The sequence below is a fragment of the Algoriphagus persicinus genome, assembly GCF_035156415.1.
GTDB lineage: Bacteria > Bacteroidota > Bacteroidia > Cytophagales > Cyclobacteriaceae > Algoriphagus > Algoriphagus persicinus.
In genome coordinates, this window is sequence record NZ_JAYEEY010000012.1 from 57,672 (window position 1) to 164,373 (window position 106,702).

The 106,702-nt window shown below is 40.7% G+C and carries 96 protein-coding genes, 1 tRNA gene, 1 pseudogene and 1 riboswitch (1 of these 99 running past the window's edge); of the genes and pseudogenes, 48 read left to right on the plus strand and 50 right to left on the minus strand.

Features of this window, described 5'->3' with window-relative positions; genetic code table 11:
* The 4 genes in view from U3A58_RS11005 to U3A58_RS11020 are tightly spaced (at most 10 nt apart) and all read right to left on the minus strand, a layout consistent with a single transcriptional unit that may run on beyond the window.
* Nucleotides 1-111, minus strand: the beginning of a protein-coding gene (locus U3A58_RS11005; RefSeq protein WP_323823478.1) for an MFS transporter. The gene continues 1,155 nt to the left of window position 1, outside the view; the window shows 111 of its 1,266 coding nt (coding positions 1-111); its start codon is at nt 109-111; its stop codon lies beyond the left edge, outside the window.
* Entirely contained in the window at nt 108-587 is a 480-nt protein-coding gene (locus U3A58_RS11010; protein ID WP_323823479.1) for a GNAT family N-acetyltransferase, read from the minus strand. Before U3A58_RS11010 ends, U3A58_RS11005 begins: the two co-directional genes overlap by 4 nt.
* Before the next feature lie 10 nt (nt 588-597).
* Nucleotides 598-2,229: a glycoside hydrolase family 10-like protein gene (locus tag U3A58_RS11015; protein WP_323823480.1), complete on the minus strand. Its 1,632-nt coding sequence runs from the start codon at nt 2,227-2,229 to the stop codon at nt 598-600.
* Nucleotides 2,230-2,239: 10 nt separating this feature from the next.
* The gene (locus U3A58_RS11020) at nt 2,240-2,923 is read right to left on the minus strand and encodes an N-acetylmuramoyl-L-alanine amidase (RefSeq protein ID WP_323823481.1); all 684 of its coding nucleotides are present in this window, start codon (nt 2,921-2,923) and stop codon (nt 2,240-2,242) included.
* Nucleotides 2,924-3,110: 187 nt separating this feature from the next.
* Between U3A58_RS11020 and U3A58_RS11025 the strand changes: the two genes are divergently transcribed.
* Nucleotides 3,111-3,860 (plus strand): DeoR/GlpR family DNA-binding transcription regulator, encoded by a 750-nt coding sequence (locus tag U3A58_RS11025; RefSeq protein WP_323823482.1) that lies wholly within the window; start codon nt 3,111-3,113, stop codon nt 3,858-3,860.
* 288 nt (nt 3,861-4,148) lie between these two features.
* Here the strand turns inward: U3A58_RS11025 and U3A58_RS11030 are convergent, their stop codons facing one another.
* From U3A58_RS11030 to U3A58_RS11055, 6 genes are all read right to left on the minus strand, one after another.
* Nucleotides 4,149-6,812, minus strand: a complete 2,664-nt coding sequence (locus tag U3A58_RS11030) for a DUF7133 domain-containing protein (RefSeq protein ID WP_323823483.1) — start codon at nt 6,810-6,812, stop codon at nt 4,149-4,151.
* A gap of 279 nt (nt 6,813-7,091) precedes the next feature.
* Nucleotides 7,092-8,276, minus strand: a complete 1,185-nt coding sequence (locus tag U3A58_RS11035) for an FG-GAP repeat domain-containing protein (protein WP_323823484.1) — start codon at nt 8,274-8,276, stop codon at nt 7,092-7,094.
* 12 nt (nt 8,277-8,288) lie between these two features.
* On the minus strand, nt 8,289-11,138 hold the full coding sequence (locus tag U3A58_RS11040) for a PVC-type heme-binding CxxCH protein (RefSeq protein WP_323823485.1): 2,850 nt from the start codon (nt 11,136-11,138) through the stop codon (nt 8,289-8,291).
* A 105-nt stretch (nt 11,139-11,243) separates the two neighbouring features.
* Nucleotides 11,244-11,891 (minus strand): 3-keto-disaccharide hydrolase, encoded by a 648-nt coding sequence (locus tag U3A58_RS11045; protein WP_323823486.1) that lies wholly within the window; start codon nt 11,889-11,891, stop codon nt 11,244-11,246.
* A 362-nt stretch (nt 11,892-12,253) separates the two neighbouring features.
* Complete coding sequence (locus U3A58_RS11050) at nt 12,254-12,862, minus strand: hypothetical protein (protein WP_323823487.1); 609 nt, start codon at nt 12,860-12,862, stop codon at nt 12,254-12,256.
* A 129-nt stretch (nt 12,863-12,991) separates the two neighbouring features.
* Complete coding sequence (locus U3A58_RS11055) at nt 12,992-13,342, minus strand: hypothetical protein (RefSeq protein ID WP_323823488.1); 351 nt, start codon at nt 13,340-13,342, stop codon at nt 12,992-12,994.
* 318 nt (nt 13,343-13,660) lie between these two features.
* Between U3A58_RS11055 and U3A58_RS11060 the strand changes: the two genes are divergently transcribed.
* On the plus strand, nt 13,661-14,362 hold the full coding sequence (locus U3A58_RS11060) for a ferritin-like domain-containing protein (protein WP_323823489.1): 702 nt from the start codon (nt 13,661-13,663) through the stop codon (nt 14,360-14,362).
* 26 nt (nt 14,363-14,388) lie between these two features.
* A complete protein-coding gene (locus tag U3A58_RS11065) occupies nt 14,389-15,207 on the plus strand; it encodes a ferritin-like domain-containing protein (protein ID WP_323823490.1) in 819 nt (272 codons plus the stop codon).
* A 317-nt stretch (nt 15,208-15,524) separates the two neighbouring features.
* Here U3A58_RS11065 and U3A58_RS11070 read toward each other — a convergent pair whose 3' ends face one another.
* On the minus strand, nt 15,525-16,058 hold the full coding sequence (locus tag U3A58_RS11070) for a GNAT family N-acetyltransferase (protein WP_323823491.1): 534 nt from the start codon (nt 16,056-16,058) through the stop codon (nt 15,525-15,527).
* A 101-nt stretch (nt 16,059-16,159) separates the two neighbouring features.
* Here U3A58_RS11070 and U3A58_RS11075 point away from each other — a divergent pair, with 101 nt between their 5' ends.
* The 4 genes from U3A58_RS11075 to U3A58_RS11090 all read left to right on the plus strand — a co-directional run bounded on the left by U3A58_RS11075 (nt 16,160) and on the right by U3A58_RS11090 (nt 19,004).
* Complete coding sequence (locus tag U3A58_RS11075) at nt 16,160-17,017, plus strand: ABC transporter ATP-binding protein (protein ID WP_323823492.1); 858 nt, start codon at nt 16,160-16,162, stop codon at nt 17,015-17,017.
* On the plus strand, nt 17,014-17,832 hold the full coding sequence (locus tag U3A58_RS11080; RefSeq protein WP_323823493.1) for a hypothetical protein: 819 nt from the start codon (nt 17,014-17,016) through the stop codon (nt 17,830-17,832). The genes U3A58_RS11075 and U3A58_RS11080 overlap by 4 nt, the downstream gene beginning before the upstream one ends.
* Before the next feature lies 1 nt (nt 17,833).
* The gene (locus tag U3A58_RS11085) at nt 17,834-18,217 is read left to right on the plus strand and encodes a GntR family transcriptional regulator (RefSeq protein WP_323823494.1); all 384 of its coding nucleotides are present in this window, start codon (nt 17,834-17,836) and stop codon (nt 18,215-18,217) included.
* Nucleotides 18,218-18,290: 73 nt separating this feature from the next.
* Nucleotides 18,291-19,004 carry a hypothetical protein gene (locus U3A58_RS11090; protein WP_323823495.1) on the plus strand — a complete coding sequence of 238 codons (714 nt, stop codon included), beginning with the start codon at nt 18,291-18,293 and terminating at the stop codon, nt 19,002-19,004.
* A 54-nt stretch (nt 19,005-19,058) separates the two neighbouring features.
* Here U3A58_RS11090 and U3A58_RS11095 read toward each other — a convergent pair.
* Nucleotides 19,059-19,256, minus strand: a pseudogene (locus U3A58_RS11095) (RidA family protein); the annotation flags it as partial.
* Between the two features lie 95 nt (nt 19,257-19,351).
* Between U3A58_RS11095 and U3A58_RS11100 the strand changes: the two are divergent.
* Nucleotides 19,352-19,813: a GNAT family N-acetyltransferase gene (locus U3A58_RS11100; protein WP_323823496.1), complete on the plus strand. Its 462-nt coding sequence runs from the start codon at nt 19,352-19,354 to the stop codon at nt 19,811-19,813.
* Between the two features lie 38 nt (nt 19,814-19,851).
* On the opposite strand, the gene U3A58_RS11105 is transcribed toward U3A58_RS11100, so the two are convergent.
* Nucleotides 19,852-20,775, minus strand: a complete 924-nt coding sequence (locus tag U3A58_RS11105) for a DUF6089 family protein (RefSeq protein WP_323823497.1) — start codon at nt 20,773-20,775, stop codon at nt 19,852-19,854.
* Between the two features lie 53 nt (nt 20,776-20,828).
* Complete coding sequence (locus U3A58_RS11110; protein ID WP_323823498.1) at nt 20,829-21,731, minus strand: mechanosensitive ion channel family protein; 903 nt, start codon at nt 21,729-21,731, stop codon at nt 20,829-20,831.
* Nucleotides 21,732-21,895: 164 nt separating this feature from the next.
* Between U3A58_RS11110 and U3A58_RS11115 the strand changes: the two genes are divergently transcribed.
* The 5 genes from U3A58_RS11115 to U3A58_RS11135 all read left to right on the plus strand — a co-directional run bounded on the left by U3A58_RS11115 (nt 21,896) and on the right by U3A58_RS11135 (nt 28,356).
* Complete coding sequence (locus U3A58_RS11115; RefSeq protein ID WP_323823499.1) at nt 21,896-23,437, plus strand: carbon-nitrogen hydrolase family protein; 1,542 nt, start codon at nt 21,896-21,898, stop codon at nt 23,435-23,437.
* Complete coding sequence (locus U3A58_RS11120; protein WP_323823500.1) at nt 23,419-24,003, plus strand: KdsC family phosphatase; 585 nt, start codon at nt 23,419-23,421, stop codon at nt 24,001-24,003. Before U3A58_RS11115 ends, U3A58_RS11120 begins: the two co-directional genes overlap by 19 nt.
* Nucleotides 23,990-24,838, plus strand: coding sequence for a 3-deoxy-8-phosphooctulonate synthase (gene kdsA, locus U3A58_RS11125; protein WP_323823501.1), 849 nt, complete (start codon nt 23,990-23,992; stop codon nt 24,836-24,838). Before U3A58_RS11120 ends, kdsA begins: the two co-directional genes overlap by 14 nt.
* A gap of 13 nt (nt 24,839-24,851) precedes the next feature.
* Entirely contained in the window at nt 24,852-26,492 is a 1,641-nt protein-coding gene (locus U3A58_RS11130; protein WP_323823502.1) for a L,D-transpeptidase family protein, read from the plus strand.
* A gap of 199 nt (nt 26,493-26,691) precedes the next feature.
* Nucleotides 26,692-28,356 (plus strand): L,D-transpeptidase family protein, encoded by a 1,665-nt coding sequence (locus U3A58_RS11135; RefSeq protein ID WP_323823503.1) that lies wholly within the window; start codon nt 26,692-26,694, stop codon nt 28,354-28,356.
* Here the strand turns inward: U3A58_RS11135 and U3A58_RS11140 are convergent.
* Nucleotides 28,336-29,025: a murein L,D-transpeptidase catalytic domain family protein gene (locus tag U3A58_RS11140; RefSeq protein WP_323823504.1), complete on the minus strand. Its 690-nt coding sequence runs from the start codon at nt 29,023-29,025 to the stop codon at nt 28,336-28,338. The two genes, U3A58_RS11135 and U3A58_RS11140, sit on opposite strands and share 21 nt — an antisense overlap.
* 295 nt (nt 29,026-29,320) lie before the next feature.
* Here U3A58_RS11140 and U3A58_RS11145 point away from each other — a divergent pair, with 295 nt between their 5' ends.
* From U3A58_RS11145 to U3A58_RS11160, 4 genes are all read left to right on the plus strand, one after another.
* Nucleotides 29,321-29,731 (plus strand): 6-pyruvoyl trahydropterin synthase family protein, encoded by a 411-nt coding sequence (locus U3A58_RS11145; RefSeq protein WP_323823505.1) that lies wholly within the window; start codon nt 29,321-29,323, stop codon nt 29,729-29,731.
* A complete protein-coding gene (gene folE, locus U3A58_RS11150) occupies nt 29,691-30,395 on the plus strand; it encodes a GTP cyclohydrolase I FolE (protein ID WP_323823506.1) in 705 nt (234 codons plus the stop codon). Before U3A58_RS11145 ends, folE begins: the two co-directional genes overlap by 41 nt.
* A 331-nt stretch (nt 30,396-30,726) precedes the next feature.
* Nucleotides 30,727-30,954: a type II toxin-antitoxin system HigB family toxin gene (locus tag U3A58_RS11155; RefSeq protein ID WP_323823570.1), complete on the plus strand. Its 228-nt coding sequence runs from the start codon at nt 30,727-30,729 to the stop codon at nt 30,952-30,954.
* A 652-nt stretch (nt 30,955-31,606) separates the two neighbouring features.
* Nucleotides 31,607-32,203, plus strand: coding sequence for a DUF4136 domain-containing protein (locus U3A58_RS11160; RefSeq protein WP_323823507.1), 597 nt, complete (start codon nt 31,607-31,609; stop codon nt 32,201-32,203).
* 471 nt (nt 32,204-32,674) lie between these two features.
* On the opposite strand, the gene U3A58_RS11165 is transcribed toward U3A58_RS11160, so the two are convergent.
* From U3A58_RS11165 to U3A58_RS11185, 5 genes are all read right to left on the minus strand, one after another.
* On the minus strand, nt 32,675-33,562 hold the full coding sequence (locus U3A58_RS11165) for a sterol desaturase family protein (RefSeq protein ID WP_323823508.1): 888 nt from the start codon (nt 33,560-33,562) through the stop codon (nt 32,675-32,677).
* A gap of 18 nt (nt 33,563-33,580) precedes the next feature.
* Entirely contained in the window at nt 33,581-33,973 is a 393-nt protein-coding gene (locus tag U3A58_RS11170; protein WP_323823509.1) for a hypothetical protein, read from the minus strand.
* A gap of 142 nt (nt 33,974-34,115) precedes the next feature.
* On the minus strand, nt 34,116-34,331 hold the full coding sequence (locus U3A58_RS11175; RefSeq protein WP_323823510.1) for a dodecin family protein: 216 nt from the start codon (nt 34,329-34,331) through the stop codon (nt 34,116-34,118).
* Between the two features lie 158 nt (nt 34,332-34,489).
* Nucleotides 34,490-34,918, minus strand: a complete 429-nt coding sequence (locus U3A58_RS11180) for a peptidylprolyl isomerase (protein WP_323823511.1) — start codon at nt 34,916-34,918, stop codon at nt 34,490-34,492.
* Between the two features lie 72 nt (nt 34,919-34,990).
* Nucleotides 34,991-35,287 carry a peptidylprolyl isomerase gene (locus tag U3A58_RS11185; protein ID WP_323823512.1) on the minus strand — a complete coding sequence of 99 codons (297 nt, stop codon included), beginning with the start codon at nt 35,285-35,287 and terminating at the stop codon, nt 34,991-34,993.
* Nucleotides 35,288-35,590: 303 nt separating this feature from the next.
* Here U3A58_RS11185 and U3A58_RS11190 point away from each other — a divergent pair, with 303 nt between their 5' ends.
* From U3A58_RS11190 to U3A58_RS11200, 3 genes are read left to right on the plus strand one after another with little or no spacing between them, the layout of a single operon-like run.
* Nucleotides 35,591-35,941 carry an MmcQ/YjbR family DNA-binding protein gene (locus tag U3A58_RS11190; protein WP_323823513.1) on the plus strand — a complete coding sequence of 117 codons (351 nt, stop codon included), beginning with the start codon at nt 35,591-35,593 and terminating at the stop codon, nt 35,939-35,941.
* On the plus strand, nt 35,938-36,891 hold the full coding sequence (locus U3A58_RS11195) for an ABC transporter ATP-binding protein (RefSeq protein WP_323823514.1): 954 nt from the start codon (nt 35,938-35,940) through the stop codon (nt 36,889-36,891). Before U3A58_RS11190 ends, U3A58_RS11195 begins: the two co-directional genes overlap by 4 nt.
* A gap of 2 nt (nt 36,892-36,893) precedes the next feature.
* On the plus strand, nt 36,894-38,030 hold the full coding sequence (locus tag U3A58_RS11200) for an App1 family protein (protein WP_323823515.1): 1,137 nt from the start codon (nt 36,894-36,896) through the stop codon (nt 38,028-38,030).
* Nucleotides 38,031-38,033: 3 nt separating this feature from the next.
* Here the strand turns inward: U3A58_RS11200 and U3A58_RS11205 are convergent, their stop codons facing one another.
* The 4 genes from U3A58_RS11205 to U3A58_RS11220 form a co-directional block, all read right to left on the minus strand.
* Nucleotides 38,034-38,438, minus strand: coding sequence for a c-type cytochrome (locus U3A58_RS11205; protein ID WP_323823516.1), 405 nt, complete (start codon nt 38,436-38,438; stop codon nt 38,034-38,036).
* Nucleotides 38,439-38,537: 99 nt separating this feature from the next.
* On the minus strand, nt 38,538-39,068 hold the full coding sequence (locus U3A58_RS11210) for an FKBP-type peptidyl-prolyl cis-trans isomerase (RefSeq protein ID WP_323823517.1): 531 nt from the start codon (nt 39,066-39,068) through the stop codon (nt 38,538-38,540).
* 96 nt (nt 39,069-39,164) lie between these two features.
* Nucleotides 39,165-39,884, minus strand: a complete 720-nt coding sequence (locus U3A58_RS11215) for a class I SAM-dependent methyltransferase (protein ID WP_323823518.1) — start codon at nt 39,882-39,884, stop codon at nt 39,165-39,167.
* A complete protein-coding gene (locus U3A58_RS11220; protein ID WP_323823519.1) occupies nt 39,871-42,282 on the minus strand; it encodes a YfhO family protein in 2,412 nt (803 codons plus the stop codon). The genes U3A58_RS11215 and U3A58_RS11220 overlap by 14 nt, the downstream gene beginning before the upstream one ends.
* 252 nt (nt 42,283-42,534) lie before the next feature.
* Here U3A58_RS11220 and ffh point away from each other — a divergent pair, with 252 nt between their 5' ends.
* The 7 genes from ffh (at nt 42,535) to U3A58_RS11255 (ending at nt 56,191) form a co-directional block, all read left to right on the plus strand.
* On the plus strand, nt 42,535-43,878 hold the full coding sequence (gene ffh / locus U3A58_RS11225) for a signal recognition particle protein (RefSeq protein ID WP_323823520.1): 1,344 nt from the start codon (nt 42,535-42,537) through the stop codon (nt 43,876-43,878).
* Nucleotides 43,879-44,217: 339 nt separating this feature from the next.
* Nucleotides 44,218-44,847, plus strand: coding sequence for a carbonic anhydrase family protein (locus tag U3A58_RS11230; protein WP_323823521.1), 630 nt, complete (start codon nt 44,218-44,220; stop codon nt 44,845-44,847).
* A gap of 1,117 nt (nt 44,848-45,964) precedes the next feature.
* On the plus strand, nt 45,965-51,205 hold the full coding sequence (locus U3A58_RS11235; RefSeq protein ID WP_323823522.1) for a PAS domain S-box protein: 5,241 nt from the start codon (nt 45,965-45,967) through the stop codon (nt 51,203-51,205).
* A gap of 140 nt (nt 51,206-51,345) precedes the next feature.
* Entirely contained in the window at nt 51,346-54,477 is a 3,132-nt protein-coding gene (locus U3A58_RS11240; RefSeq protein ID WP_323823523.1) for a two-component regulator propeller domain-containing protein, read from the plus strand.
* A gap of 9 nt (nt 54,478-54,486) precedes the next feature.
* Nucleotides 54,487-54,927: a response regulator gene (locus tag U3A58_RS11245; protein WP_323823524.1), complete on the plus strand. Its 441-nt coding sequence runs from the start codon at nt 54,487-54,489 to the stop codon at nt 54,925-54,927.
* A gap of 18 nt (nt 54,928-54,945) precedes the next feature.
* Complete coding sequence (locus U3A58_RS11250) at nt 54,946-55,587, plus strand: response regulator (protein ID WP_323823525.1); 642 nt, start codon at nt 54,946-54,948, stop codon at nt 55,585-55,587.
* Nucleotides 55,588-55,729: 142 nt separating this feature from the next.
* Complete coding sequence (locus U3A58_RS11255) at nt 55,730-56,191, plus strand: GyrI-like domain-containing protein (RefSeq protein ID WP_323823526.1); 462 nt, start codon at nt 55,730-55,732, stop codon at nt 56,189-56,191.
* 117 nt (nt 56,192-56,308) lie between these two features.
* Here the strand turns inward: U3A58_RS11255 and U3A58_RS11260 are convergent, their stop codons facing one another.
* The gene (locus U3A58_RS11260; RefSeq protein ID WP_323823527.1) at nt 56,309-57,052 is read right to left on the minus strand and encodes a LytR/AlgR family response regulator transcription factor; all 744 of its coding nucleotides are present in this window, start codon (nt 57,050-57,052) and stop codon (nt 56,309-56,311) included.
* Nucleotides 57,049-58,122 carry a sensor histidine kinase gene (locus U3A58_RS11265; RefSeq protein ID WP_323823528.1) on the minus strand — a complete coding sequence of 358 codons (1,074 nt, stop codon included), beginning with the start codon at nt 58,120-58,122 and terminating at the stop codon, nt 57,049-57,051. The genes U3A58_RS11260 and U3A58_RS11265 overlap by 4 nt, the downstream gene beginning before the upstream one ends.
* Nucleotides 58,123-58,457: 335 nt before the next feature.
* Here U3A58_RS11265 and U3A58_RS11270 point away from each other — a divergent pair, with 335 nt between their 5' ends.
* Nucleotides 58,458-60,968 carry a TonB-dependent receptor domain-containing protein gene (locus tag U3A58_RS11270; protein ID WP_323823529.1) on the plus strand — a complete coding sequence of 837 codons (2,511 nt, stop codon included), beginning with the start codon at nt 58,458-58,460 and terminating at the stop codon, nt 60,966-60,968.
* Between the two features lie 380 nt (nt 60,969-61,348).
* Here U3A58_RS11270 and U3A58_RS11275 read toward each other — a convergent pair whose 3' ends face one another.
* The 3 genes from U3A58_RS11275 to U3A58_RS11285 form a co-directional block, all read right to left on the minus strand.
* Nucleotides 61,349-62,326 (minus strand): pyruvate dehydrogenase complex E1 component subunit beta, encoded by a 978-nt coding sequence (locus U3A58_RS11275; protein ID WP_323823530.1) that lies wholly within the window; start codon nt 62,324-62,326, stop codon nt 61,349-61,351.
* Nucleotides 62,327-62,409: 83 nt separating this feature from the next.
* Nucleotides 62,410-63,780, minus strand: coding sequence for an NAD-dependent succinate-semialdehyde dehydrogenase (locus tag U3A58_RS11280; RefSeq protein WP_323823531.1), 1,371 nt, complete (start codon nt 63,778-63,780; stop codon nt 62,410-62,412).
* Nucleotides 63,777-64,175: a rhodanese-like domain-containing protein gene (locus tag U3A58_RS11285; RefSeq protein WP_323823532.1), complete on the minus strand. Its 399-nt coding sequence runs from the start codon at nt 64,173-64,175 to the stop codon at nt 63,777-63,779. Before U3A58_RS11285 ends, U3A58_RS11280 begins: the two co-directional genes overlap by 4 nt.
* A gap of 69 nt (nt 64,176-64,244) precedes the next feature.
* Here U3A58_RS11285 and U3A58_RS11290 point away from each other — a divergent pair, with 69 nt between their 5' ends.
* On the plus strand, nt 64,245-64,754 hold the full coding sequence (locus tag U3A58_RS11290) for a metallophosphoesterase family protein (protein ID WP_323823533.1): 510 nt from the start codon (nt 64,245-64,247) through the stop codon (nt 64,752-64,754).
* Nucleotides 64,755-65,166: 412 nt separating this feature from the next.
* Here U3A58_RS11290 and U3A58_RS11295 read toward each other — a convergent pair whose 3' ends face one another.
* Nucleotides 65,167-65,310: a hypothetical protein gene (locus tag U3A58_RS11295; protein ID WP_323823534.1), complete on the minus strand. Its 144-nt coding sequence runs from the start codon at nt 65,308-65,310 to the stop codon at nt 65,167-65,169.
* A 166-nt stretch (nt 65,311-65,476) separates the two neighbouring features.
* Between U3A58_RS11295 and hisS the strand changes: the two genes are divergently transcribed.
* The 3 genes from hisS to U3A58_RS11310 all read left to right on the plus strand — a co-directional run bounded on the left by hisS (nt 65,477) and on the right by U3A58_RS11310 (nt 68,339).
* Nucleotides 65,477-66,838, plus strand: a complete 1,362-nt coding sequence (gene hisS, locus U3A58_RS11300) for a histidine--tRNA ligase (RefSeq protein ID WP_323823535.1) — start codon at nt 65,477-65,479, stop codon at nt 66,836-66,838.
* 42 nt (nt 66,839-66,880) lie between these two features.
* A complete protein-coding gene (locus U3A58_RS11305; RefSeq protein ID WP_323823536.1) occupies nt 66,881-67,216 on the plus strand; it encodes a YbaB/EbfC family nucleoid-associated protein in 336 nt (111 codons plus the stop codon).
* Between the two features lie 115 nt (nt 67,217-67,331).
* Entirely contained in the window at nt 67,332-68,339 is a 1,008-nt protein-coding gene (locus U3A58_RS11310) for a glycosyltransferase family 2 protein (protein WP_323823537.1), read from the plus strand.
* On the opposite strand, the gene U3A58_RS11315 is transcribed toward U3A58_RS11310, so the two are convergent.
* Nucleotides 68,336-68,554, minus strand: coding sequence for a PspC domain-containing protein (locus U3A58_RS11315; protein ID WP_057939216.1), 219 nt, complete (start codon nt 68,552-68,554; stop codon nt 68,336-68,338). The genes U3A58_RS11310 and U3A58_RS11315 overlap by 4 nt on opposite strands.
* Before the next feature lie 143 nt (nt 68,555-68,697).
* Between U3A58_RS11315 and U3A58_RS11320 the strand changes: the two genes are divergently transcribed.
* The 4 genes from U3A58_RS11320 to U3A58_RS11335 all read left to right on the plus strand — a co-directional run bounded on the left by U3A58_RS11320 (nt 68,698) and on the right by U3A58_RS11335 (nt 79,607).
* Nucleotides 68,698-70,422 carry an OmpA family protein gene (locus U3A58_RS11320; protein ID WP_323823538.1) on the plus strand — a complete coding sequence of 575 codons (1,725 nt, stop codon included), beginning with the start codon at nt 68,698-68,700 and terminating at the stop codon, nt 70,420-70,422.
* Nucleotides 70,423-70,894: 472 nt separating this feature from the next.
* Nucleotides 70,895-74,149, plus strand: a complete 3,255-nt coding sequence (locus tag U3A58_RS11325; RefSeq protein ID WP_323823539.1) for a SusC/RagA family TonB-linked outer membrane protein — start codon at nt 70,895-70,897, stop codon at nt 74,147-74,149.
* Nucleotides 74,150-74,201: 52 nt separating this feature from the next.
* On the plus strand, nt 74,202-75,935 hold the full coding sequence (locus tag U3A58_RS11330; RefSeq protein WP_323823540.1) for a RagB/SusD family nutrient uptake outer membrane protein: 1,734 nt from the start codon (nt 74,202-74,204) through the stop codon (nt 75,933-75,935).
* A gap of 141 nt (nt 75,936-76,076) precedes the next feature.
* Nucleotides 76,077-79,607 (plus strand): VCBS repeat-containing protein, encoded by a 3,531-nt coding sequence (locus U3A58_RS11335; RefSeq protein WP_323823541.1) that lies wholly within the window; start codon nt 76,077-76,079, stop codon nt 79,605-79,607.
* Here U3A58_RS11335 and U3A58_RS11340 read toward each other — a convergent pair whose 3' ends face one another.
* Entirely contained in the window at nt 79,608-80,369 is a 762-nt protein-coding gene (locus U3A58_RS11340) for a creatininase family protein (RefSeq protein WP_323823542.1), read from the minus strand.
* Nucleotides 80,370-80,542: 173 nt separating this feature from the next.
* Here U3A58_RS11340 and U3A58_RS11345 point away from each other — a divergent pair, with 173 nt between their 5' ends.
* From U3A58_RS11345 to U3A58_RS11360, 4 genes are all read left to right on the plus strand, one after another.
* Nucleotides 80,543-81,526, plus strand: coding sequence for an isoaspartyl peptidase/L-asparaginase family protein (locus U3A58_RS11345; protein ID WP_323823543.1), 984 nt, complete (start codon nt 80,543-80,545; stop codon nt 81,524-81,526).
* A complete protein-coding gene (locus tag U3A58_RS11350) occupies nt 81,523-82,263 on the plus strand; it encodes a copper homeostasis protein CutC (protein WP_323823544.1) in 741 nt (246 codons plus the stop codon). The genes U3A58_RS11345 and U3A58_RS11350 overlap by 4 nt, the downstream gene beginning before the upstream one ends.
* Nucleotides 82,263-83,807, plus strand: coding sequence for an FG-GAP repeat domain-containing protein (locus tag U3A58_RS11355; RefSeq protein ID WP_323823545.1), 1,545 nt, complete (start codon nt 82,263-82,265; stop codon nt 83,805-83,807). The genes U3A58_RS11350 and U3A58_RS11355 overlap by 1 nt, the downstream gene beginning before the upstream one ends.
* A 119-nt stretch (nt 83,808-83,926) precedes the next feature.
* A complete protein-coding gene (locus U3A58_RS11360) occupies nt 83,927-84,388 on the plus strand; it encodes a CBS domain-containing protein (RefSeq protein ID WP_323823546.1) in 462 nt (153 codons plus the stop codon).
* Between the two features lie 61 nt (nt 84,389-84,449).
* Here U3A58_RS11360 and U3A58_RS11365 read toward each other — a convergent pair whose 3' ends face one another.
* The 4 genes from U3A58_RS11365 to U3A58_RS11380 all read right to left on the minus strand — a co-directional run bounded on the left by U3A58_RS11365 (nt 84,450) and on the right by U3A58_RS11380 (nt 88,175).
* Nucleotides 84,450-85,622, minus strand: coding sequence for a trans-sulfuration enzyme family protein (locus U3A58_RS11365; protein WP_323823547.1), 1,173 nt, complete (start codon nt 85,620-85,622; stop codon nt 84,450-84,452).
* Nucleotides 85,623-85,724: 102 nt separating this feature from the next.
* A riboswitch (SAM riboswitch) is annotated at nt 85,725-85,827 on the minus strand.
* Between the two features lie 59 nt (nt 85,828-85,886).
* On the minus strand, nt 85,887-86,447 hold the full coding sequence (pth, locus tag U3A58_RS11370) for an aminoacyl-tRNA hydrolase (RefSeq protein WP_323823548.1): 561 nt from the start codon (nt 86,445-86,447) through the stop codon (nt 85,887-85,889).
* Nucleotides 86,448-86,641: 194 nt separating this feature from the next.
* A complete protein-coding gene (locus U3A58_RS11375; protein ID WP_323823549.1) occupies nt 86,642-87,223 on the minus strand; it encodes a 50S ribosomal protein L25/general stress protein Ctc in 582 nt (193 codons plus the stop codon).
* A 25-nt stretch (nt 87,224-87,248) separates the two neighbouring features.
* Nucleotides 87,249-88,175 carry a ribose-phosphate pyrophosphokinase gene (locus U3A58_RS11380; protein WP_323823550.1) on the minus strand — a complete coding sequence of 309 codons (927 nt, stop codon included), beginning with the start codon at nt 88,173-88,175 and terminating at the stop codon, nt 87,249-87,251.
* Nucleotides 88,176-88,560: 385 nt separating this feature from the next.
* Here U3A58_RS11380 and U3A58_RS11385 point away from each other — a divergent pair, with 385 nt between their 5' ends.
* The 3 genes from U3A58_RS11385 to U3A58_RS11395 all read left to right on the plus strand — a co-directional run bounded on the left by U3A58_RS11385 (nt 88,561) and on the right by U3A58_RS11395 (nt 93,485).
* Nucleotides 88,561-91,257, plus strand: coding sequence for a M14 family metallopeptidase (locus U3A58_RS11385; RefSeq protein ID WP_323823551.1), 2,697 nt, complete (start codon nt 88,561-88,563; stop codon nt 91,255-91,257).
* Between the two features lie 305 nt (nt 91,258-91,562).
* Nucleotides 91,563-92,282, plus strand: a complete 720-nt coding sequence (locus tag U3A58_RS11390) for an EcsC family protein (RefSeq protein WP_323823552.1) — start codon at nt 91,563-91,565, stop codon at nt 92,280-92,282.
* A gap of 51 nt (nt 92,283-92,333) precedes the next feature.
* The gene (locus U3A58_RS11395; protein WP_323823553.1) at nt 92,334-93,485 is read left to right on the plus strand and encodes an aminotransferase class V-fold PLP-dependent enzyme; all 1,152 of its coding nucleotides are present in this window, start codon (nt 92,334-92,336) and stop codon (nt 93,483-93,485) included.
* A gap of 70 nt (nt 93,486-93,555) precedes the next feature.
* Here the strand turns inward: U3A58_RS11395 and U3A58_RS11400 are convergent.
* Nucleotides 93,556-93,628, minus strand: a tRNA-Gln gene (locus U3A58_RS11400).
* Between the two features lie 316 nt (nt 93,629-93,944).
* On the opposite strand from U3A58_RS11400, the gene U3A58_RS11405 reads away from it, so the two are divergent.
* A complete protein-coding gene (locus tag U3A58_RS11405; protein ID WP_323823554.1) occupies nt 93,945-94,190 on the plus strand; it encodes a hypothetical protein in 246 nt (81 codons plus the stop codon).
* 54 nt (nt 94,191-94,244) lie between these two features.
* On the opposite strand, the gene rplI is transcribed toward U3A58_RS11405, so the two are convergent.
* The 4 genes from rplI to U3A58_RS11425 all read right to left on the minus strand — a co-directional run bounded on the left by rplI (nt 94,245) and on the right by U3A58_RS11425 (nt 96,403).
* Entirely contained in the window at nt 94,245-94,688 is a 444-nt protein-coding gene (gene rplI, locus U3A58_RS11410) for a 50S ribosomal protein L9 (protein WP_323823555.1), read from the minus strand.
* A 39-nt stretch (nt 94,689-94,727) separates the two neighbouring features.
* On the minus strand, nt 94,728-94,979 hold the full coding sequence (rpsR, locus tag U3A58_RS11415; protein WP_057937597.1) for a 30S ribosomal protein S18: 252 nt from the start codon (nt 94,977-94,979) through the stop codon (nt 94,728-94,730).
* Nucleotides 94,976-95,347 (minus strand): 30S ribosomal protein S6, encoded by a 372-nt coding sequence (rpsF, locus tag U3A58_RS11420; protein WP_323823556.1) that lies wholly within the window; start codon nt 95,345-95,347, stop codon nt 94,976-94,978. The genes rpsR and rpsF overlap by 4 nt, the downstream gene beginning before the upstream one ends.
* Nucleotides 95,348-95,473: 126 nt before the next feature.
* Complete coding sequence (locus U3A58_RS11425; RefSeq protein ID WP_323823557.1) at nt 95,474-96,403, minus strand: coiled-coil domain-containing protein; 930 nt, start codon at nt 96,401-96,403, stop codon at nt 95,474-95,476.
* A 17-nt stretch (nt 96,404-96,420) separates the two neighbouring features.
* On the opposite strand from U3A58_RS11425, the gene U3A58_RS11430 reads away from it, so the two are divergent.
* Nucleotides 96,421-97,011 carry a methyltransferase domain-containing protein gene (locus U3A58_RS11430; protein ID WP_323823558.1) on the plus strand — a complete coding sequence of 197 codons (591 nt, stop codon included), beginning with the start codon at nt 96,421-96,423 and terminating at the stop codon, nt 97,009-97,011.
* Here U3A58_RS11430 and U3A58_RS11435 read toward each other — a convergent pair.
* Entirely contained in the window at nt 97,000-97,779 is a 780-nt protein-coding gene (locus U3A58_RS11435; RefSeq protein ID WP_323823559.1) for a class I SAM-dependent methyltransferase, read from the minus strand. The two genes, U3A58_RS11430 and U3A58_RS11435, sit on opposite strands and share 12 nt — an antisense overlap.
* 1 nt (nt 97,780) lies before the next feature.
* Nucleotides 97,781-98,167: a Co2+/Mg2+ efflux protein ApaG gene (gene apaG / locus U3A58_RS11440; protein WP_323823560.1), complete on the minus strand. Its 387-nt coding sequence runs from the start codon at nt 98,165-98,167 to the stop codon at nt 97,781-97,783.
* A gap of 62 nt (nt 98,168-98,229) precedes the next feature.
* On the opposite strand from apaG, the gene ung reads away from it, so the two are divergent.
* Nucleotides 98,230-98,892: a uracil-DNA glycosylase gene (gene ung / locus U3A58_RS11445; RefSeq protein WP_323823561.1), complete on the plus strand. Its 663-nt coding sequence runs from the start codon at nt 98,230-98,232 to the stop codon at nt 98,890-98,892.
* 33 nt (nt 98,893-98,925) lie between these two features.
* Here ung and lepB read toward each other — a convergent pair whose 3' ends face one another.
* From lepB to U3A58_RS11480, 7 genes are all read right to left on the minus strand, one after another.
* Nucleotides 98,926-99,999: a signal peptidase I gene (gene lepB / locus U3A58_RS11450; protein ID WP_323823562.1), complete on the minus strand. Its 1,074-nt coding sequence runs from the start codon at nt 99,997-99,999 to the stop codon at nt 98,926-98,928.
* A 15-nt stretch (nt 100,000-100,014) separates the two neighbouring features.
* A complete protein-coding gene (gene dapB, locus U3A58_RS11455) occupies nt 100,015-100,737 on the minus strand; it encodes a 4-hydroxy-tetrahydrodipicolinate reductase (RefSeq protein ID WP_323823563.1) in 723 nt (240 codons plus the stop codon).
* A 2-nt stretch (nt 100,738-100,739) separates the two neighbouring features.
* Entirely contained in the window at nt 100,740-101,333 is a 594-nt protein-coding gene (locus U3A58_RS11460) for a DUF5683 domain-containing protein (protein ID WP_323823564.1), read from the minus strand.
* A 2-nt stretch (nt 101,334-101,335) separates the two neighbouring features.
* Nucleotides 101,336-102,247: a ParB/RepB/Spo0J family partition protein gene (locus tag U3A58_RS11465; protein ID WP_323823565.1), complete on the minus strand. Its 912-nt coding sequence runs from the start codon at nt 102,245-102,247 to the stop codon at nt 101,336-101,338.
* Between the two features lie 2 nt (nt 102,248-102,249).
* Nucleotides 102,250-103,032 (minus strand): ParA family protein, encoded by a 783-nt coding sequence (locus U3A58_RS11470; protein WP_323823566.1) that lies wholly within the window; start codon nt 103,030-103,032, stop codon nt 102,250-102,252.
* Between the two features lie 304 nt (nt 103,033-103,336).
* Nucleotides 103,337-104,023: a DUF2490 domain-containing protein gene (locus U3A58_RS11475; protein ID WP_323823567.1), complete on the minus strand. Its 687-nt coding sequence runs from the start codon at nt 104,021-104,023 to the stop codon at nt 103,337-103,339.
* 1 nt (nt 104,024) lies between these two features.
* Complete coding sequence (locus U3A58_RS11480; protein ID WP_323823568.1) at nt 104,025-104,615, minus strand: hypothetical protein; 591 nt, start codon at nt 104,613-104,615, stop codon at nt 104,025-104,027.
* An 803-nt stretch (nt 104,616-105,418) separates the two neighbouring features.
* Here U3A58_RS11480 and U3A58_RS11485 point away from each other — a divergent pair.
* Both U3A58_RS11485 and U3A58_RS11490 read left to right on the plus strand, forming a co-directional pair.
* Complete coding sequence (locus U3A58_RS11485) at nt 105,419-105,877, plus strand: Ig-like domain-containing domain (protein ID WP_465038359.1); 459 nt, start codon at nt 105,419-105,421, stop codon at nt 105,875-105,877.
* The coding region (locus tag U3A58_RS11490) for an Ig-like domain-containing domain (protein ID WP_323823571.1) at nt 105,771-106,702 on the plus strand (932 nt) is incomplete at its 3' end. The genes U3A58_RS11485 and U3A58_RS11490, both read left to right, overlap by 107 nt.

Here is a 106,702-nt window from a genome sequence, read left to right on the forward strand (position 1 = left end):
CTTTTTATACATAATCACCGACACGACGATGATGACGATGTAGGGAACGCCTTCGGTCATGTATAGTGAAGGGATCCAGATCCAGGGATTTTTTTGGTTTGATTTGCTCATGACTTGCGGATCAGATTTTCGTAGATACTCACTTCAGACCCGTCGATGGTTTTTGCATTTACCGCTTTTTCATAGAAATCAGCTGGGCCAACCCCACCGATAATGGCATAAACATACCCCATTTCCCGCATGGATTCCATAGATCTTATTAGAAGAATCTTGCCTATCCCTTTGCCACGTTCAGATTCAATTGTTCCTGTTGGACCAAAGAAATTTCTAGCGGTACTTTCATAGCAGGCGAAGCCCAGGATTTCGTTTCCTCTTTGCGCCAGCCAGCATGCTACGGGCTGTCTGCAGAAAGCTACTTCCACTTCTGATTGCCAATACTCCCCAAAATTTTCCAAAACCCAAGTACTTACCAAGTGCTTCTCAGGTGCAATAGCTCTTCGAAAGACGACATTCTCCTTTTTCAATAGTCGTGATTCATCAAGAGAAACATCCGGCAATCCGATCAGTCGGACAAGCATATCTTGCATAAGAGGAGATTTAAGGGATTTGGTATACTTGGGTTTGGACGATTCTGCCGTAATGGTCAATCCAGCGTATGGCAAGATATGCAGTATTCAGGCTTTTTACTTCCAAAGTTCTGGCTCGTAAACCGCCAACCCAAACAGGATGGATTTCAGAATCTGCCAGCTGAGTCAACTCATTTGCTCCTTGGACCAAAGCATAGCGAATAGCCGGATCAAGCGGATTTGCCATGCGGATAGAAGTCAATTCGGAATTAGCTTCCACACTGAATACCACAGGTGTATCTATGATCGATGCGCTTTTGGGTTGAAAAGACGGTGGTAATGTGGGTTCATTATACAATTCACTTTTGAGTAATTGGGCAACGTCCTGATTTTTGATTTTCATGGATTTGGCCGAGAAAAAAGCATTTCCCTGAATTGTAGGCAGTGTTCGTGTGTAAGAAATCTGCGTGTTTATTTCGTGTGGATTGTCCCAAGCAGCGTCTGAATCACCACGTATTTTATAGGGGCCATTTCCTATGTAGATGTTGGTGTTAAAATGATTTTTTGCCCACCAATCATTCAGAAGGCGGTGAGACGCCAGTTTATGATCCATGCTCCAATAGAGTTGAGGAATCATATAGTCCACCCATCCATTTTTCATCCAAAGCAATACATCTGCATAGAGGTCGTCGTAATTGGTCTGCCCAGCCCGGGTGGGAGATCCTTTTGGGTCTTTGTCCTGATTTCTCCAGACACCGAATGGCGAAATCCCAAACTGGACCCAAGGCTTACTTTGCTTGATTGTCTGATTGAGTGCAAGGATCAATTGGTTCACATTTTCCCTTCTCCAATCATCCTGAGACTGCCCTGGCTTCTTGTACTTGTCGTAGGCAGATTTATCAGGGAAAGCTAATTTTGCTACTTTATAAGGATAAAAGTAATCGTCAAAGTGTATTGCATCGATGTCGTAGTTTTCTACGATCTCTTTGATCACCGCTAGCAAATGGGACTGTACTTCAGGCAGACCGGGGTTGTAATAATACTTGGTGTCGTATTTAAGCATCCAGTCTCGATGCAAGTTGTAATCGTGTTCTGGGCTGAGGTCTGAGGTGTTTAGATTCATAGTAGCCCGATATGGATTTAGCCAAGCATGAAACTCTAATCCTCGAGTATGTGCCTCCTGAATCATCCAGGTGAGGGGGTTCTCGGTGGTATTTGGGGCTTTTCCTTGTTTACCAGTCAGGTACTTTGACCAAGGTGCGAGGTTGCTTGGATAAAATGCATCTCCAGCAGTTCTAACCTGAACAATTACCGCATTGAAATTCAGGTTTTTGTAGTAATCCAAAAGATTAAGAAAGTCACGCTTTTGCTTTTCGTAGGTATCATCCGGAGAAATAGGCCAATCGATATTAGCCACTGTTGCTATCCATACCCCACGGAATTCTCTAGGCATTTCTGGCATTTGGTAGGATAGTGGCTGCAAGGCAACCGGAGTCATTGGCAGCCTTTTTACCGGGAGATTAGCACCTGGATTTTGGGTCGGAGAAGTGGTGATCCTACCAGAAGGTCTGCTTCCCTGTGAAGTGTTTTTTTGTGATTTGCAGGCAGAAAATAACAGCCCGAAGGCCAGAATAACAAATAGATACCTTGAAAGGAATTTCATAAATCGGTAATCAGAGCGTTGGTACAGGTTTCAAATTTAAGTCTTCCAGGTTTTTCCGAAGTTTGTTCATAAAGTCATCCCCTGGGTCGGTTTTTACTGTGCGATAATCTGGATCAGCTTCTTTCCAAAGGTCAGTTGTTTGGAAGTTTTGATACTCATAATGACCAATAACATAGTCAATTGCATATTTTATTTCCAGATATCTGATCAATTCTTCGTTTGCTTTTAGTTGCTTCCTAGTCAGAGGCATATCATCACTGCCAATATTTTCGATTCCAATCGCTAGGTAATTTAACCCTATGGTATGTCTGGCAAAGGTAGTGTCCGGCAATAGTCTAAAAATCGTGCCGTCCCTGTCGATCAAAAACTGGCTGGAAACATTAAGATTACTTGCTCCGGTCAGATCAGCTCTTCCTGTCAAAGTAGCAGGGTCAAAAACATCAAAAGTCACTTCTACATTGTCGATTGCAGTCCAGTGAACGACCACCATTTTGGGGTCAATAGATGCAGAGGCCTGCTCCAAACCATGACGTTCTTTTAAGTATTTCAAGGAAAGTTCTTCACGCTCTTGGTTCCAGGTAATCGGTTTATCAATTATTCTAAAAGTAGATTTAGGGCTACAGGAGATTTGAAAAAGTGAAATGATAACGATTCCTGATAGTAAGAGAATAGTAGTTAAAGGTTTGATTTTCATAGCTTTATTGCGAATATTATCTTCTATTTAAATGAGAGGTAAATTGCTTTTCACAGCTAAACTACCCAGAAAATGTCAGGATAGGGAAGGCTCTCTCGCTATTTTTTGCCAGTAATTACAAAGTCGTAAAATCTTTGCAAGTTTTTGCTGTTTTTGTTAGTTTCCCAAACTCAAAAAATTTCATTCCATGCTGAAAGAAGAAAGACAGAAGTATATTTTGGATCAGGTACACTTACATCATCGGGTTTTGCTCAATGACTTATCAGATTCTTTGAATGTATCCATAGATACTGTCAGACGGGATGTGAAGGAATTAGATAAGGAAAAAAAGCTCAAGAAAGTGCATGGTGGAGCGACGTCCTTTGGCTTTATGACCTTCACGAAAGACGATGGTAATATTTACTTGAAGTCAAAGAAAATCTCTATAGCTGAGAAAACTGTTTCCTTGCTTTCTGATGGACAGGTTATCTTAATGAGTGGGGGTACAACCAATATGGAAGTGGCTAAGCTTATTCCGAAAAAATTGGTTTTGACGGTATTTACACCAAGTCTTCATGTGGCGATGGCCTTGCTTGATCATGAGAATGTGGAGGTTATTTTTCTAGGAGGGAAACTTTTGCATGACGCTAAGTTTGCAGTGGGAGGAACGGTGGTCAATTCACTTTCGCAGCTTCGGGTGGATCTATGCATACTGGGAACAGGCTATTTGGATGCGCAATTTGGCTTGACAGAGTTTGATTGGGAGGTGATTCAGGTGAAACAGGCGATGATCCGAGCGGCAAAAAAGACGATAATTTTGACTGTTTCGGATAAGCTGCATTCCGTCCAAAAATACAAGACCTGTGATATGACGGCTGTTCATACGCTTGTCACAGAGCTGGAACCCTCCGATCCGCTTTTGGATGCATTTCGACCATTTGATTTGGTGTTGGTTTGAGTATAGACTGAGTAATTATATAGGATTGGTGAAATACTTTTTGAATCAATGAGGTTGAAATTTCTATTAATTGAAAGTAAATCCAGCTAGGGAAACGATTAAAAAATCTGGATCAGAAATCCCCAAAGGTTCAAATAAAATACCTGGAATTGTCATCATTTAGGCTAAAACTAATTCCGGTGAAAACCGAACTTGAAATTGGGTTTTTCCAACATGATAATCTGAATCAGATGAAGCTAATGCTTCAAAGCTCCACCTGATCCAGGATCTATTATTGACCAGTAAATTTTATTTTTGCTGCTGTAAGTAGGTGATCAAAGAAGCTAGCTCCTCATAGGAAAGTGCATTTGCCAAGCCTGGAGGCATCATGGAGGTTTCCATCACCTTACGCGTTTTGATAGTATTTTTATCCAGTTTAGTTGCTTTGCCTGTGATGTCCTGAATCACAACTTCGTTTGCTGTTTCTCCAGTGACAAAACCCATGTAAGATTTATCGTCATTGGTAGCTATAAGCACGGAAGCAAAGCCCTGTGAGATAGAAGCATTTGGCTTCAGAATGGACTCAGTAATCTGAGAGCGATTCATGATCGAGCCGATTTGTCCCATAAATGGCCCCTTCAGCGGCTGTCCTTTTTCTATGCTATGGCAAGCAACGCATCCTTGACTGGTGAAAAGTGTTTTCCCTTTCACCGGATCTCCTTTGATGTCTGCCACTGCAATCATGACATCTTCTATGGAAGAGGCACCAACCTGTCCTTTTTTGCTCTTAATTTTCTCCAGATCAACTTCAGTTTCCTGAATGACTAAGTTTGATTCATCTGCACCAAACTCTTCAATATCCATTCTGTTTCTCTCGTTGAGCTCAGCGAAAAATTGTCTTTTCGTAGGATCGTCAAAGGCATTACGCTCGCCGATCAAAAAGTCTTTGATTTGGGCCGAAGACTCCCAAGTGATCCCTTTATAATATGGCCCATGTGTATCGGGGCGAGTTCCCCACCACCAAGATCCATCGTATGGTGCTTCTTTCTTATACAATCTAGAAAGTGTACCCAAGATTTCCGCTTTCAACTCCATGTCATCTGTATCGCCATAGGCTTTGATTAACCCATCCACAGCTTTTGGATCATGCATGTAGCGCAAAGACCATAATGCAAGGGTAGAATTCTCAGTTCCAATGGCCTCTATAGCTTCATCTACCGCTTGAAGTTCTACCAATGCTTTTACTGCAATGTGTGGAAGAATAATAGCGGAATTAGAAGTAGCGTGTGGCCCTTCCGTTCCTTTCTCTGGCTGCTTGAATGAATCCGGTACTTTTACTTTTAACAATTCTTCGGCTGCCTCTGGATTTCCAATTCTTCCCAGTGCCACGATAGCAGCTGACTTCACCCGATCATTTGGATCAGTTACGCCTTCAATAAATGGATCAAGAGGTACTCCCTGAAGACAGGTTTTGCGGTCTACCAAAGCTCTTAGTGCGAATTCTCTCACTTTCTCTTCTTGGCTTAATTTTACCAATTCTCCATTCCCACCTTCGCAGGTTGCCTGCGCATAAGTGTATATACCAGCTACTCTTACCTCCAGCGATAAGGTTTTATCAGTTGCTACAGAAAGCGCCGCAGCTCCTGCTTCATCCGGGAAGCGGGCAAGCATTTCGCGCTGTGCATGAAAACGTGAAACAGAATTATGCGCTTTAAGTAATTCTGTCAATTCTTCCAGTGTAGCTGTTTGTAAGTCAGGGAAAGCTTCGTAAGTCCAGTCTTTTGGTACAACTCGCACCACATAGCCTTTTTCTGGGCTACCAAAGTATCCGGCACCATTCCAAGCAGCTAGGTACATGCGACCTGAACCGTCCACATCAAGATCTGAAATCTGTGGAAGTTTGATAAACTCTTCATCCTGTTGTGTAAATCCTGGGCCGTCCATGGTCACACGGTGGATATATAATTGGCTTCTGCCCCAATCTGCCATCATCGGTACGTGATTGTATTTGGCTGGCCAGCGATCATCATCCATAAAGTAACTTCCTGTGCCGGAACCTCCTCCAACATCAACGAGTGCAGGAATAATTTCTTCAGTAAAGTTTTTGAAAAAGTTAGGGTACCCATACTCACCAGACTGTGTATAGTGGATGAAACGGATATTCCATCCTCCACCGTCATTCGTATTGCCCCGGGTATAAATATTCATAAACGGATCAATAGCCACATCGTAGATATTTCTTGTTCCATGGATGTATTCTTCCATTTCTGTTCCGTCTGGACGAACTCGTACAATTCCGCCACCCAGCATGGTCATTTGCTTGCCATCTCTATCTGTGGCATTATGAAATCCGAAATCACCTACGGCTATATAAATCCAGCCATCAATACCCATTCTGATCCCATTAGTGGAGTGATCGGTACCACGAGAGCGAATCGACTCGGGAGAGGAAATGCCTTCGATGAGCATTTTGGACGGTTCGTCCGCCACACCGTCATTGTCTTTATCTTCAAACACCACCAAGTTCATTCCTTCGGCCTTTCCGGTTGCTTCTGAAAACTGCGTATGAAGCACAAAGACTTGATCTCTTACTGCGATGATTCCCCGTGGGTTGTCCACTTTCACAAACTCAGTATGAGAATCCAGTTCACCATCATTATTGCTATCGACTAAGCGGACTATAGCGCCTTTTCCGGGCTCTTTTCCGAGTGAACCCATCATATCCACACCGACGAATACATTTCCATTGGGAGAAACGGCCAATGCAGCTGGGCTAGGGACGATGTCCGGACCGGCAAAATTGGTCATGATCAATTCAGTGCTGTCTGCTCCGTGACTTGCAGTGTCGAGAGGGAATTGAGGATAGTATTTGGTAAGCTCTTCTAGATCTGCTTTTCGAGTATCCGGGGTTGAGCACCCAAATGCAAGAAAGGAACCGACTAGGGCTATTATAGGTAGTGATATTTTAGACATGCTAAAAGTGTGATAGTGGTTTATTATTTTGGCAGGTGCGCTTTGCGTCCTCAAATATATCAGTTTCCCTTTTTTGGGAGCATATATTCCTTCATTCCTTGTTCATAGGAGGCATTCATTGATAAATGGTGGAAGACTCGCCTTGAATCACTGATTTAGCTTTGAAGAGGAAATGTTTTTACTAGTTGTATCTCCAAGCTGCCAGTATTGAGACAAGAGGATTATAGGCTTTAGTGATCCTAGTAGCTATCGGGAGTTTTTGACTTTCTAGCGCCCCTCTCACTTTTTTATCTGATTTTCGAAGAGAAAAATCCCGTTCTTATTTGCAATCACAATGTCAGGTTTTTGATCCTTGTTCATATCTTCTACTGTAATATTTAACCCAGCTCCTGAGTCGTTGTCGATGATGTGCTCACGGAAAAAAGGTCCGATCCCGGGAGTAAATTCTAAATAGAATAAATAAGGGGTGTCACCGTCTCCAGCATCATTTCCATTGTGAGCCAGATATCTTTTACCTGAGATCATTTCCAAATTCCCATTTCCATTGAGATCCGCCATGATGGTGGCATGAGTTTGTGCTGTCAAATTTGTAATAAGGTGGGTTTTGAACGAAGAATCATTCATTTGCTCCTGCCACCATACGCCCAGTGAATGCGCAGATGCACTGACTACGTCATTTTTCATATCTCCATTTACATCCAAGACCTGCATATGCGAGGCGGGTTCGCTGATCTGGACTGGGTGGAAAATCCAGTCACCAGACTTTTGATTTGCTTTTCCTTCAAACCAACCTTCGGCGATTACGACGTCTTTGAACCCATCGCCATTAATATCTCCATAGCCTAGACCATGGGAGAATCGGTCAGTTCCAGGTACATTTTCTTCAGAAAGTGGAAAGCGTTTCCATTCAGTTTCTCCTGATTTTGTAGGAGCTTGAAGCCAGATAATTTGCTTCTTTTCAGGATCTCCACAAAGTATATCCAGCCTGCCATCACCGTCAATATCAAGAAAACCTGGTGATTCATTCGAAATTCCGACTGAGTCTGCAATGATGTGCTTTTGCCAATTGCTACTTTCAGTCTTTGGGTTTTCAAACCAATAAGCTGGAGTCCCAGGGTAATCTATGATGACCACATCATCCCATCCATCGAGATTGACATCCATTCCGAGATTCAGGAAGGAATTGCTGTATTCCTTCCTTGGGTCAAAAACCCGGGATTGAGAGATCTCATGCCGCGTCCAATTGGGCGCTTCGAACCAATAATATCCCGCGACAATATCCATCTGACCATCTTTATTGAGGTCAGCTACCGCTACTCCTTCAGAAAGGAAATCCCGCGAAATCACCGTCTTTTTGAATTCAGACGCAGATTGATCCTGACTAAAGGCAGTATTTGTAAAGAAGGAAAAAGCCAATAAACCAATCAGACCCATACCAGTGTTGTTGAGATTGATACTCTTCATAGTGCTTTGTTGTTAAGGTTTTAAAGTGATTTTGGCTAATTGTATTTTCAATTCATGATTGTAGTGTGAATCGGATTCATCCAGTGATTTCCTGAGTCTTTGCAATGCCGCAGTTGCTTCATTAGTATTTAGCTCGCTAAGTTTCTGCACAGTGTATTTCAGCATAAGAGGATTGGAGGCTTTTTCTGCCAAGTTTAAGGCGCGGTCTGCATCAAGGTCTGCCAATGGTTCTATTGCATACCAAAGCATAAGCGGCATATTGTGATCTTCCAGATCTTCTGTTCTTTGCACCAATGCTTCCATTACTTCCCAGCGCAATTCCGGTTCTAGCCGAAGCATAGCGGAAGTCAGATAAAGTCTGACCAAAGCTGATTTATCATTTTTTGCCATACTGGCGAATTGTGTCAACGTCTCTTCAGATACAGATTTATCTTCCGCTTCTAGTTGGATTGCCCAGCTTCGGATGTATTCATCAGAATCAGACATTAATTTACTCAGGTCATCGGCTGAAAGCCTATTTGTCACATGAAGTGACCAAAGCGCACGCAATCGATTTGTAGTTTGAGGAGCCTTTGCCAGGATATCTCTTAGCACTGCCACAGCTTCAGGAGTAGCACCTCGCTCTTGCAGGATTGTCCTTGCTTGCCGTGCATACCATTCATTTTTATGGTTTTGATAATTGGCGAGTTCTACGCTGCTTGATTTCGATAGATCAACTTGTACCCACTGATCATTTTCATGGGAAATCTTAAAAATCCTCCCCAAAGACTTGTCATGTACGTCCGGATTAGGGCTGTGACACTGGTTCTGGTCATACCAATCAATAGCGAATACGGAGCCATCTGGGCCATATTTGAAATTCAGCCATTGGGACCAGGAATCATTCATGGCCATGAAGTCATTTTGATGTGTCGCCACATAGCCAGAGCCCGCTCGGGTAAGTTGATCAATGTTTAATCGGGAGCCATTGATGTTGTTCATAAAGATATTGTTGCGGTATTTCTCCGGCCAAGTATCTCCACCCAGATAAATCATTGCCCCTGCATGAGCATGACCGCCTCCGGCAGATGCAGAGCGGAAATTGCCGGCATGTGGACCGCGATCTCCTACCCAGTGCACATGATCCGCGATTGTTTTGATATCATCATAGCTATATGGGTTGAAGTGATTGCCAGCCTGTCTTTGGTAGCGAGCGCCCTGAATGACATGGTACATGTGCGGAATCACACAGACGGTGATGAATGGATGTCCGTAGCTATTGAAATCAATGCCCCAAGGATTGCTGCTGCCTTCAGCAAAAACCTCAAAATCATGTCGAGTTGGGTGATATCGCCAGACGCCTGCATTGATTTTAGTCCGCTCATCGTCCGTAGATCCTGGTTTCCCCACATTGGAATGAGTGAACACACCATGTGTGCCATACAGCCAACCATCTGGACCCCATCTCAAATTATTCAATACTTCGTGCGTATCATCTGTTCCCCAGCCGTCCAGGAGTTTGACAGGCGGACCTGTAGGTTTGTCCTTTTCAAAATCTGCCGGAATGAATAAAAGATAAGGAGCAGCTCCAAGCCACACGCCACCCATTCCAACTTCAATTCCGCTGACAAGATTTAGCCCTTCAGTGAATACTTTTCTGGAATCCAGCGTCCCATCACCATCCGTATCTTCGAAAATCAAGATGCGATCCTTTCCTTCACCTTCTGGAGCCGGAGTAGGATAGGTGTGTCCCTCAACCACCCAAAGCCTTCCACGATGATCAAGAGTAAAACTGATCGGTCTGATGATGTCCGGCTCAGCTGCCGCAAGCGTGACGGTGAACCCATCTGGTGGAGTCATAGCCTTCGCAGCTTCTAATCCCGAAAGTCCCGAATTCAGTACAGGATCCAGTGGGGGTAGAATGATGATGTCTTCCTGCTTTAATTCATTGGAAAAGGTGGGACGGCTGGGATAAAATGCGAAATCATCAAAGTTGATATGTGCCCATTTATCATCAGAGATATAAGGGATTTGGGAGATGCCCGTTTCATTATCTACGATTCTGATAAAAATTGGCTGATTTAAGTAAGGACTCAAGTCCACCACCACGGGCTGCAGCGTGGCTCGACCTTGTCCTGTGGAGTTGTAAATTACTTCGTCGGATTCTGCTAAAACCAATTCTACTCGTGTATCGGCCAAAGCTCCTCCTGAAATCCTAAAACTTGCAAATGGTTGAGTCACCTCAAATGGTACAGAGGTAAGTGTTCCGGTTAATTTGTAATTTTTTGTCCCTCCGCTGCTAAGGAAGTTTTTCCCTTCAAAATTTATTCTGTCCTCCTCACTGTGCACAGGTGAAGGATCTGAACTGAAAATTGCACTGGCAAAGGCATCTCCTGAAGCTGTCCAATCCTGAAGTGTACCTGTTTCGAAATTCAGGTTTAGTGGTTTCCCGTTTTTCTGAGGAATAGTCCCAACTATTTCAACTTCATCTCCTTTTAAAAGTTCAAACTTTCCTACCATGCCAGCTGCTCGGTGGCCCGGGATGGAACAGTAATAAGTATCGTCATCTACCGCTACGAATGTGATGCTTGTAGTCGCACCTTCTTCCAGGATTGTTTCACTTTTGATTCCAAGCTTTTCCATAGCCAAATCGTGTGTCATGATCTCACCGTTGGTGATGGTGATGGTGACTCGATCACCTTTTTTAGCCTTGAGTGTAGGATTCCTTGTGCCATCCGGAGCAAAATATCCAAGCATGGTAGCTTGTAGCTTGAATTCAATATCTGAAGACTGACTATAGGTGATGGTTGAATTTGCGAAGGAAGAAATAGAAAATGCGCATAGAATCACGCAAAAAACGAACAGTATGCAGTTTCTGATCATGGTCTTTGGGTTGATGGATAATCGAAAAGGTTTTGAACCTGAACTATGTATTGGAAAATCTACTAAGACCACAAATGCATATTCTAGGTTAAACCAATCTATAAGCTATTCTTTTTGAGGCAGTTCTTCAATAAAAATATCCTTAAATGCTACTTGGGCTTTTCCTCCTCCATGGATTTGCAATCCGATTAAGCCTGACTGGGGAATTGATTTGTCCTTTTCGGTATAATCCACTGTTTGATGTCCATTGATAAACAGTTGGATCCGTCCATTTTCAGTATGGACTTTATAGTCATTCCAATCATCTATTTTGATCCATTGCCCTACTTGAGCCGAGTCAGGAGAAAACAAGGTGATGTTTCTCCGGGATTCATCATACAAACTAGCCCAGTATCCTTCACCCCAATCCGCCTGGTATCCTTCCATCTCGTAGTCAGGATCTGTAAGCCGCTTGCTGTGAAATTGAATTCCTGAATTGATAAAGCCATCATCGCCAGTCAGTTTGATTTTCAAGGTCAGAATGAAATTCTCATAATTTCGGTCTGTGACCAAGAATTCATTATTAGGCACTGTTTCATCCAGAGAACCACCTACAATCATTCCGTCTTCCACACGCCAGGTATTCTTAGTGTCACCTTGCCATCCGGATAAGCTTTTGCCATCAAAAAGTGAAATGGAAGAATTATTGGATCCTACTTTGCACCCAAAAATGGTGAATCCAATAAGAGAAAATAGTATGAGACTTAGTTTCATGGGGAAAGTGTTTGAAAGTGAAATTGGACGAACCAATAATAGGCTGGGTTAATATCGAAATACGAATGAAGAATTCTGAATATCTAAGATTACAGTCCTGCCAAATCCCACTTTTGGATGATATTCTTAAAACCATTTTTCGCACGACCTTTCAGAATGTCCCTTATAAATGGACGAAAATAGATTATTTTCTGGAGACATGCAGTCAAAAAATCTATGGTTGGTTTTGCAGTCTATTGAAAAACTGAGATTTAGGTAATCTCCCGTACAGTTCTATTCTGGATATGATTATTGTAAATAAAATAAAATTGAGTAGAGAGGCGATCTCTCTACTCAATTATTAAAAGCTTAAGTAGTTAGTGTTAATTACACGAAACTTTTGGGTTGAATTTGGTAAATATACCTGAGGGATTGTTTTTCCATATCCAGGTGTGAAGTTGGTAATTATCAAAGGGAAGAGGGATAGGGGCAAAAGCTTCATCAAACACTTGCATACCGAAATATGGAATCATGTCATTTTCTAGATCCCATGGCTCTTTTTTAATAATAAATTCTACTGCTACCAGTTTCATCTGTCCATTTTTGTCCATTTCGTACAGCAATGCTTCCGGCATACTAGGATTGTAGATTCCATCTACAATAGCAAAATTAACGAAGTGATAACCCATTGCTCCATCTGGAGAAGCTACGCAATCTGAACCTTGCTCATAGCCGTCGGCCATGGCATCTTCTAGGTCGTGATATTTAGCAGTAGCTCCCCGGAGTGCGGCCAGCATTTTTAGAGTTTCCGGTTCCATCCTTAGATTCTCTAAAGAAAATGCCTCTGGGTAGTCGGTAACACGCTCAAGACCCATGTCTGGGTTTTGCGGCGGATCTAATTTGCTCTCGTCAGAGATGCAACTTGTGAAAGAGAAGATTACTGAAAAAATCAGTACTAGTCTTCCAAGTGAATTTTGAAAGTAATTTTTCATAGTTTTTTTTGATTGGAATTGAAAAAGAAGTTTAAATAAAAATGTTTAAAACCCTTGACGGGTGCCCTGAGTAAATTGATTGGTATTCAATTATTTACAAGCCTAATTTACAAATGGAGTAGGACTTTATCAAAGTATTTTTGGTGTTTTATCAAGGATATTTATTAATTGTAACTCCGGATAAAGCCATTTTTCGCAAGACCTGTTTGAATGTCTCTGATGAAAGGTCTGTAAGCATCTTCGGTGATTTGAAATGTGCTGGGGAAAGCTGCCATACTTCCAGTAATTCCATAGTTGAGCGTAAGGGGCTATAAGGGCATTGAGATCCTCTGCTATAGCTCTGGCCATTGCTGTGGGTGCTGTGTTAACAGCGCCGTTGTTTTCGGCTCCATGGGGTTCAAATGTCCCATTTGGGAGTAATACGGTATTTATTTGCCCAGGAACAAATTCTGCAAACTCCATCCAATTGACGAGATTCATGTCACGGGAGGGATTTTTTTCCTGGGCTTTATTCTGTATAAATCGTAAAAACAGAATAAATGATAGTACAATCCTTTTTTGGCTAAGAGATTTAAAAAGAGGTTTTTAAAGAAAGGTGACGGTTGAAAAACAATCGTTTCAGGTTCAAAATTTCCATCAATTTTTGATTTATCTCAAAAAACTTTAGGGTTGGCAAAATCCAGTTGAGGGGAGGGCTTCGTAATTGTATCTAAACTACCAGATCAGGCAAATATGGTACTGCTAGTTTAAATAATTTATGAAAACCATAACCGGATTATTAACCTAAACACTCAGAAAATGAAAAATGAATTAATTAAGCCTCAAGGGCTGGTCAAAAATGCGAACCGCAGACAGTTCCTTAAAACAGGCTCACTCTCGGTAGCTGCAGCAGGATTGATTATGGTTGGCTGTAAGGATGTGGGAGAAAACCCAATGCCTCCGATGGAAAATGGAGTCATGCTAGGTTCGGGAGACATAGGGATTTTGAATTATGCTTATGCTTTGGAGCAATTGGAAGCTGCATTTTATGCCACTGTAATGCAGGGAAGCTACTTCGCCAATGCAAGTGCGGAAGAAAAAACCATTATGGGAGATTTGGAGAAGCATGAGAGAGCACACAGAGAATTTTTCAAAGCAGCTTTAGGAGATGCGGCAATCGCTGATCTGGAAGTTGATTTCAGCGCGATTGATTTCAGCAATAGAACATCTGTATTGATGGCAGCGAAGACCTTTGAAGATTTGGGAGTTGCGGCGTATAACGGTGCAGGACAATTCATCGAGAATGTAGATTACTTGGTGATTGCCGGTAAAATTGTTTCTGTGGAAGCAAGACATGCTGCTGCAATCAGAGACTTGATCAATCCAGGCTCAGCTGATTTTGCTGGCGATGATTTGATTGATGCAAATGGACTTGAGCGTACGCTGAATTTTACCCAGGTATTGACTGCTGCCAGCTCATATGTTACCACCCCAATTGACTTCAGTCAGTTGCCTTCTTAATCCACCACTTTAAAACAACACAAGACATGAACTTATTAAAATTGCTAGATAAAATGTGCCCGGATACCAATAGTCCGGAAGAGAAAGAAATGTTTTTCTCCAGAAGAGAGGCTTTCCGCCAGTTTGGAGATATGAGTAAAAAAGTTGCTATGGCTGCTGTGCCTCTGGGAATTCTGTCGGCTTTGCCTAAAGTAGCGAAGGCGGATACTGCAAGTTTGATCGGCGTATTGAATTACGCTTTAACCTTGGAGCATTTGGAGTACAGATATTATCAGATGGGGATTGAGTCAGGTGTAATTGATGGGGCTGATTTGGCTATTTTCACCAAGATCAGAGATCATGAATTGGCACACGTGAATTTCCTTACCGAGGTGATTTCAAATGTGCTAATGGGTACGCCAGTGGCTGAGCCGGAATTTGACTTCACTGCAGGGGGTAACTTTATGCCATTTTCTGATTACCCTACGTTTTTGGCCTTATCTCAAGCATTTGAGGATACTGGCGTGAGAGCGTATAAAGGTCAGGCTGGTAATGTCATGGAAAGTGATGTAGTCTTGACTGCTGCGCTCTCTATACATTCTGTGGAAGCAAGACATGCTTCTATGGTGAGAAGATTGAGAACAAAGAAAGGTCATGATGATATTAAAGGTTGGATCACTAACGACTCACGGGGATCTCTTCCTGCTCCTACACAGGCTATCTATAACGGCGAAGAAAACGTCACGCATGGGGGTGTTAACGTCGTTAATTTGACCGGGATAGATGCCGGAGCAGTGTCCGAAGGATGGGATGAGCCGCTTAACAAAGAACAAGTGTTAGGAATTGCTTCTCTTTTCCTAGCCTAGTATATGGTTATTAGTTGGGGTTGAGTGGTTTAGATGTCATCTCTCTATGGAGGTGGCATCTTTTTTTATGCGCTCCCGCAAAGGCGCAACGGCGCAAAGTTATTTTAATCATTCACCTGGTTACTCAGGTGAAATCTAAGTTCAAGCCTTTATTGTCTTGCTTGTATTGTTATACTGCTTCTTCTGAAGCTGGATTTTACCGGGACTTTCTTGAAAATTTCCCGCAGATAGTCGGAGATAGAAATTCGCAGATTTCCGCAGATTTTGTTCTGCTTATCACTTAACACTCACTAACTGACAATCTTCACGTTGAAAGGTTATAGCTCAATCTTATACAAACTACAAGGTTGTAGTCGAGGGTGTTCTAATAAATCAGGATGTTCAAAGTCATATTCATAGGTCATTCCTATTTTTTGCATTACCCGGATAGAAGCTAGGTTTTTTGACGAGGCGAGGGAATAGACTTCTTTAATCCCCAATTCCTTTGCAAACTGAATACATCTTGCTGCTCCTTCCGTGGCAAACCCTTGATTCCAAAACTCTTTTCTTATCCGCCATCCAATATCTACACACGGAGTGAAAGAGGCTTTGAATGATTTTGTCCCCAAGCCAATCATGCCTAAGAATTCCCCACTTTCCAATAAATCAACAACGAAGTAACAATGCCCATGATCAGCATAGAGCCTTGTCATTCTATCCATCAGCGCCTGAGATTCTTTCATAGACAGCGGATGCTGGAAAAAAGTCATGGTTTCTGGGTCAGCATTCATGGCTGTAAAAGCAGGAAGGTCTGTAGGAAGCCAGGTTCGAAATCCTAGGCGCTGACATTGAAATAAATAGGGTGAATCCATTGCTGAATTTAATAGATTCGAAAAAATAGTTGATTGAATTATTTGATTTTCAATTTAAGTTTATACTTTAGTGTCATAATACACTATGACAGTATAACACTATGATCGTTTCAGTCAAAGATTTGAACTTCTCCTATCCCAAAAAGAAACCACTTTTCGAACAACTTCAGTGGTCTGTACCAGCTGGTTCTGTGGTAGGGCTTCTTGGGAAGAATGGTGCTGGCAAGTCCACCTTACTGTATTTACTTTCCGGATTGCTTTTTCCAAAAAGTGGTGCTTTAACCTTGGATTCACATATTCCCAAAGAAAGAAAGCCAGATTTTCTAGAACAGATTTTCTTCCTTCCTGACGACATAGCCTATGTAGAAAATATGAACATTGGGACTTACGAAAAGGTGATGGGGCCGTTTTATCCATTGTTTGACTCCGTACAGTTTGAAAAGATTCTGACCGACTTCGGTCTGGAAAAGAAGGTCAGACTGAAGGAGCTTTCCCTTGGTGAGCGGAAAAAGGTTTTTCTATCTTTTGGCTTGAGTACGAATTGCAAGTTTTTGCTTTTCGATGAGCCGACGAATGGACTGGATATTCCTTCCAAAAGTGTTTTCCGGAAAGTGGTAGCCGGCAATCTAAGCGAGGACCAAACTGTGATTATTTCCACACACTTGGTCGCAGACGTGGAGAAGCTGATTGATCGGGTGGCGATTTTGAATGAAGGAAAGATTCAGTTGGATGCTGATATATTGGAGCTTTCTGATCGCTTGCAGTTTGGATCATCATCTGATATTCCGGATGGAGCTATGTACTCTGAGAAATTTGGAACTGGCTATCAATTTATCCGGTCAAGAATTGGAAGTGAGGCTCAAACCTCAGTGAATCTGGAACTTCTTTTCAACGCAGTTCTGAACAAAAGTCTAAGCAATGAATCAATTTTTCAAACTCTAAATCGCGAAGTCCTATGAATGCTAACTCAATCAGTTTACACCGTATCTTCAATCTATTTCGATTTGAGTTTTTGATGCATCGAAAACTTTATTTGATGGGCATACCCGGTGTGTTTTTGATCACAACAGTCATATTCTTGATGACGGTTTATTTCACCAATCTGGATAATTATAGTGTTTTGTATTACGGACAACTTCTTTTTTTGGTGATTTTTGGAGTGGGGTTTAGCTTTATTGATCTTAGGGATAAAAGATCTTCCCAAGTTTATTTAACACTACCTTGTTTAGCCTCTGAGAAGTATTTCGTTCAGTTCTTTACCCGAGTACTATTGTTCCCCGTCATTTTTACTCTAATGTTTATTATAGGGGTATCAGTTTCCAAAGATATACTTCATATGAGTTCTATTACCACTTTTTATGTAGATAATGGTACTCCGATAGTGAAAGATAATTTAGATATCAATCAGATGATCTTTGTTTTCAATTCCTGGAATAAGCCAGCAATGACCTATTTTTCGGTTTTTGGTCTTGGTTTCTTAATCATTTCATTGATGTTTTCAGGAGGGATTATTTTTGGCAAATGGAATTTTATTTCAATGCCGTTGGTAGTCGCATTTATCCTTCTCATGTTTTTTGGAAGCTATTATGGATTGAGTTGGTTTGTTGATGCTTCTGAATTTGGATTAGGCGGTAATTATTCTATCAGAATTGATCATCCTGAGATAGTTGAAGGAGTACCACTTTTTATCTTGAATTGTTTTATTCTGATCTGGATTGCAGTGTTTTTTTCCTTTGTAGTTGCTTATTTCAAACTCAAGGAGCGGGAGGTTTAAGATGGATTTCAACGAAACAAAAAACATCTTTCTCCAGATCCGGGACTGGGTAGCCGACCAGATTCTGCAAGGGAAAATCATAGCAGGAGAGAAGATTCCTTCGGTGCGGGAGCTTGCAGTGGATATGGAGGTAAACCGTAATACGGTGATGAGAAGTTACGCGCTGATGGAGGAAGAGGGGATCATCGAAAACAAGCGTGGGATAGGTTTTTTCGTAGCGTCTAACGCAAAGCAAAATTTGCTCAAGATGCAAAAGCAAACATTTCTAAATGATGAATTACCCTCTATTCTACATCAGATAGAAGTGCTTAAGCTTAATTCAGTGGATCTACAAATCCTGATTCAAACAATTCAATCCAACGACCATGAAATCAAGCCTGACTAGAAAGTCAGGGGCTAGGATGATTCTCATCCCAGCGAAGATTCCATATGGCCTTTAAAAAACAAATCATAATCATATGAAAACAAGTAATAAAATCATCGTTTCCTTTTTGACCTTTGCTTGGTTAACCATTATGGCTTCACTATTGGTTTCCCATCAATTCGCTGATTATAATAATATTCCAGGAAAGCGTAGAGTGATTAAAACTGAGACTGATTTAGCAGATTTTTCGGTTGTGAAAATTGAGCAAGCTGGAACCTTAATTATTTCTTCCTTGCCTAGAAACCGATTGAGATATGAAAGACTAGTAGGAGAAGGAATTGCTATCCCTGAAACTGATCCTATCGAAGATTATGTTGTGAGAAATGATACGTTATTCGTTAAAAATTTAAGGCAAGCAAGTGATGGTAACTTTTTACTTGAGGTAAAGAATTTGAAGCATTTGATAGTAAATAACACCAATCAAATACATCTTTCTGGCTTTGATCAGGACTTACTTTTAATTACCACTACGAATAGTAAAGTAGCAATCTCGCAGAAATCCAGCTTCTCATATTTGAATGTGTCATCACCTGAAAAAATTAATTTAAGTTTTACTTCAGCTAGTGACTTTAGCTTAGTAGTTGATGAGGTTAAAGTCAAGGTTTCCGGCGATATCAAGGGGATGTCTGGAACAATTGGCGATAATATAGAGCTTATTGTTCCTTCGGAAGTAGGAAAGATGGATGTGAATACTGCGAAGAATAGTAAAATAACCTATGCTCAGGAGTCTGATGTGAAACCACAATAGAAGGTATTGAGGGAATAAGATAGAGCATCATTTTAATTCCTAAGGCTTTGAAAGCTAATCCTCCAACTCCACGATCACCTCGATCTCCACAGCCATATTATTTGGCAATCCCGCTACGCCACCTGCTGAGCGGGCATGCTTTCCTTTTTCTCCAAAGATCTCTACCATCAAATCAGAAAAGCCATTGATGACTGCCGGCTGCTGGTCGAAGCTTGGATCGGAATTGACCATTCCCAGCACTTTCACAAACTTGAGGGTTCTGAATTTCATAAAAAGTGTGGTTTTCGTATTTCTAAGCTAAGCGATTCTTTTTACTTTTGTCCTTCGAAAAATATAAAGTTGTTCTGATGAATCAGATTGAGATATTGCCTTATTCAGCTGAGCTGAGCCCTTTTTTCAAATCCATCAACCAAGCTTGGGTGGAGAATCTTTTTTCAATAGAACCGTTTGATCAGGCTCAGTTCGACAGTCCTGAAGACACGATAGTGAAGCCTGGAGGTACCCTGATTTATGCAAAGCTAGGTGAGGAAATTGTTGGTACAGTAGGACTTCATAAAATCTCAGCTGATGAGTTTGAACTTATCAAAATGGGTGTGACCGACAGTGCTCAAGGCAAAGGAATAGGGATGATTTTAGCAAAGGCTATTTTAGAAAAAGCAAGAGAAATGGGAGCGAAGAAAGTGGTGCTTTATAGTCACTCAAAGTTAGTTCCCGCACTGAGAATTTACCGGAAGTTAGGTTTTAAGGAAGCAGAATTGGAGGAAGGGAAATATTGCAGGTGCGATATAAAGATGGAATTGGAGCTATAATTCTCAGTCTCAAACACTCAAATCTCAAATTTGATTTCTTACCAGAATCTGAAGGCTTTCTCGTTCACTCTATTTCGTAAGAAGAGGTTGTCCCAGATATCAGGAGCCAAATGGATTTCCAATCCAAGAGAAACCATCATATACCCATCAAAACGATGAGTAAGGCCAGATCCACGTCGAATTCTTCCATTGTTTCTTAGTATTTTATCTACATCTGGCAGACCGTTGTCATCAATAAAGCTTGGGTTTCTGACAGCAAGTCTTAGCCTATCTGGATTATTACCCGTGACATAATCATCTACCAAGTCAAGATAGAATTCACCGATATTAAACGCTGATATATCATCCATATAGTCTGTCAGCGTGAATCGGTAATTTCCTTCAAATATTAAGTCTACATATACATTTAGTTTGTATTTCATACCAAGTCCCATGGGGAAGGCTAGGATGTAGCGTTCATAGGGATTGTTTTCCAATTGCAATGGACGTAAATCAATCCATTCTCCATCAAGTTGGGTTTCAGGATTATTGGTTGACATACCAAGTCCGAAGAAAATATATGGGTTCCAAAGTGGGCGATGGATATTCGGTACTTTTACTGGGTACAAGTAGTATTCTATAATACCTGACACTTCCCAGTTTCGTGCTCTGAAATTCAAATTTCTAGGAGTCCTATAAGCCCTAGGATCAGAAGGGGGATCTGACCCGGACATTTGATAGTAGGTGAATTCACCGCGTGCTCTTAGGTTTGTTCCGATGGTATAATGAAAGGCAATATTGGCATTCCAGTCAGGCTGTACTCCTTCATTGTATTTCCAAAATGAATAAAGCTCTCCGAAGTATTGAGTTACTCCCATACTAGCAGATATAGAGAACGGCTCTTCAAATTTGTAGCGGTAAAAACTCTGTGACTGAGCTGACCACGAGAAAAGAAAAAGTAATAGGAATAATAGTTTTTTCATCGTGGAACTTCTTTTCAAATTGAATAGCGACACTATTCTGTGCGAAAATTAGGCTAATTTTCGAACTTATCAAATCCGGATTTGAGATGGAGATCGCGCTGAGGGAATGGAATCTCCACTCCTTGCTCTCTAAATTTTCTGAAGATCACGTAATACAATTGGCTTTTCAGCACTTTTGGGCGATTGATGTATTCTGAGGACCATACTCGGAGAATGAAATTGATGCTGTTGTCACCATAGCTATCAAAAAGCACATCCGGTGCAGGGATATTCAGCACGCCATCATTTTCTTTTGCCACTTCAATCAGGATGTTTTTCACTTTTTCGGGGTCTTCTTTATAAGCTACTCCAACCGGGAAATTAAAGCGGATATTTCTGTCATTATGTGACCAATTGATCACAGGACTATCGATAAACTGACTGTTGGGTACAATTATCGTGATGTTGTCGTTAGTGACGATGGTGGTAGATCGAGCTGAAATCCTGATCACATCTCCAGAAACATCACCTACTTCGATTCGATCGCCCACTTTAATAGGCTGCTCAAAGAGGATGATTAGTCCGGAAATAAAGTTATTGGTGATGTTTTGCAGACCAAAACCAATACCTACACCCAACGCACCGGCTAGGATTCCGAATGCACTCAGGTCAACCCCATTGGTTTGAAGGATGGAAAATACACCTGCCAAAATCAGCACATACTTCACTATCATACCGATGGAAGATCTAGTTCCTGAATCGATCTGATAACGGGATAATACCTTGTGAACCAGTAGTCTTCTTATCCATTCGGTGATGACAAAAAGGATTATGAAAGATATAATCAAGGTGAGTATAAGCCCGACAGTCAGCTTAGAATCTCCTAAGTTGATCAGGCTATAACTGAATAGTTCCTGTATCCATTCAATTAATCCTTGAGCCTTCTCTTTGGCTACTTCTTTTATTTCCTGCTGCATTTAGTTAGGACTTGTTTTTTTGCAATCTTCAATTTCTGAGTTTTTCAAAGTTGCTTTTAATGTAATATAATTCTATTAAACTATGCTGGTTAAGGATTGTTCTCATTTTTGCCAACGGATGGAGTCTATGGAGATAATTAATTCATTTTGGCTAATTTTGAACCATGAGCAAGCAAAAAGAAGAGCTAGAGCATAGGCTAAAGCTTAGAAATATTAAACTCTCGGACTATGAAGATATCCGGGAAATCATGGTTTCTATCTATAAAAACCAAGGTGGAGCATGGACAAAAGAGGAGCTTAAAAACCAATTAAAGGCATTTCCTGAGGGCCAGATAGGCATAGAGGATAATGGCAAGGTAGTCGCTGCTGCTATGAGTTTGGTGGTTGATTACAATAAGTTTGGAGACAATCATACCTATGATCAGATCACCGGCTTTGGCAAATTCGACACGCATGACATGGAAGGGGATACGCTGTATGGCACGGATGTCTTTGTGCATACTGATTATCGAGGAATGCGACTTGGACGTAGGTTGTACGACGTACGTAAGGAGATTTGTGAGAATCTTAACCTTCGCTCTATTATTGCAGGCGGTAGGATTCCGGGCTACACGAATTACGCAGATGAAATGACGCCAAGGAAATACATAGATTTGGTCAAAAACAAAGAGATTTTTGATTCGGTCTTGTCCTTCCAGTTGGCAAATGAATTTCACGTACGAAAGGTAATTACCAAGTATTTGCCATCTGACACTGATTCAAGAGCCTTTGCTACCTTGCTCGAATGGATTAATATTTATTATGAAAAAGACGAGAAGCTAATAGGCAACAAGAAGTCAATTGTCCGACTTGGACTAGTGCAGTGGAAGATGCGTAGATTCTCGAACGTTGATGATCTTATGCAGCAAGTGGAATTCTTTGTGGATACAGTTTCTGGTTACAAATCAGATTTTTGCCTACTTCCCGAATTCTTCAACGCACCGCTTTTGGCAGAATTCAATGACATGGATGCTTCCGAGGCGATCCGTAATCTGGCAGAATATACCGACGAGATCATAAGCAGAATGAGTGATCTGGCAGTTTCCTACAATGTGAATATTGTCGCTGGCTCTATGCCTGAGTACGATGGCAAAAAGCTACGAAATGTGAGTTACCTCTGCCGAAGAGACGGAACCCAGGATAAGCAATACAAGCTCCATATCACACCCGATGAGGCTTCCTACTGGGGACTTCAAGGTGGAAATGGAATCAATGTCTTTGAGACCGATGCAGGAAGGATAGGGATCTTGATTTGTTACGATGTGGAATTCCCAGAACTTGGGAGAATCCTCGCAGAGCAGGAAATGGACATTTTGTTTGTTCCTTTTTGGACGGATACCAAGAATGCTTTCCTTCGGGTAAACACCTGTGCGAAGTCCCGGGCGATTGAGAACGAGTGCTACGTAGCAATTACGGGTTCGGTCGGTAATCTACCTAAAGTGGAGAATATGGATATTCAGTATTCTCAGGCTGCCATTTATTCTCCCTCAGACTTCTCGTTTCCTCACGATGCCGTAGTGGCAATGGCCTCTGAAAATGAGGAAACGATCATCGTAGCAGATGTTGATTTGGATCTGTTGACCAAGCAGAGAAAAGCAGGAAGTGTACGAAATCTAGAGCAAAGAAGGCTAGACCTTTATTCAATTCAATGGAAACAGAAAAAATAGTAGCTGCTTACTTCGCTCATATCTCAGCAGATATTTGGGAAAGAGCAGCCAAAATAAAACTTGTCATCACTGATATCGATGGTGTGATGACTGACGGAGGCATTATCTACGATGATAATGGGTTGGAATTCAAGAAATTCAATGTCAAAGATGGTTTGATCGTGTACCATCTGAGAAAAAGCGGATTCATGGTAGGAGCCATCACAGGCAGGGAATCCTATGTGGTGCAAAACCGCTGCGAGGAACTCAAGTTTGATTTTCATTATCATGGCGTAAAGAATAAGGGCAAAAAGTTTGGCGAAGTCTTAGAAACACTGGAACTGCAAGCTGAAGAAGTTGCCTTTATCGGGGATGACCTGATCGATCTTCCTATCTTGTCTCGCGTAGGTCTTGCTGTAGTCCCCAAGGATGCGCTGGAGTATATCAAGCCGATTGCCCATTATGTTTCCAGATTTGATGGGGGTAAAGGTGCATTTCGGGAAGTTGGAGATTTGCTTCTTCATTCTAGCAGTAGCCTATCCGCTCTCATTGACACATTATCTCTTCAGGAAAATGATAAAAAATAACAAGCCCATGCGAATCACGGATTCAGTGATTTTGGGCCAAGAAAAACCTGTTTTATTCGCTGGGCCATGTGCTGTAGAAAGCTATGATATATGTCTGGAAATCGGAACCAAAGTGAAAGCTTGGGCTGAAGAACATGGTTTTTCTTATGTTTTCAAGGCATCTTTTGACAAAGCCAATAGAACCTCTACCGGATCTTTTCGAAGCATAGGAATGGATAAGTCTTTGGAAGTTCTGCAGCGCGTAGGCAATGCTTTAAATGTTCCTTTGGTGACAGATATCCATGAGAGCCACCAGGTGAAAGATGTAGCCGAAGTGGTGGATGTGTTACAGATTCCTGCCTTTCTTTGTCGTCAGACAGATCTGCTTTTAGCCGCAGGCGAAAGTGGAAAAGCTGTCAAAATCAAGCGTGGCCAGTTCATGGCACCAGAGGACATGCAATATGCAGTGACTAAGGTGAGATCAACTGGAAACGAAAACGTCTGTCTTACAGAGAGGGGTTTTTCTCTCGGCTACCATAACTTGGTGGTAGATATGAGAGGACTGCCGATTATGCGTCAGTTTGCGCCTGTAGTTTTTGATATTACGCACTCAGTACAGCAGCCGGGCGGAGAGGGAGGAAGTAGTGGAGGACAGCGTGAATTTGCGCCCATTTTGGCTAGAGCTGCAGCAGCAACAGGAATTGATGGCTTCTTCATCGAAACTCACCCAGATCCATCCAAAGCACTTAGCGATGGACCAAATTTGATTCCCTTACATAAGATGGGGCAATTCTTAGAGATGCTGAAGGAGTCTTGGACACTAGGTAGAAAGTACCAGGATTTTAAAGTAGAATAGTCAAACCAAAATTATGCGCAAGCACTTGCTTTTATTTATGCTCCTGAGTCTTGCTCCACGGCTTTATTGTTTTGCACAAAGCGCTGACCTTCAAGATAATATCAGGATAAGGCTGGAGTTAGATCAGCCGGATATCCCTTTAAATATTCGCAGTAACGAGCTTTTTGCCAAAGGCGAAATTCACCAATTTTATACTAAGCGCTTATTCAAGCCTGTTTGGACAGAAAATGCTGTACTCACCGAACTGGCGTACGAACTTCGGTTTGAAATTATTCAAAGCAAATTTGATGGGCTTAGCCCCAGGGATTATCACTTGGATCTGATTAATGTTTTTTTTACACAATTCGAAGCAAATAAAAAGCAATCAATCCCAAACGCGTTGGATGACTTGGCAGATGTAGATCTTTTGCTTACTGATGCATTTTTCCATATGGCTGCAGAGCTGGAAATAGGCAAGGTAAATCCCGACAATCTCGCAGGGAACTGGCATATCAATGCTAAAACGTCGAAGGTTTCTTACAATGATTTGCTCGAAGCAGCAGTTGATAGGCAGCAAATCAGACAATCCCTAGAGACGCTCTATCCGACTATATCTATCTACAAAAAAGGGCGGGAGGTCATACGGGCATTAGATGAACTCAGGAAGCATGATACACTTAACTGGAAACAGGTCAAAGTATCTAAATCCATAAAAGTGGGAGAGACTAATGGTGGAATTCCTAATTTGAGAGAGCGCCTTGCTTTTTGGAAATACATACAGGCATATGCGTATGAGGATGAGAAGGAATATGATTCGACCATGTATGCTGCGGTGAAAAAATTCCAGCAAAGAAACGGTTTAGAACCTGATGGGGCTTTGGGTAAAAACACAGTCAACGCATTAAACCAATCACCGGCTGATTTGATAGACAAAGCTGCGGTGAATATGGAGCGACTGCGCTGGCTGCCTGATACCTTGCGCGGTGCTGAGATGATTTTGGTGAATATTGCAAACTATCAATTGGATTACCTGAATAATCGAGATACGTTATTTACGGCTAGGGTGATTGTGGGTACGAAATACCATGCATCGCCGATCTTTTCTTCAGCGATGAGTTACATCGTGTTTAGTCCCTATTGGAATCTGCCGACTTCCATCGTAAGAAATGAAGTGATGCCTGCTGTGAGAAAAAACCCGAATTACCTAGCGCAGAAAAACATGGAAGTGGTCACTTTCTCTGGCAAACCAGTGGACGCTTCGGCTGTGAATTGGAGTGGGAAATCAATCCCTTACCTAGTTCGTCAGAAGCCAGGTGCTAATAATTCCTTGGGCCTGGTGAAATTTATGTTCCCGAATGAACATAGCGTTTACATTCACGATACACCCACCCGGAACCTGTTTACCAGAGAAGACCGAGCGCTAAGTCATGGCTGTATCCGTATTCAGGATCCCGCAGCTTTTGCCGGACTGTTGCTCAAAGGCGACAGTGACTGGACAGCAGAAAAGATCAATTCTGCTATGCACCAAAGTCATGAGCAAATTGTCACCTTAGATCGTAAGATACCGGTTGTATTACTTTACATGACGTTCTGGGCTGATTCGAAGGGTGAGGGGCATTTCAGACAGGATATTTATGACAGAGACAAGGAAGTTTTGGAAGCGCTTCGCAAATAGGTAATTGAATGCAGTTTTTTACCCCAAATTGGGGAATATCAGACTCAGAAAAATCTGTTGTTTTTTCACCTCCTCTGATCTTATTTTAGCTTAAATACCTGATTTTTAATGAGATAAATTGACGTCTCTGGGTTTTATTGTTAGAAATATTTAAGCGTACGAACTTTGACTAATAGGAGGTGATACAAAAACGTCTTTTATGAAGCAAAAAATAATAATCTCCATTGCAGCTGCCTTGATCCTGGGTTTAGGATTGATTTGGTTTTTCAATCAACGTAGATCTGATTTGATTGATGAATTGGAGGAAAGCCTAAATGGAGAAGGGACAGGGATCTTAGCCCAATCTGCGCATGCAGCTGAAATCCGGGAGTTTTATGCTGCAAGAGATTACCTGGAAATTTGGCTCTTCAACGGTACACTTTCCAACAGCGGTGAGGAATTGCTCACACAGATAGAAAATTCAAAATATGATGGCCTCCAGCCGGAGGACTATCACCTTACTCAGCTCTATGAACTCTCTTCAGATCCAGAAAAAGACAAAAAGAAATTCAGAAACCTATCAGCTGATGAAAAAATCCAACTGGAGCTTCTGCTTACCGACAGCTTTTTCAAGCTAGCCCATGACTTGGAAATAGGAAAAGTGAATCCTGCTGACCTTGACCCAAACTGGAAATTTGAAGAGAAAGAAACTGAGGTGAACTATACTACTTTGCTTGGAGAAGTTGCGAGAGGAAGTTCTGTGGCGAAGACTTTTGCAAGTTTATATCCAAGTGCAGTGCTGTATGCTCAGGGTAGAGCTGCGATTGAGGAGTTGTATGAAATTCAAAAAAACGACACGCTCTCTTGGGAATTTGAACCTATAGAAGGAGCCATTAAGGTGGGAGAGACGCATGCCTCAATTCCAACTTTGCGCAAGCGTCTAATATTTTGGGACTTTCTGAAACCTTACGAAATGGGAGATCCTACACTTTTTGACTCTACCATGTTCCTTGGATTACAGAAATATCAGGAGTCAAACGGCATGAATCCGGATGGAGTGATCGGTTCTTTAGTCGCTGAATCACTCAATAATTCGCCCCAGAATCTAATCGATATTGCTTCCATTAATATGGAACGCCTAAGATGGATGCCTAAAATGGATTGGGATCAGGAGATGGTGCTGGTGAATATAGCAAACTATCAGCTTGATTATATGAATAAATCTGACACAGCCTTCAGCGCAAAGGTGATCGTGGGAAAGGAATACAATGAGTCGCCGACTTTCACTGCACCGATGAGTTATATCGTTTTTAGCCCATATTGGAATATTCCAGAGTCAATTACCAAGGATGAGATTATACCATCTGTACGGAAAAACAACCGCTATCTAGCAGAGAAAAATATGGAGGTAGTTTCTGATTCTGGAGAGCCTGTGAATATGAAAAATGTGAACTGGAATAATAATGGGGAGGATTTTCCATATAGAGTTAGACAAAAGCCGGGTGGAGATAACTCCCTAGGCTTGGTGAAGTTCATGTTCCCGAATGATTACAATATTTACATTCATGATACGCCAGCCAGAAGCCTTTTTGAGCGGGAAACGCGAGCGCTGAGCCACGGATGTATCCGTATTGAGAATCCAGATCAATTTGCCAAAATCTTACTAAATGATAAGTCTTGGGATGACGAAAAGATTCATAAAGCCATGAACCAAAAAACTGAGGAGGTAGTAGAATTAGATAGAAAAATACCGGTGGTGCTGGTCTATATGACCTTCTGGGCTGATAAGGATGGGAAAGCTAATTTCCGATCTGATGTCTATGAAAGAGATCAGGGACTTTTGAAAGCACTTAGAAGCAAGAAATCAAGCCTTGATCAGGCTTGATTTTGATAAGTAGGCATCGTCTTGGCCAAAAATAAAAAGCAAAGAACCGTTTTTGATTAGATCAATTGCCCGAGCGGAAAGTTCGCTTGGAAGGGCAGGACAGCCAAGGCTTCTCCCTAATCTTCCTACAGACTTAGCAAATTCTTCTTTTGCATAATCCGCGCCATGGATTACTATCGCACGGTTTCTAGCCTGATCATTGAAGCCTTTTTCCAAACCATCCAACCGAAGAGAATAGCCATGTTTTCCGGAATAAGTTTCGGCAGTTTTATAAAAGCCTAAACTACTTTTGAATGATTCGGGTATGTTGGAAAAGTTATTTGCCATCAAATCCCCGGAATTTCTACCATGGGATACCACAGAATTTAGAAGTATTTCTCCTTTTTCAGGGTCTATGATCCACATTCTTTTGGCGGTGGAAGGGAGGCTGAAATCAATTACAGTTAGGACTTTAGAGGTAAGATTGTCTCTCATTTTTGTCCAACCTTGAATAGCCAAGGTGAAGACTTCTTTGGATGGAAGTGCTCCATCTTTAATATGTAATCCATCGTAAGTCACTGAGACGGGATCGATGGCTGTGATGGTACTTGGTTTGTTTTCTTTGAAATCTGGATTAGGGAAAATCCCTATGAATAATAGGAAGGTAATCGCAAGAGTTTGTGAAAGCATAAGCATTTGGGTGATTATGTAAAGTTAGGATGAAATCCTGTAAGTTTAACGAAGTTGAAGTCAGTCTCTTATGAATTTGGTCATAAAACTTGTGAAATTTTTCTGGGAACCTTCTCACTAAGTTTCTCCGTTCTTGGCTTGATGAGATGATGCAGTTATTTTGGTACCAATTATTATTCTGTAATTTTGCGTTCCCTAAATTATTTCACTGTCTATCAGGATACTTCAAGTGCTCTAATAGACAAAAAGGAAAATAATTCAAACAAAATCAGAAAAGAGGCTGTTTCAGCATTCCATGAAAGTATCAGTTTATAGAAAAGAACATTTCAATGCGGCACATCGCCTACATAACCCAGAGTGGTCGGATGAGCAGAATCAAGCCGTTTTTGGGAAGTGTAATAACCCCCATTTTCATGGTCATAACTATGAATTGATTGTAAAGCTGAGAGGGGAAGTGAATACGCAAACTGGCTATGTTTACGATATGAAAGTGCTCAGTGATTTGATCAAGGAGCATGTGTTGAGAAAATTAGATCATAAAAATTTAAACCTGGATACCGATGAATTCAAGAAACTTAACCCAACCGCTGAGAACATTGCAGTGGTTATTTGGAATATTTTAAGGGAAAAAATTGATCGAAAATTCGAGTTAACGATTCGACTTTATGAAACAGAAAGAAACTTTGTTGAATACGATGGGAATTAATATTGCCCGCGCTTCATTCGAGGACATTGGAGACGAACATGTGGGTACTTCCCTAGAGACGCCACTCAGAGCCGATGCGTTCGAGATGGATGATGAGCTGAAAATAGAGTTGATCGAGAAGCACTTCAGAGAAATCATGCATATCATGGGACTTGATCTCACCGACGACAGTCTAAAAGGCACACCGCATCGTGTCGCCAAGATGTATGTCAAGGAGGTTTTTAGTGGATTGAATCCAAAGAATAAGCCTGTAGCAAAACTTTTTGAAAACAAATACAAATACAACGAGATGCTTGTGGAGAAGAATATCACGTTCTTTTCGCACTGCGAGCATCACTTCGTGCCGATCCACGGCAAGGCTCATGTGGCGTACATTTCCAATGGAAGCGTGATCGGCTTATCAAAAATCAACCGAATAGTCCAATATTTTTCCCAGCGTCCGCAAGTACAAGAGCGACTGACGATGCAAATCGGAAATGAGCTTATAGAGGCTTTGGGGACAGAGGACGTAGCAATCATTATGGATGCGGATCACATGTGTGTGAGCTCAAGGGGAGTGAAGGACACAACAAGTTCTACCTTGACGTCGTTCTATTCAGGTAAGTTTGAAAAAGACGAGCAATCTCGAAATGAATTTCTGAAGTACATCAGTTTAGAAAGATAATTTTGAAACACTAAACCAACATGATAAACCGGGCTGTGTGCTCGGTTTTTTTTTAATAGTTTTACCGCAGAGGGCACGGAGGATGGCGCAGAGAGCACAACTTAGTAATATATAGAATCTGACGGCGGTGCCTTTTTGTTGCTATTTATAAAAGTCAATACTCATGATTTTCTAAATCAGTCAGGCCACGAAGAAGAAAATTGATCTTTATGACCCAATGTTAAAAAGGGAGTGAGTACAAAATGTTTGCTATTTGACAACTTTTTGATGCCTTTGGTCGATGAGAAATCTTATAAAGAAGACCATCTTATATTACACTCAAAAGTATCCAATGGCATTGACTCAACTTTTGATTTGGTATAATGAATTTTCAAAAAGAGAATTTTCAAATTTCAATGAACTGAAACAAGTTTATGGAAATGCCAGCATTGTTAGTAATAATAGAGTGGTTTTCAATATAAAAGGCAATGATTTCCGGCTCGTAGTTTCACTGAATTTTTCGCAGAAAGCTTGTTATGTTTTGTGGTTTGGAACTCACAAAGAATATGATAAAATATAGGTAAGCAAAATTGATTTTGACCCGACAATCTTAAATTGACTCAAATTATGGATATGAATTGGAAAGTTTTGAAAAGCGAAAAAGACTATACTGCGGAAAAATGTGCGAAAATTTGCAGTCCTGCTTCTCCGGAAGTTGCCCTAGTCTGAGAGAAATCAACACACTGCAACGCTGTCAAACTATCAATTGCCATGGGTGAAATCCCTGGAAAAGTATGATTTCAAAAACATTTCCCAAGCCTGAAAGGCTTGAACGAGTTGCTAAACCTAGGCTCAAAAGTCTGATATCTCTGGTCTTTCCTTCCCTAAATCACTTATCACTTATTCAGATCTTTGTGGAAAGCGTTGTGAAGATGGCACCTCAGTTCTGTAAAATTGTTTTTTTCAACGTCTGGAGAAGCCTTTTCCCCTTCTTTTCGCCTGCAATTTTTTCCACGATCCGTTGAACTTATTACACATGGAATGTATCTAAACGATTGATTTTCTGTGTATTGGGCATTCTAAGCCCAGATAATTGCTTTGGCATTGTATTCGTATTATTCTCGCTACAATAGTTAAAGGAAGCTTGATTAAAGCTGCTTCTATGCAGTTTTTTTAGGATCAAAATGAATAGAATTCCCTTTTAACCATGTTTCACCATAAATTTTATAATTATGAAAAAATTATCATATTTCTTACTATTTACGCTTTTCAGTTTGACTTTAGCTGCTTGCTCCAATCAAGGAATGAAAGTGGTGACTAGGGATGATGGGAGTATTAATCTATCTAACTACTCTACCTATGAATGGATTGCAGATGTGGAAAATATACCAAATTCTTATGCTTTAATAGGTCCACATGAAACCTTGGTTTTCAATAATCAATCTGCCCAGAAAATGATAAAAGATGCGGTAGAACTTCAAATGGAGGCTAGAGGTTTTGCCAGAGACCATAGCAATCCTGAAATGCTTATCAATTTTACCGTACTTGAAAAAGATACTGAACTTAGAAAATATATATTAGATAATGGTCAGGATTATCTTGGATTTGGGCCAAGATCTAAAGCCACACAGATGGTGCCAGTGGACGCAGGAACAGTGTTAATCAACTTTATGGATGCCAAAACTGGAGTTCAAATTTGGCAGGGTTATGCCTCAGGTGCATTAGACCCTAATGACATTAAGAATATGAGTACTATGCAACAGAAAGTTGGGGCTATTTTTGAAGACTTTGACTTCAATCAATTTCAGACAGGTTCAAACACTGAATAAAAATTGAAAAGCATTTAACGTTGTCATATCTCGGGTTTTAAAATCTGGGTTTTAAAACAATTTTCTAACCCTACACCAAATTTAGTGTAGGGTTTTTATTTGATTTAAATTCCAAAAAAGGGAGAATTATATTTCCTAATGGCATCTCATAAAAAGAGTTTAGCTCTGATTTCAGTGCTTTTAGTAAGATTTCCATCTACAATTTTGTCATTTATTTTCGGCGATCTATCTATTAGGAAATTGAGATTTATGAAGAATTTTTTACTGGTGCTCCTTTTCGCAGTCTTGGTAGCTTGCTGCGAAAAAACACAGTAAACACAGACAGCTGGCTATATTCCGGAGCTGGTGATTACTGATATTTTGGTAATTGATAACCTGACTTAATTGGCATTTATAGATGTCAAAGAAGATCATTCCGGATATTTGTTTTATGATTATTCTCGTTTGGAAAGGGCTAATTCGGGAATGGTTTTATTCTTTTCTTCTAAAAATCCGCTTGAAGGGCTCCGTAGTTTGCCCTACAAAATCCTCTGGAAATTTTTCCTCATCAGGAAGCCCTACGAGAAGGTTCTCATCATCCGACGGCCAATAATTTGTGCGAAAAAGGAAATCCCAAAGACTCAAAGAAATGCCGTAATTGAAACCATGTGGATGACTTTTGGGCAATTCCCGGGCGTGATGCCAAAGGTGCATTTGAGGTCCATTGACGATGTATTTGAAAGGGCCTAGAGGGATTTTAAGATTTGCATGACCGAGCTGGCCAAGGATCAAAGTGAAAATATGGACAATGAAGAAGTCTGTAATCCCGAAGCCAATCATGGCAAGTGGAATATATTCTAGTGTACGGTAAAGTATATTTTCCATCCAGTGATAGCGAAGTAGGGCAGCGAATCCCATTTCCCGTGTACTGTGATGAACTTTATGAAATTCCCACATCCAGCCCACATGATGATACATGCGATGAATCGCCCACTGCATAAAATCACGAAGTATAAAGATGATCACCAATTGTAACCAACCTGGAAGTTGATCTACTTTGAGCGCTACAGTGTTCGTGATTCCAAATAAGCCTAGAAAATCATTGAAGGCTTCCACTGCTACCATGGAAAGTGCATTGTAGGCGACCAAGGCAAAAAGAAAGTAATTCCAAAAAAGATAAAAGAGGTCTAGCCAGAAATGCGCTCGAAGAATAGGTTGGTTTTTTCTCCATGGAAAAAGAATCTCCAATCCATAAATCACCAAAGATGCACCCACAAGCCAATAGAAGTAATTATGCCAACTTGGGTGTAGGACCTCTCCAATAAAGTAATCCCAATAGCCGTAATAGCCGTCTAAAATCGCTTTGATGTATTTTTCCATGGAGCAAAGATGGCGAAATTATGGTTTAACGGCGACTGGATGCCGGAAGAGAATTATACCAAAAGCTATCCCAAATGCGATGTAAATGACTCCCATAGCCCAAATACCAATGGGTAATTCGGGATTGGAAGCAAGTCCTTTTAGTAGAGCAAGGCCAGCGATTAGGAAATGACTTAGATTGGCAATGCAAATTGGGCGATTGTAAATCCCACCAATCAGACTGCCTTTGCTCATCCAGTTGAGCATCCCAAACCCAAAATATAATGCCCCTAAGATTTGTCCTATAAAAAGGGTTATTTGGTTAGGATCCAGATTTAGACAACTTAAAATCACATCCGGTGCAAAAGTGAACACAACTCCGGTTGAGTACATGAATAGTGCACTCAAAATCATTATGAACTTGGTATTCATTTAAAAGAGATTGGTGAATAAGACCCTGAAATTATAAAGATTTTAGTGCCCACACGAGATTATCAGAGTTAATTCAGACGACACTGAATATGCTTTTCAAAAAATAAGAATGCGACAAGCGCCGCACTCTTTTGATTAATTGTTAGACATTTTTGGATTGATCCACTCGGAAAGAAACCTTGCAGACGCAGCCGTATGAAGTGACCTTACCATCCTTCACGTGGGCTTTGATATCTTTTACATAAACTGAGTCGATGTTGTGGACAGTTTTAGAAACTTCATCCACTGCATTTTGAATTGCATCCTCGATGCTCTTTTCTGATGAGGCAATTACCTCTAGTACTTTAACTATTCCCATGGTTGTTTTGGTTTTTAGTGAAAATTGTGGTTAAGATTAATTTTTATACAATCGCTATGCTAGCTTTAAGAAAACCATTGTTTCGGTATAAAGTCTGATCGAGGTTCGAGGAGGATTTGTGGTTTGTATTGTTTTAGAGAATATAGTAGTCGGAAGTTTTATTTTTGCCTTTTGATCAATCTTGCAGTTAGGATCAATAGGTCTCTCAAGGGCTTTTCTCGATTGTTTGTTTCGGCTGTAGCTATTCTGTCCACGATATTCATTCCCGAAACTACCTCCCCAAATACGGTATAGTTCTGATCCAAATGAGCTGCACCTCCCGCCGTTTTATAAACTTCCCGATGTAATTCAGGATAGCTGTATTGTACCATTCTTTCTAGCTCGACCTCAGCCAAGGAGTCTAATTCACTTTTAAGCTTCTTAATAGCTTCCCCAATCCTTGAGTTACTATTTTTTGATAATTCCTGATATTGAGTAAAGATCGATTTATTGACTGGATCATTAATAACATGATTGTAAGCAAGCATTTTATTGATGCGCTTTTCTGCGATTTCTAGCGTGCTATCTGTGTATGTTCTCCCTTGCACGATAAAGAACTGAATGAAGCTGCCCTTCCGCTCAGGATTCACATCATCTCCCTCTCGCGCTGCGCCAAGTGTTCATCTTTTATGAAAATGAGTGGAGGTAATCTCAGCTGTAACTGTCCCTGATAGATTCAGCGAATTTTTCTTTTTCATAAATTCTCCTTCATTATAAGCTTCGCCTGCTTGAATCATAAACTTCTCAATCACTCGATGAAAAAGAATGCTCTCGTACATCCCTTCTTTGACCAAGCTGAGGAAATTAGTGCGACTTAAGGGAGTGTCTTCATACAAGCGAAGCACAATCGCCCCTTCCGTAGTGACTAGCTCAATGTCTTTTTTTAGATCCTTTTTGCTAATTTTTGATTTGCTCAAAGAATGACAACTGGCAAGTAAAAGCAGAAAAGCGAGCGAGAGAAAATTTATCTTCATATTGTTGTACTATGGTGATACCGTGGGATTCTAATTGGAAATCGAGCATGTCGAAAACGACACACAGAGGGATGATTATTTCCTAGGCGAGATTCCATCCCGTTTCCTTCGTCACGGGACAGGTTATGACCTTTAAAAATCAAATTATAAACACATGAAATTAGTGATTTGCGGTGTTTAGATGAATAACCAGCATTTTTTCTCCAGGCACTTTTCCTTAAATTTCTTTCTCAATAAAGATTTGCCATGACCCTAGAATATTACCGCGATTATTGCCTTGCCAAAGCTGGTGTGACAGAGGATACGCCTTTTGATAAGGATGCTCTTTGTTTTCGGGTAGGGAATAAGATTTTTTCGATTTGCTCTATTTCTGCATTTCAGTACATCAATCTGAAATGCGATCCGGAGCGGGCAGTGGAGTTGCGTGAGCAATACGAGGGAATCACCCCAGGCTTTCACATGAATAAGAAGCAGTGGAATTCGGTGAGTACGACTGGAAATGTTCCTGATCGATTGATTTTGGAATTGGCGGATCATTCTTACGCCCTTATCTTTGGCAGCTTGACTAAAAAACTGCAAGCTGAAATTCGCCCATGAGTTATTTCTCCATTTCTAATGTTTCCAAATCTTACGATAATCAACTTGCGCTTCAACCATTTTCACTTGAAATAGGTAAAGGAGAATTCCTTGCAATCGTAGGAGAGAGCGGATCAGGCAAAAGTACATTACTCAAAATAATGGCAGGCTTGGAGGTTCAGGATTCTGGAGATGTTCAGTTGGATGGAAAAGCGATATTAAATCCCAATGAGAAGATTGTTTCTGGATATGATGAGATCAGATTGATCCACCAAAATTTCCATCTATATCCCAATTCTACTGTGGAGGAAAATATCTCCAGACAATTGCTTCACTATGAAAAAGTCTATGCAAAAAGTCGGGTGGAGAATTTACTTAAACTGCTTGGACTTGACTCATATCGGGATCGATTTCCACGTCAACTTTCTGGAGGGCAAAAACAAAAGGTGGCAATAGGCAAAGCGCTGGCTGTGGAACCGGATGTTTTATTGCTCGACGAACCATTTTCTTCCCTAGATACGATACAGACTCACCATCTCATTTCGGAGTTGAAAGAGATATTTCAAGAAATGGGCACTACGGTGATTTTTGTGACTCATGATCTGGATGATGCGCTTCGATTGACGGATAACCTGATCATTTTGCAAAAGGGAAAAATAGTACAAAATGGCAATTCTCGCCAGCTCTGTGAGAAACCGAAAACTAAGTATGTGGCGCAGCTTTTCAGTCCAATAAATAAGATTCCTGAAACAAAAAATAGCTATGTCAGGCCCGCAGATGTCAAGCTACGAACCAAGGGTGGATTATTGGCTCATGTCACAGATTCTCGCTTTTTGGTACACTATAATTCCCTCCAAGTTCATCTCAAAGAAAGTGAGATCACTTGGGAAGTAGATGATCCTCAGCGAAAATATGAGGTAGGAGATAGGGTTTATCTTCGTTGGGATGATTCTAAAGTGATGAATCTTTGAGTGTGAAAAAAAGAAATATACCACTAACTATTCTCTATGAATTCAAACTGGCGATTAGTCAGGTGATTTTGTGGCTCTGGATCAAATTGGGCTTATTGAAATCTTTGCTGATCGTTCCTTTTGAAGGATTTGGGAATGATAAGGAAATTCTTTTGGTAGGTAGAGTGATCCGTGACAATAGAATCGGAGAATCAAACCCAGAGGACAGTGTCTGGCGGAATATCGGCAGAATGCGGAGGAGATTTATGAGTGTGGTGATCCCAGGCGTGCAGGTGAAGGCAGAATTTCAGGGCGAAGAATACTTTGTTAGAACCGATGAGGAAGGGTATTTTGAATTTAAAATTCACCCTAAAAAACATATCCAAATTCCAGCGCGCTGGCAACAGATTAATTTGACTTTAGTCGATCAGGTAATCAAAAACCAAGGTGAAGTCAAAGCAACTGCAGATATATTCCTTCCGGAGGGAGATATCGATTATGGTATCGTTTCAGACATAGATGATACCATAATCCCAACTGGCGCGATGCGAATGACAGAAATGCTGAAAACTACGTTTGCCAAAAATGCACATACCCGGGTGCCTTTTCCAGGCGTGGCAGCATTCTATAAGGCCTTGCAAAAGGGTAGAGATGGTATAGAAAGCAATCCTTTTTTTTATGTTTCCAGCAGTCCCTGGAATTTATACGACTTTCTCCACGAGCTTCTCCGTATTCATCATATCCCCAAAGGCCCCTTGATGCTTCGGGACATTGGATTGTCCCGCACAGAGCTTATTTCAGGAAGTCATGCCGAGCACAAGCTAGAGCAGATTCGCCAGATTCTTTCCGTCAATTCTCAATTGCCATTTATACTAATAGGAGATAGTGGACAGGAAGATCCAACTATCTATCTACAAGTAGTTTGTGAGTTTCCGGGTAGGATTATAATGATTTTTATCCGCGATGTACATACCTCGCGACATGCTTATGCGGAGAAAATAAGTGAAAAACTGAAGGAACTCGGAGTAGCAATGCTGTTGGTGAAGGACACGCTGGAAGCTTCTCGATATGCGCTTGACAAAGGATGGATTTTGGAAGAGGATATGGAGGAAATAGTTGAGGGAAAAGTCAAAAATGAAGAGGAAAATGAAGAAGTCTGAATCTTATTCTTTTAGTGAAAGCACATAACTCACCATTGCTTTGGCATCTTCTTCTTTCAAGTTGGGGTGAGGAGACATAACTGGGCTTCCCCAGGATCCTGAACCCCCTGAAATCACTTTTCTGGCAAGAAGATCTATATACACTTGCTTGATTGGGTATCGTTTTGCGATGTCTTGGAATGCCGGTCCTTTGGCTCGCTTATCAGACTTATGGCACTCTGCACAATCTGAATAAGAGATCAAAACATCACCTTTTTTGATGATGTGGATAGCTACTTCTTCATCCTCACCTTCAATAGCCCGTATATACGCTTGTTCCTTTTCAACAGAAGAGTCAATATTCTCCTCTGAAGTTTTTTGTGTGCAAGCGGCAAGGGTGAACAAGATGAAGATCAGATTCCTTCTCAATTCTGAAGAGTTTAAAGTGGCAGATTTAATAACAAGTAAGAGGTATAAAGCCGTACTTCTTACCTCTTACACTAGTTACTAGTTACTAATTACAAATCACTATTCCTCGTCATGCGCCCCGTGTGCACCATGTACATGCCCATGTGCAAGCTCATCCTTAGTCGCCTCACGCACTTCTTCGATACTCCCTTCGAAATGTAAATTAAACCCCACTAAGGGATGGTTGAAATCCAGAAGGATTTCCTCACCTAGGTCTTTCAGGATTTTTGCCTGCATAGGGTAACCATCTTCGTCCATAAGAGGAAGAAAATTCCCTTCTTCAAGCATTTCTGGATTGAAACCATTTTCTCCAGAAAACTGTGATTTAGGAAGATTTATGATTAAATCCTCATCGATTTCTCCATATGCATCTTCTACTGGCACTACAAAAGAAAAGTCTTCTCCTTGCTCCTTATTCAACAGTAATTCTTCAAACTTTTGAGGTAAATCACTTGCCCCAAAAAGGAAGTAAAAGGGGTCTTCTGCATCACGGATTTCTACGCTGAAAGGAGCTGACTCTATCTCATCAGCCTCTTTGCTTACTTTGAGTTCGTATATGAGTCCGACGACTGTTTTTTCTTTTATTTTCATTTGTTTATTTTTTGTTTTTCAATGGTCGGATGGAATCTCGCAGGGGGATAATCATCACTCTGTGTGACGTTCTTCGTCATGCTCGATTTCAAAGTATTATTTGATAATTCCGTGTTTAAGTCTGATACTGATTCGCTCTTTCCAGATAATCCATTTATTTCTAGGAGTTGATTTGAAAAGCGGTTTCGCTGCTTTGAACACAAAGTATTGATAATCTTTTTCTTTGAAAAATATGGGGTAAGTCTCCATTTTTTCAAGGTAAAAGCCATTGGAAGTAATACTCTTGATCAGGTCCCCAGAATCCAATGGCTGGTCAATTACCTGGAGCTTTTGCGGTTCATTTTCTATCATCCACTGCAAGTATCTAGGCGCAGGGATATGGATGAAAATCACAGACTCCCGATGTGCGTGCTTATGGATATTGCGAAATAGGCGGCTATGCTGATCCACAGGAATGTGCTCCAAAACGTCCGGGAAAACAAAGAAGTCATAGGTTTTTCCTGCCTTATCGAAGTCCGACATATCTGAAACTTCAAATTTCAGATTAGTTTGTTTTTCCCAGAGTTTTTTGGCTTTGGCTATACTTTCGGGAGAAATATCCACTGCCAACACCTCCCCTTGCTTTACTTGACCGGCTAGCAAATGACTGACAGTACCTATGCCACAACCAACTTCCAGTACGCTGTGGTTAGCATTCAATCCAGCCGCTTTTACCTTATCCAGAATACTTAAGTGACGGGAGTTTATTCCTGTCTTAGCTTGCTTTTCAGCAAATTGGTCGTAAAAACTGACGACTTTGTCCTTATCCTCTTCCATTCTTTTCTTTGATCGTATAAAACACTCCCGCTATCAATGACAATACGATTAGGTATTGAAAAATGATCATAGGTGTTTTGGTGGCCGTGTAGCTTTTTGGTTCAAACTTGAATACAATCTCATGAGTTCCTGTCGGAACGATCAATCCACGAAGTAAATAATCAGTTCTCAGGATTTCAGCTTCCTGTCCATCGATGGTTGCTGTCCATCCCTCAGGATAGTAGATTTCTGAAAAGACAGCCAAACCTTCTTTACTTATCTCTGCCTGATATTTCAATTCATTAGGTGTGTAAGAAGTGTGTGTGATCTCACCGGCACCGGCGCTTACATCACCAAACTCTGATGTATTCACAGTTGCTTGAGACTTGGTGTTTATTCTTCCTAGCTCATCCATTTCTTCCTGATTGGTTTGTACCGTCACTACTTGAGAAGGAATCCATGCCGGGCCATTCGCTTCAGGATTTTCAAAAACGGAATTTGCAGCAGTTCCGGCGATGAGATATTTAGTATTCATCATATTGATTGTCTGAATACCGTCAAAATTAAATTCACCTTCCTGCGCTTTGGTCACAAAATCATTTAACTCAAAATTCAATCGATTGTCCAGAAGATCTTGATATCTGCGCATTTTGGCACCATGATATCCACCAAGACTGTGGAATCTGTAGGGTGATTTCCCGGTAGCTGTAAGACCCTCTGTAAGATCCAGCACTCTGAAATAAGCGTCGTCCACTGCTATTACCTGATCGGCTGGAGTTTCTGTAAAGTAAGCTCTGCTGGGATTTCCCTGAAAGGAATCGTCATTTAAGTACTGCTTATTTATTGTCCATAGATCTATGGTGACCAACCCAAAAATCCCTATCCCTAGAACTAGATCAGAGATTTTGTTTTTCAGGGCAAAGTATATCAAAGCAAAAGATGCTGCTACTAAGGCCAAACTTCTCCAGGCACTTGCTGAAAGCATGGCTTTTCGGTCTTGGCGGATTGCATTTAATAACCAATCTGGCAAACCTCCGTCTGCCGCTCCTTCAAACCTGAACACTCCGGCACCGATCGCTAGCAAGAGTATTAGTCCTCCAATTGATGCTCCAGCAACGTATAGCGGTTTAAAATCTTTGCTTTGATACAGCCTTTCTAAAGAAATAGCAGCCAAAGCTGGAATAGCAAAAAGAGTCATTCCTAAAGCCATGGAGACTGCCCGGAATTTATTATAGCCAGGCAGAATGTCAAAAAGGAGGTAGTTAAACCAACTCAGGTTTTTCCCCCACGAAAGCATAAGTGAAAGAATAATGATCGCCCCAAAAGTATATAAGCTCTCTTTTGGAGCCGCCCAAATCCCAATAAAAGCAAGGAAAACCAAGATAACTCCCCCGTAAATTGGGCCTCCAGTGAAGGGCTGATCTCCCCAGTAGGTAGGTGCTCCCTGTAAAAATCCGCTGATTTGTGCAGGATCAATCCCATTGTTTCGCAAAGCTTTTTCTGATTCGGTATTCTTGCCAAGAGGTGTGCTGCTTCCGCCACCATAGAAATTTGGAACCAGTAAGGTTAGGGTTTCCAACTTGCCATTTGACCAAGAAAACGCATAATCCTTGTCCAGTCCAGCCGAAGCAGATTCCAAAGTTGCCTGGCCACGGGTGGAGTAAGGTGCATATTCCAGAGCTGTTGCCAGTCTACCTATATTTCCTCCTACTGCCAGTACAGCTCCTAAAACCAAAAAGGCAATTGTTTTACCGAGTTGAGCAAAGCCCTCTTTTTTCCAGCCAAAGACAAGTCTCACTAGGACATAGATCACGGCGATGATCAATGTATAGTAGGTGATCTGAACGTGGTTAAACTTTAATTGAAGCAATAAGCCAAGCGCTAATACGCCAGCGCCAAGCAATCGCTTATTCTTAAAAGCTAAGTGAATCCCTAGCAGAATCACCGGCATCAGACTGATTGCCCAGATTTTGGCATTGTGTCCGGCAGCCAAACTCAGAAGATTATAGGAACTCAGCGCAAATGAAACGCTGGCAATGATTGCAAAAACAGGCCTGACTCCAAACGTCAACATCAGGACATACATGGCTACCATGCCTAGAAACAAACTACTGACTGGGTGAGGAAGTCCTAATGTGATTACAGAAATCAGCGCTCCACTGATGTCACCGGCAAATTCCAAGCTGACAAAATAGGCCGGCATACCGCCGAAAACACTATTTGTCCAAAGCGCTTCTTCACCGGTAGCTTCACGATAATCCAGTGCTTCTCTGGCAGAGCCTTCCCACTTTAGAATATCACCTTGCATGATCACCTGATCCTGTAGCACAACAGGAGCGAAATAAACGACTACAATAGCATAGAAAATAGCAATCCCCACAAGATGGGGAAGCAGGTCTTTTTTGAAATTCAGCTGCATGAAAAGAGTTTTTCTTTGGAAAATGGATGCTGGCGCAAATTAGGGATTTATAGGCAAACCCTTCTACAAAAATAGGCAGTCTATAGTCGGAATAGATTAAATCGAGTATGACGAAGGACATCACGCAGTGGGATGATTATTAACCATGCGAGATTCGATGTGTCCACTAAAAAAACAATTATAATCACATCAAAGACTCCTTTCTATCCCTGATGAAAATCATTACTTTTGCACCAAATAGCCACATAAGGAATGTTTGATAATTTAAGTCTAAAATTAGACCGGGCTTTCAAAACGCTGAAAGGAACCGGGACAATCACCGAAATAAACGTTGCAACGACTGTCAAAGAGATTAGAAGAGCTTTGATCGATGCCGATGTCAATTATAAAGTAGCCAAGGAAGTCACGGATACCATCAAGACAGAAGCCCTGGGTAGAGATGTTTTGATTTCTGTTTCTCCCGGTCAGCTATTGATTAAAATCACCCAAGAGGAGCTTACCAAGCTCATGGGTGGTAAAAAGGAGGATATCAAAATCTCCGGTGATCCGTCGGTTATCTTGATATCGGGTCTTCAGGGCTCTGGTAAAACCACTTTCACTGGTAAGCTAGGAGCACACTTAAAGAAGCAGGGCCGACAGGTACTGTTGGTGGCTTGTGATATTTACCGTCCTGCGGCGATCGATCAGTTGAAAGTATTGGGTGAGCAAATCGGAGTAGAAGTATATGCTGAGCCTGAGAATAAAAATGCGCTGGAAATCGCCAACAATGCGATAGCATACGCAAAGAAAACCGGTAAGAAAACCGTGATTGTCGATACGGCTGGTCGTTTGGCTGTGGATGATGTGATGATGACTGAGATCGAAGGGTTGAAAAAAGCCTTGAACCCATCAGAGACACTTTTTGTAGTAGATTCCATGACAGGTCAGGATGCGGTGAATACTGCGAAGACCTTCGATGAGCGTTTGAATTTTGACGGAGTCGTTCTTACCAAACTTGATGGTGATACACGAGGTGGTGCTGCGATTTCTATTCGTCACGTAGTAAATAAGCCGATTAAGTTTATTTCTACCGGAGAGAAAATGGAAGATCTGGATGTATTCCACCCAGATCGTATGGCGCAGAGAATCCTGGGAATGGGTGATGTGATTTCCCTGGTGGAGAGAGCTCAGCAGTCCTTTGATGAAGATGAAGCTAAGCGGATCAATTCTAAAATTCGTTCTAATAATTTCAATTTTGATGATTTCCTTTCCCAGCTAGAGCAGGTAAAGAAAATGGGTAATATCAAGGACTTGTTAGGAATGATTCCTGGAATGGGTAAAGCCATGAAAGGAATGGATATCGATGATGATTCCTTCAAGCCAATCGAAGCAATCATCAGATCAATGACTCCAGCGGAGCGGGAGCAGCCTGATCTCATTGATGGAAGTAGAAGAAAGAGACTTGCAGCGGGTTCGGGAAGAACTATCGTGGAGGTGAACAACCTAATGAAGCAATTCGCTGATATGCGCAAGATGATGAAGCAGATGAACAAGATGGGAGGAGCCAAGGCCGCCATGAGCAAGATGCTTCCTCCAGGTAAGGCAGGAAGAAGATAAACTATTGAAACCCGGTCGAGAGATCGGGTTTTTTGTTTTATTATTAAATTGAGATTTGTTATCAGAGAGAAGAAAGGTGGTAGAGATTTAAAGAGAATCGTGACAGTACAGATAGAAGATGTCGTCAAAAAGGTGGTCAATACTTAGGTTTAGTGCAACGTCACCATGGAAACAGAGTCCGGAACCGCGTAAATTGAAAATCAGTATCTTTAAGAAGTTAGGATTAAACTAACGCATCCGAATGCTCGTCGTTACTAAGGTGAATCCAATTATCGGCCATTTTACCAACCTTACGGGAAAAACATTTTATTCAATCAATACTAATTAAAACCAATAGAAATGCGAGTACACACAAAAGAAACACAGGCGAGTTTAACGCCAGAAAAGGCACTTCAAATTTTGAAAGAAGGGAACAATAGATTTGTGAACAATCTAAAAGCAAATAGAAACCTGTTAGAACAAGCAGGATATACTGCTGATGGACAGTTTCCATTTGCCGTAATTTTAAGTTGTATTGACAGCCGAACTTCTGCTGAACTAATATTTGACCAAGGGTTAGGAGATGTTTTTAGTGTAAGGATTGCAGGAAATATTATTAACGAAGATATTTTGGGCAGTATGGAATTTGCTTGTAAAGTAGCAGGTTCAAAAATAATTGTAGTACTGGGACATACAAAATGTGGAGCAATAAAAGGGGCTTGTGACCACGTAGAAATGGGAAACCTAACTGCCTTGTTGAGCAAAATACAACCAGCCGTTCATGACGAAAAATCAGAAAAAGAAAACCGTAATTCAAAAAATGGGGCCTTTGTAGAAAAAGTTTCAACTATAAACGTAAAACGAACGGTTCAGGGGATATTGCAACGCAGTCCAATTCTAAAAGAAATGATACAAAACAAAGAAATTGGAATAGTAGGTGGCATACACGACATAACAGACGGACAGGTAACATTTTTTGAGACTGAATAAAAAACGGAAAATATCAAATAGCACCTAAGAAAACATGGGGTGGACAGTGATTTCGAGAAGGTTCATTTTTCGAGGCTAACTGTCGCTGGCGGACAAGGAAGTGATTCGAAAAACCCCACGTTTCTTAGTTGTAAATTGTCAGATTGACTAAATACCTAAAAACTTCTGTATGATTTTACCTGATGTCCCGATGAGATTTGAGAGGTGATTTTTGTGTCTTTTTAAATGAAATCGAGCATTTTTTGAAATTCATTTTGGTTTACCCATTTGGCATCGGTAATATAATCCTGATCAGGATTATCTGGGGGATTTCCATAATAACAGGATTTTCTGCTATAAAGTAATGCATTGGTCTATTGCCAAAAACGCATTCTGATGAATACAGGTGGTAAACTACCTTAGACTGCAATGACACTTCTTCTGCCAGTTCCTCTATGGCGTGTGTCAGTATATCTTTGTCCACTTCGTCAACACATTCACTAACAAATTTCCATTTTTTTTGTTAAAGCTGTGAATGTATTCTTGAATTATGAAAATCTCTTTGGATTCAGTATTGAAAGGATACACAATCACAACCTCACGTTCTTTTCTGCTCGGTTTTTCTTTCAATTTTGTTTGGAGTGTTTCTACCATATATATTTTTTATACTAAAATGATAGTCACCTGTTGATCGGGTGCAAGGGTAAGGAGAATTCTTTATGAGAAAAAATTGAATTCATCATATAAAGATTAAAGCACGTGATTTTATCAATTACCTACAGGGAAATCAAAATCGTCCAATACGAAGTCCAGTCCCTGCACAACCCCAGAAATCAACCAACGCATTTCCTATGCAGAAATAGGTGCAAGGGTAAGAAGTAAACCTATTCACTGAAGTCATTAGCGTCAGTTGGAACAGAAATCGAGTCGCAAATAACTAGATTCGCCCGATAGGGAAAAATTTCCTCTTATTTTGGGCGATGGATTAGATAGTTAGATTGAAAAGAAATATTAGAACCTGAACGGTTGAGATATTATAAACATACGCGATTGCGGATAGAAATATGCTATGCACAAGCACATCAACCAAAACAATAGTTTTTTTTGGTAAAAATGAAAAAATTTAGATATTCACTCGATGAAAAAAAATCAATATAGCGACCTTTTACTCGACCAAATCAAAGACATTGTTTGGGCGGTTGATCGTAATTTATTTTTGGTTTATGCCAATAAAGCCTACTTAAGCCTGATGAAGGAAGTCACGGGTATTGATAAAGAATTGAATACCCCTATTTTGATTGAAGGGTTCGGTGAGGGGTATATTGAAAAATGGGAAGCTTATTACCAGCGTGCACTTTCGGGAGAGTATTTTGAAATCGAGGAAGATTTCTACAATCCGGAAACCAAAGAGACACAGTATGGTCATATTGCCTTCTCCCCCATCCGTGATGAACGTGGTGAAATTCTGACCGTTGCCTGCCGTTCTACGGATATCACTCCAAACATTAGGCAAAAAGATCACGCAAGCCAATTAATGGATGCTTCATTGGATGTTTTCTGTACTATTGATGAAGCCGGAAAATTTGTATTTGTGAGTGCTGTTTCCGCGCATCATTGGGGGTATCATCCTGAAGAACTGATAGGTAAGCCTTACAGAGATCTGATTGTTGAGGAGGATCTCGAAAAAACAGATCTGGTAGCTGCTGAAATTATGGAAGGGAAAGAGTTCAAATCTTTCTTAAATCGATTCCGCAAGAAAAATGGGGGTATCGCCTATAATTTATGGTCGGCCCGCTGGGGCTATGAATCCAAACTGATGTACTGCGTAGCTAGAGATGCGAAGGACAAAATCGAAGAAGAACAACGGTTAAAGTTGCTGGAAAAAGTTATCAATAGTACTACTGATGCGATTGTTATTACTGATGCACAACCCTTGGATGCGCCAGGGCCTGCCATACTATATGTAAACAAAGCTTTTACTAAAATGACCGGCTATTCCTCAAAAGAGGTTCTTGGGAAAAACCCCAGGTTTCTTCAAGGTCCGGATTCTAATAAAGAAGATTTAAAAAAATTAGGTGAAAAACTTAGACGATTGGAATCGGCAGAAATAACCGTGTTGAATTACACGAAAGCAGGAGAGGAGTTTTGGGTTAATTTTGCAGTAAGTCCAGTCACAGACCAAAGAGGTGAGATTACACATTTGATTTCTATTCAAAGAGATGTCACAGAACAGAAGAATCAGCATATTGAAAAAGAACTAATAAGTGAGATAAGCTTCAATTTTAGTGAGGAAGAAGAATTGGTTCCGGCTTCAATTGGATTATGCAAATCCTTGAATACGTTCGGTAAGTTTGATTTAATCGAACTCTGGTGTCCCAATATGGAGCAAACCCAAATAAAACTAATGGGGTGCAGCACACAGAACGAAGATTTCTATGACCTTGAGCCATCGGGAACTTCATTTCAGAAGAATGAGGGAATGCCGGGAAAAGTTTGGGAAAAGGGTAAACAGCTTCTTTGGGATGAAAAACAGATCAATAAATACTTCATCAGGAAAAAAGGAGCTTCCCACTTGGGGCTGCAAGCCATAATTGGGATACCCTTGACCTTTAACGATGAATTGGTAGGTGTACTGCTGATTGGAACCAAGCAGGATTCAGATTATTTGAAGCAACAAGGCTCTTTGTTAAGCCGACTGGAAAAAGTTATTGGATCGGAAATTAAACGGAAGAGACTGGAAAATAACCTCAGAAACGTTTTCGATGCGATTCCCGAAATTCTTTGCATCACTGACTTTGAAGGGCGATTTTTAAAAATCAATAATGCCGCATCCGCCCTGTTGGGATACGCTACAGATGAATTACTATTTCATTCCCTAGATGAATTTACACTTAAAGAAGATAAAGGAAAATTCGAGCAAAAAATTAAGGGTATAACAAAAGAAGTTTCGGTTTTCACTTTTGAAAATCGCTTCTTGTCTAAAGATGGACAAGTAATCTGGTTGAGTTGGAACTGCAATACCGCCTTGGAAGAGGGGTTGGTTTATGCTTCCGCAAAGAATATTACTGCCGAGGTCCAATTAAGGGAGCTAAATGCCCAGGCCGGATCATTGGCAAAAATAGGCTCCTGGGAAGTTGACTTAGAGAAAAATGCTATTTTCTGGTCTGAGATAGTACATGAAATACACGAAACAGACCCTGAGAGCTTTGTGCCTGATTTAGAGTCAGCAATTGCCTTTTACAGAGAAGATTTTCGCCCTATGGTTGCTAAGGAAATTGAGGAAGCAATAGCCGTCGGTTCCACTTTTGAATTTGAAGCAGTTATTATTACTAAGAGTCTAAATGAACGCTGGATAAGAGCTATTGGAAAAACTGAACAGGTGGATGGTGTTACGACGCGGTTTATCGGTAGTTTTCAGGATATAACCGATAGGAAAGAGTCCGAATTAAGGTTGCAAGCACTTTCTGATGACCTACCCGGAGTGACATTCCAATATGTTATTTTGCCTGATGGGCAGGATTCGATGCGCTCGGTAAGTAAGGCCTCAAGTAAAATATGGGGGCTTAGTGCTGAAGAGTGTGAAAAGAACATCAATAAAGTATGGGAACAGATTAAAAAAGCAGGTGATTTAGACGAAGTTCAACAGTCTATTCAACAGTCGATAGCATCTGGCGAAAAGTGGCATTTTCGCTGGAGAAATGTGCTGCCGACTGGTGAACTGAGATGGCACGAAGGATTTGGAACACCCAATCACTTGGCAGATGGGACAGTGATTTTTAATTCCATGATATTTGATATAACGGATGAAAAAAAGGCCGTTTTACTCTACGAGGAAACTGCAGACACCGCCCGGCTGGGAACTTGGGAGATTGACATGATTTCTCAAAAAGTTTATCTCTCTAAAGTAACCCGGGAAATCCACGAATTAGATGAGAAAACTGAAATTTCAATCGAAGATGGGCTCAATTTTTACAAAGAGAGTTTTAGGGAAGTGGCCCGTATTGCTATTCAGAATGGGATTGAAAATGGCGAGCCGTGGGAATTTGAATTGCCTATTATTACTGCAAAAGGAAATGAACGCTGGGTTAGGGGAATAGGACAAGCTGAGTTGATTGAAGGCAAAGTCGTGCGCCTTTTTGGAAGTTTTCAGGATATTCATCAGCGGAAGATAGCTGAATTACGATTACAGTCTGTAGCAAATGACCTTCCGGGAGTAGTATTCCAATACCATCTCTATTCTGATGGAAAGGACAGATTATTGACTGTATCGAACGGTTCAAAACACATTTGGGGACTTAGCCCCCAGCAATGTGAAGCGGATATTAACCTGGTTTGGAACCAAATCAAGAAGGGTGGGGATTACGAACAGGTGGTTCAAGACATTACTCATTCTATCCAGACCAAAACACAATGGCACAGCAAATGGAGAAGCATACTTCCCGATGGTACCCTCAGGTGGCATAAAGGTTTTGGTACACCCTATTTTCAGCCGGATGGTACTATCACCTACAATTCCATGGTTTTTGATTATACAGACGAAAAACTAGCTGTCGATCTGTATCAACAAGCTTTGGCTGAGAAGGCTACCATTTTGGAGAGTATTTCAGACGCATTTTATGCAGTAGATGCCGATTGGAATTTCACCTACTTCAATAAGGAAGCCGAAAATCTTTTGAAGAAAAGTGCAGATGAGGTGTTGGGCGGAAATATTTGGGAGATTTTCTCCCCTGCCAAAGGCACTATTCTGGAAGAAGTTTATAGGCGCGTAGCCTCAACCGGTCAATCTGAAAACTTTGAGTATCATTATCCCGGAGACGGATGTTGGTACGAGCTTACTGTATATTCTTCAAGTGGTGGGGTGTCTTCCTATTTTAAAAATATTGACGAACGCAGAAAGGCCGCTCAGGAGCTTGAAAAAGCCTATAAGGAGAAAAATGAAATCCTCGAAAGCATTGGGGATGCCTTTTTTGCGGTAGATGAGGAGTGGACAGTAACTTACTGGAACAAACAGGCGGAAACGATTTTAGGTAGGGTGAAAAAGGACATTGTTGGCAAAAACGTATGGGAGGAATTTCCCGATGCCATTGACACCGATTTTTACCGGCAATACCACCAGGCTATGGAAACCGGGGAAACCGTTAACTTTGAAGAATATTACCCGACTCTGGACATGTGGATAGAAGTGTCGGTTTATCCATCAGAAAACGGCCTATCCATATATTTCAAAGACATTTCACTGAAGAAAGCAGCGGATATCCGGTTGTTGGAAGCTAACGAACGCTTTGAGTTAGTTACAAAAGCCACCAATGATGCTATTTGGGATTGGGATATAGAAAATGACAATTTCAACAGATCTAATAATATCCATAAGATGTTGGGAAGCCATGCTTCTACGAAATTGAAAAAAAATGAATTTTGGCAAGATTCATTTCATCTCGAAGATGTGGGGAAATTACAAGAGAGCATTCAAAGTGCACTAAATGATCCTCATTCTGAGCGATGGGAAATGGAATATAAAGTACTAAATGATAAGAATGCAGAGCTGTTCATTATTGACAGGGGGATTATCGTAAGAAATAAAAACGGTAAAGCCACTCGAATGGTTGGAGCAATGACCGATTTAACCAAACAAAAAAAGCTTGAAAAAGAATTGTTCCAACTCAGTGAATCTCTTAAAAGTTACTCAAAAGAACTGGAGCGTTCCAATGAAGAGTTGGAGCAATTCGCATTTATCACTTCACACGATTTGCAAGAACCATTGCGGATGATTACCAGTTTTATGGATCAGTTGAAAAGGAAATATTCCGATCAATTGGATGATAAGGCACTCCAATATATTTATTTCGCAACCGATGGAGCAAAAAGAATGAAGCAAATTATTTTGGATTTATTGCTTTACTCCAGAGCCAACAAGCCTTCCGAGCAGCTTGAGGAGGTGAACTTGAATGAAATAGCAGCTGAATATACCCAATTGAGAAGAAAACTTATTGCTGAAAATAATGCTTCTATCACATTTGATGAACTTCCTGTATTAAAGACCAATAAGGCGCCGATAACCCAGATAATTCACTGTTTGCTTGACAATGCGCTTAGGTACGTGAAAGAAAACGGAACTCCTCGCATTGAAATTCATGCTAAGGAAAAGGAGACAGTATGGGAGTTCGCTATTAAAGACAATGGAATTGGAATTGACCAAATGTTCCATGACAAAATCTTTATCATTTTCCAAAGGCTACACAACAGAAAGCAATACGATGGTACCGGTATTGGCTTATCCATTGCTAAGCGAAGTGTGGAGTTTCTAGGGGGAGAGATTTGGCTAGAATCAACGGTGGGAGAAGGTTCTACCTTTTATTTTACGATCTCGAAAAATAATTAATATGAGTGCAAATAATTTAAAATTAGCGCACATCCTTCTTTTAGAAGACTGTAAAATAAATATGGAATCTAATTCTAAACCAAACTTAGGTACCACTCTTTATTTTTCAATTGAAAAAAATCAGGGGGTATTCGAAGGTGATGAATAGAAAAACTAATTTTAGGGTTGTTGTGTATGCATTAGTTCTGCTTTTTATATTGGCAGTAGGTCTTCAGGTATTACATGCCCAATCTGTAAGTGTGAGATTGTCAGATCAGCAATATGTATCAACAAAATATGATAACACAAAAGGCTTACCTGTAAACACAATATTCAGGGTAATAAAAGATGAGATCGGTTTTCTTTGGGCAGTAACTGAAGAAGGTCTCGTTCGGTTTGATGGTATCAATTTCAGGATTTTTAATCAGGAGAATGTGCCAGAAATTGTATCCCCATATTTTTATGACCTTACTGAATCCTCCTCGGGAGGGATCTGGGCAGCTAATGTAAATGCAATTGTGCACGCTTACAGAAATCAAATTGATGTATATGAGGTGAAAGATTATGTACAGGGGTCATGGATAACCAGTATATCAGAAGATGATCAAGGAAATGTCTGGGCCGGTACTCAAAATGGGAACCTGATTGTTTTGATGGATGGAGAAGTACGATGGGCTGACGGATGGAGTAGAGAGGGAAAAGGCTCCGTAATGACCCTGAAAAGAGTTTCGGATGGTTTGTTGATCGGAACACAAACCGGTCTTCATAAATACTATTTCGATTCAGATAATATAGAGGAAATTCCTGAGTTCTCAGGATTTGAAATCAGGGCTGCTATTGAATCGAGTACAGGTAATATTTGGGCCGGTACCCGAAATAATGGTATTCTTTATCAGCTACAAGATACTTTGAATGTTCTTGATCAATCGAATGGTTTGGTAAACAATCAGGTAAATGTATTACAAATAACGCAAGACGGAAGCATTTTAGCCGGGATGGGCTCGGGCGGTGTACAATTGATTTCCAGACAGGAGATTGTGACTTTTCGAGAAGTAGAGTTTGGCTATAATGAAGTAAATGATATTTATATTTCTGATTCCGGAATCGTTTGGTTGTCTGCTACAGGCCATGGCATCATACAAATGATTCCTGCAGATATTCGAATGCTGAGAGAAGAAGACGGACTTTCAAATGATATAACACTAGCCATTTATCAAGATCATAACGGGGTAATATGGACAGGTACGCCTGGTGCAGGTGTAAACAGAATTGAAAATGGAGAGATAACCCATATCACCCCTGAAGCTGCTGGTATGGCACATGGTGTGGTTTTGGGGATCTATGGAGTGGATGATTATATCTATTTCGGAACCGGTAATGGATTATATCGGTATAATCCACTTTTAAATGAAATTGACCGAACATTTACAACTGATGATGGCCTTGCAAGCAATATTGTACAAGCTATTTATCAGGATAGTCTTGGTAATGTATGGGTTACATCAAGAAGCGGAGGTATTCACAGGCTGCGTAATCATGTCGAGTTGGAAAGAATAGCAGTCCCTGATCCATTTAAAAATGCAGAATTTACCACCATTCTTGAAGACAGTAGGGGTAACGTGTGGTTCACTACAACATCAGTTGGAATTCTAAAAATAGACAGAAACAATAATGCAACTGGTTTTTCAATGTACGATGGACAATCATCCGAAAGGGTAATGAGCCTCTATGAGGATCCTGAAGGTTCAATCTGGGCCGGTACAAACGAAGGGCTTTTAGTGTTAAAAGAGGATCAGTTCAAGTTGCTTAATCGAAATCACGGCTTACAATTCAATGGGGTTTTCAGAATGATTGAGGACAATTACGGCTATCTCTGGGCAAGTGGTAATTTTGGCATTCAGAGAATGAAGGTAACCGAACTTCTTGCACTAAAAAATGATGAATCCGGTAAAAAAAGAGTTCATACGAGACTTTTTGATACTTCGGATGGGATGGCAAATCCTGAGACGAACGGAGGAGTATTTCCGGCCGGATGGCAGATGGATAATGGAGAGATTTGGTTCCCTACCGTACAAGGAATCGCAAAAATTAACCCTTCACTATTCATCCAAACTGAAAGGGAAATTGATGTACATATTTTAACGATGCGTTTTGGTGAAAGCGAGTTCAGTGTCCATAATAATATATCCATTCCACCGGGTGTCCATAATCTAGAAATCCACTATGTAAGCTTTGATTATAAAAAGCCTCACACAATAAACTATAGCTACAGGGTGAATGAACTGAGTGATGAATGGCAATCTGTCGGAAACAGAAGTGTAGCATACTTTACTTTATTAAATCCTGGTAGTTATACATTTGAAGTTAAAGCGGAACAGTTTGGTGTCGAATCTGAAATTGCATCCGTTTCTTTTGACATTGAGCCATTTTTTCACCAAACCAGATTGTTTATCGCCTTAGTATTGGCAGGATTGTTTATGGCTGGTTATTTTGTTCATCTTTTTTACTCAAAGTCACAGTTGGGCAAAAAATTAAAAAAGGAAGTAGATGAGAAAACAAGAGAGTTACAAGAGAGAAATCAAACACTTGAGGTTTTACTGAAAGACCTGGAGCGTTCCAATGAAGAATTGGAGCAATTCGCTTTTATCACTTCTCATGATTTGCAGGAGCCACTGCGGATGATTTCCAGCTTTATGGACAAATTGAAACTGAAATATGCTGATCAGTTGGATGATAAGGCACTCCAATACATTCATTTTGCTACGGATGGAGCCAAACGAATGAAGCAGATTATATTGGATTTATTGCTTTACTCACGAGCCAACAAGGCTTCCGAGCAGCTTGAGGAGGTAGACCTAAATGAAATTGTATCTGATTACACCCAATTGAGAAGGGAACTCATTGCGGAGAAAAATGCTACTATCACATTTGATGAACTTCCTGTATTAGAGACCAATAAGGCGCCGATTACCCAGATAATTCACTGTTTACTAGACAATTCGCTTAGATACGTGAAGGAAAACGTACCCCCCCGCATTGAAATTCATGCTAAGGAAAAGGAGACAGTGTGGGAGTTCGCTATTAAAGACAATGGAATTGGAATTGACCAAATGTTCCATGACAAAATCTTTATCATTTTCCAAAGGCTTCACAACAGAAAGCAAGACGATGGTACCGGTATTGGTTTATCCATTGCCAAGCGGAGTGTCGAGTTCGTAGGAGGTGAAATTTGGCTTGAATCCACTGTGGGAGAAGGCTCTACTTTTTATTTTACAATTGCAAAAAACAAATAATCACATAATATGAGTGCAAAAAATTTAAAATTAGCACATATTCTACTTGTAGAAGACAATGAAGGAGATATTCTGCTTACACTTGATGCTTTTGAGGAGAGCAAATTTGAGACACAAGTTAGCGTTGCCAGAAATGGCCAGGAAGCTTTGGATTTTTTAAACAAAAAAGGCGAGTTCTCCAATGCTCAAAGACCTGATATAATTTTATTGGACATCAATATTCCCATTTTTAATGGGCTTGAAGTTTTAGAAGGGATTAAGCAGGATGAAAGTCTGAAAAAAATACCTGTAATTATGCTCACTACTTCTTCTAATCAAAAAGACATTGAAAAGGCATACAAAAACTACTGTAACAGCTATATAAAAAAACCTTTGGAAATGGATGAGTTTATGGACGCTATTCTAAAGATTGAAGAGTTTTGGTTACAGCTTTCGGTTTTATCGGATTAGTCTTACATTCCAAGTTATATGAGTAGTAAACACAAGACCATTTTGGTCATAGAAGACAATGAGGGTGATTTTGTATTGATTGAAGATTACCTGATTGAAGCATTTAAAATTATTCAAATAAATAGATATGAGACATTTAGTGACTTTAAAAAATTTATAGATAAAAAATCTGATCTCAATTACGATCTCATTTTGCTTGATTTGCACTTACCCGACTTATCGGGAATAGAATTAATTGAAAGCCTACTTGCGTCAAAGATTCTGGTGCCGATTATCATTTTGACAGGTTATGCTGATCTTTCTTTGGCAAAAGAGAGCCTTAAATTAGGAGTTGATGACTTTTTGATCAAAGACGAAATAACTCCAAATATCCTTTATAAAAGTATTGAATTTGCATTCAGTAGAGATCTATATATCAAACAAATTCAAGCGCAAAATGAAAAACTAAAAAGCATCGCATGGACACAATCACATGTTGTTAGAGCCCCTTTGTCGAGAATATTGGGAATTATCAATTTAATTGAAACCCAAAAGGACAATTTGGATGATTTGATGTTTTGGCTTAATCAACTTAGGGTATCATCTGAAGAAATGGATGCTATCGTAAAAAACATCACAGACGAAGCCCAAAAGATCCAACTGAACAAAAACAATGAATAAAGTATCTTTATCATCATCTACAGATAAAAGTGATAAAGAAAGAGCAGTACAATATTCATTTGTCCGAAATTTTTTTTACAAACCATTAAATACTAATGACATAATCGAAATTTTGAATAGCAATTAAATTAAAGGACTCATTATGACAGAAAACAAAGGTGATTTTAAATTAGTAGGACTAAAACTGAACGGTAAAACAACCAATCAAAACAACCAATCAAGTAAAGATTGTGGCAACTTATGGCAAAAATTTGAAACGGGTAAAATTTTCGAACTTATTCCAGAAAAATTATCCAATGAAATATATGCTGTTTATTTTAATTATGAAAAGGACGAAACAACCCCCTTTTCATATTTTATCGGGTGTAAAGTAGATAAGAATTCAGAATCACCAAAAGGGCTTGAAGAAATAATGATACCCACTCAAGAATACAGCAAATTTATAGCAAAAGGTGTTATGACAGGTTGTATAACCAATACTTGGAAGGAAATATGGAACTCTGACATAAAACGAAAGTTTGGATTTGATTTTGAAGTGTATGATGAAAGAAGTCAGGATTGGAGTAATGCAGAAGTAGATATTTATATATCGACAATTGACTAAAAAGATGCTAGTGAATTTAAGTGTTTCGCTTTCAGCAAAAAGTAAATGAACGACAAAAAGCGACGGTATTTCAACTAGGTTTTCGCCCAAAAAAAGCAGGATAGAGAAAGCAACTAATCAATTCATCCATCTACTCATAAACTCCAAGAAAGCCTCTTTGTAGTTATCGCTTACACTGATGTGGTTTTTGCCGATTTGGATCACATTTTTGGATACCGAGTCTATATGGTCTAGTGACACGATATAGGATCGGTGAACTCGCATGAATTTATCGGAAGGCAGTAATTCCTCCATGCTTTTCAGACTGGTCAGAGAAAGAACGGGATTGGGTTTAGAAAGCAAGTGCACTTTTACATAGTCTTTGTAAGCTTCCACATACCCAATATCCTTGAGCATTATTTTAACAAGTTGATATTCTACCTTCAGAAAAATGTATTCCTGAGATGAGGACTCAGCATGTGCTGCTTCAGATTTGGGTTGCACTTGTTTTTCGAAATAGGAAAAAGCTTTGGTAGCGGCATTTAAGAAATCTTCGTAGCTATAAGGTTTGAGCAGGTAGTCGAGTGCTTCTACCTTATATCCTTCGATGGCAAACTGGTGATAAGCCGTGGCAAAGATGATTCTGGTCTTATCTGAATTTTTCTTTCCATCCAAGACCCTGGCGAGCTCCATTCCGGACAAGTCAGGCATCTGAATATCCATAAACGCAAGTTGAACCTCATTCTGATTGATAAAGCTCAAGGCTTCGATCGCATTGGAAAACTTGCCAATAAGGTTCAGGAAGGAGGTTTGCTCAATGAATTTGCTGAGTAATTCAAGTGCAAGTGGCTCATCGTCTATGGCAACACAGTTAAGTTTCATTCGAGATTGATCGTAAGATTTACCCAATACTCTTGTTTGGCTTCGTCTTTACCAAATTTCAAGCGATGTTTATCGGGATAGAGTAGGCTCAGTCGTCTTTGGGTGTTCACTAGGCCAATGCCATTTTCCTTAGCTTCGGGGCCGTCAGAATGTACCGGGAAAATATGGTTTCGTGTTTCGAAAAACACGGTTTTGCCCATGATTTCCAGTTTAATCATAATTTCGCTTTGCTGCTGGCTGCTTACTCCATGTTTGAATGTATTTTCCATAAAAGGAAGCAGAAGCATGGGCGCTATTACTAGATCGTCTTTTGGTTCGTCTATGGAGATGTTGAGGGTTACTTTTTCAGTTAGCCTCATTTTCATCAATTCTATGTAATCATTTATGAAACTGACCTCTCGGGTCAGCAGTGTTTCATTTTTCTGATTTTCATACAAGACATAGCGCATCATCCGGGATAGTTTCAACAGAGCTTCCTGAGCCTTTTTCACATCCAAATTGGTGAGCGCGTAGATATTATTAAGGGTGTTGAAGAAGAAATGTGGGTTGATCTGAGCTTTCAGGTAAGAGAGCTCAGTGCTGATTCGCTGCTGGTCCAGTTCTCTTCTGAGCGACTCATCTTTTTGCCATTTTTGCACAGAAGCTACCGAGGTGCTTATTCCAATAGTCAATAGGTAAAACATGATATTGAAGATATCTCCAGAGGTTCTACGAGGCTTTGGGACATAAGGCTCATCCGGGTTAAAAGCTTTATGCATGAGTTCCTGTAGGTTCAGGAAACTCTCGGCATAAATAAGCAAGCCAACAAAGAGCACCGCTCCAAGGATGATAGTCAATAGATATACGGCGTGCTTTCCCTGTAGTAAGACCTTGGGCACAAACCAGAGCATATTTATGTAAAATATACAGATAAGCAGGACTGCCATGAATACTTGTCGCACCCAGAACTCCACCGGGATATCGACACGCCACGAGAGTGGGGAAAGCAACAATAGAACCGTGCTTAACATGGCCCATCCTAGAATATGTACTAGAATCGAAACTCTCCTTTTAGGACTTAGATTGATCATAAATCTGATTTTCAGTATTCAAACTAACGCAAAGCAGGCCTTTATATAAAATGTAATCTGCCAATTCGGTGATTATAACTACCGAAGGACCATATAAGCAGATGAACCGACTCGCAGATTAATTTAGAGGTTTTATCCGACGAAAGAGGGTGTTTGTCGATGAAACCTACCTAGCCGTCTATTTACGGAAAAACTGCGAAACAAACCCTGTTGTTTTGGGGTATCAACTAGCACGAGGTCCAGATATTAAGATAACTGGTGATCTAGCAAGGGCTTCAAAGGGAAAAGAATAAAACTAAAAATCACCAGCCCAAATGAGCAACTACCTACTACACATGAAAAAATTATTTAACATTATCGCAGTTTTTCTCCTGATCAGCACCAGTGGTGTGATGGCTCAGCAGACTCCCGGAAAAGTAAGCACTCCTACTAAAATCATTGGTATAGCCAAGGATATGAAAACAGGAGATCCTGTGGCCTATGCTACGGCCGCACTTTATGTAGCGGGAAGTGAAACCAATATCGCAGGGGCTGTTGCTGACGGGGATGGGAAGTTTTTTATCACAGGCATGGATCCCGGAACCTACGATTTGAAGCTTAGCTTTTTGGGTTTTGAAACCAAAACAATCCTTGGTATTCAAGTACCCTCTCTGACTGTAGATGTTAATATTGGAGAAATTGAAATGACTGACGAAGGCCTAGCGCTAGAGGAAGTGACGGTACAAGGTCAGCGTGACTTGATCGAAGAGCGCGTGGATCGTACGATCTACAAAGCTGAAAATGATAAGACTACCGCAGGGGGTGACGGAACTGACGTACTAAGAAGAGTACCTATGCTTTCTGTGGATCTGGATGGTAACGTGTCTATGAGAGGAAGTACAAATATCACTGTGCTGATTGATGGTAGGCCTTCAGCAATTGCGGCAAGCAGCATTACAGATGCCTTGAAGCAGATTCCTGCTGACGAAATCAAATCTGTAGAAGTAATCACCTCTCCTTCTGCAAAATACGATGCTGAAGGTACTTCAGGAGTGATCAACATCATCACCAAAAAGAATAACCTGCAAGGGATGTCTGCAAATATCCGTACAGGTACAGGCCTGAGAGGATCTGATTTTGGGCTAAATGCTAGTGCAAGAAAAGGCAAGTTTGGATTTACTTTAGGCGGATTTGGTAGAGCGGGTTATAATACGCCAGGTGGCTTTGAAAATATGCAGGTTGTGACTAATCCGGACAACTCTATCTCAACAGTGCTTCAGTCGGCAGATACTAAAAGAGATTACCTTTTTGGACGATATAACTTTGGCGCGGATTATGAAATTGATCAATACAACTTCTTGACAACAGCAGTTAATTTCGGTATCAGAAACTCTAAAAATAACCAGAACAATTTCCTTACTCAGAATTTCCTTGACGGTGATTTAGTACGTAATGCACTAAGAGAGACTAACACTAAAGACAATTCAAATTCAATAGATGTCAGCTTGAATTATACCAGGACTTTTGAGGAAAAAGGAAAAGAGATATCTGTGTTGACTCTGTATAGTAGAAACAATCAGGAGAATTCCTTTGTGAACACGCTGTTTGAAGACGATATGTCCACCATAGATTCTCGCTTGAAAAATGACAATCCAAGCAAAAACGAGGAGTTTACTATTCAACTTGACTTGGTAGAGCCTCTTGGAAAAGATGGCAATTCGATCTTGGAATATGGAGCTAAAAACATCCTGAGAAAAGCCTATTCTGACTTTGCTTACTTCCAAGCTGATGGTGCAGATGGCGACTATGTAGAGAACCTGAACCCAAGCTTCAACAATGAGTTTAGCTACGATCAGAATGTCACTGCTGGTTATTTATCCTACACAGCTACTTTGTTTAAGAATTACACGATCAAGCCGGGTATCAGATATGAATACACTACCATCAATGCTGATTTCAAAACGGAGTCTGCAGCGGTGGATATCCCTTCCTATGGCACTTTTGTTCCCAGCCTGAATCTAAGTAGAAAGCTTGCCAATGGCAATATGATCAAAGCGGCGTATAATAGAAGAATTTCTCGTCCATCGCTTAGATATTTGAATCCAAATATTGATTCATCTAACCCACTTCAGGTTTCTCAGGGTAACCCTGAGCTTTCTCCTGAATACACAGATAATTATGAGTTAGGGTATAGTACGTTCTTCAAAAGCACGATGGTGAGCTTAAGTGGTTTCTTCAGAAATACTACTGGATCTATTCAGTCCGTGCGAACAGTTCAGGACGATGGTGTTATCTACACCTCCTTCGATAATATCGGTCATGAAAATGCAGTGGGCACAAACATCTTCACCAATATCAGCATCAGTAATAAGTTCTCCTTGAACGGTAGTGTGGATGCCTATTATGCGATGCTTGACAATGGTCTGACAGATCCGCTTTACGCAGCATCAAATGAAGGATTCGTGGTAAGTGGTCGTTTATTCGGTAACTACACGCTACCTAAAAACTGGCAAGTTCAAGTGTTCACTTTTGCTAGAGGTAGAAGTGTTCAACTGCAAGGTTCATCTGGAGGATTTGCAGCCTATGGCATGGGAATCAATAAGCAGTTTGCTGAGAAAAGAGGTAGCATTGGTTTCGGTGCCGATAACTTTCTTGCAAAGGAATTTAGAATGAAAAATGAGATCATTACCCCAACTATCGTTCAGAACAGCACGAACATCATGCGTAATATGAACTTCAAAATCAACTTCAGCTACAGAATAGGTAAGCTAAGCGTAGATCAGAAGCCTAGAAAAAAGAAATCCGTTACTAACGATGACTTGAAAGAAGGCGGAAGTGGTAATGTAGAAATGACTCAGAATAAATAATTAAAAAAAGTAAATAGTAGATTGGGTTACAAGAGAAAAACCCGTCCTCGTTTGAGGACGGGCTTTTTTATGCTTTGTTTGCCACGGAGGATGCGGAGGATTACGCAGAGAACGCTGCTTGTTATTTTGTTTGAATCTTGTAGAATTAGAGGGCTGAAAGCACAAGATACCAAAGCCCAGCTTGTAGAGCTGGGTTATAGAAAGAGTACCTATAGAAAAGCTCTGAAAGAGCGAAATAAAATTAAATCCCCTTCAAAATCGAAAGGAAGTAAGTATAGTTTTAAAGCAATGTAACCAATTGTTTTTGAGCATATTACTTTATAATAAAAAGCCCGACTTCAATCTAATGAAGCCGGGCTTTTCTATGGTGGACGAAATGACTACTTGTAGCAGACTTTCTTAATTGCATCTACGGTTCTCTTCACATTTGGCAAGGTAGCCTCAATGTAAGTAGGCGAGTAACTCAATGGGATATCCATGGAGTTCACACGAATCACTGGTGAGTCAAGGTAATCAAAAGCATAGCGCTGGAAGTGATAAGTCAATTCAGATGAAATACCTGCAATAGGATTTGCTTCCTCTACGATCACTACACGGTTTGTTTTCTTTACAGATTCCACGCAGGTGGCGTAATCGATAGGTCGCACGGTGCGTAGGTCAATCACCTCGGCTTCTATGCCTTCTTTTGCCATTTCTTCGGCAGCTTCAAGAGCAACTTTCATCATTTTACCGAATGAAATAACAGTCACGTCTTTTCCTTTTCTCTTCACCTCAGCTACGCCGATCGGAAGAAGGTACTCTCCCTCAGGCACTTCGCCTTTGTCGGAATACATCACTTCAGACTCCATAAAAATCACTGGATCTGGGTCACGGATAGCAGCCTTCAGCAAGCCTTTGGCATCATAAGGATTGGAAGGAACGATAACTTTCAGGCCTGGCGTATTGGCAAACCAATTTTCGAAATTGGACGAGTGCGTAGCACCCAACTGTCCTGCACTTCCTGTAGGACCTCTGAAAACTACTGGTACGCTGTAAGCTCCGCCTGACATGGCTAGCATTTTTGCAGCGGAGTTGATAATCTGATCTATAGCAACAAGAGAGAAGTTGAACGTCATGAACTCGACAATAGGCTTTAGGCCATTCATCGCAGCTCCTACAGCTAATCCTGAAAAACCAAGTTCTGAAATTGGAGTGTCATAGATACGCTCGGAACCGAATTCATCTAGCATTCCTTGGGATACTTTATATGCCCCATTATATTCAGCTACCTCTTCACCTATCAGAAAAACGTCTTTATCACGTCTCAATTCTTCGGACATTGCCTCTCTGAGGGCTTCTCGAAACTGTATTTCTCTCATTAGTTTATGACAAAATTTTGGCTCGTAAAAATAGAAAGGAATTGGCCAAAACCAAAAATTAAGCTGGCTTTATCCCTAATTGATTAGCCTAAATAGACTGTTTTTGAATTAACGAACTCTAAAATCCCATATCTGCTCAATTCTCTTCCGAAACCGGATTTTTTTATTCCGCCAAAAGGTAGCTGTGGATTGGATGCTACTAGCGCATTGATGAAGACCGCCCCACTCTCGATTTTTGCAGCTAATTGCGCTGCTTTATCGTGGTCTTTTGTCCAAATAGAGGCTCCCAATCCAAACTCAGAATCGTTAGCCAGAGCAATCGCATCTTCTTCATTTTTTACTTTGAAAATAGTGGCAACAGGACCAAACATCTCCTCAGAATATGCAGGTGCAGTAGGGGGGATGTCAGTTAAAATCGTGGGTTGGAATAATGACGAGCCTTCTTCAGGTGGCTCGCCTCCCACAAGAAGCGTAGCTCCGGCTTTTACGGACTTGTCCACCTGAGCGAAAAGTTCTGCTGCCAAATCAGGTCTAGCCATGCAAGCAAAATCAGATCCTGCTACCATCGGATCTCCCTGTTTCAATTTCCTGAAGTGCTCAACAAACAGAGCTAGGAACTCTTCGTAAACATCTTCTTCTATGATAAATCTTTTGGCAGCGATACAACTTTGGCCAAAGTTGATCATTCTGGCTTTCACCGCCGTTTCAGCAGCTTTCCTAATATCTGCATCCTTGAGCACTATGAATGGGTCACTGCCTCCTAATTCGAGTAAGGATTTTTTGATATGCTTCACTGCTGCTGCAGCGACAGATGCACCTGCTTTTTCACTTCCTGTGAGCGTGACTGCTTTGATTCTATCGTCTTCGATCAGCTTGATGGTGGCTTTGGAATCAATCAAAAGGCTTTGGAAAGTGCCTTCTGGAAATCCGGCGTCTGTGAATATCTCTTCAATAGCTAGTGAGCACTGCGGTACATTGGATGCATGTTTCAGCATTCCTGCATTTCCAGCCATTAGAGTAGGGGCGGCAAAACGGAAGACTTGCCAAAAAGGGAAGTTCCAAGGCATTACAGCCAGGATGATCCCTAAAGGCTGATGAATAACTTTGGCTTTTTTGCCATCCGGCAAATCAATCTGCTCATCTTTAAGGAATTCTTCAGCTTTTTCCGCATAATATTCGCAGACTAAAGCGCACTTATCCACTTCTGCTAAAGCTTCTTTGAGGACTTTGCCCATTTCCAGTGAAATGATCTTGGCATATTTTTCACGCTTATCCTTCATTACCCTAGCTGCATTATTCATCAATTCAGCGCGTCTGGCAAAACTGGTTTCTTTCCAACTAGAGAATGCTACTGAGCCAGTACTCAGTTTTTTCTCAATATCTTCTTCGGACAGCGAGAGGAATTCTGCTAATATTTCATTCGTGAAAGGATTGATTGATTTGATATGTGTCATTTTTCTATGGGTTTTCCTGCTTTCTGCCAAGCTTCTATACCGCCGTCCAAAGAGTAGATGTGCGTAAATCCTGCCGCTTTCATGATAGATGCTGCATTTCCGGATCTGATTCCTGATTTGCAATAAAGCAGGTAAGTTCTTTTTTTGTCCAGCTTGGCGATCTCAGGTTTGAAATTGTCATTGGTATAGTCAATATTTTTAGCGTTTGGTAAATGTCCCTCGGCCATTTCCTCAGGAGTACGAACATCGAGTATTCTTACAGCTCCTTTGTTTTTAGCCAATTCTTCAAATTCTGATACACTAATTGCTTTTACCTCAGAAGATTGAGCCTGGGTAACTACCATACTCACCATTAGGAGGGCACATGCAAGCAGGAGAATTTTTTGAAGTTTCATGGTTTATGAGTTTGATGTGAACGATTGCTAGTCCATATTGAATTGAAAATTTAGCAAGATTAAATTCAAATGCCTACCAAGATCGCTCTCATCTCTGATTCTCATAGTTATATAGACCACAAAACGCTTTCCTATCTGGAGGCGGTGGATGAAATCTGGCATGCGGGGGATATTGGTGCTTTTGAAATAATGGATTCATTACCTCAGGGAAAGCATGTACGGGCTGTTTTTGGGAATATTGATGACCAGGCAATGCAGCAAGCTTATCCCGAATGGCAGGAATTCACACTAGAAGGAGTGAAGGTGCTGATGACACACATCGGGGGCAAACCTCCCCGATACGCCACTGGTATCAAAGTGAAAATTAAGGAATCGGCTCCTAATCTATTTATCTGCGGCCATTCACATATTTGCAAAGTAGAATTTGACAAGACGGTGAACTGTCTTTACATGAATCCAGGAGCTATTGGGCAGCATGGGTTTCATGTGGTGAGGACTATGTTACTTTTTGATTTGGATGCAGGACAAGTAAAAAATCTTCGAGTGGTGGAGTTGGGAAAAAGAGGGAAGTTGGGCTGATTATTACCGGTAAGTAGTTTTTTGCAAAAAGTGAAAAGAGTCGCAGTTTTCAGTCTCAGGATTCAGTCATTAGCTCATTGCTAATGTAAATTCATGCCTTTAGGGTTTTCAAAACCTGGCAGGTGGTTTTTTCTTTAAACTTCCGAGCAAATTCGCATCTTTTCCATTAAGTATCTTCGGGGAATATAGTAGACTTCTAGAAGAAGCTGAGCAGCCACTGAGATTGTATCTTCACTCGTATCTCGCAATGTCGGAATTCTTTCAAAATCACAGGTAATCAAAGTTAAGAAGGAAGTCTATGTTGTGTCCTCCGTGTTGCCCTCTGTGGTTAATAGCTCACCGCGGTTAAATAGAGACCTGAAACAAAAAAGGCGATCAAATGACCGCCTTCAATGTTTTTGCAGAAATAAAATTATTTCTTAAAAGACTTCTTAAGCTCTTCAACGTCCACGTTTCTGATTACAGGCTGAGCAGACAATTGCTTGATCTTAATCACACGTGTGGTCTGAGATTGTCTTTTTCTTTTAAGTTTTCTCTTCAGTGTAGTAACTGCCATGGTCGTATATTTTTAATAGTATTGATTCGAAACGAGTCGCAAAAGTAAATAAACATTTCTTTTTAGCCTAAATTATTTTGGGATTTAATTGGTGGACTTTCCCGATAGCAAGGAGCATTTCCTTTTTTTTGAATAAATTTGGCAGCTAATCACCAAAAAACACGCTATGCAAAAGCCAAGTCTGCCAAAGGGAACCCGTGATTTTGGGACTCTCCAGATGGCCAGAAGAAATTATATCCTAAATACAATCAAGGGCACTTTTCAACTTTTTGGCTATAATCAGATCGAAACTCCGGCGATGGAGAACCTAAGCACCTTGACCGGAAAATATGGCGATGAGGGTGATCAGCTGCTTTTTAAGATTTTGAATAGTGGGGATTACCTGAAGAATGTAAGGGAAGAAGATTTGCAGCATGGCTACAAGCAAACTCTTACAAAGGTTTCTGAGAAGGGCTTGCGTTATGATCTGACCGTTCCCTTTGCCCGCTTTGTGGTGATGAACAGAAATGATTTAACTTTTCCATTCAAGCGCTTTCAGATTCAGCCTGTTTGGCGTGCAGATCGACCTCAGAAGGGAAGATATCGCGAGTTTTATCAGTGTGATGCAGATGTGGTGGGGACGGATAGTTTGCTTTGCGAAGCAGAAATAGTTCTGATGATACGAGCTGTCTTCGAGAAATTGAAGCTGAATGATTACAGTATCAAATTGAACAACCGGAAAATCCTTACTGGAATTTCGGAAGCTATCGGTGAAGCCGGAAAAGAAGGCCCGCTTTGCGTGGCGATTGATAAGCTGGATAAAATCGGCTGGGAAAAAGTCAAGGAAGAATTAGGTGAGCGGGGTTTTGCCGCTGATTCTGTAGAGAAATTGGCTCCATTAGTCACGTTGGAGGTGGATCATGTCGGTAAGTTGGCTTTTCTTAAAGAATTCTTGGCATCTAGTGAGATTGGACTTCAAGGGGTAAGGGAATTGGAAGAAGTGTTTCAGATCTTGACGAACATGGGTGAAAATCTGGATTTTGTGGAACTGGATATCATGCTGGCTCGTGGGCTTTCCTATTACACCGGGGCGATTTTCGAAGTGAAAGTGAACCAGGTATCTATTGGATCCGTGAGTGGAGGAGGTCGATATGATAATTTGACGGGTGTTTTTGGGCTTTCGGGAATGTCTGGGGTCGGGTTTTCGTTTGGAGTAGATCGCTTGTACGATGTGCTGGAGGAGCTGGATTTATTTCCTAGGGAAAGCGTTCAGAGTACCAAAGTTCTCTTGACGCACTTTGATCAGAAAGCGTTTGTTTATGCTTTAGGGTTATTGAAGAAATTCAGAGCAGCCGGCATCAAAGCAGAACTTTACCCTGATTTGACCAAAATGAAAAAGCAACTTGATTTCGCTTCTAAAAAAGCAATTCCATATGTTGGTATTTGTGGGGATTCAGAGATTGAAGCCAACGTAATTGCATTGAAAAATCTGGAAACAGGCGCGCAGGAATCCGTAAGTTTGGAAGTTGCCATCGGGCGATTGAAGTAAATTGAAAATCACAATCAGAGAGAAGATCTTAATAACGAAAATATGTTTGATATAATGGGCATGATGGGCAAAGTGAAGGAAGCCCAAGAAAAAATCAAAGAGACACAGGCCAAGCTTGTGCATCTCACTTGCACAGGTGAATCTGGAGCGGGAATGGTGAAAGTAACCGTAAATGGGGGTAGAAAAGTTGTAAGCATCGAATTTGATGACTCACTTATTTCGCCAAAAGACAAGGAAATGCTGAGTGATCTGATCGTGGCGGCAACTAATATTGCGATGACAGCCATTGAGGGGAAGATCAAAACAGAGATGAAGGCGGCTACAGAAGGTATGATTCCAAATATCCCTGGCATGGATCTAGGAGGGATGTTTGGATGAAATCGAGCATGACTCAAGCGTCACACTGAGGAATGATTGTTCACCTTGCGAGATTCCATCCCGTTTCCTTCGTCACGGGACAGGGTATGACCATTAAAAAACAAATTATAACCAGATGAAATCCTGCGCCATCGTCATACTGAATTACAATGGGGAAGAAATGCTAAAGGCATTTCTTCCTTCTGTTTGTATGCACAGTGCTTATGACATTTGGGCGATTGACAATTCAAGTACTGATGGATCATTAAATTTTTTGGAGAAAAACTATCCTCAGATTCAGCAAATCAAACTTGAGGAGAATTTTGGCTATGCTGGAGGTTATAATAAAGGTTTAGCTGAAATTAAAGATCAGTACGATTATTACATACTGCTCAATTCTGACGTGGAGGTCACGGCAGATTGGGATGTGGATCTTATCGCTTGGATCCAAGCACACCCTGATTACGCAGCGATTCAGCCTAAGATATTGTCATGGAAAGAAAGGGATACCTTTGACTACGCAGGTGCTGGAGGTGGTTTTTTGGATGCCTTTGGCTATCCTTATTGCAGAGGGCGGATCTGGGATTCGGTAGAAAAAGATAAGGGAAATTACAACGATGCTATTGACGTAGATTGGGCTTCGGGAGCCTGTATGGTGGTAAATGCTACAGTTTTCCACCAATTGTCGGGTTTAGACTCGGGTTTTTTTGCACACATGGAGGAGATAGATCTCTGCTGGCGTATGCGGAAGTCCGGCTGGAAAATAGGCTATCAAGGCTCAGTGGAAGTATATCATCTAGGAGGAGCTACGCTGGATAGAGCTAGTCCCAAGAAAATGTACCTGAATATTAGAAACAGTTTAAGTATGCTTTATAAGAATGAGTCCTCATCTGGATTTTTCTGGATTTTTCTGGTCAAATCTTTGTTAGAGCATCTGGCGGCGCTGAGCTTTGTGAGTCAAGGCAAAAAGGAGTATTCGAAAGCAATAGTGAAAGCGTATAGGGACTTTAAATTGAAAAAGAATTCCCTTGCGAAATTTAGCCCAAAATTAGAAGGAAGGGAAGAGGTGAAAAGAAAGGGGAAGGTTGAGATGATCTTTTGGCAATGGAAAGTCTTGGGTAAAAAAAGCTACGATCTGCTTTAATCAAAAAGTAGCGGATTGTTCTTTTTTCTAAAGAATTTCCTGATTTTCATGGTCATTGCCATGCTCACATATAGGATAACTGGCGAGCCCATCGTAACAAATGAGGCATAAATAAAGAATAAACGAATGCTGTCAATAGGGAAATTGAGTTTTTCACCCAAGCGTGAGCAAACCCCAAAGGCTCTTTCTTCGAAGAATATTTTCAGCTTTTCCATAGTAATAGGTGGTTTTGTTGCGGTAAATCTAAGTAAAAAGTCTCGTGAAATAATAAGTAAGAATGATAGAGCGATTGTTTGACAAAATATCTGTGTTGTTGTTGTTGATCCTATTATTGCCTTTGATGGCTAGTTCAATAATAATGCCCGAAACCGATTTTTTAAAAGATTCTCAAGTGAACCCAGGCAAGCTGGAATACTTTAGAGATTCGGTTCGGTTTGAGGTGAAGGGAACCATCCCAATCGAATCGGTTCTCAGCCCGAAAAATCCAAAAGTAAAATTACTACTGAAGTCCTCTGATAACTCAATGCTCTTCGAGGCGATTGAATTGACCAAGAAGGTCTCTGAGTATTCCTACAAGAAATCATTTGTGCTCGCTTATGAACCTTGGATGGAAGGGGCTTATTTGGAAGTTCAGTTTTTTCAGGGAAAAAAGGAACAAGCCGAACCGTACCAAAAGAAGATTCTAGCCAGGGGTGTGATCACAACGCCTTTACTGGCAAAAATTGGCAAAGTAAATCCCGATGAACCAATTCCTCAAATCGGACTTTTCATTTCAACTGGAGTAATGGATGCAGATCTTTCCCGTTCGAGGGAATTCCTGATCAAGTTCGATGCAGGGTCATCCACCATAAAAATGAATCCTGCAAACACGCAAGCTATTGCTGATTTGAAGACATTTTTGATTGAAAATTCATCGGTGGCATCTTATAGAATTACAGGGATTCAATCCCCCGAAAATTTAGAAGGGAAGACTAGTAGATTGGGGATGGATAGAGCAAATGCAGTAAGGCGTCTGTTGGATAAATCAACTATTAACCTTCGGGATAGTTTGACTGAGGTGAGTTCAAGATGGAACGATTGGTTTGATTTTCGGCTGCTACTTCGAGAATATGGAAAGATTTCTACTCAAAGAAAAGATCAATTCTATGCTGTTTTGTTAAATGGGTCTGATTATCAAAGCCAAACTCAAGAATTGAAAAAGATTCCAGGATTCAATCAAGTTGCGAGCGATTTATTTTCAAATCTAAGAGCCGCCAAAATTGAGGTAGTGGCAAAACCACTTCCCGGACTTAACCAATCTCAGTCTGCTGTGCTTCAAAAGGCTTTGGAAGATAGCAGTGCAAATTCGGAACTGGATTTGGCGGATTGGGCAGTAGCCGGTGAGACTACACCAAGACTTGAGGATAAAGCGAAGATCTATGCCAAGATGACGGAGTTATTTCGATCCGTGATACCATATAATAATTTGGCAGTAGTGAAGATGCGTCTCGCCCAACGTACACTTGATCATGATACTCAGAATATGCTTTGGAAAGAAGCAAATGACTTGCTGTATCAGGCGACTAAAATCGGCACTGATCCTTATGTGCTACATAACCAGGGACAGATTATGGTGCTGCAGGGCAAAACTTGGGATGCGTATAAGAAACTATCTGATGCTTCAGTGCTTACTCGGAACCAGGATTTCCTGAAGTTTAATGAAAGTTTGAGAGGTGCACTTGATATAATGAGAGGGGATTATAAGCTGGCCACATTGCGATTTAATTATCCATATTCGGAGCCAAAGGATTTTTTTAATAAGGGATTAGCCTATTTTCTCGCCAAGGATTTTACCAATGCCAGTTTGTCATTTGAGGAGTCAGTGATGGCAGGAAGGAATTTTGGATATGGCTTCTATGGACTGGCAATGATCGCTGCAGAGAGTGGCCAAACTGAGGTCGCAATACTGCAATTGGATAAAGCAATTCACGCTAGTGAATTAATTTATCAGAAAGCATTGGTAGATCCGATTTTTGAAGAAATCAGGTCATCTGATGATTTTTTTCAATTATTCAGGCCATCTGTTACCATAAATGAAAAATAAGTAACAATTAAGTAACATTTCACCTAGAGCGAAATGTGATGATTTTTGAATTGTATTATTTTGATTTTTGGTAAACTCATTAAATGCGCTAAATTTGAATCGTACTAGTGGTTAATGATGTAATTAATTACAGTGATTTTAAAGAAATTCCAAATTTTATTATCGCCTTTGAATTTGAATTTCGTTTAAGATTCTTTAACATTGATGAATTAGTACAATTAACGTAACCCAAAATATCTGCCTATGACCTATTTTACTTAGAAGTAGTATGCCCTCCCCAAGCATCATCCGATGCTCTCAAACCTAAAGGTTTCTTAATTAGTCGGCTTAATTGCCAAGGTATAATTGCAGTTTCTTCTTGAATTCCAAGAGGGGATTTTATGCAATTATTTTGAGCAAGATCGCAAACGATTGCATTAACAAATAAGAAAAAGACAAGTTTTTGAAATTAATCTTGTTACCCAATCTATCTATGTTTATGAAAAATATTTACAAAAATCTAAGCGCACTTTTAGTGCTCTTAGTACTTACTGGTGCGGCTGCCTTTGCGCAAAAAACCGTAACTGGGACAGTCACTGACGAATTTGATTTAGGACTTCCCGGAGTCTCTATTCTCGTCAAAGGTACCACTACAGGTACAGCCACAGACATTGACGGCAGATTCTCCCTCAGTGTTCCTAATGACCAGTCAACTCTTGTTTTCTCGTTTATCGGCTACGGTAAAGTTGAACAAGTTGTAGGCAATAGAAGTGTAATTGACCTGAAACTGATGCCTGATGAGACTTCTCTTACAGAGCTGGTTGTAACAGGTTACACAATTGATAGCCGTAGAGAAACAACAGGTGCTATCGCCACGGTAGATCCTAAAGACCTTACTGTAATTCCAACTGGTAACGTAGAGCAGAGTCTTCAGGGCCGTGTTTCTGGCCTTACTGTAATTACCAATGGCCAGCCAGGTACTTCATCCATCGTTAGAGTAAGAGGATTCGGAGCCTTTGGAGGTAATGAGCCACTTTATGTAGTTGATGGAGTTCCAGTGGGAACTACGGATTTTCTTAATCCAGATGATATAGAATCAACCACTGTATTGAAAGATGCGGCGGCGGCTTCCATTTATGGAGCAAGAGCAGCGAATGGTGTGATTATCTATACCACTAAAAAAGGTAAAAGAGGAAACCAAAAGCTGAGAGTGGATTACAACGGAATGTTTGGTGTTACTACTCCAGGTACGGGACTTGATATGATGAACCCTCAGGATTTCGCTGAATATACTTGGTTAGCTGAAACAAATCAAGCTATAGAAGATGACAGAGCTCCAAAGTATGAGCATCCTCAATTTGGAACAGGAACTTCTCCCGTACTACCTTATTATATCAATGTAGGTGGAGTTGCAGGTGTAGCAGGGCCATTTTCTCCCGATAGATTGGCTGAGGAGGCTGAAAAGTACAACGTAGTTCCTTCCAAAGGCTCTATTCATCAGTTAGTACGTGCTGCGCAAGGAGAAGGAACAGATTGGTATAAAGCTTTAACCAGAAATGCACCTTTAAATAGACATTCTATTGGATTGAATGGTGGCTCTGAAACCAGTAGATTTTTCATTGGATTTGGATACCAAGACCAAGCAGGCATTATGATTGGTAATCAATTTAAAAGGATTTCATTTAGAGCGAATTCTGAATTTGATGTAACCAAAAAATTAAGAATCGGAGAAAACTTCCAAGCAACCTACCGCCAAGTGCTAGGACAGCAAGGTGGAACGGGAGGTAGAGGTGTTTCTGATGATGAGAATGACATTTTGCAAGCATTCAGAATGCCATCAATAATTCCTATTTATGATGAGTTTGGAGGCTATGCAGGTACAGCAGCGAGAGGCTTCAATAACCCAAGAAATCCAGTTGCAAATCGTGACGGTCTGATGAACAACAGAGGTTATTCAGGATCTGCATTCGGTAATGTATATGCAGAGTATGACATCATTGATAATTTGACTTTTAGAACTTCTCTTGGTATAGATTATTCCAGTAATTACTTCTGGGGATATTCTAGATTACAATATGAGAACTCTGAGAATAACTCTGCTTTCGGCTACAATGAAGGCTCTGGATTCAATTTCGGATGGACGTTTACAAACACAGTATCGTACAAAAAGAAATTTGAGAAGCATTCATTCGATGTTATCTTAGGTCAAGAGGCTTTAAACACCGGTTCTGGAAGGTTTATGAGCGCAAATGGACAGAATCCTTTCTCAACTGATCCTGATTTTGTCAATATTTCTAACTTACCAGTATCTTCTCGTCAAGTTAATTCGGGTCTTTATAAAGGTGTGAACTTCAATTCTTACTTTGGAAGAGTGAACTATGGCTACAATGACAAGTACTTGGCAAGTGTCGTCGTAAGAAGAGACGGGTCATCTAGATTTGGAGCAAATAACAGATACGGTATTTTTCCAGCATTCTCAGCAGCATGGAGAATTTCTTCTGAAGGATTCATGGCAAGCTCAACTTGGGTTGATGATTTGAAAATCCGTGGTGGTTGGGGACAAATGGGTAACTCCAATAACGTAGATCCAAATAACCAGTATTCTTTGTTTGGAGGAAATGTAGGAGCTTCTTCTTATGATATAAACGGGTCTAACTCCTCTGCAATTATCGGTTTTAGAAGAACTAGAATTGGTAACCCTAATGCACAATGGGAAACTGCTGTAACTCAAAATTTTGGGTTTGATGGTACTTTCTTTAATGGGAGATTAGACGTTATTTTTGATTGGTGGAAAAAGGACACAAAAGACTTATTATTCCAAGTGCCTATTCCTCAAACTGCAGGTAGCAACGCTGCTCCTCCAGCAGTTAACATCGGTGAAATGTTAAACCGAGGTCTTGATCTTTTGGTAAGTACAAGAGGTAATCTTTCTAGTGATTTTACGTATGACTTAACAGTAACGGGATCTGTACTGAAGAATGAAATTGTTTCTCTTGCTCCGGGATTAAATGTTATTACTTCTGTAAATCCATCATATAGAGGCATTACTCCAATTAGAAATCAAGTAGGAGAGCCATTATCTACTTTCTTTGGATATAAGGTAGAAGGTTTATTTAGCTCTGCTGAAGATGTGGCAAACCATGCTACTCAAGATGGCGCTGCTCCAGGTAGATTCAAATTTGAAGATGTAAACAATGATGGAGAAATCACTCCTGATGATAGAACTGTATTAGGTAATCCTATTCCAGACTTCACAGGTGGTGCTAATTTCACAGTTGGTTATAAGGGATTTGATCTTTCAGCATACTTTTATACTTCAATTGGTAATGAGGTTTGGAATCAGTCTAAATGGTTTACTGATTTCTTCCAAACATTTGAAGGAGCTGCTATTTCTGAGCGATTGAAAGATGCTTGGACTCCGCAGAATCTAGATGCTACTATTCCGGTTGTGGAGAAAACTTCAAACTTTTCCACGTCTAACGTTGCTAATTCATTCTATGTAGAAGATGGTACTTATTTGAGGTTGCAGAACGTGACTTTAGGTTATACGTTGCCAGCTCCACTATTGGAAAGATGGAGATTGGAGAGATTGAGAGTATTTGCATCTGCAAATAACTTGTTCACTATCACAGGCTACGAAGGATTAGATCCTGCGGTAGGTGGTGATGCTGATTTAAGATTTGGTATCGATGTAGGTAACTATCCAGTTACACGTGGTTATACCTTCGGCCTGAACCTAAGCTTCTAAGCTTTACAATTCAACTAGAATCGAGTTATAGAAACTATAATTGATTAATAATATGAAAAATATAAAATTTAAATTCGGCGCTATAATAGCATCCACACTATTGATGGTTGCGGTAAGTTGTAGCGAGGAGTTTCTGGAAGTCCCACCGACGGGCTTATTGGCAGAGGCTCAACTGACTTCCTTGGCAGGTATTGATGCATCACTGATTGCCGTGTACTCTCAAGTAAATGGTAGAGGTAATAGACTAGCATCACCTTCCAACTGGGTGTGGGGTAGTATAAGAGGTGGTGAAGCAAACAAAGGGACTGACCCTGGAGATTTTACTACGATTAACCCAATCCAAAGATTTGAGATTAATGCAGCTTCCGGCGACGTAGGATCAAAATGGAATGCAGCATATGAAGGAATTGCACGGGCAAATAACGTCTTGAGATTACTTCTAAATCCAGGACCAGATGTAACACCGGCAGATATTGTCAGAATATCTTCTCAGGCACGATTTCTAAGAGCGCACTATTATTTTGAGTTGAAAAGAGATTATAACAATACTCCTTATGTAGATGAAACCTTGGATTATGGTTCAGGACTAGAAGATGTCAGCAATACTCTGGATCTGTGGCCTATGATTGAGGCCGACATGAAATATGCAATTGATAATCTTCCTGCTACTCAGGCTCAAGTTGGTCGAGTAAATTCTTGGGCAGCAAAAGCCTATTTAGGGAAAATTTATTTATACCAAGGCAAGTATGGTGAAGCTAAGACTCTTTTCACTGATGTAATTGAAAATGGTATGACTAGTAATGGTCTGAAATATCAGTTGGTTTCTAACTATGGCGATGCCTTTAGAGGTGAATTTGATAACCACTCAGAGTCAGTTTGGGCTTATCAGTCTGCAGCAGGAACAGGTTCTACTAATAATGCAAATCCTGAATTTGATTTGAATTTCCCTTATAATACCGGTCCTAATGGTCCCGGTAACTGTTGTGGATTCTTTCAACCAAGTTTCTCCTTTGTGAATTCATTCCGTACAGACGCGAATGGGCTTCCGTTGTTGGATAAAACTTACAATGCTACAGCTAATAGAGTGAAAAATGATATGGGTATTCAAACCTCTGAATCTTTCACTCCTGATACTGGAAATTTGGATCCTAGACTTGATCATTCAGTAGGTAGAAGAGGTATTCCATATTTGGATTGGCAAGATTTTCCAGGAGCTGCCTGGATCAGAAACCAACCTAATGGTGGACCATATTCTCCTAAGAAGTATGTTTATGCCAAATCTGAAAAAGGTTCATTTCAGGATAATTCATCATGGACTCCTGGATATACTGGCATAAATATCATGATAATCAGATTTTCAGATGTACTTCTTATGGCAGCTGAAGCTGAAATTGAAGCTGGATCCATTGAGACAGCAAGATCTTATGTAAATATGGTGCGAGATAGAGCAATGAATTCTAAGCTCATGAGAGAAGACGGTTCAATGGTTGCCAATTATAAAATAGGGCTATATACTTCCCCTTGGGCAGACAAAGAGTTTGCGCGTAAAGCTGTTCGTATGGAAAGAATGCTAGAGCTGGGTATGGAAGGACATAGATTCTATGATCTAGTGAGATGGAATATTGCTCAAGAAGAGCTTGACTATTATTTCGCTTTAGATGGTCAAATCCTTGCCGCTGCTTTAGGAGGTGCAAAATATTCAGATAAGTATAAGTTAGTTCCAATCCCTCAAGATCAGATTGACTTGGTAGGGCCTGATGTTCTAATTCAGAATCCTGGTTTCTAATTAGTTGATTCACATAATTTTAAAGGGGAGGCATATGCTTCCCCTTTTTTTTATTTAATACCTAAAAAAGCTAAGTTTTATTTCTGATACGCGACCAAATGTGCTAATTTCAGCGCAATTCAAGCACCCAACCTATTTACTATGAAATTTACTTTATCTGGCCTTTTGATTTTATTCCTTTTGGTATTTTCATCCTGTAATAATAAAGAAGCTACTCTTTTTGAACTTATTCCAGCTGACAAGACAGGAATTGATTTTAATAATCTTATTGTAGAATCTGACTCATTCAATATCCTCACTGATGAATATATTTTTAATGGTGGGGGGGTGGCTGTCGCCGATTTTGATAATAATGGATTGCCAGATCTATATTTTACCGGAAATCAAGTTTCGAATAAGTTATACCTCAATCAGGGGAAATTTAAATTTGAGGATGTTACTGAGACTGCTGGAGTAGCTGCCGCAAGTCAATGGTGTACAGGATCTGTAGTCGTGGACATCAATGGAGATGGCTGGATGGATATATACGTCGCGTCCGCAATGAAGCTAGGTCCTGGAGAGCGTAATAATCTGCTTTTTGTCAATCAGGGAAAGGATGCATCAGGTAAAATTACTTTCAAAGAAATGGCTTCTGAATATGGCATAGCTGACTCTGGAAATGCGATGTGGGCTGCTTTTATAGATTATGATTTAGATGGTGATCTGGATTTGTATGTGCTAAACAATGAGCAAAGCCCAAGTGTGCCAAGTAACTATCGCCTAAAAATTACTGACGGATCTGCTATTAATAATGATAAGTTTTACAGAAACAATGGCGATGGTTCATTCACAGATGTTACGATTGAATCAGGCATTACCATCGAAGGATATGGTTTGGGCTTATTGGTTTCAGATCTGAATAACGATGGCTGGCCTGATATTCACGTTAGCAATGATTATGTCACTAATGACATCCTTTATATCAACAATCAGGATGGTACTTTTTCCAATCAATCCAAAGAAAGGTTGAGACACCAGAGCCAATTCTCTATGGGTGGTGATATTTCTGATTTTAACAATGATGGCAAGCCTGATATTGTCACCCTTGACATGCTGGGCGAGGACAATTATCGTAAGAAAACAACCATAGGGAACAACTCTTACCAGGTTTATATAAGCAACGAGCAATGGGGCTATGAATATCAGTATGTCCGAAATATGCTTCACATGAATAATGGTGCAGACGTACCTTTTAGTGAGATAGGAATGATGGCAGGCATCTATCAAACGGACTGGAGCTGGGCGCCATTGTTTGGTGATGTGGACAATGACGGCTTTCGTGATCTGTTGGTAACTAACGGGTTCCCCAGAGATATTACAGACAAAGACTTTGCTAATTATAGAGCAGATGTGGGAAGTATAGCATCAACTAGGCAGTTGCTGGATTCGATTCCTATCGTGAAAATCCCAAATTACGCTTTCAAAAATAGGGGGGATTTAACTTTCACAGATGAAGGAGTGGCTTGGGGATTGAATAAACCGTCTTTCTCCAATGGTGCGGCTTTCGTAGATTTAGACAACGATGGAGATTTGGATTATGTGATTAATAACATCAATGATCCGGCATTTGTATTTGAAAATACACTTAAAAACAAAGAGAAAAAAAATAACAATCTGCGGATCAGATTGAAAGGAACACAGTTTAACCCCCAGGGATTAGGTGCGAAAGTTTTAATCACCCTTTCAGACGGTAGTCAGCTCTATCAAGAGCAGCAGGTCGTAAGAGGATATATGTCCTCGATAGATGAAGTGATGCATTTCGGGGTAGGTGAAGTGTCAGAAATCACCTCTATTCATGTTATTTGGCCAGATGGAAAAGAAGGTTCTCTGGAAAATGTGAAGGTAAATCAGCAACTTGATTTTGCGTATTCAGATGCAAAGCAAGGCAAGAACAAACTGGCAATAATTTCTTCTGAACCAACAAATGCACTTTTTTCAGAGGTTTCATCAGCAAGAGGTTTGGAATACACACATAAAGAGGAGGATAAAATTGACTTTAATATTCAGCGGGTAATTCCTCATAAATTGAGTCAATATGGACCAAGCCTAGCTGTAGGAGATGTGAATGGAGATGGACTTGAGGACTTGGTGGTAGGATCAGCTTCCGGCTTTGCCCCTCAGGTATTTATTCAAGACTTTGCAGGGAAGTTTTCAGCTAAAAACATTGTTCCGGCGGATGGGAATTTCTTTGAGGAAATGGGAATTCTCCTTTTTGATATTGACAACGATTCGGATTTGGATATGTATCTGGTTGGTGGCAGTAATGAGTTTTTGGGAGATGCTACAGAATATTCTGATCGATTGTTTTTGAATGATGGTAGCGGGAATTTCACCCTTGATAAGAATTTTTCCTCAGTGAAAGCTAGTGGATCTACTGTGCGAGGTGCCGATTTCAATGGAGATGGATTTATGGATTTGTTTGTCGGAGGCAGGACGCCAGTTGCTCAATATCCTTTTCCTGATAGAAGTTTTCTTCTTAAAAATGTAAACGGTCAGCTACAGGATGTCACCGATGAAATTGCTCCCGGGCTTCGCAAAGTGGGTATGGTGACCGATGCAATCTGGTCAGACGTGGATGCTGATGGCTTGGTTGATTTAGTCGTTGTAGGAGAATTGATGGAGATTTCAGTATTCAAAAACACCGGTGACCAACTTTCAAAACTTGAAAATACCGGTCTTGAAAATTACTTGGGTTGGTGGAATTCCATTACCTCTGGTGATTTTGATCAAGATGGAGATACTGATTTTGTAGTTGGGAATCTAGGTGAAAACAATTCCCATCATCCAACGGCTGAAAGGCCGGTGAAAATCTACGCCAAGGATTTTGATAATAATGGCAGTGTGGACCCCATCACTTTTGCTTATTACAAAGATCGTGAGGGTAATTTCAACTCCTTCCCGAGTCATTTTTGGGGAGATTTATATGGTCAAAGTACGTTATTCAGGAGGAAATTTGAACGGTATAAATTATATGCACTGAGTACAGAGCAGTCTCTTTTTACTGAAAAAGAAAAGGAGGATGCACTCATTCTCACTGGCAATTATGACAAGACTGCCTACATTGAAAACCTTGGTAATGGTAAGTTTCAAGTTAAGCGACTACCAACTTTAGCGCAGATTGCTCCCGTAAATGGACTTGCCACTCAAGATGTCAATGCAGATGGATATCCTGATATTGTCATGATCGGGAATGACTATGGCAATGAGATCTTTGTGGGTCGCCTAGATGCTCATTTAGGATTGGTACTACTAGGAGATGGAAAAGGTGGATTTACACCTATGAGTCCACAGGAAAGTGGTTTTGTGGTTCCCGGAGATGGGAAAGCTTTGGTTAAAATTACTTCAGCACAAGGAGAACTATTATTAGTCGCTTCTCAGAATCGGGGAAAACTCCTGGTATTCCAAAATCAGACTAGTCAGACAAATAGCAGATCGATTACGCCAGATCAGGAAATCATGGCTGTCATATTAGAATTGGCTAATGGTCAAAAACAAAGAATTGAAACCAGCCTTGGATCTGGTTTCTTGTCTCAATCAGGAAGAGAAGTGTTCCTTCCTGAAGGAGTGACAGGAATTCAATTACAGGATTATAAAGGGAATACCACACCTGTAGATATGAATTCTTTGGATTGATCAGGTATATAATTGGCCTGCTTTTGCATCACAAATATCTACCATAAGCTCTGCAACTTTGTCGGTAACGTCATCAAAATACTTCCTCCCTTTTTCTGGGGAGGATTTTTTTGGATTGCCTATCCCAGTGTCTTCCGATACTTCAGACCATTTTCGCTCAGCCCAAGCCCATTTTTCCTGTACGCCTTTTATCACTGACTTTTTCTCTTTTCCATCTCCGGCTTGCTCCAGAGGCAATACCAATTCTGGGTGCAGATGCATGATAAGGGATGTTTCCATTTCATCGGCATGATCGCCTGCTTCCTCAAAATACTTGGGCTTGTCCAAAGCCTGAAACCAGTTGCAGGTGAAGAGCATCATCTCAGGAAACTTCAGCCCAAGTTCACGGAGCATTGTTTTGAAATCATTTCCACCATGACTGTTTACAATCAAAAGTTTTTTAGTGCCTTGTCGATCTAGAACGGTAATAATATCCTTTAGAATCATTAGCTGTGTACTTGGATTCAGATTGATGTCTAAATAAATATCGGATTGCCCCGTGTTCACACCATAGGGAATTGTAGGCATAATCGTAACATTTGCCCCTTTTTCCCAAGCTTTCCTTCCCGCCTCAGCAGCTACCGCATCTGCTTCATACACATCAGTACCATAAGGCATGTGATAATTATGAGCTTCAGTGGCTCCCCATGGCAATACGGCTAAGTCAAAACGGTGGTTTTTAAGAGTTTTCCAATTGGATTCTGCGAGCAAATAGGGTTTCATAGTTAAATGTTGTTTTCTGGTGGTTAAATAGAAATTGCATAATTGAAATCCAGTTTCTGTACATCTGAATCAATCCTGCGCAATTCATCAATTGATATAGAAGGAAATGAAGGATGGTAAGATAAAGTAGCCCCAAATTTAATAATTTGAGTGTTGATTCTAAATTAAGGCTAATGTCACAAAGAAGAAAGTTTATTAAGCAATCCCTGTTGGGCTCTGCATTATTTATACCTGGAGTATCTGCCCTCGCTGAGCCACAAGTACCACCTCTGTCCAAAGGAGAAATGCCGCTCATTCTATCAACTTGGAATCATGGATTGCCTGCAAATGTTGCTGCTATGCAAAAACTTACAAGTGGAGGAAGTATTGTGGATGCTGTAGAAACAGGCGTTAGAGATACGGAGTTGGATATGAGTAACTTGTCTGTAGGCTTGCAAGGCTTACCGGATCGCGAAGGCATTACTACGCTAGATGCTTCTATCATGTCTGGTGATGGTTCATGTGGATCAGTGGCTTTTGTAAGACAGGTAAAGCACCCCATCACACTGGCCCGAATGGTAATGGAAGAGACTCCTCATGTGATGCTTGCAGGGGAAGGGGCTCGTCAGTTTGCGATAGCACAAGGTATGCCAATGGAGAAAGAAGAATTAAGTCCAAATGCAAAAAAGGCTTATTTAAAATGGAAGGAGACTAGCCAATATAGGCCGATTATTAATATCGAGAATCACGATACCATTGGAATGATAGGAATGGATGCCACAGGTAACCTGGCTGGAAGCTGCACTACCAGTGGGTTGGCGTATAAAATGCATGGAAGGGTAGGAGATAGCCCGATCATTGGTGCTGGACTTTTTGTGGATAATGAAGTTGGCGCGGCGACAGCTACCGGTCTAGGAGAAGCTATCATCCGGATCTGTGGCAGTTTTTTGATAGTGGAATTGATGCGACAGGGACGTACTCCTCAAGAAGCTTGTGAAGAAGCCGTGAAGCGATTGATTGCAAAAAATAAGGACATCAAAAATATCCAAGCTGGGTTCCTTGCTATAAATAAGGATGCAGAAGTCGGGGCATATGCGGTCCATCCAGGCTTTAACTTTGCGCAAGCGACATTTCAAAATAACTTGATGATTGATTCAAATTCCCATTTCAAAGGATGAGTAAGATAACCTTAGAATCACCTGTTTTCAATGTAGAAGCTGCTATGGATGCAGCGGGATTTGGTGTGGACCGATTGGAGCTCTGCGCTAATTTTCCGGAAGGAGGAGAGACTCCAAGCGCAGGAATGCTCAAGTTTCTGAAAACAGAAATTGATATTCCTGTATTCGTCATGATTCGGCCGAGAGGTGGGGATTTCGCCTACTCTCAGAAGGAAATGATGGTGATGAAGCGGGATATAGAATTGCTAGGAGAGCAAGGCGCGGATGGATATGTGTTTGGAGTTTTGGACAATCAAGGCTTTGTTGACATCGATTCTTGTAAATCGCTTTTGAGAGCGGCCTCTGGAAAGCCCTGTACATTTCATCGTGGATTTGATGCTTCTGCCGATTACTTCGATTCTTTGGAGAAAATCATTTCTTGCGGCTTCGATCGTATTTTGACTTCTGGTGGTAGGGATTCTGTGAGTGATGGATTAGATACCATAAAGAACTTGTTGATCAAGGCTCAGGATAGAATCAGTATTATGCCTGGTGGAGGGACTAAACCTGAGCATGTCTTGGAATTGAAAACAACGGGTTATTTGAAAGAAGTCCATGCTTCTTGTAAGACTTGGAGACCTTCATCTAATCAATTTGTAAATCCTAATTTGTCATTTTCGGATGATCCAAAGTCCTTCACACACCACCTCAGAATAGATCAGGAAGTAGTAAATCAGTTTTTGGGGGTAATAAAATAATGAAGTTGAGAAGTCTGATTTGTTTACTTGTTGGGACACTTTTGTATTCCTGTAATCCGATTTCGGAGCGGAAGCAACCTCCACCGTCTTTGGAGCTATTAGCTTCTATGGATTTGAATTTAAGCGGTGAGCAGCTCGCGAATGCCTACTGCGCAAGCTGCCATTTAAAGCCTGAACCTGGAATTTTGGATAAAAATACCTGGCGGGAAAAGGTGCTTCCCGATATGCGTAAGCGTATGGGACTATTTTTACCGGAGGATTTTGGTCAAGCTCTGCCAGAGGATTTGGGTGTTCCTGCGGGAGTTTATTCCAAGATTCAACTCATAAGAGGAAAAGATTGGGAGAAAATTCTTGCTTATTATTTAGAGAATGCGCCAGAATCACCTTTGCCTCAAGACAAAAAAGCAACACCGATCAAAGGTATTCCGGGTTTTCAAGCTTCACAACCTGAATTCAAAACAATAAAAGGTAATCTATCTACCATGCTGAGGGTGCACCTCAAAACCGGTGACTTGTGGCTCGGAGATCGCTTAAAAGTTATTTATATCCTCGATCCTAAGAATGGTTTTCAAATCAAAGATTCTATTGCCACAGAAGTGGCACCGGTGGATGTCAACTGGAATGAAGATGGCACGTTCGATTTGCTGACCATGGGGAGAATGGATCCATCTAATGACACCTTGGGTAAGGTTTCAAGATTCTGGAACGAAGCTGGAAATTGGAAAAGTAAAGAAATATTGACCGACTTGATCCGGCCGGTAAATCTAGCAGTAGCAGATTGGAATGGAGATGGTGAATTGGATAGGGTAGTTTCTCAGTTTGGCGATCACTTTGGCAAGATGAGTATCTACCTTTCGAGATCTTCCGGGGCAAGCGAAGTGATTTTGCGCGCTGAGCCCGGGGCAAGACGAGCTATTGCAGTTGATTTTGATAAAGACGGGGATTTAGATGTGATAGGGCTGATGGCACAGTCCAAGGAAGGAATATATGTGTGGTTAAATGAAGGAGCAAACCAATTTAAAGAGAAAGCGCTCCTTCAATTTCAGCCTGCATTTGGATCAAGTGACTTTCGGTTTGAGGATGTGAATGGGGATGGGTACAAAGATATTATTGTAGTGAATGGCGATAATGCGGATCTGTCACAAGTGCTAAAAAACTTTCACGGCGTTCATATCTTTTTGAATGATGGTGAAAATGGATTTGAGGAATCGTGGTTTTATCCCATGCACGGAGCGAGTGGAATTGAAATTGCGGATTTTGATGGCGATAGTGATCAGGATTTCTTCGTGTTGTCCTTCTTTCCTGATAATTCACTAAGCTCAAAGCAAAATTTGGTTTATTTCAGGCAAAATGAAAATGGCAAGTTTGATCCATTTGTACTGAGTAAAATCGTTGATGGGAATTGGCTCACGATGACCTCGGGAGATGTTGATTTGGATGGGGATATTGATGTGATAGTTGGATCCTTTGAATTTAATGAACTGTACAAGGGAGCAACCAAACCTTGGAGGCCATTTATTTACTTAGAGAACAAACTAAATTAAAATTTTGAAGTTGAGATTATTTTAAAAATATAGTATTGATTTATCATATGTTTTAAATTATAATTTTTAATTGTGCTGTAATATCGGTAATTTATTCGTTCATCCTTAATTTTTAAGCTATGGTAAAAAGTTTTCAAGGGGTTAGAATGGCAGAACCCAAAAAAGCCCCAATTCCACAAATTCTCGTCAAAGAATACATGAGTACTAGCTTGATCACCTTTAAGCCGGATGATACCATTGATCAGGTGATGGAGCTACTCACTAAGCGAAAAATATCAGGAGGACCTGTGATTGACGCTTCTGGCGTATTGGTTGGAATTATATCGGAGGTTGATTGCCTCAAAGAGATTATCAAAGGGAAATATACCAATACTCCGAAATTTCCGGCTAAAGTAAGTGAACACATGTCCAAAGATGTCCTTACACTGTCGCCTGATTTATCAATATTCGATGCTGCATCAGAATTTTTATTACACAAAATCCGAAGATTCCCAGTAATGAAGGATGGAAGGCTGTTAGGACAGATCAGCTTGAGTGATATAATTCGAGCCTTTCCTACCTTGAGGCAGACTACTTGGTAAAATAGCTTTAGAGAAAAAAGTGAATGCCTCCACAAAGGAATACCTTGATGGAGGCATTTTTTTATTTTGAAGAGGCAATCGCTCTTTCTACATCTAATATGATGTCTTCATAATGCTCTAGTCCCACAGAAAGTCTCACTAGGCCATCCGAAATCCCTACTTGGGCTCTTTCATCAGAAGAAAGTTTGCTATGTGTGGTGGAAGCTGGATGAGTGATAATACTGCGGCTGTCGCCAAGATTAGCGGTTATAGAGATCATTTGGAGCTGATCGATAAATTTCTGGGCACGGCTCACTCCGCCTTTCAAGTCCAAAGTAATTACCCCTCCACCCTGACTCATTTGTTTTTTGGCGACTTCGTATTGTGGGTGAGATTTCAGGAAAGGATATTTTACTGCAAGCAATTCTGAATTACCTTCGAAATACTCCGCTACTTTAAGCGCGTTGCTACAGTGTCTATCCATTCTCACACCCAATGTTTCCATACTTTTTGCCAGAATCCAAGCGTTGAATGGGGATATAGATGGTCCGGTATGTCGGGCGAAAAAATGTATTTCTTTCATCAAATCAGCTTTGCCTAAAATCAAACCACCCAGAACTCTTCCCTGTCCATCGATGTATTTGGTGGCACTGTGAGTCACAATATGCGCACCCCATTTTGCTGGTTGCTGAAGGTATGGCGAAGCGAAGCAATTATCTACTACTAAAATCAGCTTATGTGCTGCTGCGAATTTACCAGCCCATTCCAGATCGATGATCTCCAAACCAGGATTGGATGGCGTTTCTATAAAAAGCATTTTGGTGTTGGGCTGCACGAGTTTCTCCCAGTTCAAATAGTCCGAAATGTCGCCGTACGTAGAGTTGATGCCCCACTTAGGAAACACTCTGGTTAATAACTGATGTGTAGAGCCGAAAAGTGATCGGGCAGCAAGCACATGATCACCTTGTTGCAGTAGAGCGGCAATGCTTCCAAACATTGCAGCCATTCCTGATGCTGTCGCGAATCCGTCTTCTGTTCCCTCAGCAGTGCAGACCTTTTCGATCAAATCACTGGAGTTGGGATTGGCATAGCGGGAATAGATATTTCCTTCTATCTCATCTGCAAAAGTAGCCCTGGCTTCTTCTGCAGAATCAAAGGTAAAGCTGGAAGTAAGGTAGATCGGAGCAGAGTGCTCTCTTTGGCTGGACTTTGAGGATGAAATCCGTACAGAATTCGTTTCGAAGTGCTTACTCATTTATTGATCAGTTTAGATTTTGACAAGACTCATCAAGCAGATTTGAGAAAATCAAACCCAAGGGCGAAAACGAACTAAAAGGGATTATTTGTGAAGTAAGCCAATCTATAGTTCCCGCATTGGGTAGGATTTGGCACCGTTCTCCGTTTCGGGATGGTTGCCAGAGGGTCATTGAGCCTAATCTCTCGCCTCTTCTTTATAAATCAGTTGCCTGAAGTGGTACAAAGAAAGAACGGGATTTGGGAATTTCCAAATCTTATTCGATCAATCGTTAAATTGATTCATGGTGCGGTCTATTCCAATAACGCAAAAACTGAGGCTCATTTCTATTGCTTTGTCCATAATCGTAGGTAAATCAGTAAATTCATGTTGCGTGAATTTCCCTAAAACAAAGTCAATTTGTCTTCCTTTAGGAAAGTCATCACCTATTCCCATTCTGAGTCTTGGATAGTTTTGACCACCTGTGAGTTCCTCAATGTTTTTTAGACCGTTGTGGCCAGCTGCACTTCCTTTAGGCTTTATGCGAAGTTTCCCGAAAGGAATGGCTACATCATCTACGATGACCAAGGTGTTTTCTATGGAAATCTGGAGCTCTTTCAACCAATAATTCATTGCCTTACCGCTTAGGTTCATGTAAGTAGTAGGTTTGATAAGGTGGATTATTCTGCCTTTATGCTTGAATTCCGTCTTAAAAGCAAGTCGGTCACTTTTCCAGAGACATCCTTTTGAGTCAGCTAGTCTGTCCACGGTCAAAAATCCGATGTTGTGTCTGGTAAGTTCGTATTCGGGTCCAATATTCCCGAGGCCTATTATTAGGTGTTTCATGAGTTGATAATTGTTTTTCAAAGGCCACATAGCCTGTCCCGAACTCGATTCGGGAGGGTCTCGCAGGTCTTATAATCATCCCAGTGTGTGAAGTTTGCGACATGCTCGATTTCATTTTACTTTCGCTAGAAGGCTTGAAAATAAAAAATCCTGCCCAGTTATGGGCAGGATTTTGAATGAATAAAAGACTGAATCTATTCTTCGTCTCCGCCTTTCTTGCCTCTAAGTGCTCTTGGAATACCAATAGTCAGGATAGAAACGTTTGGATTTGTTAGGATTTCGAAGCCTTCAACTTTTAAATCCTCAACTTTAAATGATTTTCCTAAGTCGAGGTTGGAAATATCAACAGGGATAACATCAGGGAAGTCTTTTGCAAGGCCTTTTACTTTCAGTACTCTGGTTTTCAACTCTAATTTACCACCTTTAGCAAGCCCTGGAGAGCTTCCTTCAACTTTCACTGGAATTTCAAACTTGATAGGCCTGTCATCAGCAAAAGCTACAAAGTCAGCATGAAGAAGTGCCTCACTTACCGGATGGAATTGTGCGTCCTTCAATACTGCTTTGATGATGGTTCCTTCGATGTTCAAGTCAACCATGTGTACCTCAGGAGTATAAATCAAGTCTCTGAAAAGGATGATTGGTGAATAGAAGTGAATCTGCTCTTTGATACCAGGTCCGTAAACCACGCAGGGAACATTACCTGATTCTCTCAATTCAGAAAGACTGGCACTGTCGAGATTTGCTCTTTTAAACCCTATAATCTCTAGATTTTTCATAGTGTATTTGTATTAAAATTGGTTCTTAAATAAATAAAGAACTGATAGAAGTATTTCCTGTCACGGCATGAATTGCCTTGGCGAACAGGTCAGCTACTGTCAATACTTTAATTTTGGATGAGTGTTGTTTTGGAAAAATGGTGTCAGTAATTACCAATTCATCTAAAGCTGAGTTTTCGATGTTTTCATAAGCTTTGCCAGAAAGTACGCCATGTGTTGCAATAGCCCTTACTGAAGTCGCTCCTTTTTCCATGACGATTTGAGCAGCTTTACAGAGTGTCCCTGCTGTATCTACCAAATCATCCACAAGAATAACATCCTTACCCTCTACATCCCCGATTACTTGCATGGAAGCAATTTCGTTGGCTCTTTTTCTGTGCTTATCACAGACTACCATTTCTACTTCAAAATGCTTGGCATATGCCCTGGCTCTTGCTACTCCTCCTACATCTGGAGCTGCAAAAATCATATTTGGAAGCCTTATCGAATTCAAATAGGGCACAAAAATAGCTGATCCATTCAAATGATCCAAAGGTATATCGAAAAAACCTTGAATTTGTCCGGCGTGAAGGTCGCACGTCATGATTCGATCTGCTCCTGCGGAGGTGATCATATTGGCGATTGCCTTAGCTGCGATCGAAACCCTTGGCCTATCTTTCCTGTCTTGTCTTGCATATCCGAAATATGGAATTACGGCACACACTTTATATGCGCTGGCTCTTTTGGCGGCATCTATCATTAGACAAAGCTCCAGCAGGTTGTCACTTGGTGGAGTAGTGCTTTGTACCAAAAAGACGGTGCAGCCTCTGATGGATTCATTGAAACTGGGCGATAATTCGCCATCACTGAATTTGGAAAGAGTTAGGTCGCCTAGCTTTTTACCATAGTTTTTAGCGACTTTCTCTGCAAGTGACTGGCTGTTAGTGCCTGAAAATATTTTAACCTCGGACATGGTTAGTTGTTTTTTTCGGGAAAGGTGTAGAATGGATTCAAGATCAAAAGTAATGATTTTTGAATGGAAGGCTAGGGTGTTTGGAGTTGGTTCAGAAGATAATTTTGACTTCTGATATTTTTAAACTCACTCTTAAAACAACTAATTGTGAAAAATATTTCTTTTTCAAGACTGAAGAAAGCAATTGGTAATAGATGATCTTTTCACCCTAATTCAGTGAATTGAATTTTAATTTACTATCGACGATTTCATTGGTTTCGTCTAGTGATTAGCTTATTGCTTTTATTTTCCAATCCTGTAAAATATCAACAAAAGAATATTTTGATTACGGGTGACCTCTTTTTTCGTGCTAATTTAGAAAGCGAATAAACTAACCCATAGGCTTATGAGATTAAAAACTACACTAGCTATTCTGCTTATATTCTTGTCCATAGGAGTATATGCCCAGCGTATTCCGACGCCAAAAGCTCACTTTGGCTTTGATATAGGAGATGATTACAAACTTGCCAATTTCACAGAAACTGAAGCTTACTTCAAGAAAGTAGCCGATGCTAGTGACCGAGTAAGAATGGTAGAAATTGGCAAAACTGAGAACGGCAGATCTCAGCCTATGATGATCGTGACCTCCCCGGAAAATTTTGCGAAGCTGGAGCAATACAAAGAGATTTCGCAGAAACTTGCTCATGCTGAAATCCCCCGTGAAGAGGCTGAAAATCTTTCTGTAGAAGGCAAGCCTGTGGTGTGGATAGATGGAGGTTTGCATGCCAATGAGGTCGTAGGTCCACATCAATTGATTGAGACACTATATCAGCTGGCGTCTAGAGAGGATGCGGAGACACTGAAGATCCTAGACAACGTAATTATTTTACTCGTGCATGCGAATCCTGACGGGATGGAAATTATGTCGGATTGGTATATGCGAAAGGATGATCCGGTGGCCCGTGATCAGAATATTCCTATCCTCTATCAGAAATATGTGGGGCATGATAACAACCGGGATTTCTACATGAATAACATGAGCGAGGCGGCTAATATGTCTTTTCAGCAATACGTAGAGTGGATTCCTCAGATTATTTACAATCACCACCAGACCGGCCCCGCAGGAACAGTGGTGGCTGGCCCTCCCTATCGAGACCCGTTCAATCATGTGTTTGATCCGTTGATTATTACAAGCTTGGATGCTGTAGGGGCTGCCATGATTAATAGAATGCATCAGGAAGATAAGCCTGGCTACACGAGATTAGATGGCTCTGTGTTTTCTACTTGGTGGAATGGAGGGCTGCGAACTACTCCTTATTATCATAATATCATAGGCGTTTTGACGGAAATTATCGGCAATCCCACGCCTACTAAGGTTCCTCTGGTGCCAGAGCGTCTTATTCCAACTAATGGCACTCCCTATCCTGTAACGCCCCAAGATTGGCATTTCAGACAGTCCATCGATTATTCTGTCTCATTGAATTACGCGATTTTAAATCATGCAGTGCGGCACGGTGATGAGTTGCTACTGAATATTTATTTGATGGGCAAGAAGTCTATAGATAAAGGCAGTGAGGATAATTGGACGATGTATCCTAAATATGCGCAAGCTGTGGAAGATGCTTTTAAAGAATCTCAAAAAAGTAAAGATGATGATAACTCTTCTAGGTCAAGATATCCTGTTCAGTTCTACGATTCTGTATATACAGATCCGTCCAATAGAGATCCTAGAGGGTATATTCTTTCAGCAGATCAGCCTGATTTTCCTACGGCAGTGAAATTTATGAATGCGTTGATCAAATCAGGGATTTTGGTGGAAAAAGCTACTGAAGATTTTACTTTAAATGGGAAAACTTATCCAGCGAATTCATTCATCGTGAAAACAGCACAAGCTTTCCGTCCACATGTGATAGATATGTTTGAACCACAAGATCATCCCAATGATTTCCTTTATCCGGGAGGCCCACCAATCCGTCCCTATGATGCGGCAGGCTGGACTTTGGCTTTGCAAATGGGCGTAGAGGTAGATAAGTTATATGAAGGCTTTGATGGGCCATTTGAGAGAATTCCATACGGGGAAATTCAAACTCCTCCAGCTAAAACTTTAGCAAATGGATCAGGCTATTTATTTGATGCGCGAAACAATAACAGTTTCATGGCGGTAAATGATCTATTGAAAGCAAAAGTGAAAGTTTATAGAACCACTGCTACGGTGGATGGACTGCCAGTTGGTTCTTTTTATGTAAGTGGAGGTAAAAAGGAATTGGAAGTGGCGGCTAAGGAATACGGAGTGTATCCGGTGCCTGCATCCATGCCAAAAGGAACCACTCAGATACAGTCTGCAAGAATTGGGCTGTATGATTACTATGGAGGTTCTATGCCTTCCGGTTGGGTTCGCTGGATGATGGAGCAATTTCATTTTGAATACCAATTGGTGTTTCCTCAAGAAATTGATGCTGGAAAGCTGAATGATAAATACGATGTACTCTTATTTATCAGTTCAGGAATCCCAGGTGTTGGTTCTCGAAGTTATGGTAGATCGCAACCTAAGCCAGAAGAAATCGATGAAAAATACCATCATATGTTGGGAAGCTTCAGCGTTGATAAGTCAGTGCCTGAGTTGAAATCCTTTCTGGAGAATGGTGGAAAGGTTATTTCCGTAGGCTCTGCCACTGAGCTGGCTTATCATTTTGAGCTACCCGTAGAAGATGCGCTGGTAGAAATCGATGCAAATGGGAAAGCCAAATCACTTCCAGGCGAGAAGTATTACGTGCCAGGCTCTGTGCTGGAAATGCATGTGGACAATTCAGTGCCTATTAATTACGGTATGGGTGAAGAAGCTTACATCATGTTCAACAGAAGTCCGGTATTCAAATTGTCACCTTCAGCTGGAAACAAGGGGGTGAAGCCAATTGCATGGTTTGGAGATGATGAGCCGTTGAGAAGTGGCTGGGCATGGGGACAGTCTTATTTGAAAAATGGAGTGACTGCCTTTGAAGCGCAAATCGGTAAAGGGAAATTCTATGCTTTTGGTCCAGAGATTACTTTCAGGGCTCAATCGCATGGCACATTTAAGATGCTGTTTAATGGACTTTACAAATAAATACAAGTAGCTATTTACTCATTTTAAACCGCCGTTAGGGTGTTTTTTTATGGAAATTCATTAACCATCGTGGTCGAAGTTAACCTGCTTCTCTAGATGCTAGACTCTATACACAGCCTTAATTCATAAATCTTTTTTATCTTAAACTTATATTCTTCACACCCCTCCTTTTTCTTTGCATCATGGCAAACATCAACTCAACTTTTATCTCAGGAATACATAATTGGTGCGGTCGATGGTGTGAGCGCTGTGCCTTTACGGCGAGATGTAGAGTTTTTGATAGTATCGCAAACTAAACTGATTTTATGGAATCCTATTTACACTATGCCCATGCTGAGCTTGCGCTTTGGCAATATAAAATGAAGAAAAAGCCCAGTCTTGGAGGGCGGCTTACGCATGGGGTTCAGAATAAAATCAATAGCTGGATTCCAGATAAAGTTCATAAAGCGATCACTATCGCGATAGAAAACATGGTCAAAGTCGTAATTACAGGCTCGAGTTGGATTGTTCCAAAACCACCTGAAAGTCTGTCGTTCCAGCAGCGGGAGTTCAAAGTGAGAAGTAGGATTAGGTGGTATAGGAATACGGCCTCAGCCGAAGGTGCGATCACAGGAGCAGGAGGTATTCTGTTGGGCTTTGCGGATTTTCCTGCTTTTCTCACTATCAAGATGAAAATGCTTTTTGATATTGCGGCACTTTATGGCTTTGATACCAAGGATTTTCACGAGCGCTTATTTCTGCTGCATGTCTTTCAACTTAGTTTCTCTGGTCAGCAAAGAAGGAACGATCTGATAGGACTTGTGGAAAACTGGGAGGAATACCGGGACACTTTGCCCAAGGATCTCAAGGACTTTGATTGGAAAACTTTTCAATTGGACTATAGAGATTACATAGACCTTGCGAAACTTGCACAACTGATTCCAATTGTTGGAGCTGGGGTGGGGGCGATTGCGAATTACCGCTTGACGGAGCATCTTGGGAAATACGCAATGAACGCTTATAGATTACGTGTGTTAGAGGTATAAGCCGCTAAGTCGGAACTGTTGCATTTCAAAAAGAGAATTAATTCAACATCTATGGACTCTCAGAAACACCTTTTTAGCCTTGACCCAGCTCTTCATTACCTAAATTGTGGGTACAAGGGGCCGCTTTTGAAATCAGCTGAACAAGCTGCTATTGGAGCACTTATACGGGAAAGAAACCCAACTAGTATTACACCTGAAGATTTTTTCACATTACCTAAAGAAGTGAAAGCACGATTTGCTGAGTTGGTAAATTGTGATCCGCTGCAAGTCGCATTGATACCGTCAAGTTCTTATGGTTTTGCTACAGCATTGGGTAATATTTCATGTGATCCGGGGCAGCATGCGATCGTGTTGGAGGATGAATTCCCTAGTGGATATTTTTCTCTGAAAACATGGAGCGATAAGAATCAAGCTATACTAAAAGTGATTGGGCCTGACAAGGATGTTCTGATGCCAGGAGAAAGCTGGAATAAAAACTTATTGGATAGTATTACTTCAGAAACAGCAGTGGTACTAATGTCTTCTGTGCATTGGATGAATGGATTGAAATTCGATCTGGAGAGTATTGGGCAAAAATGTAAAACTGTTGGAGCGATTTTCATTGTAGATGGCACTCAGTCCACGGGGGCTGCAGAGATGGATGTCAAGCGTTTTAAGATTGATGCCTTGATTTGTGCAAGTTACAAATGGCTCTTCGGGCCTTATGGATTGGGGATTTCCTATTTTGGGCCTGCATTTGACGGTGGAGAGCCATTGGAGGAATCTTGGATGAACCGCACCAATTCGCAGGATTTTGGGAATTTGACCAAATATGATCACGAGTACACGGAGGAATCTGGGCGCTATAATGTAGGGGAAATGAGCAATTTCATTCTTTTGCCTATGCTGAATGAAGCGCTGAAACAGATTAATGAATGGACTGTTGCGGAAATAGCCCGCTATTGCCAAAAGCTAACCAAGCCGCTATACGAGTATTTAAAAAGTCGTGAAGTTGTGATGGAAGAGGAGCACTATACTTCACTTCATCTTTTTGCGTTAAAACTGCCAGAGGATAGTGATGACGAGCTTTTGATGAATAATCTTCACGCAAACAAAATTTTTGTTTCTAACCGTGGAGGGAATTTGCGAGTGTCGGTGAACGTGTTTAATACTGCTGAGGATATTGACAAGCTGATTCAGGTTTTAGAGGCTAGTAGATCTTAAGAATGAGTTTTAGGTTTTCAAAAAAAAGAGTATAAAAAAACCGCTGATGTCAGCGGTTTTTTACGGTTAGTTGGCTTACCAGGGCTCGAACCTGGACTCTTCTGAACCAAAATCAGACGTGTTGCCAGTTACACCATAAGCCAGTTTTACTTAAGATCCCCATGTGTATCTCTTAAAGTGTCACAAAGGTAGAGTCTTGCTTCTTTTTTTCCAAACTAGCCTTCAAACATTTTTTGGTTTTTCAGCTAATTACCTTGGAATCAGCTGAAAATAATGATTCTTTAAGCTAGGGGTAAATGTTGTAATGTTTAATTCAAAATCAAATTGCTATTTCAAGAAACGAATGTATCACTCTTTCATATTGCGATATTGTTAACAGTGAGGCGCTTGTATTGCTTAATTAGAAATGTTTATTCATTTTTGTTAAAATATTGAAAAACTATTAAACCATTATTTACCATGCAAGTAGAGAAATTAGAGAAGATAGTACCCGAAGTAATAGAGAAACTGGGAAAATTGAAGTCAGGAGATACGCTAGCTGCGGAGCTTTCTTGGTGTTGGGTGAGCTACCAAAATGATCAAAACTCAGTAGGTGTGATCGAAAAAAGCCAGCAGGCTCTAGCCGTGTTCAAAGAAGCTAGAGAGAAAAATAGTAAGGCAGTTCCTACGAAACTGGTGGAAAGTCTAGAAAAAGCATTGAATTAAGCATAAAAAAACCCCGAAATCATCGGGGTTTTGATTTTTTTCCATGTGAAAGGATTATTCTCCTGACACGTTGAATTTTACGTTGGTCTTTACTTCTCTATGAAGATCAACTTCAGCAGCGAATTCTCCAGCACCATCTACTGGCGTATTGATAGAGATTTTCTTTCTGTCGATTTCGATACCTTGAGCTGCCAATGCATCAGCAATCTGAAGTGTAGTTACTTTACCGAAGATTTTACCTGATTCACCGATTTTCGCTTTGATCTCCAAAGTAAGAGCTTCAAGTTTCTCTGCGATATTCTGAGCTTCAGTTTTAATCTTTTCTGCTTTGTGAGCAGCTTGCTTGATATTCTCAGCAAGAATTTTCTTGTTAGAACCAGTTGCAAGTACTGCGAAACCCTGAGGAATCAGGTAGTTTCTTCCGTACCCTGGTTTTACAGCTACCAAGTCATTCTTATAGCCAAGACCTTTGATGTCTGTTTTTAGTATGATTTCCATTTGTAATGATCTTTTGTGATTGGACGATACAAGACCGAATTATTTCAACCCATCGGTTACGAATGGCAACAAAGCCAAATGTCTTGCTTTTTTGATAGCCTGAGCTACTTTTCTCTGGAATTTCGCAGAGTTTCCGGTAAGTCTTCTAGGAAGAATTTTACCCTGCTCATTGACGAACTTCAACAAGAAATTAGGATCCTTGTAGTCAATGTACTTGATGCCGTGCTTTTTGAATCGGCAATACTTCTTTCTGATTTCGCCTCTATTGATTGGCTCGTTTACTAGTGTCATTTGGTGGCTTCCTCCTTAGCTTCGACTTTTTTGTTAAACTCTCCTTTTCTTCTTCTTTCGGCATAAACAATGGAATGCTTATCCAAAACAGTAGTCAAGAATCTCATCACTTTCTCTTCTCTTCTGAATTCTACTTCGAATTTGCGGATGAGCGTAGGATCGGCTTTGAATTCGACCATAACGTAGAAACCTGTAGTCTTTTTTTCAATGGGATAAGCCATTTTCTTAAGACCCCAATTTTCCACATTAATAACGTCTGCCCCCAGTTCTTTTAACAAGTTCACAAACTTGTCGACAGTATCCTTCATCTGAACATCAGATAAAACGGGAGTTAAAATGAATACCGTCTCGTAATTTCTTTGGAACATTTTTTTAATGTGTTTAAGGAATTTAATAAACAGGATGCAAAAGTAGGGAAAACCCTGTTGTATTCCAAATGGATAACAAAGTCATGAGCAGTGATGTCAAAAAAAACCTCCCGTGGGAGGCTTTGATTATTTTACAGTGAAAGTCTTGGAGCCGACTTCGTAATTGTCTACGAAGACCTTGACCTGATGTGTGCCTGAAGCATAATCTGAGCCCTTCTCGTAGAAGAATGTTAACTCCTGCTCTGTGTTGTCAAAAATAACGTCCTGTTTGACTGTATAGAATTTCTCTGCGCCATTCATCATAAAGGTGCCAGATCCTTTTGCCACATCAAAGATCGGCTGCTCATTTGGTGCCAATACCTGGACATAAATGTTTCTTGGGCCTTTTTCAGCGACTTTGTTATCCGCAAGATTGAAGCTTACTTTGATTCGTTCGATCTGTCGGTTTTTAAAATCTTTGGTGGTCTCTACGCGTTCCTTTCCCCTAGAATTTACGGCATATATTTCTATGTTTTCAGCTTTCAGCATAGAAGCTACATTCACCTTGGCTTGCAGATCTTCCTTTTGGATATTCAGCTGTGCCACTTCTTCCTCAATTTCAGCTTGTGTGGTTTTTAGATCTTGGTTTTCGGTAAAAAGCTGTTGGTTCAAAGCTCGTAGTTCCAGAATCTCCTGATCTTTCTCTACGATCATGTTGTTATAGCTTTTAATTTTCTCATTCAACGCTATTATCTCTGAAGAACTTCTTTGTCTAGAAGTATTTCTTTCGGCGATTAATTGGTTACGAACGTCTTCGAGAGCTTTCACATCTCCCCCAAGTTTTTCGATTTCTTGAATCCTGAGATCCAGCTGATACGTGACAGAATCCAGGCGCTTGTTTAAATCATTGTTTTCAGTAGAAAGCAGTAGGATTTCCTCAGTCTTTTTAGTCCGATCTACATAATCCGTATACAGTTTGATTCCACTTATTAGTACTAAGAGGACCAAGACTATTATGATAATGTTTTTTCCTTGGTCTTTCTTTTCGGGCGAGTTTTTTTCAAATTCAGTATTCATTAGAATATGGCGTTATAATGGCTTTTTTAGATAATAATTTTTGGACTGAAAGATACTCCTCAGGCAAAACAGGATGGGATATTGGCTTTGCCTCTCCACCACTTGTGCAATATTTAGACCAAATTGAAAATAGGAGTATCCAAGTTCTGCTTCCTGGGGCTGGTTCAGGGTATGAAGCAGCGCATGCTAGGCAATTGGGATTCAATGAGCTACATATCTTGGACTTTTCCGAGGAGCCATTGGTACGGTTTAAGTCCTTGAACGGGGATTTCCCGCTAGATCAGATCCACAATGAGGATTTTTTTCAGCACAAGGGTCAATATGATTTGATTTTGGAGCAGACATTCTTTTGTGCCCTTGATCCAATCCTCAGAGCAGATTATGTATTGAAAATGAAAGACTTATTAAGGCCTGGCGGTAAATTAGTTGGTGTGTGGTTTGACAGGGAATTTGATTTTGAAGGCCCGCCATTTGGTGGGAAGAAGGAGGAGTATGAAGCACTTTTAGAAAAGTATTTTGAAATTAAAACAAGTGAGCCCTGTTACAATTCCATTCCAGAGCGATCAGGCTCAGAAGTATTTATGATTTTGAAGAATTCAAAAATCTAACACGTACTCAGTTTTTTCTCCGGAGTAATCGAAGAATACAATTCCACATTCGTAAAAATCCAAACTGAGTCGGACTTCTGGTCTGCTTTTAATTTCTATCCATGCTTTTTCCATTTCTCGGGACCAATGAATATCTCCTATGGCAATGATAGATTTGGAGTGGGTTTTTGGTAGAATTTGCTCAAAATACGTTAGTGTCCCTTTGTAAGTATGAGTTGCATCTATCAAGGCGAAGTCCACCTTCTTTAATGTCTTGAGCGTGGTGGGGAGGGCTTGCCAGAGCTCACCCACTACGATACTTATATTATTAAATCCCTGCCCAGGCTTAGCAAGTCTTGCGATTTCGTTAGAGCCTTCGAAAGTGTAGAGTCGTCCTTGCGTGACTTTGGATAGATACCTGCTCCCTATGCCCATGCACATGCCCAATTCTAGTACTGTTTCAGCTGGAGTAAGCGTGACAAAAAACTGATAAAGTTGGGCGAATTTCCTACTACTTGTGCTGAATTTGGTAATGGCAGAGACTCGTCTGTTGGCAGTATTGACGCTTTTGGATCCTGCGCCATAATCGTCCACCTCAATTATTTCATCTGAAGAAAAAAGGTTATTTCTATAGGTTTCAATTTCCAGATCTGCTTCCTTTCTAGCTTTTATAAAACAGTTGAGATTTTGATAAGTGTTGAATAAAAACGGCGATTGAAGCGAGTACTTGTCTTCTTTCTTGAGCCAGTAAGTCAGGTAGGATAAAAGAGGGTAAAGTTTGTTCAGCAAATCAGTTATGGAAATAACTGGCTATCATATGAAATTCTGGAATTATAACTTCAAAATTACTTCCATCAAAAAGTTTTTCCATATAGAAAATCCCAGACATCTTCCCCAAACCAGATTTTAAATTGCATCCCGAAACGTAGCTATGTGATTCTCCAGGCTCCAAATATGGCTGTTGCCCGACTACGCCGTCGCCTTCAACTATTTTTTTGACTTCTGCAGCATCATATATTTCCCATCTACGGCGTAATAGTTGCACAGTGTGGCTGCTTTTATTTTCAATAGTTACCTTGTATGTAAATACAAAATGATGCTGGTGAGGACTTGAGAATTCCGATTGGTAGGTGACTTCAACACTCACCTGAATCCCAGATGTAACTGCAATTGCCATATATTAACCGATTTAAAAGTCTGTAAAGATACGAATTATAGTTTTAATGTCAATAAATACTGATGGAAGTCAAAATAGAACCCAGCTGGGGAAATGCGTTGAATCATTTGTTCGACCAAATTTTTTTTAAAGACCTAGTTTCGTTTGTGAGAGACGAATATGTCAGTGCAAAGGTTTACCCACCAGCTAAAGAAATTTTTAATGCATTCAATCATTGCCCTTTAACGTCTGTGAAAGTGGTGATACTTGGTCAGGATCCTTATCACGGACCGGGTCAAGCACATGGGTTATCTTTTTCAGTGAAGCCAGGAGTGCCTTTACCTCCGAGTCTTGTGAATATTTTTAAGGAAATAGAGTTCGATCTAGGCCAACCTTTGCCTACACAGGGAGAGCTTACCCGCTGGGCAGGTCAGGGTGTTTTTCTACTGAATGCCACGCTGACTGTAAGAGCACATCAAGCAGGTTCTCATCAGAAAAAGGGGTGGGAGAAATTCACCGATGAAGTGATTAGAACGATCAGTGATACGCGTGAACATGTCGTTTTTTTGCTTTGGGGAGCTTTTGCTCAAAGGAAAGCTTTACTTATTGATTCTAAAAAACACTTGATTTTGACAGCTCCTCATCCAAGTCCACTTTCTTCTTATCGTGGTTTTTTTGGCAGCCGTCATTTTTCAAAAACCAACCAGTATTTGATGGCACATGGGAAGGAGCCAATTGATTGGTAAAAGAAAAGCCCTGAAATCCTCAGGGCTCTACGCTTAATTTATTCCGCTAAATATTCTGCTCCAGCGGATCTTGCTGAACATCGATTCATGCTTGTCCAATGAGAGCCACAGGAACCATGCTTTGCCTACGATATGATCTTCTGGCACAAAACCCCAATAGCGGGAATCCAGTGAATCATGTCGATTGTCACCCATCATGAAGTAATAATTCTGCTTGAATGTATAGCTGTCCACTTTTTGCCCATCGATGAAGAGTTGCCCTTCTCGCACTTCTACATTCTCTAGACCTTCATATTTCTCAATGGTGAAACTGTATTTCATGACATTTTCATTGCTCATTTCGATTGTCCAGCCTTCCGCAGGGATTTTAAGAGGACCGTAGTTGTCACGATTCCACCCCAAGGTCATTCCATCTGGGAAAACACCTGACTCTCCACCGCTTTTCTGGATTCGTTTAGTCACAGAAGTTACCACTGGCGATGATTCTAATCTATTAATTACCTCCACCGTAGCGAAAACCAAGTAGCCTGAGCCATCACTAAATGTCAAATGGCTTTCAGGATTGATCTCATATTGATTGAAGAAATCTTCGGTAAGTGGTCGATTAGTAATCACATCGTAGGAATACTGCATCTCTGCTGGTCTGGGAGCGAGTTCATTATTTACATATACATCTCCTTTCCTTACTTCGATTACATCTCCGGCAATTCCGATTGCCCGTTTGATATAATTTGTTTTCAGATCTGTAGGATATTGAAATTCAACAGGATAATTAAATACGACCACATCATTTCTCTCTACCTCTGAAAAACCGGGAAGTCTGTAATAGGGAAGCTGAATGGCGTCTGAATAGGATGGCATTTCTGTGCCCCAGACTTTCTGATGCGTAAGAGGAACCTGCAATGGTGTCATCGGAAATCGAGTACCGTAATGCATCTTGCTTACGAAAAGAAAATCGCCCACCAAAAGTGACTTTTCCATTGAGGCTGTGGGGATAGTGAATGGCTCTAGTAGTAACCACCGGATCAAACTGGCTGCTACTACTGCAAAAATCAAGGCATCACCCCATTCTCTGGCGGCAGATTTTTTTTTAGTTGACTTACTCATGATTGGTTTTTAAGTTCAGAAAGATAGAAAATCATCCATGGAAAGCACGCCTTTCTTTCCTTGAATCCACTCAGCCACCAAAATTGCGCCAAGGGCAAACCCTTGCCTGCTGTGGGCTGTGTGTGTGATTTCAATATCGTCGATTTCAGACGAGTAGCGAATAATATGCGTTCCAGGAGCTGGGTCTATCCGCTTGGAAGTGATTGGTAGCGAATGTTCATTTTCGTTCACTCCTTCGGACAGATTCCAGGTATTCAGTTCAAGTATATTTTTGATAATGCCTTCGGCCAATGTGATGGCCGTTCCAGAAGGCGCGTCTTTTTTAGCGGTATGATGAATCTCTTCCACTGAGCTTGTATAGCCGGTAGTTTCATTCATTAGCTTGGCTAAGAATTCATTGACTTTGAAAAAGATGTTGACCCCTATACTGTAATTTGAAGCATAGAAAAATGCCCCGTTTTTAGTAAGGGTCAATTGGTCTATTTCTGGCTTTTGATCTAGCCAGCCGGTAGTTCCCGAAACAACGGGAATGCCACGTTCAATTGCCCATTTTATATTATCTACAGCTGCCTCAGGTTGGCTGAATTCTATCGCCACATCAATACTAGTGGGGTCTAGAGAATTCAAATCACCCAGGTTGTCAATAGTGATTTTTCCGGCAATGCTATGACCACGGGATTCTGACAACTGGCCGATCAGCTGTCCCATTTTTCCGTAGCCTAGAAGTAAAATATTCATGATTAAAAGTTGAGTTTTATAGAAAGCCCCATAGATGTATTGTTGGAGGAAAATCTTTCGTAGTGAGGTTCAAATTTCAATGCGATGTCATCCGATACATCAAATCCAGAAAGATGTGCATCCACATTCGCATCTATTAAATTCAGTGCATAAATCCCTGCCAAAACAAGGTAGCAAAGATCACGGTTTTTTCTCCAATAGTTCACATTCCGCACCAAGCCATCACGGTTTAAGCTGGGGAAATCAGTTGGCAATTCATCATCAAAATCAGAAAGAGCCTGTTTGAAGACTTGATAGCGACGATTGTTAAAACTTATGAAGTAAATATCTGTAATAAGACCTCCATAAATTAGGGGGACTTTCCAGGATTTCCCATTATATACTTGCCCTGCTCCTGGCAAAATGGCAGAAAGTATCGTAGCTTTTTTAGGATTCTTTGGAAGTAAGGAATAATCTGGCTCCACTGTTGAACTCTCGGGTTTTTCTTCTTCCTGAGCAAATAATGTGGTGCTCAGACTAAAACAGAAAAGCAAAAGACCCACTAAAATCAGTGGGGCTTTATGTGGTAATATGCTAAGAGAAACTGGACGCTTCAAGGTTAGATGATTTCTAGGATTTCTAGAATCCGGTTCAAATCAGAGGCAGAATTAAAAGGTATTTTAATTTCACCTTTATTTTTAGGATTGGACTTCAATGCTACTTTAGTTCCAAAGTGGGAGGCAAGTCGCTGCTGGAGCTTGTTGATTTCATATTTTCTGACAGGGTCAAGTTCTGAACCAGTTGGTTTTTCGGGTTTTCCTTCATTCAAAGCCTTTACCAAAGCTTCCACTTTTCGCACACTCAATTCTTCCGCTACGGCTTTTTTGAAAATTGCCAGCTGCGTATCCACGTCTTCTACATTAATCAATGCTCGGGCATGCCCCATCGATAGTTGCTGATCTCGTATGGCGCCTTGGATACTAGGTGGAAGCTTGAGAAGTCGTAGGTAATTATTTACTGTAGTTCGGTTTTTCCCGACCCGATCTCCTAGCTCTTCCTGCTTTAAGTCACATTCTGCAAGCAATCTCTGATAGGATTGTGCGATTTCCAGAGCATTTAAGTTTTCCCGCTGAATGTTTTCGATTAGTGCCATTTCCAGCATTTGCTGATCGTTGGCAGTACGGACGTAGGCGGGGATTTGAGTTAAGCCAGCGATTTTAGAAGCTTGAAACCTGCGCTCTCCAGAGATTAGCTGATATTCATCTGTTTCAAGTCTTCGAACTGTGATAGGCTGAATGATTCCTTGAACCTTGATGGATTCTGCAAGTTCTGCTAATGTAGCCTTGTCAAAATGAACCCGGGGTTGGAATGGGTTGACCTGAATTTGCTCAAGAGGGATTTCGAAAATCCCGGTTTTAACTACCTGAGGTAAAATATCCTCAGATTTGTGCTTAGAAGGGCTATCTTCGAGCAAAGCTCCAAGACCTCTTCCTAAAGCACTCTTTTTTCGATTCGGTTTTTGGTCTGACATAGTTATTTGGGCACTTTTTGCAGGTCATTCTTCTGAGCGATTTCGCCAGCAAGGTTCAAATAGGCTACCGATCCTTTGCCATCTGCATCAAAAGATATAGCGGGTAAACCAAAACTAGGTGCCTCACTGAGTCTCACGTTGCGCGGAATGATGGTTTCGAAAACCATGTTTTTGAAATGTAGCCTAACTTCTTCCACCACTTGATTGGAGAGGCGAAGTCTCATATCATACATGGTTAGTAAGATTCCTTCGATTTCTAAATCAGGATTCAGTCTGGTTTGAATTATTTTTATAGTATTCAATAATTTACCCAATCCTTCTAAGGCAAAATATTCACATTGCACTGGGATAATTACTGAATGAGCAGCTGTAAGTGCATTGATTGTAATTAGTCCTAAGGAAGGAGAACAATCAATAATGATGAAATCATACAACTCTTTAAGGTCATGAATCACCTCTTTCATCTTTTCCTCTCGATTATCCAAATTAATCATCTCCACCTCAGCGCCGACCAAGTCAATATGCGATGGTACCAAATCTAGGTATTCCAGTTCTGTATGGTGGATGATCTCTTTTACATCAATGCCATCCACCATGCACTCGTAGATGCTTGTGTTGATGGATTTGGGATCATGACCCAGCCCGGAGGTCGTATTAGCCTGCGGATCAGCGTCAATCACCAGGGTCTTAAATTCCAGGACAGCCAAACTAGCCGCCAAGTTCATCGCTGTGGTAGTTTTGCCTACTCCGCCTTTCTGATTGGCTATGGCAATGATTTTTCCCATGGTGTTATTTGAAGAGTAATTTAATCTCAATATTAAGCAAAATGAATTCTTTTCTGGCTGATCTCCCTGCTTTTTTTAGCTAGAGGTACACGTTCTGGCTTAACTGTTTTCAGGCTATACGCAGGTATTAATAGGGTGTAATCTATTGGGATATAGGTTCTTTGTTTAGCTTTCGGTGGCCTCGAATGGCTTGTGTAAGCCGTGTTATTTCTAGCGTAGGCACTTGTTAATGCGAGTTAAGGCAAACAATGGGTGTGGGGATTAATTATCGTTCATCTTTTTAACCCGCATGATGCATTTTAACTCAAAAACTATAAAAGTACCCGATCTTTGCCCAAAGCCGAGTCCGGAAACCTTCCTGAATAAACTTATCCGTACGGTAATCTATACTCCATTCTAGTTTTTGACTAGAAGTGAGCAGTTTACCTAAGGAGAAAACCAAGCGATTTTCGATTTCAAACTCTCCTTCCTGAAGGCTAAGAATTGGCTCGTTGGATAAGACCAAATAATGCTCGCCCGGGTCCAAGGTGCTTCCCGCAAGCGGAATCTCAGTCGCCATCCGGTATCGAAGCCTGATTTCTACCGACTCACCTGTGGTGAACGTCTGGTCAGTCCTAATACGATGTGCTAGTTTCATTTCTCTAAGTCTGTTTACTAAAGCAAATTGCTGAATGATCCTTTTGGCATTGGCTCCCTCCTGGATTCTGTGGAATACGCCAAAAGCAATACTTTTTGTAGGGTTTAGCTTGACATCATAAAAGCTCATCAAATCAGTTCGGTAATGGGTAAGCTGCAAATTTTCCCTTTGCTCTATTGCATTGTTATAGACAACATTCTGATGCTCAATTTTGAAAATTATCTTTTGATCATTTTTTAATTTCTTGGTAAGTGTAGCTTCAGGAAAGAGGCCCGTAAAAAACTGATGATCTTGACTAAGAGCAGTAGCAAAACTCATAAGCAGTAAGAAAATGCTTAAGTATATTCTTATCATGTTAAAAAATGAGGTTTTCGCTAGGTGTCAAGATTATTTTACGCTTCTGGATAAGTTGGCCATCTTCGGAAAATAAGCCCTCCCAAAGTTCTGAAGCTCCATTCTCATCAGGTCCTATATATTCTATTTCGTAGCGGGTCAAGATTCCTTCTAGCCTATTTTCATCAAAAAAATCTTCGAGATCATCGGATTCTCCAGAATATTGGATTTGAATTCGTTTAATATCCGAACTTTTATAATCTGTAGAAAGATAGGCCTTCAAACCATTTTGAAGATCTGAAGGAAGCTTTTCAAAATCTAACTCAACTTCTACATCCTGGATCCTACCAATGGAATCAAATTCAACGCTGTAAAATTCACCCTGTAGCTTAAACTTAGCCTCATAGGAATAACCCGATTCGAATACTTCCTTGTACCACTTGATCCTCCTGGTAGATTCGAAAGCATCATATAGCCAATCTCTCGCCTCTTTAGGTACTTCATTTTCCTTTATTCCAAATTCCCGCTCTATCTTAACTTGGGCAAACGAAGACTCGGTGATCATCCCATAAAAAAGCAGAATAGGAATAAGTTTTAGAACAAGTTTCATCATGGATCTACTTTTTTGAACAAAAACCGGAGTAACTAAATACGATCATCTTTAGGAAAAGCTTAGAATTTAACGAAATCTTTTTGACTACCCTCACTGTGATTCGATGGAAATCAAATAATTCATGATATGGAAGAATAATTCCATTTATGGACTATTTCATAATAAAAGCAGGAAACAATTTGGAAGGCGAGTCAAAAAATATCCTTCTCAAAAACTAAACAGCAAAGCTAGACCCAGATAGTGATGTTGGGTACTTCCGACTTCAGTATCCTAGCCATTTTTCTCCCAAGAAAACCAAGACTACTGACAAAATAGAGGATGTATATATTTTTATCTCATCAGAAATAAACTTGCCTCCAAGTTGATTTGAAATGGTTGTGAATTGAATGTAAGCAATGGATATTTTTTCATTAAATCGGCCTAAAAATAACCTTTTTTGAAGCTTTCAAAATCAGTGAATTATATAAGCCTTTTCTTTTTTAATATAATTTTTTCGAGAAAGAGTGCCATCATCTTTGCTCCAGTAGACCTCAAAATATGTTTGCTAGGATGCCTAAAACCAAACTTTTAACCAATTACAGATTTGATATCACCAATCTCATAATTTGTTATTTAAGCGGTTTTATTACTTCCTCACTCGATTTGTCCTGAGGAATTTATAATGATTACACGGCATACTAATTAAAAAATAAAATTTAAGTTATATGAAAACAGAAAGTACAAAAAAACGATTTTGGCAAACCATTTTGGTTGCCTTATCTATTACAATAATCTTCGGAAGTTGTCAAGATACATTTGACGAAATGCTGGGGATTTGTCCGGAGGTAGAATCTACAAATCCAGATGATGAAGCAATAGGAATACAGCTGAATAAGGTCATCGCGGTGACCTTCAATGATGAAATGAACCCTTCCTCTATTACAGATGAATCCTTTAGTTTGAGAGTCGTTAATTCAGCGGGTGAAATTGAAAGCGATGTTCCCGGGGCTTTGACTTATGATGCGTCAAACAATACCATGAGTTTTCTCCCAGATGCTCCTCTTGCCCCTAACACAACCTATACAGGTAGAGTAGAGCCGATTGTGAGGGATCTAATGGGAAATGCTTTGCAAGCACCTTATATATGGACTTTCNGAGCCGATTGTGAGGGATCTAATGGGAAATGCTTTGCAAGCACCTTATATATGGACTTTCACCACTGGTGTTGCACCTACAGTGACGGCTACCAATCCTGCGAATCTATCAACAGGAATTGCCCTTAATAAATCCATTACTGCAAAATTCAGTGCTGAAATGGATCCTTTATCAATCAATGTGTCTTCTTTTACTATTCAAACCGACTCAACTTCAATAGAAGGAAAGGTAAGCTACCTTGACAGCATAGCGACATTTATCCCTTCAATCGATCTATTGCCTGAAACTACCTACACAGGTACAATTAGTGTTGAAGCGGTAAATACAGATGGAATTCCTCTTGCAAATAACTATACCTGGACATTTAATACAGGCGCTGCACCGACGGTTGTCTCAACAGATCCTGCTGACAAGGCTACGAATGTTTCAGTTAATACAGGAATCAATGTGATTTTCAGTGAAACGATGGGTCTAGCTACAATATCTGGATCAACATTCACGGTGAAGCAAGGAAATACGGCAATAGGTGGAAAAGTAACCTATTCCGGAACTTCTGCTACATTCACTCCGGACACTGCTCTTTCTCCCAACCTTGTTTATACTGGTATGATCAGCACAGGTGCTAAGAATACTTTAGGCATTGCCATGGCAAGGAACTATGTTTGGACATTTACTACAGCTGCTGCAGTATTTGCTCCGACTGTAACTTCTACAGATCCTGTAAACAACGCGACAAACGTGGCATTGAACAAGACTGTCAAAGCCGTTTTCAGTGAAGCAATGAATCCTGCTACAATAACAGGAGCAACATTCACACTGAAACAAGGTAATACAGCAGTTGCAGGTACGGTAACATATACAGGCACAACAGCCTCATTTGTACCAAACAACCCCCTTTCGCCTAGCCTTGTCTATACCGCTACTATTACTACTGGTGCTAAGAATTTATCAGG

Bases quoted from the DNA above. Each gene is read 5' to 3' on its own strand.
- U3A58_RS11130 (WP_323823502.1), top strand. From the start codon at position 24,852: ATGCGCAAGCACTTGCTTTTATTTATGCTCCTGAGTCTTGCTCCACGG.
- U3A58_RS11170 (WP_323823509.1), bottom strand. From the start codon at position 33,973: ATGAATACCAAGTTCATAATGATTTTGAGTGCACTATTCATGTACTCA.
- U3A58_RS11305 (WP_323823536.1), top strand. From the start codon at position 66,881: ATGTTTGATATAATGGGCATGATGGGCAAAGTGAAGGAAGCCCAAGAA.
- U3A58_RS11360 (WP_323823546.1), top strand. From the start codon at position 83,927: ATGGTAAAAAGTTTTCAAGGGGTTAGAATGGCAGAACCCAAAAAAGCC.
- U3A58_RS11190 (WP_323823513.1), top strand. From the start codon at position 35,591: ATGACCCTAGAATATTACCGCGATTATTGCCTTGCCAAAGCTGGTGTG.
- U3A58_RS11470 (WP_323823566.1), bottom strand. From the start codon at position 103,032: ATGGGAAAAATCATTGCCATAGCCAATCAGAAAGGCGGAGTAGGCAAA.
- U3A58_RS11240 (WP_323823523.1), top strand. From the start codon at position 51,346: ATGAATAGAAAAACTAATTTTAGGGTTGTTGTGTATGCATTAGTTCTG.
- U3A58_RS11385 (WP_323823551.1), top strand. From the start codon at position 88,561: ATGAGATTAAAAACTACACTAGCTATTCTGCTTATATTCTTGTCCATA.
- U3A58_RS11255 (WP_323823526.1), top strand. From the start codon at position 55,730: ATGACAGAAAACAAAGGTGATTTTAAATTAGTAGGACTAAAACTGAAC.
- U3A58_RS11350 (WP_323823544.1), top strand. From the start codon at position 81,523: ATGAGTAAGATAACCTTAGAATCACCTGTTTTCAATGTAGAAGCTGCT.
- pth (WP_323823548.1), bottom strand. From the start codon at position 86,447: ATGAAACACCTAATAATAGGCCTCGGGAATATTGGACCCGAATACGAA.
- U3A58_RS11430 (WP_323823558.1), top strand. From the start codon at position 96,421: ATGGCTTTTTTAGATAATAATTTTTGGACTGAAAGATACTCCTCAGGC.
- U3A58_RS11315 (WP_057939216.1), bottom strand. From the start codon at position 68,554: ATGGAAAAGCTGAAAATATTCTTCGAAGAAAGAGCCTTTGGGGTTTGC.
- U3A58_RS11010 (WP_323823479.1), bottom strand. From the start codon at position 587: ATGCAAGATATGCTTGTCCGACTGATCGGATTGCCGGATGTTTCTCTT.
- U3A58_RS11060 (WP_323823489.1), top strand. From the start codon at position 13,661: ATGAAAAATGAATTAATTAAGCCTCAAGGGCTGGTCAAAAATGCGAAC.
- U3A58_RS11275 (WP_323823530.1), bottom strand. From the start codon at position 62,326: ATGAGAGAAATACAGTTTCGAGAAGCCCTCAGAGAGGCAATGTCCGAA.
- U3A58_RS11015 (WP_323823480.1), bottom strand. From the start codon at position 2,229: ATGAAATTCCTTTCAAGGTATCTATTTGTTATTCTGGCCTTCGGGCTG.
- dapB (WP_323823563.1), bottom strand. From the start codon at position 100,737: ATGAATATTTTACTTCTAGGCTACGGAAAAATGGGACAGCTGATCGGC.
- U3A58_RS11220 (WP_323823519.1), bottom strand. From the start codon at position 42,282: ATGCAGCTGAATTTCAAAAAAGACCTGCTTCCCCATCTTGTGGGGATT.
- U3A58_RS11080 (WP_323823493.1), top strand. From the start codon at position 17,014: ATGAATGCTAACTCAATCAGTTTACACCGTATCTTCAATCTATTTCGA.
- rpsR (WP_057937597.1), bottom strand. From the start codon at position 94,979: ATGACACTAGTAAACGAGCCAATCAATAGAGGCGAAATCAGAAAGAAG.
- U3A58_RS11065 (WP_323823490.1), top strand. From the start codon at position 14,389: ATGAACTTATTAAAATTGCTAGATAAAATGTGCCCGGATACCAATAGT.
- apaG (WP_323823560.1), bottom strand. From the start codon at position 98,167: ATGGCAATTGCAGTTACATCTGGGATTCAGGTGAGTGTTGAAGTCACC.
- hisS (WP_323823535.1), top strand. From the start codon at position 65,477: ATGCAAAAGCCAAGTCTGCCAAAGGGAACCCGTGATTTTGGGACTCTC.
- U3A58_RS11365 (WP_323823547.1), bottom strand. From the start codon at position 85,622: ATGAGTAAGCACTTCGAAACGAATTCTGTACGGATTTCATCCTCAAAG.
- U3A58_RS11165 (WP_323823508.1), bottom strand. From the start codon at position 33,562: ATGGAAAAATACATCAAAGCGATTTTAGACGGCTATTACGGCTATTGG.
- U3A58_RS11075 (WP_323823492.1), top strand. From the start codon at position 16,160: ATGATCGTTTCAGTCAAAGATTTGAACTTCTCCTATCCCAAAAAGAAA.
- lepB (WP_323823562.1), bottom strand. From the start codon at position 99,999: ATGAGTAAGTCAACTAAAAAAAAATCTGCCGCCAGAGAATGGGGTGAT.
- U3A58_RS11040 (WP_323823485.1), bottom strand. From the start codon at position 11,138: ATGATCAGAAACTGCATACTGTTCGTTTTTTGCGTGATTCTATGCGCA.
- rpsF (WP_323823556.1), bottom strand. From the start codon at position 95,347: ATGTTCCAAAGAAATTACGAGACGGTATTCATTTTAACTCCCGTTTTA.
- U3A58_RS11155 (WP_323823570.1), top strand. From the start codon at position 30,727: ATGGCATTGACTCAACTTTTGATTTGGTATAATGAATTTTCAAAAAGA.
- U3A58_RS11280 (WP_323823531.1), bottom strand. From the start codon at position 63,780: ATGACACATATCAAATCAATCAATCCTTTCACGAATGAAATATTAGCA.
- U3A58_RS11050 (WP_323823487.1), bottom strand. From the start codon at position 12,862: ATGAAAAATTACTTTCAAAATTCACTTGGAAGACTAGTACTGATTTTT.
- kdsA (WP_323823501.1), top strand. From the start codon at position 23,990: ATGATAAAAAATAACAAGCCCATGCGAATCACGGATTCAGTGATTTTG.
- U3A58_RS11105 (WP_323823497.1), bottom strand. From the start codon at position 20,775: ATGAAAAAACTATTATTCCTATTACTTTTTCTTTTCTCGTGGTCAGCT.
- U3A58_RS11405 (WP_323823554.1), top strand. From the start codon at position 93,945: ATGCAAGTAGAGAAATTAGAGAAGATAGTACCCGAAGTAATAGAGAAA.
- U3A58_RS11035 (WP_323823484.1), bottom strand. From the start codon at position 8,276: ATGAAGAGTATCAATCTCAACAACACTGGTATGGGTCTGATTGGTTTA.
- U3A58_RS11090 (WP_323823495.1), top strand. From the start codon at position 18,291: ATGAAAACAAGTAATAAAATCATCGTTTCCTTTTTGACCTTTGCTTGG.
- U3A58_RS11335 (WP_323823541.1), top strand. From the start codon at position 76,077: ATGAAATTTACTTTATCTGGCCTTTTGATTTTATTCCTTTTGGTATTT.
- U3A58_RS11020 (WP_323823481.1), bottom strand. From the start codon at position 2,923: ATGAAAATCAAACCTTTAACTACTATTCTCTTACTATCAGGAATCGTT.
- U3A58_RS11025 (WP_323823482.1), top strand. From the start codon at position 3,111: ATGCTGAAAGAAGAAAGACAGAAGTATATTTTGGATCAGGTACACTTA.
- U3A58_RS11085 (WP_323823494.1), top strand. From the start codon at position 17,834: ATGGATTTCAACGAAACAAAAAACATCTTTCTCCAGATCCGGGACTGG.
- ffh (WP_323823520.1), top strand. From the start codon at position 42,535: ATGTTTGATAATTTAAGTCTAAAATTAGACCGGGCTTTCAAAACGCTG.
- U3A58_RS11115 (WP_323823499.1), top strand. From the start codon at position 21,896: ATGAGCAAGCAAAAAGAAGAGCTAGAGCATAGGCTAAAGCTTAGAAAT.
- U3A58_RS11345 (WP_323823543.1), top strand. From the start codon at position 80,543: ATGTCACAAAGAAGAAAGTTTATTAAGCAATCCCTGTTGGGCTCTGCA.
- U3A58_RS11425 (WP_323823557.1), bottom strand. From the start codon at position 96,403: ATGAATACTGAATTTGAAAAAAACTCGCCCGAAAAGAAAGACCAAGGA.
- U3A58_RS11070 (WP_323823491.1), bottom strand. From the start codon at position 16,058: ATGGATTCACCCTATTTATTTCAATGTCAGCGCCTAGGATTTCGAACC.
- U3A58_RS11355 (WP_323823545.1), top strand. From the start codon at position 82,263: ATGAAGTTGAGAAGTCTGATTTGTTTACTTGTTGGGACACTTTTGTAT.
- U3A58_RS11380 (WP_323823550.1), bottom strand. From the start codon at position 88,175: ATGTCCGAGGTTAAAATATTTTCAGGCACTAACAGCCAGTCACTTGCA.
- U3A58_RS11045 (WP_323823486.1), bottom strand. From the start codon at position 11,891: ATGAAACTAAGTCTCATACTATTTTCTCTTATTGGATTCACCATTTTT.
- U3A58_RS11395 (WP_323823553.1), top strand. From the start codon at position 92,334: ATGGACTCTCAGAAACACCTTTTTAGCCTTGACCCAGCTCTTCATTAC.
- U3A58_RS11330 (WP_323823540.1), top strand. From the start codon at position 74,202: ATGAAAAATATAAAATTTAAATTCGGCGCTATAATAGCATCCACACTA.
- U3A58_RS11210 (WP_323823517.1), bottom strand. From the start codon at position 39,068: ATGAAAATAAAAGAAAAAACAGTCGTCGGACTCATATACGAACTCAAA.
- U3A58_RS11265 (WP_323823528.1), bottom strand. From the start codon at position 58,122: ATGATCAATCTAAGTCCTAAAAGGAGAGTTTCGATTCTAGTACATATT.
- folE (WP_323823506.1), top strand. From the start codon at position 29,691: ATGAAACAGAAAGAAACTTTGTTGAATACGATGGGAATTAATATTGCC.
- U3A58_RS11215 (WP_323823518.1), bottom strand. From the start codon at position 39,884: ATGGAAGAGGATAAGGACAAAGTCGTCAGTTTTTACGACCAATTTGCT.
- U3A58_RS11140 (WP_323823504.1), bottom strand. From the start codon at position 29,025: ATGCTTTCACAAACTCTTGCGATTACCTTCCTATTATTCATAGGGATT.
- U3A58_RS11295 (WP_323823534.1), bottom strand. From the start codon at position 65,310: ATGGCAGTTACTACACTGAAGAGAAAACTTAAAAGAAAAAGACAATCT.
- U3A58_RS11290 (WP_323823533.1), top strand. From the start codon at position 64,245: ATGCCTACCAAGATCGCTCTCATCTCTGATTCTCATAGTTATATAGAC.
- U3A58_RS11230 (WP_323823521.1), top strand. From the start codon at position 44,218: ATGCGAGTACACACAAAAGAAACACAGGCGAGTTTAACGCCAGAAAAG.
- U3A58_RS11110 (WP_323823498.1), bottom strand. From the start codon at position 21,731: ATGCAGCAGGAAATAAAAGAAGTAGCCAAAGAGAAGGCTCAAGGATTA.
- ung (WP_323823561.1), top strand. From the start codon at position 98,230: ATGGAAGTCAAAATAGAACCCAGCTGGGGAAATGCGTTGAATCATTTG.
- rplI (WP_323823555.1), bottom strand. From the start codon at position 94,688: ATGGAAATCATACTAAAAACAGACATCAAAGGTCTTGGCTATAAGAAT.
- U3A58_RS11465 (WP_323823565.1), bottom strand. From the start codon at position 102,247: ATGTCAGACCAAAAACCGAATCGAAAAAAGAGTGCTTTAGGAAGAGGT.
- U3A58_RS11285 (WP_323823532.1), bottom strand. From the start codon at position 64,175: ATGAAACTTCAAAAAATTCTCCTGCTTGCATGTGCCCTCCTAATGGTG.
- U3A58_RS11340 (WP_323823542.1), bottom strand. From the start codon at position 80,369: ATGAAACCCTATTTGCTCGCAGAATCCAATTGGAAAACTCTTAAAAAC.
- U3A58_RS11390 (WP_323823552.1), top strand. From the start codon at position 91,563: ATGGAATCCTATTTACACTATGCCCATGCTGAGCTTGCGCTTTGGCAA.
- U3A58_RS11055 (WP_323823488.1), bottom strand. From the start codon at position 13,342: ATGAATCTCGTCAATTGGATGGAGTTTGCAGAATTTGTTCCTGGGCAA.
- U3A58_RS11245 (WP_323823524.1), top strand. From the start codon at position 54,487: ATGAGTGCAAAAAATTTAAAATTAGCACATATTCTACTTGTAGAAGAC.
- U3A58_RS11160 (WP_323823507.1), top strand. From the start codon at position 31,607: ATGAAAAAATTATCATATTTCTTACTATTTACGCTTTTCAGTTTGACT.
- U3A58_RS11235 (WP_323823522.1), top strand. From the start codon at position 45,965: ATGAAAAAAAATCAATATAGCGACCTTTTACTCGACCAAATCAAAGAC.
- U3A58_RS11030 (WP_323823483.1), bottom strand. From the start codon at position 6,812: ATGTCTAAAATATCACTACCTATAATAGCCCTAGTCGGTTCCTTTCTT.
- U3A58_RS11195 (WP_323823514.1), top strand. From the start codon at position 35,938: ATGAGTTATTTCTCCATTTCTAATGTTTCCAAATCTTACGATAATCAA.
- U3A58_RS11475 (WP_323823567.1), bottom strand. From the start codon at position 104,023: ATGATAAGAATATACTTAAGCATTTTCTTACTGCTTATGAGTTTTGCT.
- U3A58_RS11375 (WP_323823549.1), bottom strand. From the start codon at position 87,223: ATGAAAAATCTAGAGATTATAGGGTTTAAAAGAGCAAATCTCGACAGT.
- U3A58_RS11480 (WP_323823568.1), bottom strand. From the start codon at position 104,615: ATGATGAAACTTGTTCTAAAACTTATTCCTATTCTGCTTTTTTATGGG.
- U3A58_RS11175 (WP_323823510.1), bottom strand. From the start codon at position 34,331: ATGGGAATAGTTAAAGTACTAGAGGTAATTGCCTCATCAGAAAAGAGC.
- U3A58_RS11325 (WP_323823539.1), top strand. From the start codon at position 70,895: ATGTTTATGAAAAATATTTACAAAAATCTAAGCGCACTTTTAGTGCTC.
- U3A58_RS11135 (WP_323823503.1), top strand. From the start codon at position 26,692: ATGAAGCAAAAAATAATAATCTCCATTGCAGCTGCCTTGATCCTGGGT.
- U3A58_RS11120 (WP_323823500.1), top strand. From the start codon at position 23,419: ATGGAAACAGAAAAAATAGTAGCTGCTTACTTCGCTCATATCTCAGCA.
- U3A58_RS11270 (WP_323823529.1), top strand. From the start codon at position 58,458: ATGAAAAAATTATTTAACATTATCGCAGTTTTTCTCCTGATCAGCACC.
- U3A58_RS11260 (WP_323823527.1), bottom strand. From the start codon at position 57,052: ATGAAACTTAACTGTGTTGCCATAGACGATGAGCCACTTGCACTTGAA.
- U3A58_RS11310 (WP_323823537.1), top strand. From the start codon at position 67,332: ATGAAATCCTGCGCCATCGTCATACTGAATTACAATGGGGAAGAAATG.
- U3A58_RS11250 (WP_323823525.1), top strand. From the start codon at position 54,946: ATGAGTAGTAAACACAAGACCATTTTGGTCATAGAAGACAATGAGGGT.
- U3A58_RS11100 (WP_323823496.1), top strand. From the start codon at position 19,352: ATGAATCAGATTGAGATATTGCCTTATTCAGCTGAGCTGAGCCCTTTT.
- U3A58_RS11145 (WP_323823505.1), top strand. From the start codon at position 29,321: ATGAAAGTATCAGTTTATAGAAAAGAACATTTCAATGCGGCACATCGC.
- U3A58_RS11320 (WP_323823538.1), top strand. From the start codon at position 68,698: ATGCCCGAAACCGATTTTTTAAAAGATTCTCAAGTGAACCCAGGCAAG.